The 87,598-nt window shown below is 70.5% G+C and carries 78 protein-coding genes; 40 read left to right on the top strand and 38 right to left on the bottom strand.

The features are described 5' to 3' along the window. Window positions 1-75: 75 nt before the first annotated feature. On the bottom strand, window positions 76-894 hold the full coding sequence (locus tag ABZ845_RS21115) for a methyltransferase domain-containing protein (protein ID WP_360981856.1): 819 nt from the start codon (window positions 892-894) through the stop codon (window positions 76-78). A gap of 220 nt (window positions 895-1,114) precedes the next feature. Here ABZ845_RS21115 and ABZ845_RS21110 point away from each other — a divergent pair, with 220 nt between their 5' ends. After that, a complete protein-coding gene (locus ABZ845_RS21110) occupies window positions 1,115-2,551 on the top strand; it encodes an MFS transporter (RefSeq protein WP_360981854.1) in 1,437 nt (478 codons plus the stop codon). A gap of 54 nt (window positions 2,552-2,605) precedes the next feature. Further along, window positions 2,606-3,292, top strand: coding sequence for a DsbA family protein (locus ABZ845_RS21105; protein WP_360981852.1), 687 nt, complete (start codon window positions 2,606-2,608; stop codon window positions 3,290-3,292). A gap of 82 nt (window positions 3,293-3,374) precedes the next feature. Here ABZ845_RS21105 and ABZ845_RS21100 read toward each other — a convergent pair whose 3' ends face one another. After that, complete coding sequence (locus tag ABZ845_RS21100; protein WP_360981850.1) at window positions 3,375-3,899, bottom strand: cupin domain-containing protein; 525 nt, start codon at window positions 3,897-3,899, stop codon at window positions 3,375-3,377. A 204-nt stretch (window positions 3,900-4,103) separates the two neighbouring features. Between ABZ845_RS21100 and ABZ845_RS21095 the strand changes: the two genes are divergently transcribed. Continuing rightward, on the top strand, window positions 4,104-4,700 hold the full coding sequence (locus tag ABZ845_RS21095) for a malonic semialdehyde reductase (protein ID WP_360981848.1): 597 nt from the start codon (window positions 4,104-4,106) through the stop codon (window positions 4,698-4,700). Window positions 4,701-4,802: 102 nt separating this feature from the next. Here ABZ845_RS21095 and ABZ845_RS21090 read toward each other — a convergent pair whose 3' ends face one another. From ABZ845_RS21090 to ABZ845_RS21050, 9 genes are all read right to left on the bottom strand, one after another. Next, window positions 4,803-7,616 (bottom strand): AAA family ATPase, encoded by a 2,814-nt coding sequence (locus ABZ845_RS21090; protein ID WP_360981846.1) that lies wholly within the window; start codon window positions 7,614-7,616, stop codon window positions 4,803-4,805. Between the two features lie 103 nt (window positions 7,617-7,719). Further along, window positions 7,720-8,367 carry an isochorismatase family protein gene (locus ABZ845_RS21085; RefSeq protein ID WP_360981922.1) on the bottom strand — a complete coding sequence of 216 codons (648 nt, stop codon included), beginning with the start codon at window positions 8,365-8,367 and terminating at the stop codon, window positions 7,720-7,722. Window positions 8,368-8,541: 174 nt separating this feature from the next. Next, window positions 8,542-9,378, bottom strand: a complete 837-nt coding sequence (locus ABZ845_RS21080) for a 2,3-dihydro-2,3-dihydroxybenzoate dehydrogenase (protein WP_360981844.1) — start codon at window positions 9,376-9,378, stop codon at window positions 8,542-8,544. Further along, window positions 9,375-10,556, bottom strand: coding sequence for an FAD-dependent monooxygenase (locus ABZ845_RS21075; protein ID WP_360981842.1), 1,182 nt, complete (start codon window positions 10,554-10,556; stop codon window positions 9,375-9,377). The genes ABZ845_RS21080 and ABZ845_RS21075 overlap by 4 nt, the downstream gene beginning before the upstream one ends. Window positions 10,557-10,680: 124 nt before the next feature. Beyond that, complete coding sequence (locus ABZ845_RS21070) at window positions 10,681-12,000, bottom strand: AMP-binding protein (protein WP_360981840.1); 1,320 nt, start codon at window positions 11,998-12,000, stop codon at window positions 10,681-10,683. Continuing rightward, the gene (locus ABZ845_RS21065; RefSeq protein ID WP_360981838.1) at window positions 11,997-12,758 is read right to left on the bottom strand and encodes an amidohydrolase family protein; all 762 of its coding nucleotides are present in this window, start codon (window positions 12,756-12,758) and stop codon (window positions 11,997-11,999) included. Before ABZ845_RS21065 ends, ABZ845_RS21070 begins: the two co-directional genes overlap by 4 nt. Before the next feature lie 12 nt (window positions 12,759-12,770). Next, complete coding sequence (locus ABZ845_RS21060; protein ID WP_360981920.1) at window positions 12,771-13,922, bottom strand: 3-dehydroquinate synthase II; 1,152 nt, start codon at window positions 13,920-13,922, stop codon at window positions 12,771-12,773. Then, the gene (locus tag ABZ845_RS21055) at window positions 13,919-14,740 is read right to left on the bottom strand and encodes a 2-amino-3,7-dideoxy-D-threo-hept-6-ulosonate synthase (RefSeq protein WP_360981836.1); all 822 of its coding nucleotides are present in this window, start codon (window positions 14,738-14,740) and stop codon (window positions 13,919-13,921) included. Before ABZ845_RS21055 ends, ABZ845_RS21060 begins: the two co-directional genes overlap by 4 nt. Then, window positions 14,737-16,014, bottom strand: coding sequence for an aspartate kinase (locus ABZ845_RS21050; RefSeq protein WP_360981834.1), 1,278 nt, complete (start codon window positions 16,012-16,014; stop codon window positions 14,737-14,739). The genes ABZ845_RS21055 and ABZ845_RS21050 overlap by 4 nt, the downstream gene beginning before the upstream one ends. A 237-nt stretch (window positions 16,015-16,251) precedes the next feature. Here ABZ845_RS21050 and ABZ845_RS21045 point away from each other — a divergent pair, with 237 nt between their 5' ends. Continuing rightward, a complete protein-coding gene (locus tag ABZ845_RS21045; protein ID WP_360981832.1) occupies window positions 16,252-17,886 on the top strand; it encodes an FAD-dependent monooxygenase in 1,635 nt (544 codons plus the stop codon). A gap of 69 nt (window positions 17,887-17,955) precedes the next feature. After that, window positions 17,956-19,950, top strand: coding sequence for an anthranilate synthase family protein (locus ABZ845_RS21040; protein ID WP_360981830.1), 1,995 nt, complete (start codon window positions 17,956-17,958; stop codon window positions 19,948-19,950). A gap of 229 nt (window positions 19,951-20,179) precedes the next feature. Here ABZ845_RS21040 and ABZ845_RS21035 read toward each other — a convergent pair whose 3' ends face one another. Further along, window positions 20,180-20,905, bottom strand: a complete 726-nt coding sequence (locus tag ABZ845_RS21035) for an RNA methyltransferase (protein WP_360981828.1) — start codon at window positions 20,903-20,905, stop codon at window positions 20,180-20,182. Window positions 20,906-21,388: 483 nt separating this feature from the next. Between ABZ845_RS21035 and ABZ845_RS21030 the strand changes: the two genes are divergently transcribed. After that, complete coding sequence (locus tag ABZ845_RS21030; protein WP_360981826.1) at window positions 21,389-22,300, top strand: glycosyltransferase; 912 nt, start codon at window positions 21,389-21,391, stop codon at window positions 22,298-22,300. A gap of 43 nt (window positions 22,301-22,343) precedes the next feature. Here the strand turns inward: ABZ845_RS21030 and ABZ845_RS21025 are convergent, their stop codons facing one another. Beyond that, window positions 22,344-24,041, bottom strand: a complete 1,698-nt coding sequence (locus ABZ845_RS21025) for a bifunctional 3'-5' exonuclease/DNA polymerase (protein WP_360981824.1) — start codon at window positions 24,039-24,041, stop codon at window positions 22,344-22,346. A 55-nt stretch (window positions 24,042-24,096) separates the two neighbouring features. Continuing rightward, window positions 24,097-24,858, bottom strand: a complete 762-nt coding sequence (locus tag ABZ845_RS21020) for a Clp protease N-terminal domain-containing protein (RefSeq protein WP_360981822.1) — start codon at window positions 24,856-24,858, stop codon at window positions 24,097-24,099. A gap of 92 nt (window positions 24,859-24,950) precedes the next feature. On the opposite strand from ABZ845_RS21020, the gene ABZ845_RS21015 reads away from it, so the two are divergent. Continuing rightward, entirely contained in the window at window positions 24,951-26,084 is a 1,134-nt protein-coding gene (locus ABZ845_RS21015) for a DUF2786 domain-containing protein (protein ID WP_360981820.1), read from the top strand. A 67-nt stretch (window positions 26,085-26,151) separates the two neighbouring features. On the opposite strand, the gene ABZ845_RS21010 is transcribed toward ABZ845_RS21015, so the two are convergent. Further along, window positions 26,152-26,682 carry a DUF4232 domain-containing protein gene (locus ABZ845_RS21010; protein ID WP_360981818.1) on the bottom strand — a complete coding sequence of 177 codons (531 nt, stop codon included), beginning with the start codon at window positions 26,680-26,682 and terminating at the stop codon, window positions 26,152-26,154. A 132-nt stretch (window positions 26,683-26,814) separates the two neighbouring features. Continuing rightward, window positions 26,815-27,333: a hypothetical protein gene (locus ABZ845_RS21005; protein WP_360981816.1), complete on the bottom strand. Its 519-nt coding sequence runs from the start codon at window positions 27,331-27,333 to the stop codon at window positions 26,815-26,817. A 428-nt stretch (window positions 27,334-27,761) separates the two neighbouring features. Between ABZ845_RS21005 and ABZ845_RS21000 the strand changes: the two genes are divergently transcribed. After that, window positions 27,762-28,019, top strand: a complete 258-nt coding sequence (locus tag ABZ845_RS21000; RefSeq protein ID WP_360981814.1) for a DUF397 domain-containing protein — start codon at window positions 27,762-27,764, stop codon at window positions 28,017-28,019. 75 nt (window positions 28,020-28,094) lie between these two features. Here ABZ845_RS21000 and ABZ845_RS20995 read toward each other — a convergent pair whose 3' ends face one another. Then, window positions 28,095-28,586, bottom strand: a complete 492-nt coding sequence (locus ABZ845_RS20995; protein WP_360981812.1) for an ATP-binding protein — start codon at window positions 28,584-28,586, stop codon at window positions 28,095-28,097. Window positions 28,587-29,005: 419 nt separating this feature from the next. Here ABZ845_RS20995 and ABZ845_RS20990 point away from each other — a divergent pair, with 419 nt between their 5' ends. The 3 genes from ABZ845_RS20990 to ABZ845_RS20980 all read left to right on the top strand — a co-directional run bounded on the left by ABZ845_RS20990 (window position 29,006) and on the right by ABZ845_RS20980 (window position 32,189). Beyond that, on the top strand, window positions 29,006-29,842 hold the full coding sequence (locus ABZ845_RS20990) for a helix-turn-helix transcriptional regulator (protein ID WP_360981918.1): 837 nt from the start codon (window positions 29,006-29,008) through the stop codon (window positions 29,840-29,842). Between the two features lie 136 nt (window positions 29,843-29,978). Then, complete coding sequence (locus ABZ845_RS20985; RefSeq protein WP_360981810.1) at window positions 29,979-31,439, top strand: aldehyde dehydrogenase family protein; 1,461 nt, start codon at window positions 29,979-29,981, stop codon at window positions 31,437-31,439. A 201-nt stretch (window positions 31,440-31,640) separates the two neighbouring features. After that, a complete protein-coding gene (locus ABZ845_RS20980) occupies window positions 31,641-32,189 on the top strand; it encodes a DinB family protein (protein WP_360981808.1) in 549 nt (182 codons plus the stop codon). Between the two features lie 128 nt (window positions 32,190-32,317). Here ABZ845_RS20980 and ABZ845_RS20975 read toward each other — a convergent pair whose 3' ends face one another. Together ABZ845_RS20975 and ABZ845_RS20970 are read right to left on the bottom strand one after the other, a co-directional pair. Continuing rightward, on the bottom strand, window positions 32,318-33,730 hold the full coding sequence (locus ABZ845_RS20975; protein WP_360981806.1) for a glutamate decarboxylase: 1,413 nt from the start codon (window positions 33,728-33,730) through the stop codon (window positions 32,318-32,320). 99 nt (window positions 33,731-33,829) lie between these two features. Continuing rightward, window positions 33,830-35,116, bottom strand: a complete 1,287-nt coding sequence (locus ABZ845_RS20970; RefSeq protein ID WP_360981804.1) for an ion channel protein — start codon at window positions 35,114-35,116, stop codon at window positions 33,830-33,832. A gap of 145 nt (window positions 35,117-35,261) precedes the next feature. Between ABZ845_RS20970 and ABZ845_RS20965 the strand changes: the two genes are divergently transcribed. Beyond that, complete coding sequence (locus ABZ845_RS20965) at window positions 35,262-36,023, top strand: MerR family transcriptional regulator (protein ID WP_360981802.1); 762 nt, start codon at window positions 35,262-35,264, stop codon at window positions 36,021-36,023. Between the two features lie 223 nt (window positions 36,024-36,246). Continuing rightward, window positions 36,247-37,323, top strand: coding sequence for a VTT domain-containing protein (locus ABZ845_RS20960; RefSeq protein ID WP_360981800.1), 1,077 nt, complete (start codon window positions 36,247-36,249; stop codon window positions 37,321-37,323). 69 nt (window positions 37,324-37,392) lie between these two features. Here ABZ845_RS20960 and ABZ845_RS20955 read toward each other — a convergent pair whose 3' ends face one another. Together ABZ845_RS20955 and ABZ845_RS20950 are read right to left on the bottom strand one after the other, a co-directional pair. Then, window positions 37,393-39,153: a threonine/serine exporter family protein gene (locus tag ABZ845_RS20955; protein WP_360981798.1), complete on the bottom strand. Its 1,761-nt coding sequence runs from the start codon at window positions 39,151-39,153 to the stop codon at window positions 37,393-37,395. A 134-nt stretch (window positions 39,154-39,287) separates the two neighbouring features. Then, on the bottom strand, window positions 39,288-39,779 hold the full coding sequence (locus ABZ845_RS20950; RefSeq protein WP_360981796.1) for an inorganic diphosphatase: 492 nt from the start codon (window positions 39,777-39,779) through the stop codon (window positions 39,288-39,290). Window positions 39,780-39,858: 79 nt separating this feature from the next. Here ABZ845_RS20950 and dacB point away from each other — a divergent pair, with 79 nt between their 5' ends. From dacB to folE, 6 genes are all read left to right on the top strand, one after another. Next, window positions 39,859-41,523 carry a D-alanyl-D-alanine carboxypeptidase/D-alanyl-D-alanine-endopeptidase gene (gene dacB / locus ABZ845_RS20945; protein WP_360981794.1) on the top strand — a complete coding sequence of 555 codons (1,665 nt, stop codon included), beginning with the start codon at window positions 39,859-39,861 and terminating at the stop codon, window positions 41,521-41,523. 128 nt (window positions 41,524-41,651) lie between these two features. Beyond that, entirely contained in the window at window positions 41,652-42,776 is a 1,125-nt protein-coding gene (locus ABZ845_RS20940; RefSeq protein ID WP_360981792.1) for a zinc-dependent metalloprotease, read from the top strand. A gap of 263 nt (window positions 42,777-43,039) precedes the next feature. Further along, window positions 43,040-44,107 carry a tRNA lysidine(34) synthetase TilS gene (tilS, locus tag ABZ845_RS20935; RefSeq protein WP_360981790.1) on the top strand — a complete coding sequence of 356 codons (1,068 nt, stop codon included), beginning with the start codon at window positions 43,040-43,042 and terminating at the stop codon, window positions 44,105-44,107. Between the two features lie 233 nt (window positions 44,108-44,340). Then, a complete protein-coding gene (gene hpt, locus ABZ845_RS20930) occupies window positions 44,341-44,901 on the top strand; it encodes a hypoxanthine phosphoribosyltransferase (protein WP_311694809.1) in 561 nt (186 codons plus the stop codon). Between the two features lie 223 nt (window positions 44,902-45,124). Next, window positions 45,125-47,149 (top strand): ATP-dependent zinc metalloprotease FtsH, encoded by a 2,025-nt coding sequence (ftsH, locus tag ABZ845_RS20925; protein WP_360981787.1) that lies wholly within the window; start codon window positions 45,125-45,127, stop codon window positions 47,147-47,149. Between the two features lie 144 nt (window positions 47,150-47,293). Next, window positions 47,294-47,899 (top strand): GTP cyclohydrolase I FolE, encoded by a 606-nt coding sequence (folE, locus tag ABZ845_RS20920; protein ID WP_360981785.1) that lies wholly within the window; start codon window positions 47,294-47,296, stop codon window positions 47,897-47,899. Window positions 47,900-48,388: 489 nt separating this feature from the next. Here the strand turns inward: folE and ABZ845_RS20915 are convergent, their stop codons facing one another. From ABZ845_RS20915 to ABZ845_RS20890, 6 genes are all read right to left on the bottom strand, one after another. Next, on the bottom strand, window positions 48,389-48,871 hold the full coding sequence (locus ABZ845_RS20915; protein ID WP_360981783.1) for a DUF3180 domain-containing protein: 483 nt from the start codon (window positions 48,869-48,871) through the stop codon (window positions 48,389-48,391). Between the two features lie 46 nt (window positions 48,872-48,917). Beyond that, window positions 48,918-49,529: a 2-amino-4-hydroxy-6-hydroxymethyldihydropteridine diphosphokinase gene (gene folK, locus ABZ845_RS20910; RefSeq protein ID WP_360981781.1), complete on the bottom strand. Its 612-nt coding sequence runs from the start codon at window positions 49,527-49,529 to the stop codon at window positions 48,918-48,920. After that, entirely contained in the window at window positions 49,526-49,885 is a 360-nt protein-coding gene (gene folB, locus ABZ845_RS20905) for a dihydroneopterin aldolase (RefSeq protein WP_360981779.1), read from the bottom strand. The genes folK and folB overlap by 4 nt, the downstream gene beginning before the upstream one ends. 261 nt (window positions 49,886-50,146) lie before the next feature. Next, the gene (locus ABZ845_RS20900; RefSeq protein ID WP_360981777.1) at window positions 50,147-50,650 is read right to left on the bottom strand and encodes a nuclear transport factor 2 family protein; all 504 of its coding nucleotides are present in this window, start codon (window positions 50,648-50,650) and stop codon (window positions 50,147-50,149) included. Further along, complete coding sequence (folP, locus tag ABZ845_RS20895; protein WP_360981775.1) at window positions 50,647-51,507, bottom strand: dihydropteroate synthase; 861 nt, start codon at window positions 51,505-51,507, stop codon at window positions 50,647-50,649. Before folP ends, ABZ845_RS20900 begins: the two co-directional genes overlap by 4 nt. A 153-nt stretch (window positions 51,508-51,660) precedes the next feature. Continuing rightward, a complete protein-coding gene (locus ABZ845_RS20890) occupies window positions 51,661-53,499 on the bottom strand; it encodes a phosphatidylglycerol lysyltransferase domain-containing protein (RefSeq protein ID WP_360981773.1) in 1,839 nt (612 codons plus the stop codon). Window positions 53,500-53,700: 201 nt separating this feature from the next. Between ABZ845_RS20890 and ABZ845_RS20885 the strand changes: the two genes are divergently transcribed. From ABZ845_RS20885 to ABZ845_RS20875, 3 genes are all read left to right on the top strand, one after another. Beyond that, window positions 53,701-54,828 carry an alpha/beta hydrolase-fold protein gene (locus ABZ845_RS20885; protein WP_360981771.1) on the top strand — a complete coding sequence of 376 codons (1,128 nt, stop codon included), beginning with the start codon at window positions 53,701-53,703 and terminating at the stop codon, window positions 54,826-54,828. Between the two features lie 374 nt (window positions 54,829-55,202). Then, window positions 55,203-56,591 (top strand): hypothetical protein, encoded by a 1,389-nt coding sequence (locus ABZ845_RS20880; protein WP_360981769.1) that lies wholly within the window; start codon window positions 55,203-55,205, stop codon window positions 56,589-56,591. A gap of 163 nt (window positions 56,592-56,754) precedes the next feature. Next, window positions 56,755-57,906: an NADH-quinone oxidoreductase subunit D gene (locus ABZ845_RS20875; protein ID WP_360981767.1), complete on the top strand. Its 1,152-nt coding sequence runs from the start codon at window positions 56,755-56,757 to the stop codon at window positions 57,904-57,906. Here ABZ845_RS20875 and ABZ845_RS20870 read toward each other — a convergent pair. Further along, a complete protein-coding gene (locus ABZ845_RS20870) occupies window positions 57,871-58,890 on the bottom strand; it encodes an SAM-dependent methyltransferase (RefSeq protein WP_360981765.1) in 1,020 nt (339 codons plus the stop codon). The two genes, ABZ845_RS20875 and ABZ845_RS20870, sit on opposite strands and share 36 nt — an antisense overlap. Before the next feature lie 445 nt (window positions 58,891-59,335). Between ABZ845_RS20870 and ABZ845_RS20865 the strand changes: the two genes are divergently transcribed. The 3 genes from ABZ845_RS20865 to ABZ845_RS20855 all read left to right on the top strand — a co-directional run bounded on the left by ABZ845_RS20865 (window position 59,336) and on the right by ABZ845_RS20855 (window position 62,000). Beyond that, the gene (locus tag ABZ845_RS20865; RefSeq protein WP_360981763.1) at window positions 59,336-60,547 is read left to right on the top strand and encodes a sensor histidine kinase; all 1,212 of its coding nucleotides are present in this window, start codon (window positions 59,336-59,338) and stop codon (window positions 60,545-60,547) included. A 103-nt stretch (window positions 60,548-60,650) separates the two neighbouring features. Continuing rightward, on the top strand, window positions 60,651-61,322 hold the full coding sequence (locus tag ABZ845_RS20860; RefSeq protein WP_360981761.1) for a response regulator transcription factor: 672 nt from the start codon (window positions 60,651-60,653) through the stop codon (window positions 61,320-61,322). 45 nt (window positions 61,323-61,367) lie between these two features. Then, complete coding sequence (locus tag ABZ845_RS20855) at window positions 61,368-62,000, top strand: AAA family ATPase (protein WP_360981759.1); 633 nt, start codon at window positions 61,368-61,370, stop codon at window positions 61,998-62,000. 17 nt (window positions 62,001-62,017) lie between these two features. On the opposite strand, the gene ABZ845_RS20850 is transcribed toward ABZ845_RS20855, so the two are convergent. Continuing rightward, on the bottom strand, window positions 62,018-63,124 hold the full coding sequence (locus ABZ845_RS20850) for a DUF5937 family protein (protein ID WP_360981757.1): 1,107 nt from the start codon (window positions 63,122-63,124) through the stop codon (window positions 62,018-62,020). Between the two features lie 182 nt (window positions 63,125-63,306). Next, on the bottom strand, window positions 63,307-64,527 hold the full coding sequence (locus ABZ845_RS20845) for a beta-eliminating lyase-related protein (RefSeq protein WP_360981755.1): 1,221 nt from the start codon (window positions 64,525-64,527) through the stop codon (window positions 63,307-63,309). 255 nt (window positions 64,528-64,782) lie between these two features. Between ABZ845_RS20845 and ABZ845_RS20840 the strand changes: the two genes are divergently transcribed. The 10 genes from ABZ845_RS20840 (at window position 64,783) to ABZ845_RS20795 (ending at window position 73,310) form a co-directional block, all read left to right on the top strand. Beyond that, complete coding sequence (locus ABZ845_RS20840; protein WP_360981753.1) at window positions 64,783-65,709, top strand: DUF2520 domain-containing protein; 927 nt, start codon at window positions 64,783-64,785, stop codon at window positions 65,707-65,709. Then, the gene (gene panC, locus ABZ845_RS20835) at window positions 65,706-66,809 is read left to right on the top strand and encodes a pantoate--beta-alanine ligase (RefSeq protein WP_360981751.1); all 1,104 of its coding nucleotides are present in this window, start codon (window positions 65,706-65,708) and stop codon (window positions 66,807-66,809) included. Before ABZ845_RS20840 ends, panC begins: the two co-directional genes overlap by 4 nt. Further along, window positions 66,806-68,566: an L-aspartate oxidase gene (locus ABZ845_RS20830; protein ID WP_360981749.1), complete on the top strand. Its 1,761-nt coding sequence runs from the start codon at window positions 66,806-66,808 to the stop codon at window positions 68,564-68,566. Before panC ends, ABZ845_RS20830 begins: the two co-directional genes overlap by 4 nt. Window positions 68,567-68,571: 5 nt before the next feature. After that, window positions 68,572-69,549 carry a carboxylating nicotinate-nucleotide diphosphorylase gene (nadC, locus tag ABZ845_RS20825; RefSeq protein ID WP_360981747.1) on the top strand — a complete coding sequence of 326 codons (978 nt, stop codon included), beginning with the start codon at window positions 68,572-68,574 and terminating at the stop codon, window positions 69,547-69,549. 8 nt (window positions 69,550-69,557) lie between these two features. Then, window positions 69,558-70,355 carry a type III pantothenate kinase gene (locus ABZ845_RS20820; protein WP_360981745.1) on the top strand — a complete coding sequence of 266 codons (798 nt, stop codon included), beginning with the start codon at window positions 69,558-69,560 and terminating at the stop codon, window positions 70,353-70,355. Window positions 70,356-70,550: 195 nt separating this feature from the next. Next, window positions 70,551-71,204 carry a hypothetical protein gene (locus ABZ845_RS20815; RefSeq protein WP_360981743.1) on the top strand — a complete coding sequence of 218 codons (654 nt, stop codon included), beginning with the start codon at window positions 70,551-70,553 and terminating at the stop codon, window positions 71,202-71,204. Between the two features lie 74 nt (window positions 71,205-71,278). Then, on the top strand, window positions 71,279-71,458 hold the full coding sequence (locus tag ABZ845_RS20810; RefSeq protein WP_360981741.1) for a hypothetical protein: 180 nt from the start codon (window positions 71,279-71,281) through the stop codon (window positions 71,456-71,458). Window positions 71,459-71,664: 206 nt separating this feature from the next. After that, on the top strand, window positions 71,665-72,177 hold the full coding sequence (locus ABZ845_RS20805) for a BlaI/MecI/CopY family transcriptional regulator (RefSeq protein ID WP_360981739.1): 513 nt from the start codon (window positions 71,665-71,667) through the stop codon (window positions 72,175-72,177). Between the two features lie 9 nt (window positions 72,178-72,186). Further along, entirely contained in the window at window positions 72,187-72,720 is a 534-nt protein-coding gene (locus ABZ845_RS20800) for an amino-acid N-acetyltransferase (RefSeq protein ID WP_360981737.1), read from the top strand. Between the two features lie 251 nt (window positions 72,721-72,971). Continuing rightward, window positions 72,972-73,310, top strand: a complete 339-nt coding sequence (locus ABZ845_RS20795; protein ID WP_360981735.1) for an Lsr2 family protein — start codon at window positions 72,972-72,974, stop codon at window positions 73,308-73,310. Here ABZ845_RS20795 and ABZ845_RS20790 read toward each other — a convergent pair. Next, on the bottom strand, window positions 73,289-73,930 hold the full coding sequence (locus tag ABZ845_RS20790; protein WP_360981733.1) for an SCO3374 family protein: 642 nt from the start codon (window positions 73,928-73,930) through the stop codon (window positions 73,289-73,291). The two genes, ABZ845_RS20795 and ABZ845_RS20790, sit on opposite strands and share 22 nt — an antisense overlap. Window positions 73,931-74,392: 462 nt before the next feature. Between ABZ845_RS20790 and ABZ845_RS20785 the strand changes: the two genes are divergently transcribed. Beyond that, entirely contained in the window at window positions 74,393-76,918 is a 2,526-nt protein-coding gene (locus tag ABZ845_RS20785; protein ID WP_360981731.1) for an ATP-dependent Clp protease ATP-binding subunit, read from the top strand. A 369-nt stretch (window positions 76,919-77,287) separates the two neighbouring features. Here the strand turns inward: ABZ845_RS20785 and ABZ845_RS20780 are convergent, their stop codons facing one another. Next, complete coding sequence (locus ABZ845_RS20780) at window positions 77,288-77,878, bottom strand: TetR/AcrR family transcriptional regulator (RefSeq protein ID WP_360981729.1); 591 nt, start codon at window positions 77,876-77,878, stop codon at window positions 77,288-77,290. Window positions 77,879-78,051: 173 nt separating this feature from the next. On the opposite strand from ABZ845_RS20780, the gene ABZ845_RS20775 reads away from it, so the two are divergent. The 3 genes from ABZ845_RS20775 to ABZ845_RS20765 all read left to right on the top strand — a co-directional run bounded on the left by ABZ845_RS20775 (window position 78,052) and on the right by ABZ845_RS20765 (window position 80,687). Further along, complete coding sequence (locus ABZ845_RS20775; protein ID WP_360981727.1) at window positions 78,052-79,635, top strand: MDR family MFS transporter; 1,584 nt, start codon at window positions 78,052-78,054, stop codon at window positions 79,633-79,635. A gap of 127 nt (window positions 79,636-79,762) precedes the next feature. Beyond that, window positions 79,763-80,185, top strand: coding sequence for a helix-turn-helix transcriptional regulator (locus tag ABZ845_RS20770; RefSeq protein ID WP_360981916.1), 423 nt, complete (start codon window positions 79,763-79,765; stop codon window positions 80,183-80,185). A 58-nt stretch (window positions 80,186-80,243) separates the two neighbouring features. After that, window positions 80,244-80,687, top strand: a complete 444-nt coding sequence (locus tag ABZ845_RS20765) for a VOC family protein (protein ID WP_360981725.1) — start codon at window positions 80,244-80,246, stop codon at window positions 80,685-80,687. A 393-nt stretch (window positions 80,688-81,080) separates the two neighbouring features. Here ABZ845_RS20765 and cseC read toward each other — a convergent pair whose 3' ends face one another. The 5 genes from cseC to ABZ845_RS20740 all read right to left on the bottom strand — a co-directional run bounded on the left by cseC (window position 81,081) and on the right by ABZ845_RS20740 (window position 85,733). Continuing rightward, window positions 81,081-82,421, bottom strand: a complete 1,341-nt coding sequence (gene cseC / locus ABZ845_RS20760) for a two-component system sensor histidine kinase CseC (protein ID WP_360981723.1) — start codon at window positions 82,419-82,421, stop codon at window positions 81,081-81,083. Between the two features lie 8 nt (window positions 82,422-82,429). Next, window positions 82,430-83,134: a two-component system response regulator CseB gene (cseB, locus tag ABZ845_RS20755; RefSeq protein ID WP_360981722.1), complete on the bottom strand. Its 705-nt coding sequence runs from the start codon at window positions 83,132-83,134 to the stop codon at window positions 82,430-82,432. An 8-nt stretch (window positions 83,135-83,142) separates the two neighbouring features. Beyond that, on the bottom strand, window positions 83,143-83,799 hold the full coding sequence (locus ABZ845_RS20750) for a hypothetical protein (RefSeq protein ID WP_360981721.1): 657 nt from the start codon (window positions 83,797-83,799) through the stop codon (window positions 83,143-83,145). Beyond that, window positions 83,787-84,326 carry a SigE family RNA polymerase sigma factor gene (locus ABZ845_RS20745; protein WP_360981720.1) on the bottom strand — a complete coding sequence of 180 codons (540 nt, stop codon included), beginning with the start codon at window positions 84,324-84,326 and terminating at the stop codon, window positions 83,787-83,789. Before ABZ845_RS20745 ends, ABZ845_RS20750 begins: the two co-directional genes overlap by 13 nt. 444 nt (window positions 84,327-84,770) lie before the next feature. Next, window positions 84,771-85,733 carry an A/G-specific adenine glycosylase gene (locus ABZ845_RS20740; RefSeq protein WP_360981718.1) on the bottom strand — a complete coding sequence of 321 codons (963 nt, stop codon included), beginning with the start codon at window positions 85,731-85,733 and terminating at the stop codon, window positions 84,771-84,773. A gap of 217 nt (window positions 85,734-85,950) precedes the next feature. Here ABZ845_RS20740 and ABZ845_RS20735 point away from each other — a divergent pair, with 217 nt between their 5' ends. After that, entirely contained in the window at window positions 85,951-86,745 is a 795-nt protein-coding gene (locus ABZ845_RS20735) for a hypothetical protein (protein ID WP_360981716.1), read from the top strand. Between the two features lie 75 nt (window positions 86,746-86,820). Here the strand turns inward: ABZ845_RS20735 and ABZ845_RS20730 are convergent, their stop codons facing one another. Continuing rightward, entirely contained in the window at window positions 86,821-87,174 is a 354-nt protein-coding gene (locus ABZ845_RS20730; RefSeq protein ID WP_360981714.1) for a DUF6204 family protein, read from the bottom strand. Window positions 87,175-87,598 lie beyond the last annotated feature (424 nt).

The raw sequence follows: 87,598 nt of genomic DNA, 5'->3' as shown, positions 1-87,598 counted from the left end.
TCGGTGCCCCCGCGCCCCGGGCCGCCCCGCGCGCCCCCCCCCCCCCCCCGCCGCCGGCGGCCCGCCCGCGGGTGGTCACTTCGTCGCGCCGAGCGCGAAGCCGGTGAGAGAAGCGAAGAAGCGGCCGTTCTCGTCGGCCTGCTCGAGCGGCTGCCACCAGGCCGCCAGCTCCTCGGCGGTCATGTTCAGGCCGCCGCTCTGCTGGGCCCCGGCCAGCCTGCCGCCGACCGAGGTACGGAAGAAGCTCAGCGGCATGAGGACCGTGTACGGGGTCACCGAGACCTCGCCCAGGCCCAGGTCCAGGAAGCGGCGACGCAGCTGGCGGCCGGTCCACCGGTTCGCATGGCCGTCCGCACAGCAGCGGACGATCTCGCGGGTCGCCGCCACGTCGGGGTGGTCGACGATGGTGGACTCGAAGTCGTAGTCGAAGACAGCGATCCGGCCGCCGTCCTTGGTGACGCGGACGAGCTCGGCCGCGGCAGCGTCGAGGTCCGAGCAGTGCATCAGCACGAGCTTGGCCCGCACACCGTCGAAGGCGCCGTCTTCGAAGCTCATCGAGCCGACGTCCTCGACGCGGAATTGCACCGGCAGGGGCGAGCCCACGCTGCGCCGCGTGGCCTCCTCGATCATCGCCTCACTGAAGTCCGTGCCGACCACCCGGCCGGCGTCGCCGACCAGTTCGGCCAGCTCACGAGCGTCGTCGCCGGTGCCGCAGCCCACGTCGAGCAGCGACTTGCCCTTGACGTCCGCGCCGAGGTTCCGCGCCAGAATGCCGCGGATGTCCGCATAGCCGGGAAGGGCGTTGGCCCGGTCCATGAAGTCGATGAACCAGGAGGAATCGGGTGCACCGTCCACCGTGGTGAATTGGGTGATGTTGCCAGTCGCGGCTGTCATGGTCCCCCGGTCTCCTTGGCGTGTTCTTTCACTTGACCCGGACAGCCTCGCCGTGCGCGCTGACCTGGTCATCCCCTGTTCACGCCATGTCCCGGACGGCAGAAGCGGACTTGTCATCGCCAGAAGACGTGATGTTCCCGGCCGGGGCTTCGGGCAATGATCGCGGGAGCGAAGGCAACTGGCGAACAGTCAGAGTCGAAGGGGTTGGAGTGGCGAGCAGATGACAAGCGACCTGATGGGTAACACCGCGACCGAGTCGCGGACACGTGATCCCTGGAAAGTGTTCGGACTTCTGGCCGTGGTCCAGTTCATGGTGGTGCTCGACACCGGCATCGTGTACGTCGCGCTGCCGTCGATCCAGCGCCAGATGGACTTCTCGCCCGCCGGTCTGGCATGGGTGATGGACGCGTACATGCTGGCGTTCGGCGGTTTCATGCTGGTGGGCGGCAGGGCCGCGGACCTCTTCGGGCGGCGCCGGGTCCTGCTGTCCGGACTGGCGCTGTTCGCGGCGGCCTCGCTGGCCTGCGGACTCTCGCAGGAGGCCTGGCAGTTGGTGACCTCCAGAGCGCTTCAGGGCCTGGGAGCCGCAGTGGTGGCGCCGTCCGCGCTGGCACTGATCACCGACCTGTTCACCGAGGGACCGGACCGGCACAAGGCGTTCGGCATCTGGGGCGGCCTCGGCGGCCTCGCGGGCGCCACCGGCGTCCTCTTCGGCGGCCTGCTCACCTCGATCGGGTGGCAGTGGACCTTCCTGGTCAACGTGCCGGTGGTGCTGATCGCGCTGGTGGCGGGATCCCGGACGCTGCCGGCCGGGCGGCCGGGCGCGGTCGGGCGCGTCGACCTGCTCGGGGCACTCACCAGCAGCGCCGGCCTGTGCCTCGCGCTGTTCGCGGTGCTGCACGGGGGCGCTTCCGGCTGGGGCGACGCGACGACCCTGGGTTCCTTCGCCGGTGCGGCGGTGCTGCTGGGCGCCTTCGTATGGCGCCAGTTGAGCGCCGATGCCCCGCTGATCCCCCGGATGCTGTTCGGACTGCGCAACGTCGTTCTCGGCAACGCCGGCAACACCGCGACCGGTCTGCTGATGTTCGGCGTCTTCTTCGTCGTCAGCCTCTATCTCCAGCAAGTCCGCCACTACGAGCCGCTGCAGGCAGGCCTGCGGACGATGCCGATCAGCGTCGCCGTGTTCATCGGCTCGCAGGTGTCCATCCGGCTGTTCGGCAAGATCAGCCCGGTCTCCGCACTCGCCGGGGGTCTGGCGCTGCAGGCGGTGGGCCTGCTGTGGTGGGGCGGTGTCCTGAAGGCGGACGGCGACATCCTGCTCTCCTTCCTGCTCCCGGGCATGGTGTGGGGTCTCGGCCTGGGCGCGGCGATCGTCGCCGCCTTCGTGGTGTGCACCAGCGGGCTGCAAGGCCCGGTCCAGGGCGCGGCATCCGGCCTGGTGAGCACCACACTGCAGGTCGGCGGGGCGCTGGGCGTCGCAGTGCTCACCACCGTCTCCCACCGGGGGGCGGGTGCGCGGGCGTCCGCCTCGGTGGCCGCGCACGGCCAGGGCATCGCACTGCTCACCGCCGGTGTGATCGCACTGGTGGCGGTGCCGCTTATGCTGTGGCTGCGCAGCACCTGGCGGCCGCAGGGCCTTGGAGAGCACGGCCATTGACGGCGACTCACAGGAGAGAGTGCATTGACTACCGATGAATCCAGTACGCCCCTCGTGAGGGATGACGAGCTGCTCAACCCCGACCGCCGTACGGTGACGGTGTGGTCGGACATCGGGTGCCCCTGGGCGACCCTCGCTCTGCGCACGCTGCGGGCGGCTGCGGCCGACCGGGACGTGGACCTGCTGGTGGACCACCGGGCCTTCCCGCTGGAACTCTTCAACAAGATGCCCACGCCCAAGTTCATCCTCGAGGCGGAGATCGTCACCATCGCCGGCGCTCGCCCCGAGCTGGGCTGGAGATCCTGGGCGGGGGCCGAATCCGCCTACCCGGTAACCACGTTGCCGGCCATGGAGGCGGTGCAGGCGGCCAAGGCCGAGGAGATCGGCGGACTGCGGGCCAGCGACGAGCTGGATGCCGCGCTGCGGTACGCGTTCTACAACGAGAGCCGGTGCATCAGCATCCACCCGGTGATCCTCGACGTGGCCGAGAAGTGCGAACACGTCGACACGGCGGCGCTGGAGAAGGCGCTGGCGCGGGGTGCCGGGCGGGCCGAGGTCTACCGGCACTGGGAGACGGCCAAGGGGCCGGGCGTCCAGGGCAGCCCGCATCTCTTCGCGGCCGAGGGCTTCGCGGTGCACAACCCCGGCGCCACGTACCACTGGACGGCGCGCCCGGGTGAGGGCTTCCCGCGACTGGAGGAGTACGACCCGTCCTGGGTCGAACCGCTCCTGGCGCTCTGATCCGGGTGTCAAACGAAGCAGGGGGCGGGACCGCATCGCGGTCCCGCCCCCTGCTTCGCATCACGCTCGCTTCGCCCGGCACTCAGCTCCCGTAGTGCCGGGCGGCGACCTCCTCGGCGCGGCGGACGTCCTCCGAGGTCAGCCTGGGGGCCAGCTCACCCGTGACGGCCGGCCGGCTGATGTCGATGAAGAACTTCTCTATGCCGCCCGGCGTGTAGATCCGGATCATGCGGGAGGTCTCGGTGGAGCTGTTCTTCCAGATGTGCTCTGTTCCGCGCGGGATGAACGCGTAGTCTCCCGGCTTGATCGTGAAGGTACGGCCACCGGCCCGCACCTCGAACTCGCCCTCCAGGACGTAGAAGGACTCGTCCGCGTCCACGTGCGAGTGCGGCGGCGGACCGTTCCCGGGCGGCACGACGGTGTCCACCACCGCCAGCGAGCCGCCGGTGTTGTCGGCGGTCCCGACGAACGTGTACGTGGACAGCTCGGGCCCCTCGCCGTCCACCAGGTCCAGGGGCGGCTCCTCGGGCACCCACAGCGCGATTCCCTCGCCTGCCGGTACGTGAACCACCTCCCTGGTGATCTCGGGCGGGATTGTCTCACTCATCGGCACTCCTCCATGGAGAGGTGGTTGGCGACGCCAGGATGTCTCTGGCCTGCGCGTACGCACATCCCACGTTCACGTGATCCCGGAATCCCGTAGGCACGTGATGTCCCGGGGCCGCGAAGCGGCGAAAGTGGTCCGCGACGCAACTGCGCGTCGCGGGGCCTCCTCCACGCGGCGCACCGTGACAAGAGAGGTTCGTTCGACGTGACCGCATATCTTGAACTCGACGCCGCCGCCCAGGACCTTCTGTTCCGCGAGGCCCGGACCGCCAACACCTTCACCGACGAGCCGGTCGGCGAAGAGCAGATCCAGGCCATTTACGACCTGGTGAAGTGGGCGCCGACGTCCTTCAACCAGCAGCCGCTGCGCGTGGTCCTGGTCCGCACGCCGCAGGCGCGTGAACGGCTCGTGCAGCACATGTGGGACAGCAACAAGGAGAAGACCGCGGCGGCCCCGCTGGTCGCGATCCTCGCCGCGGACGGGGAGTTCCACGAGCAACTGCCCACCGTGTTCCCGGTGTTCCCGAACGCCAAGGACGCGTTCTTCTCGGACCCGGCGGTCCGTGAGGAGTCGGCCCGGATGAACGCGGCGCTCCAGGTCGCCTACTTCATCATCGGCGTGCGCGCGGCCGGCCTGGCCGCGGGCCCGATGAGCGGCCTGGACACCGACGCCGTGGCCAAGGAGTTCTTCGACGCCAACCACAAGGTCCTGGCGGTGGTCAACATCGGCAAGCCCGGCGAGAACGCCTGGTGGGACCGTCTGCCCCGACTCGAGTTCGACCAGGTCTTCCGCACCGTCTGACACACGGTGCCGGGCGACGAGCGCGCCTCGGGGTGTCCTGGCCTGTCCTGGCCTGGCACGGCCACGGCCGTGCCAGGCCAGGACACCCGTCGGCCGCGGGCGTCAGATGTCGACGTTCTCGGCCACGTTGTTCTCGATGACCCAGCGGGTCAGCGCGACCCGGCTGGACAGTCCGAGCTTGGCGAAAATGTGCCTCAGGTGAGAGTCGACGGTGTGCGGCGAGAGGAACAGCGCCGCCGCCACCTCCCGGTTGATCTTCCCCTCCGCGACCAGCAGGGCGACCCGCAGCTCGGACTGGGTGAGCGCGCACCACGGCGAGTCGACCCGGCGCGCGTCCCGGCGCACCTTGCGGGAGACACCGATCCGGTCGAGCCGGCCGTTGACCCGCGCCATGTCGTAGGTGGCGCCGCTGGTCAGGTAGACGCCCAGCGCGTCGTCCAGCAGGGCGATCGCGTCGCGACGCTTGCCCCGTCCCGCCAACGCCGTGGCCAGGTCCTCCTTCGCGCGGGCGCCCGCCAGCGGCCGGGGGCTCTTCTGGTACGTGTCGACAGCCTCCTGCAGCGCCGCCACGTCGTTGTGCAGCAGGCCGCGGGCGTGGGCGACGGCACCCGCGAGGGAGGGCACCTGCGGGTTGCGCTCCCGCAGCCGCTCCAGTGCGGCCAGCACCAGGACTGCCTTGTCGTCGGCGCCGACCTGCTTGGCCAGGGCTATTATCCGGGGCCCGGCGGAGCAGTCCTGGACGAGCAGCATCAGCCGACGCGGCAGCTGCTCGAAGAAGGCGGAGAGCGTCCGCATGGCGACCTGCGGCTCCTTGGAAGCGTCCTGGTAGCAGGCCAGTGCCCAGACCTGGTCCTCCACCCGCGAGCCGGTGCCCTCCTGGCTCAGCTTCGCAGCGCGGTCCAGCAGATGCGCGGCCTCCGGCAAGTCGCCGGACCTGACCGCGATGTGCACGAGCGTGCCGAGCAGCGGCACGCTCATCGCCATCGCCGCCCACTGCTGCGCCACCTGCAGGCCGGCCTCCGCCTCGGCCTTCGCGTCGTCCAACAGGCCCTTGGCCAGCCACAGTTCGGCGCGATGGTAGTGCCACACCGGGTGCGACCACGCGGTGCCGAGCTGGAAGGCCTCGCGCTGGCCCAGCTCGTACACAGCCGCGGCCTCGGCGAACCGGTCGGCCGCCGCCAGAGCGTGTCCCAGCCACAGCCGCGGATGGCGCTGGGTGGCCTCGCCCCCCACGGTGTCGGCAAGCTGAACCGCCTCGTGGGAATAGGCGATGGCCTCCGCGATCTCGCCGCAGCCCTGGGCGGAGATGCTCAGCGCGGAGGTCGCCGTGACCAGCGAGGGCTGCTCCCCGGCACTCCGGCTGACCTGCTGCGCCTCTTGCGCGGACTGCCGCGCCTCATGGATGCCGCCCTGGTTCAGCATGGCGTGCGCGCGGATGGCGAGCAGCTGGGCGCGCTCGCGTTCCGACACGTCCGGCCGGGAGAGAGCGCGCGCGGTGTAGCTCACCACCGCGCCGTCCTGCCCGGCGTGCTTGAGGGCCTCGGAGAGCCCGAGCAGCAGCATGGTCGTGAAGGGGCTTTCGCCACGGCCGCGCAGCGTTGCCTCGCCCAGCTCCCGCGCCTCGGTGAGACGCCCGGCACTGGCCATCAGCCGGACCGCGGTGGCCGCCAGCTGCGGGCGCCTGGGATCCTGTTTGTCCAGCAGATCCAGGGCGCGGGTGACCATGTCGGCGGCCGTGCTCGGCGCGGTGGGGGCCAGCTGGGCGACGGCGCGTTCGAGTACTTCCACCACCTGCGCATTGCTGCGCCGGCCGCCCTGGATCAGGTGCTCGGCCACCTCGACCGACGAGCGGCCCTCCGCCTGGACGACGGCCGCCGCCTCACGGTGCAGCAGCTGGCGCACCGAGCCGGACAGGTTGCCGTACACCGCCTCGCGGATCAGGTCGTGCCGGAAGGCCAGTTCAGCCCCGAGGTCCACCAGGATGTCGCTGCGGATGGCATCCTTGGCGGAGGGGAGCAGTTCGATGGGCCGGCGGCCCAGCAGCCCGGCGGCCTCGTGCAGGGTGAACGGGCGCCCCAGCACGGCGCCGACCTCCAGCAGCGTTCGCGTGGTCTCGGAGGCGCTCAGCAGGCGCTGAGCCACCGCGCTGCGAAAGCTCGGCGGCAGTTCGCCGGAGGCCGCGGTCGCGGCGTCCGCGGTGACGGTGATCTGCCGGTGGTCGCGCAGCGCGAGCAGCAGTTCCTCCAGCAGGAACGGGTTGCCGCTGCCGCGCATGGCCAGCGCCAGCACGTCGGCGTCCGGCCGCGCGCCCAGGATGTGCCGGCACAGCTCCGTGACGGCCTCGTGGCCGAGCGGCTGCAGCTCCAGCAGCGGGTAGCCCTCCTTGACCAGCAGGTCGACCGCGGCTTGTCCGGGGCTGTCTCCCGGTGTCGGCCGGCGCGCCAGCACCCAGGCCACAGGGGAGGAGGCCAGTGTCGGCACCAGGAAGCGCAGGGCCAGTGCGCTCAGTTCGTCCGCCCACTGCACGTCGTCGACGACCACCAGCAGCGGTCGTGTGGTGAGGTACTTCTCGATGAGTTCGCCGAGCCTGTTCACCAGCCAGAAACGGTTGCTCGACGGGTCGCCCGGCGTGGTGAGATCCCTCAGCGCCGGTATGTCCGCCGTGCGTAACGCGGTGAGCAGGGTGGTCAACGGTGCCACCTGGTCGAGTTCGGTGGCCCGGCCGTGCGCCACCTCGACGCCGAGCCCCGCCGCTTCCTCGACCAGCCCGGCCAGGAGGCGGCTCTTGCCGATCCCTGCCGGGCCACTGACGATCTGACAGGCTCCACTGCCTGAGAGAGCCCCCGTGAGTGCAGAGCGCAGTTGTTCCTGTTCGGCGCTCCGACCTACGAGCGGCCACTTGGTAAACGCCTCCACAACCCCTCCCCGTATTTGCCGCTGCCCGCCTTGAGTGCGGTTCGGGCGCCTCCATTAAGGCATGAGGTGGCATTTCTTCGCTGAGGAAGCCGACGAGTCCTAGTCAGGTGGCCGTAGCGACGCTGCTCAGTGCCACCACGACCGACTCCGTGTCCGGTACGGCGGCGCAGCGCCGTACCGCGTAGTTCAGTGCCAGTAGGTGATCCTCCGCGCTGAAGTCGGCGACGGCATCGGCCACCAGGAAGGGCTGGATGTCGAGCGAGAACGCGTCGCACGCGGTGACCAGACAGCCGATGTGTGCGTACACCCCGCAGATGATCAGCTGGTCACGGCCCTGAGCGGACATCAGCTCCGCGAGACCGGTGCGGTGAAAGGCGCTGTATCGCCACTTGGTCAGCACGGTGTCGGAAGACTGCGGCGCGAGCGCCTCCACGATCCGCCGGTGCTGCGGATCAGCGCTCATACCGGGGCCCCAGAAGTCGTGCAGCAGTCCGCGCTGGACGCGGTCCATCCCGCCCGGCTGGGCGGTGTACGCCACCGGGACCCCGGCCTCGGCGGCAGCCGCGAGCAGCCGGCCGATGTTGGCGACCAGGGTGGTGACAGGCTGCCGGCCCGCGGGGAAGGCGTCGATGAAGTACTTCTGCATGTCGTGGACCAGCACAAGCGCCCGTGCGGGATCGACTTGCCAGCCGACTCGGGCCTCGGCCGGCCCGGGCGGGGACGGCATCGCGTAGGCCGGAAGGGGAGGCATGGCCACCTCGTCACTCCATTCTTCGGTGGACTCGGAATCGCCAGGACCACGGCTTCTCGCGCCCGAGGTCCCCGGGACAGGCCCTAGGGCCTCTCGTTTGGACCAGACCGGACCAGGCCGGATCAGGGCGCGGTGCCGGACCCCGCGAGCCCGGCCTGATCCGGACGAGAGGCCCTAACCCTGCAGGGCCGCACCGCCGTCGACGTAGAGGTCTTGCATGGTGATGTGGCTCGCGCGGTCCGAGGCGAGGAAGGCGACGGCGTCGGCGATCTGCTCGGGGCGGGCGATCCGGCCCAGCGGGATGCCCGCGCGGAACGCGGGCAGCGAGCCCGCGACCACGGCGCGGAGCCCGTCCTGTTCGTTCAGCCCTTGTTCATCCCACATCGTTCGCTGCATCCGGGTGTCGGTGGATCCCGGGCACACCACGTTGCAGCGGATGCCGGACCCGGCGAGTTCGAGGCCGAGGCACTTGGTGAACATCGTCGACGCCGCCTTGGACGCGGCGTATGCGGACATGTGCATCCGCGGTACGCCGGCGGCATTGGAGGCGACGGTGACGATCGCGCCCTCGCGGCGGGGGCCCATCTGCCTGGCCACCGCGCGGGACACGCAGAACACCCCCCGGGTGTTCACCGAGAAGACGGTGTCCCAGTCGTCGTCGCTCACGCCCACCGCCGGGCCGGTACGCAGCACCCCGGCCACGTTCACCAGGATGCCGATCGGGCCCAGTTCCCGCTCGACCTGGTCGACCACCGTGTCGACCGCCGCAGCGTCCCGGACGTCGGACGTGAACGCCACGGCCTTGGCCCCCTCTACGAGCAGCCCGTCCACGACGGACGTGACCGCATCCCCCGCGAGGTCCACCGCGGCGACCGTAGCCCCGTGTTCGGCCAGCTTCCTTGCCACCGCGGCGCCGATGCCCTGGCCCGCACCGGTCACCAGCGCCACCTTCCCGGCTATGCCGGGCTCGCCCCCGGCCTCGACAGCCGCCGTCCCCCGTTGTCCGTTCACCGTATTCCCTCCAGTTCCTCTTCTTCGTCGTAGTCGTAGCCGAACAGCCACTGGCGCCCTTTGAGGGCCCATTCCCCGTCCATGGCGATGTCCCGCTTCTGCTGAGCCTGGCCATCGTCGACGTGGTGGTTGCGCTCGTTCTCCTGGATGAACCGCTGGACCTGCTCCGTGCGTGGCCGCCGCACCGACTCGTAGCGCTTCAGCGTCTCCGGCACTTCGGCCGTGTTGCCCGAGGCGAGACAGGCGGCGAGCACCATGGCGTCCTCGATCGCCTGGCTGGCCCCCTGCGCGCCGAACGGCAGCATGGGGTGCGCCGCGTCGCCGACCAGCGCGAGCCGGCCGGTCGTCCACCGGTCGACCGGGGGCCGGTCGTGCAGGGCCCACCGGGTCACGGTGGGGGCGCCGGACAGCAGTTCGCGCAGCTCGCCTGCCCACCCGCCGTAGGTGTCGAGCAGGTCCGTCAGATGTCCCTCGGCGGTCCAGGACTCCACCGACCAGTCCCCGGCGGGCGCACTCGCCGCGAAGCTGATCAGGCGTCCGCCGGAGATCGGGTAGGCGACGCAGTGCTGCCCGGGCCCCATCCAGATCGCCACCCGGGGGTTCTCCGCCAGCCGCGGCGCGTGCCGGGCCGGCACCACCCCGCGGAAGACCTGATGCCCCGAGAAGCGCGGCTGGTCGCCGAGCAGTTGCGCCCGGACCGCGGAGCGAATGCCGTCGGCGCCGATCACGGCGTCGGCGTCCGCCGTCGAGCCGTCGTCGAAGTGCAGCCGGGCCGAGTCGCCGAGGTCGTCCGCCTGAACGCAGCGCATGCCCAGGTGGACGATGCTCCTGGGCAGCTGCTCCAGCAGCAGCTGGTGCAGCTCGGCCCGGTGCACGGTGTAGTACGGCGTGCCGTACATGTCCTCGCAGGCAGAGCCGAGGCTGGTCCTGGCGAGTTCCTCACCGCTGTCCCAGCGGCGGACCGAGATCGCCTCGGGCCGCACCGCGATGTCCCGGAGCGCCGGTCCCAGGCCGAGCCGGTGCAGTGGCCGGGATCCGTTCGGTGAGAGCTGGATCCCGGCCCCGATCTCGCGCAGATGCCGGGTTTGTTCGAACACCTGGCAGCGGACGCCGGCGCGGGTCAGTGCGACCGCCGTGGTGAGGCCAGCGATTCCCCCGCCGACGACTGCGATCTTCATATGTTCCCTCTTTTCGCACGTGGATCGGCCGCAGCCACCAGCAGGAACTCGCGGACTATGGGACCGTTGACCGCTGATGAACTCGGGTGCCATCAGCGACCGGTTGTTGGTGATCAGCAGGTGGTCAGTAGTAGAGAAGTGCCTTGCCCCAGTCCTCGTCCGCCCCGAACAGGGTTCGCGGCTTGACCACGTCGTGGACCGCGGTCAGCACCTCGTGGGGGACGAAGGTCCCGGGCGGGACCGGGGCGACGTCGGGCGCTATGCCCCACTCCTTGCGGACGGCCTCCGTCAGATGCCCGCAGGCCGCCTCCCGGTGCTCGTCGGGTACCTCGATCTCGATCCGCAGCCGGTCGGGTTCGGCCCGGGCCCGCCAGAACAGCACCTGGTGTTCCAGGGGCAGTTCGAAGACCAGCTCCTCCAGCCGGTGCTGGGTGATCCTGGCCGTTCCGACGCGATGGCCGAAGGCCGAGCGGCCGAGCACCCGCACCACCGGCAGCTCCCAGCCGCACGCACAGTCCGTCCAGGAGATCTCGACGTCGTCCTCGAGGTTGTACCGCAGCAGCGGCATGGCCTCTCGGTACAGCGGGGTGACGACCAGCTGGCCGGAGCCCTCCGGGCGGACCTCGCCGGTCGCCGGGTCGTGCACCTCGAAGATCGCCCGGTCGGCCCACAGGTGCAGCCGCCCTTCGGGGCACTCCCCGGCGAGGCTGCCGGTCTCGGTGGAGCCGTACTCCTCGACGACCGGCACGCCCCAGATCTCGCTGATGCGCCTGCGGCGCGCCGTGCTGAGCGGCTCACCGCCGACGAACAGCGCCCGCAGGTGCGGGAAGTCGCGGCCCGGATCCCAGCCGGCCGCACGTGCGGCCGCGGCCCACAGGAGCGTCTCGGTCGGCATCGACCAGCTGAGGCTGACGCCCAGGTCGTGCAGTACCCGGACCACCCGTGAGTACGGCATGGCGAGCGACCGGTTGTCGCCCGGCACCACGGTGGCGCCCTTGGAGCGGGCCGCCGCCTGGGCCAGGTGCCCGGTGATCATCAGCGCGTACGGGGTCCGCACCAGAAACACGTCGGACGGGGTGATCCCGACCCACTTGCGGGCGTAGCGCTCGGCCAGGTCGACCCAGTCCTCCTCCGTGTAGTACGAGGGAGTCGGCGTGCCCGCGGTACCGCTGGACTCGTGGTAGGTCGCCAGCCGCTCCTTCGCCACGGCCAGCAGGCCGAACGGGTACGAGTCGCGCAGTTCCTGCTTGCTCACCAGGGGAAGCGCCGCAAGGCCGGCCCGGTCACCGGGGCGCACCCCGGCGGCATCGAACCGCGACCGGTAGAAGGGCGCACGGGAGGCCCACTCCAGCAGTCTCGGCAGCTGCTTGTCCTGGAGAGCGGTCAGCTGTTCGCGGCTGCTCCAGTCCCCGAGCTGGGGAAATGTCACGGGCGTGTCGGTCATGGGATCTCCTCTCCCAGGATCCTGTGCGCGTTCTCCCAGGCGATCCGCCGCCAGGTCTCCGGATCCAGGTTCAGGGCACGGAACTTGGCCAGCTCGACCGCGGGCGGCTGGAGCGGATGCTCGGCGGCGAACAGCAGACGGTCGGCGCCGAGCCGGCTCACGGCGAGACGGACCAGGTGGGTGTAGCCGCCGCTGGTCTCGACCAGGATGTTCGGCAGGTCGGCCACCAGCCCCAGGGCGTGTGTGTCGATCAGGCTTACGCCGCAGTGTCCGAGGACGAAATGGGTCCCCGGGAAGGCGCCGGCGAGCCGCACCAGGTCGGCGACCCCGGCGCCCGGACGCGTCAGGCACACGGTGTAGACGGGATGTCCGAACTCGGCGGCTACCTCGACCAACCGCGTGGTGCGCGGATCGTCCAGACCGACGCCGTGAACGGCCGGCGACAACTCGAGGGCGCGGAACTCGGCCGCCCGACCGCGGTAGTGGCCGACCGGGCGGTGCGGGTTCGCGAAGAAGAACGGGATCAGCTGTCCGTCGCTGCGCGCACAGGCGTCCAGCACCAGGTCGTTGTCGGGGTCGGCCTCGCTGTGCCCGCCTTCCACCACCTGTCCGGCCAGCACATCCAGGTCGATGACGCCGCCGGCGGCGACCGCGGCGCGCTGGACCCCGGCCCGCTTCATGTCGGCGAGCAGCAGGTCCAGCGCACCGGGACGGGGCGCGAGCCGGGCGTGGAAGTCGAGTATGGTCTCGCGGCTCATCTCGGGGCCGGTCTACTTCTCGAGGCAGAACTCGTTGATCGGGTAGCCCACGTGGCGGTCGGCGAGCGGCAGATAGCCGAGCACCTTGTCGCCGGGCTTGAGCTCGGTGCTGTTGAGTACCACTCCGCCCGGGCCGAGCACCCGCACGTGCCAGTCGTCCTGCAGGATCAGATTGACCTTCTGTCCGTTCGGCGCGACCGCGTCGACCGAGATCAGCGGCCGTGACTCGATTTTCACCCGGCCCACGGTGACCACCCTGGTCTGGCCCTTGACGTCCACCGCGAGCACCTTGCTGCCGGCCTTGAGCTCGCTCAGGTAGTTGGTGCGGTCGTTCTCGCCGGAGATCGTGTAGGACATGATCGCGCCGGCGTTGACCCGGAACGGGCGGGTGGGCATGTACGGCAGCGGGTGGGTCTCGCTGACGCACAGGATCATGCCCTTGGAGTGCGAGCCGACCAGGATGCCCTCGTCCTCGCGGAAGTGCGAGCAGGTGTCCACGCAGGCGCGTTCTCCCATGCCGATGTGCTCGGTGCAGGTGACCTCCAGCTCGACCAGCTCCAGGTTGCCGGGCTGGGCCTCGGCGGCGGCCTTCAGCGCGGTGGCGTCGCCCACGGCCTTCGGCGCCATCATCACGCCTTCGGAGCCGTGCTCGAGCACCCCGAAGATGATCTCGGCCTCCTCGACATCGCCCGCCACGGTGATGATGTTGCCGTTCGCCTTGGCGGCGGCGGCGATCACGATCTCCAGCGGAATCTTGGTGGGGTCGCGGAACAGCAGCACGCTCCACTTCTCGGTGCGCGCCGACTCGCACGCGTCCTCGAGGGTCGGGGCGTCCACGATCTCGACAAAGCGGCCGAACTCGATCGTGGGGTGGGCCTTGGTCAGCTCGGCGCGGTTGGTGTGCTCGGGGCCGAGGACGACGACGTCGGCCGGGCCGAACTCGGGCGGCAGCTCCTTGCCCTGGAGCAGCAGCACCTTCTTGACGGTCGGGGGCAGACCCTTGAGGTCCGCGGGGTTGGCCGCCACGATGGCGTCCACCCGCTGGTGGACCGCCTCCTCGACGATGGCCTTCTTCGCCGTCTTGACCGATCGGATGTCGAGCCAGCACAGCTTCACGTTGGGTTCTCCCAGCTTCGGTGTTCGGGAAACGTCTTGGTTGGTCAGCCGGCCGCGGTGAGTGGCTGGATCTCCCCGGTCAGGTTCAGTTCGGTCATCCCGTGCACGAGGTCGGACACGCGCCGGGCGGTGGCTCCGGGGTCGGCGGCCTGGAAGACATTGCGGCCCATGGCCGCGCCGGCCGCGCCGCCGCGCAGGGCGTCGCCCACGAACGCGAGCACCTCGTCGTCGCCGCCGCGCTGTGGTCCGCCGGCGACGATCAGCGGGATCGGGCAGGCCGCGGTGATCTGCGCCATCTCCTCGGGCGTGCCGACGTACGGCGTCTTGACGATGTCCGCGCCGAGGTCCGCGGCCAGCGCGGCCGCGTGGGCCACCAGTTCCGGGTCGCGCGGGTTGGTGATCTTCGGACCGCGCGGGTACATCATCGCCAGCAGCGGGATGTGCCAGCGGTCGCAGGCGTCCGCCACCTCGCCGAGGTCGGCGATCTGCCGGCGTTCGTCCAGGGAGCCGAGGTTGACATGCACGCTGACCGCGTCGGCGCCCAGCCTCAGGGCCTCCTCGACGCCGGTGACCAGGTACTTGGCATCCGGGTCGGCGGCGTGGGCGGTGCTGGCGCTCAGGTGCACGATCAGCGACATGTTGGCGAACCAACGGTTCTGGACGTGTCGCAGGCTGCCCTTGTGCAGCACGACCGCGTCCACGTCGGCCACGGCCAGCTCGCCGACCAGGGCGTCGAGCCCGCCGCCGCGGATCACCGGGCCGTCGCTGATCGAGTGGTCCAGTGGCACCACCATGAGCCGTCGCTCGTGATGGTGGAACAGTCGCAGCGACCGCAGGTCGCGTGCGAAGTGATTGGACGTCATCATCCTTGTTCCCCCGTGTTCTCATCGGTGGAGAGGTCGTCGTCGGACGAGATCTCTGACTCGAACTCCTTGTGCAGCGCCCGCAGCGCCTCCTCGTGATCGGACCGGGGTACGGTCGCCGAGGCGCGCAGCTGGGTGCAGGAGACCCAGCTCGTCGGGATGGAGGCCACGGCCAGGGCCGTGGTCATCCGTGCCACGTACTCCGGCCGGTTGAGCAGCCCCATGCCGATCACGGACACCTTCGCGACATCGGTGTCCATCCGGGCCTCGCCACCGGAGCGGGCGGCCGCCGCCTCGAGAGCCGGGCGAATCTCCTCCACGTCGCTGTGGCGGATGGTGAAGCCCATGCGGAACTCCTCCTCGTGGGGCCCGGACCGGGCCACGAGGTCGACCGGGACGGCGTGCCGCGCGAGAATGCCGAGCACCTCGGCGGCCAGGTCGCCACCGGTGGTGGAGCGGACCAGGACCCGGGCCACGTCGAGATCGCACGTGATGGCCGAGACCGCGCTGTCGGTCTCCAGCAGCCTCATGTCGACACCGCCGGCCACCACGGTTCCCTCGGACTGCCTGAGAGAGCTTCTGACATGCAGTTCAACTCCTTTGAAGGCGGCCAGTTCCACCGAACGCGGATGAAGAACCGTGGCTCCGGCGAAGGCCATCTCGGCCATCACTCCGACGTTGACCCGGGAGAGCCGGCGGGCCGAGGCGACGATCCGTGGGTCCGCGCTGTAGACCCCGTCGACATCGGTGAAGATCTCGCAGCGGTCGGCCTCGAGCGCGGCGGCCAGCGCGACCGCCGTGGTGTCCGAGCCGCCGCGGCCGAGGGTGACGACGTCACCCGCGTCATTGACGCCCTGGAAGCCGCCGACGACCACGACCCTGCCCTCGTCCAGCAGTCCGGTGATCCGGCGCGTCTCGACCTGGTCGATGACGCCCGCCCTGTGCCGGCCCGTCACCCGGATGCCGGCCTGAGGACCCGTCAGCGATGTGGCGGGCACCCGCATCCGTTCCAGTGCCAGGGCCAGCAGTGCGGCCGAGACGCACTCGCCGGTGGCCAGCAGTTGGTCCGTCTCGCGCCCGGCCTTGATGTGGCATTCCGGGCCCCCCACATGTCCGGCCAGGTCGAGCAGCCGGTCGGTGGTGTCGCCACGGGCCGAGACAACAACTACGATCCGTTCGCCACGGAAATGTGCGAGTGCCACACGACGTGCGACGTTTCGCAGCCGGTTTTCTCCGTGAAGTGAACTTCCACCGTACTTCTGGACAACAACGTCCATGCCCCCATTCCCCATTCCCCGTTCTGAACCGTCTGAAGGATCGAAGGATCGCTCCTCTGTACGAGCAGCCGGTCGCTTCGGAGCCTGGCTGGAAAAGGCTGTGGAAGCATCACCCGTTTACGGGATCCGGGTCGAGGCGCTCGCTCGTCCGACTCATCACGCGAACACGTGATGACCGGTCACCTCGTCCCGTCAAGGATCGATTGCACTGCCAATCGCCTGATCAGGAGTGGTCCCGTGGCCGAAGAGAATGTCGGCGTCGAGCGTCTCGAGAGCCGGATCCTGGTGGCCGGAGCGGGCCCTGTGGGAGCTGTCCTGGCGCTGGAACTCGCGCGGTACGGCGTGCCCAGCACGATCATCGAGCGCTCCTTCGCCCCGCCGCTGTTCCCGAAGATGGATTACCTGAACGGGCGGACCATGGAACTGTTCCGCCGGCTGGGAATTGCCGACGAAGTGCGTTCCGGAGGTGTCTCTTCCGAATTCGCCTCCGATTTCCTGTGGACCTGCGGATTTACCGGGCCGCCTGTCGCGGTGTGGCATCACGCCTCGCCGCAGGACGAGCTGGCCGAGGCCGCCAAGCCCAACGACGGCTCCGCACCGCTGGAGCCGTATCAGCGCATCACCGGGTCGCTGCTGGAGGAGCTCCTGCGGGCCAAGGTCCGGGCCCACCCTCTGATCGAGCTGTACGAGGGCTGGACGGTCACGGGCTTGGAGGATCACGACGACACCGGCGTCACCGTCCATGTCGTGGAGGCCGCCGGCGGCGTGCGGCGACGGCTGCGGACCCGCTGGCTGGCGGGCTGCGACGGGGCCGGCAGCGCGGTGCGTACCGCGCTCGGCATCGCGATGCCGGTCGAGGGCCCGAGGACCAACCGCTGCTCGGTGTACTTCCGCAGTGCCGACCCGGTGCTGCGCACCTGGGGCCGGGCCTTCGTCACCACAAGCTCGAACGGCATCACCATGGTGTCGCGGGACGAGCAGGACAGCTGGACGGCCTCCTTCCAGGTGCCCGACGGAGAGCCGTTCACCGGTGACCCGGTCGCCGCGATGCGGGACAGGCTCGGCGTGGACTTCACGGTCGACGAGGTGCTGTGCCTCAGCTCCTGGCAGGGCACCCTGGCCGTGGCCGAGCACTACAGCGACCGTTCGGTGTTCCTGGTCGGCGACGCGGCGCACCAGTTCTACCCGTTCGGCGGGCACGGTGCGAACACCGGCATCGCGGACGCGGTCGACCTCGGGTGGAAGCTCGCGGCCGTCGAGAACGGGTGGGGCGGTCCCGACCTGCTGAACAGTTACCAGGCGGAGCGGCGCCCGGTGGCCATGTTCAATCGCGAGATGTCCGCCAATCTGCTCGAGGTCTGGCGCCGCTTCGGACAGCTGGCGCGGGACGGGGCAAGCAGGGCGCACCTGTCGGGCTTCCTGGAGCGGCAGGCCCACCACGTCGACAACACCGGGATCCACTTCGGCTACCGCTACGGCACCTCACCGGTGGTCGCGCACGAGGACGGCCCGGAGCCGCGCTGGTCCTGGAGCCGGATCGTCCCCACGACCTGGCCGGGCGGCCGTCCGCCGTCCCTGCGCATGGCCGACGGAAGCGAGCTGTTCGACCACTTCGGCCCCGGGCTGACCCTGGTCGACACCTCGGCGGACGGGGCGGGCGCCACGCTCGCCGAGCGCGCGGCACAGCGCGGAATACCACTGCGGCACTTGACCATCAAGGACGAGCCGGTCCGGGACGCCTGGGAGCGCCCGCTCGTGCTGGTCCGCCCTGACCAGCACGTCGCCTGGCGCGCTGACGAGGCCCCGGCCGACGCGGACGCGGTGCTCGACCTCGTGTGCGGCCTCGCGGGTGTGCGGCCCGACGGGCGCTGACCACCGGACACACGAAGGCCCGATGTCCACAGCCGACGGGTATCGCCACTGCCGCCACCAGGAGGAACGATGAGCTCCGCCAAGCAGCCCGCAGTCTCCGGCTGGAGCGACTGCGCCGACCTCGACCGGCTGCTCGCCTCGCCCCCGCCGGCCTTCGCCGTGCTGTACCGGCCGGAGCGCTCCGGGGGCGACGAGCTGGAGATCCTCGTCGGGGATGTCACCGCCGTGGACCGGCTCGCCGACCTGCCGGTGCCGGAGGGTCCGGCGCCCGCCCGGCGGGGGGCCGGGACGAACGGGCCGCGGCACGAACTGCTCGCGCTGATCCCCTACCGCCAGATCACCGAGCGCGGCTTCGCCTGCCAGGAGGACGGCCGGCCGATTCTCGCCCTGTCCGTGCGCACCCAGGGCAGGGTCGCGGTCGCCGAGGCGGTGGCCCGGATACCCGACCTGCCGACCACGCTCACCGACGCCCGCTTCGAACCGGACGACCGCGCGTACGCGGACACGGTCCGGCGGGTGCTGGCGGAGGAGATAGGCGAAGGCGCGGGCGCCAACTTCGTCATCAGCCGCTCCTTCACCGCCACCCTGGAGGACTTCTCGGCGGCCCGGTCCCTGGCGGTGTTCCGGCGTCTGCTGCTCAACGAGCCCGGCGCGTACTGGACGTTCCTGGTGCACACCCCCGAGCGGTCCTTCGTCGGTGCCACACCCGAACGGCACATCAGCCTGCACGGCGGGCTGGCCGTGATGAACCCCATCAGCGGCACCTACCGCTACCCGCCGACCGGGCCGACACCGGAGGGACTGATCGGCTTCCTCGCGGACCGAAAGGAGACGGACGAGCTCTACATGGTGGTGGACGAGGAGCTGAAGATGATGGCCCAGGTATGTCCCGAAGGCGGGCGTGTGCGGGGGCCGTTCCTGAAAGAGATGGGTAATCTGGCGCACACCGAGTACCTCATAGAGGGGCGCACCGCCGCCTCCCCGGCCGAGCTGCTGCACGCGACCATGTTCGCGCCCACGGTGACCGGCAGCCCGCTGGAGAACGCCTGCCGGGTGATCGCCCGTCACGAGCCGGGCGGACGCGGCCATTACAGCGGGGTCGCCGCTCTCATCGGGCGGGACGCCGACGGACAGCGGGAGCTGGACTCGGCGATCATGATCCGTACGGCCGACATCGAGCCCACCGGGCGACTGCGGCTCACCGTCGGCGCGACGCTCGTACGCCTGTCGGATCCGGACTCCGAGGTCGCCGAGACCCGGGCCAAGACCGCCGGACTGCTCGCGGCCCTCGACCACGCCGACGCGACCTCCCGCACGCCGTCGCGCAGCGCCGGTACCGGCCACGCCCCGGAACTGGCCCGCGACCCCCGGGTCCGCTCGGCGCTCCAGGCACGGAACCGGACGCTGGCCCCCTTCTGGCTGGCGCCGGACGACAGCGCGGCGGAACCGGGAGCGAGGCGCCGGGCCTTTCCCCTGCTGCAGAGGCGCCGCGGGGTGATCGTCGACGCCGAGGACACCTTCACCGCGATGCTCGCCCAGCAGCTCACCGCGCTGGGCATGGTGATCACCGTCCAGCCGTACCACCAGGTCGAGATCGGCGCCGACGTGGACTTCGCGGTGCTCGGCCCCGGCCCCGGCGACCCCCGTGATCTGGAAGATCCCAAGATCGGTTCGCTGCGCCGTACCGCGTACACCATGCTGCGCGAGAAGCTGCCGTTCCTCGCGGTCTGCCTCGGGCACCAGATCCTGTGCTCGGTGCTGGGGCTCCCGCTGGTCCGCCGGGACGTGCCCAACCAGGGCACCCAGCTGGAGATCGAGTTCGCCGGTCGCCGGGAACGGGTCGGCTTCTACAACACCTTCGCGGCCACCAGCCCCGGGCCCCAGATCGACCTTCCCGCGCTGAGCGCCCCGGTGGAGTGCTGGCGAGACACGCGGACCGGTCAGGTGCACGGCCTGCGAGGGCCCGGTTTCACCTCGGCGCAGTTCCACCCGGAGTCCGTGTTCACCGAGCACGGCCCGGAGATCCTCGGCTGGATGCTCGCCTCGGCACTCGGCGGCGACTGACCCGACGCCCCCCGGCCGCCGGGGTGCCTCCGGGACACCCCGGCCGATGACGCCGGTCAAAACGGCTGTGTCCGCGGTTCCGTGCCGCGTAGAAGAACTCCGGCTCGAGGCCCGGTCCGTCGGTGGACGCCTCCGCCCATGACATCGGCCGGTTGCGGCGCTTGTCGCGCTCGCGTGAGGGCCGGACCACCCCGGGCGGGCCTCGGACGACTTCCGGAGGGCGGTGCCCTCAGCCCTGTCGGGAGGGCGTGCGCTGGCGTACGGCCTCGTAGGTGAAGAGGGCGGCCGACACCGCGATGTTGAGGGAGTCCACCTTGCCGAACATCGGGATCTTCGCCTTGGTGTGACGGCCCGAGAGCCACTGGTCCGACAGGCCGTACTTCTCGCTGCCCATCAGGATCGCCGTGGGTCCGGTCATGTCGACGTCGGCCATCAGGACGTCCGTGTCCGGGGTGGTGGCGACGATGTTCACCGCGTGCTCCTCCAGCCAGCGCATGACGTCCCCGGAGTCGGCCGAGACGACCGGTACGGCGAACACCGTGCCCTTGCTGGCCCGGATCACGTTCGGATTGCCCCAGTCGGTCACGGGGTTGGCCGAGATCACGGCGGTCACCCCGGCAGCGTCGGCGGTGCGCAGAACCGAGCCCAGGTTGCCGGGCTTCTCGACGCTCTCGCAGACGACGAAGAGGGAGCGGCTGTCGACCTCGATGCGGGAGAGGTCGGTCTCGATGTCCGGTACGACGGCGAGCCAGCCGTCCGGGCCCTCACGGTAGGCGGCCTTGTCGAACGCCTGCCGGCTGAGGCTGAACAGGTCCGCGCCGCACTCGGCCGCACGGGTGATGACCTGGCGCGGGTCGGCTCCGCCGGTCAGCGCGGGGCAGAAATACAGCTCACGGGGACGGACGCCGGCCCGCAGGGCGAGATCCAGTTCCTCATAACCCTCGACGAGCGTCACTCCGGAATCCTGCCGGTTCCGTCGGCGACGGAGGGCGGCGAGTTCCTTCACATGAGGGTTGCTCGGGCTGGAGATCTCCTTGGGCGAACCAACCCGCGGGATGGACGGCATCGGCGGTGGGAATCACGGGGCCTTTCCGGCACCGATCCTCCGCCCCCTTTCTCGTGTTTCCTGTGCTCTTGTGCACTACGCGCGGTCGTGGCCAGGGTACCCGACGGCCCGCCGAGGGCCCGTCCTCGCGCCCGCCGGGCCGAGGCCCGAATCCCGGGGGCGGCGAGTCGCCCCGCCCACCCGCCAACCCCGCGCATCCGTGCCGTGCGGCGGCAGCAGCCGCAGTGGGAGCGACAGCGGCGGCCGCGCGTTCGGGTGCGTCCGCGAAATTGATATTGATCCGGTGAGAAGAGAACCAGCGGCCATGAGGCGTCCTCTTAGTGAACGGTTAGCATCGCCAGCACAGTCGTAGGGCGGGATGGGGTGGGTGTCGTGTCACAGAGGGAGCCGGATCCCGGGCCCCAAGTCGCTGTCGCCGTCGTGACCATGGGCAACCGGCCCGCCGAGGTCGACGCGCTCCTTCTGTCCGTCGCCAAGCAGGACGTCGCCCCCTCCCGCATCGTCATCGTCGGCAACGGCTGCCCCCTGCCGGAGTTCGCCGAGCGCCTGGGCCTGCCCGGCGAGGTGACATGCATCGAGGTCGAGGACAACCTCGGCTGCCCGGGCGGCCGCAACGTTGCCCTTGCCCGGCTCCGGGAGTTCGGGGACGTGGACGTCGTGGTCGAACTCGACGACGACGGGCTGCTCGTCGACGCCGATGTACTGCGCCGCGTACGGGATCTGTACGCCGCCGACCCGGCCCTCGGCATCGTCGGGTTCCGGATCGCGGACGAGCACGGTGAGACCCAGCGCCGGCATGTTCCGCGGGTCGGGGCCGCCGACCCGATGCGCGGTGGCCCCGTGACCGGGTTCCTGGGCGGCGGGCACGCGCTGTCCATGGCGATGCTCGCGCAGACCGGGGACTGGCCCGCGGAGTTCTTCTTCGCGCACGAGGAGACGGATCTCGCCTGGCGGGCCGTCGACGCGGGCTGGACCGTTCTGTACGCGCCCGAGCTGCTGCTCCAGCACCCCAAGACCTCACCCGCGCGGCACGCCATCTACTACCGGGTGACGGCGCGCAACCGGGTATGGCTCGTACGGCGGCGTCTGCCTCTCCCGCTGATCCCCGTCCACCTGGGGGTATGGATCGCCGTCACCCTTCTGCGGACGCGCTCGGCCGGTGGGCTCAAGGCATGGTTCGGCGGGTTCATGGAGGGGCTGCGGACCTCGGGCGGCCAGCGGCGCCCGATGCGCTGGCGCACGGTGTGGCGCCTCACCAGGCTGGGCCGGCCACCGGTCATCTAGCCTCCCCTGGTGCCGCCGCAGGCAGTACTTGCCCCGCACTCCGTCACTTCGCGTCGGCGTAGCACTCCACCACGGCCGTGGTGAACGGAATGCGTACCGGCGTCTCGCCGAACGTCAGCCGCATCGCCAGGGCGGAGGCCTCGTCGATGGCCGCGACCACCGTGTCGGCCTCTTCGGCGGGGCAGTGCACGATCACCTCGTCGTGCTGGAAGAAGACCAGTTCGGCGGCGAGGTCCGCGCAGGCACGGCGCAGCGCGGCGAGCAGCAGCAGGGCCCAGTCGGCGGCGCTGCCCTGGACGACGAAGTTGCGCGCGAAGCGGCCTCGGGCACGGGAGTTGGTCGAGGCGTACCCCGGCATCCAGTGCTGGGGTTCCCCGGATGCCTCCGCGGGTCCGTCCTCCTGCGGAATGCCCGCCTCCTCGGTCGCGTCGTCGGACGCCCCGGCGGCGGGCGGGGACGTACGGCCGAGCCAGGTCCTCACCAGCCGCCCCTCCTCTCCCGCCCGGGCCGCGTCGTCCACGTAGGCGACGGCGCGCGGGAAGCGGCGGCGCAGCGCGGCGAGGTTCTTCAGGCCGTCGCCGGAGGTCTGGCCGTAGATCGCACCCAGCACGGCGAGTTTGGCCTGGGCGCGGTCGCCCGAGAAGGCCCGGTCCGACACCGACTGATAGAGGTCGGTCTCGCGCCCGGCGACCTCCATGAACGCCGGGTCGCGTGAGATCGCGGCCAGGACGCGGGGTTCCATCTGGGCGGCGTCGGCCACCACCAGCCGCCAGCCGGGGTCGGCGACCACCGCGTGCCGGATGACTTTGGGGATCTGCAGGGCGCCTCCGCCGTTGGTGACCCAGCGGCCGGTGACCGTGCCTCCCGGCAGGTACTCGGGCCGGAAGCGGCCGTCGTGCACCCAGTCCTGGAGCCAGGACCAGCCGTGGGCGACCCAGATGCGGTACAGCTTCTTGTACTCCAGCAGCGGCTTCACGGCGGGGTGGTCGAGGGACTCGATCTCCCAGCGGCGGGTGGAACGCACCCGGATCCCCGCCTGCGCGAAGGCCCTGACGACGTCGGCGGGCAGGTCGGGCCGGACCCGGCGGCCGAACGCGGCCGACACCTCGTCGGCCAGCTCGGCGAGGCGCCGGGGCTCGCCGCCGCCCGGATACCGCTCGCCGAGCAGTTCATGCAGCAGGTCGCGGTGGACGTCCGCGCTCCACGGCAGCCCCGCGCGGTTCATCTCGGAGGCCACCAGCATGCCGGCCGACTCGGCAGCGGTGAGCAGACGCATACGCGGCGGGTGCTCCGCCGCCTCGTGCCGGCGCTGCTGCTCCGCGTACACCTCGACGAGGTCCCGGAGGGGAAGGTGGACGGGGCTCGGCTCGAAGAGGTAGGACTGCGAGCCGGGCTCGGCCGAGCGCGCCGGGGGATCGGGCGGTACGGGGCCACCGCGCAGCCGGGCCAGCGCGGCGGCGGCTGACCGGGGCTCGCCGAGGCGGCCCTCATGGCCCAGGAGAAGGGTCTCGGCGGCCTCGACGTCGTAGCACCGCTCCACTCGCACCCCCGTGGCGAGCAGGCGCGGCTGGACGTCGGCGGTGGACCGCCACACCCACCGCGTGACCTCGGGCCGCGCCCGGACGGCCTCGCCGAGATCCCTCTCCCTGAGCACGGGCCCCGCGAGCAGCCCCTCCGGGCCGAGGGCGGCGACGTCCACGCCACCGTCCTCGGCCGGAGCGAGAGCCCAGCGCCCGGTCATGATGCGAGTGTGGCAGGGGGGTCTGACAACGGGCCCTGACCTGCGGCTTACCAGGTCAGCCCTTGTCTTCGCGGTCCTTGTCCTCGCTGTCCTTGTCCTCAAGGGCCTCGCGGATCTTCTCGAGTTCCTCAAGGACCTTTTCCTCGGTCGCCGCCTTGTCGATGCCCAGCCCGGACAGCGGGCCCTCACCGTTCTCAAGTTCGAGGAGCGCGAGGAGGATGTGCTCGGTTCCGACGTAGTTGTGGCCCAGGCGCAGCGCCTCCCGGAAGGTGAGTTCGAGGGCCTTCTTCGCGGCAGGGGCGTACGGCACCGGTTCCGGGGCGTTCTCGGCGCGGGGCGGGAGCGCCGCCGTCGCCGCCTCGCGCACCGCGTCCAGGGAGACGCCCTGGGCGACGACCGCCCTGGCCGCGAGCGCCTCCGGTTCGGCGAGGAGTCCAAGGACCAGGTGCCCGGGACCGGTCTCGGCGTTGCCCGCGGCCTTCGCCTCGTTGTGTGCGGCAATGACCACGTTGCGGGCACGGGGGGTGTAGCGGCTGAATCCCTGGCTGGGGTCGAGGTCGGCGGACTCCTTGGGGACGAAGCGCTTCTGGGCCGCCTGCCTCGTCACGCCCATGCTCTTGCCGATGTCGGTCCAGGAAGCGCCCGAACGCCGGGCCTGATCGACGAAATGGCCGATCAGATGGTCGGCCACGTCGCCGAGGTGCTCCGCGGCGAGCATCGCGTCCTGGAGCTGGTCGAGTGCGTCGGTGTGGACCTTCTTGATGGCTTCGACGAGGTCGTCGAGACGCAAGTTCGCTGTGATGGGCTTCTCCGTCATATGTCAACCCTAGGTTGACGCCCGGCTGGCGTCAACCCTTGGTTGACAATGGGCGTCCCGGCTTCTCCGGCGTCCATGTCACGATCGGATGCGTGAGTACGACGACCACGGTGGACCGCGTCTTCAGGGCGGCCCTCTACGACAACTCCGACGCGACCCTCGACACCGGAGCCTCGCTGCTGGCCGCCGACCGCACGGCCGACGCCGAGCTCGTCCGGCGCGGGGAGCAGCTGGTCGCCTCGGCCTGGCAGCGCGGCTGGCAGCCCGCCGATGTCGTACGCGTCGTACGCCGCGAGCTGGAAGACCTCCATGTGCGCGTCGTCTCGGCGCTGATCACCGGTGAGGCGGGGCAGCGGCCGGCCCCCAGCGCCCGCTGGGCCGCACAGCTCGAAGAGCTGGACGCGCGGCCCCTGCAGGCTCCCGACCGCTTCTCGTACGCCACGGCCGTCCTGGAGCTGTACCGCCTGCTCCTGCGCCTGCCGACCCTGGAATCCCTGGACGCACCGGGCCGGCCGGGTGCGTCACGGGAGCCGGAGTCCCGCATGCTCACCCGCATCCGCGCCCTGCTCGCCAAGGCGGAGGCGACCGGGTACCCGCAGGAGGCGGAGGCGCTCAGCGCCAAGGCCCAGGAGCTGATGGCCAGGCACAGCATCGACGAGGCGCTGCTCGCCGCCCGTACGCAGGCCAAGGACACGCCGGGTGCCTGCCGCATAGGTGTCGACGCGCCCTACGAGACGGCCAAGGCCGTTCTCCTGGACGCGGTGGCGTCCGCGAACCGGTGCCGGTCCGTGTGGCACGGGTCCCTGGGCTTCTCCACGGTCATCGGGTTCGAGCCCGACCTGGAGGCCGTCGAACTCCTCTACACCTCGCTGCTGGTCCAGGCGACCACCGCCCTGACGAAGGCGGAGGCTGGGCAGCGCAAGGGCGGCAGAAAGCGCACGAAGACGTTCAAGCAGTCGTTCCTCGCCGCGTACGCCCACCGCGTCGGCGACCGCCTCAGGGCCGCAGCCGAAGGTCAGGTCGCCCAGACCAGCGAGGACCGGAGCGCGGGGGAGCTGCTGCCGGTGCTCGCGGCCCGGGACGTCGCCGTCGCCGACCGCATGGAGAGCATGTTCCCGGACACGGTCACCACCCGGATGCGCGGAGTCAGTGACGTCGACGGGTGGGAGCAGGGGGCCGCGGCGGCGGACCGGGCGCAGGTCGCCGCGCGGCCCCGGATCACCTGAGGGCTGGTGGCCCGGTGCACGTGAGGACGGGTCGGGCCCGGTTCACGTGAGGACCTGAACGCGGGCGTCAGTCGCCCGCGGTCTGGACGGGGGTCACCGAAGCGTCCGGAGTGCTCGGGTTCTTCAGCGCCACATCGCCGTACGACCAGGGGTAGCTGCCTGCCGCCGCGGCACCCGGGATGCTGATCTTCACGGTCCTCATCGGGGCGCTGAGCGCGCCGCCGTCGCCTCGGACGTAGGTGATGGTGAAGGTCGCCGCCTCGTCCTTCTGCAGCGTCACCTTCTGCGGGTTGGCCCCCTGCTGGTCGGTGACGGACAGGCCGGACTTGCCGTCGTTCAGCTCGATGGCGGGGAAGCCCTCGAAGGTGCAGGCACGGCTGTCGCGGTTCGTGACGGTGACCGGGACGTTCCCGGTGTCGCCGGCGCTGGTGGCGGCGTTGCCGGGACCGACCTTGACGGCGATACGGCAGCCGGCGGCGGCCTTGCTGCCGCCGGCGTCACCGCTGTGGCCGCCGTTGCCGCTCTTGCCGCCGCAGGCGGTCAGGGCGAGGGCCGCGGCGAGGGCGGTGACGGCGAGGGGGACGTGAAGCGAGCGCATGGAGGTCCTCTGGGTCGTGACGATGTGCATGGATCATCACGCAGGTGTTCCGTGGCGTCTCGCGCGCCCCCTGCGGTGCCGCGTGCGCCGGGAACCTCACGCCGCGGGACTCACCGTCCAGGCCGCGCTGGATCAGGAACCCAGGCCCGTCGTCGGCAGCCCGCTGGGCAGGCCGGAGCCCTCGGCCTTCTGGTAGGTCTCCGTGCCCAGGCCGCCCTGCCACGTCACCTTCAGGCTTGCGGAGTTCACGGAGTCGACCATTCCGGTCTTGCGGTTCTTGCCGCCGTCCGGGCATGAGAGGTGGATCATCTGCATGCCCGCCTCGTCGCCCGCGGTTCCCCTGCAGAGGGTGCCGTTCGTCTCGTAGAGAGCGACCTGCCGGCCGTTGATCATCAGCACCACGGCCTTGCCCTTGGTCGTGGCCAGCCAGCTGCCCTCCAGCTTTCCGGCCTTGCCGCCCGACGTTCCGGAACCGCCGCCGGTGTCCCCCGGGGAACCCGGGGAGGCGGAGGTGCTCGGAGTGGGGGTGCCGCCCGCCGAGTCGTCGCTCCCGGAGCCGCCGCTGCAGCCGGTCAGTGCGAGCGCGGTCGCAAGACCTGCGGCAGCCAGCGCGATGCGCGCCCGTCGGCGCGTGACGTGGGTCGCTGTCACTGAAGTCTCCCAAGGTTGCCGATGAGGTCACAGGGACGGTCGCTGCAAGCTACCAGGTGACTTGTGGACGACGGTGAGATGTCTCACGTGCGGCTCGCTCACGCGATGCGTGCCCGGCGCTCTGGAACAGGAAGACCACGGTATGCGTCTCTTCCTATTGAAGGGGTCCGGCTGTGCGGGTCCGGTCGCGCGAAACCCTGTCGTGCGAGTCCTGCCTGCGCGAGACCTGTCTGTGCGAAGCGAAGCGGCTCGACCGGTCGGGCGGCGGCCGGAAAGTGGTCAAGGGACAGCAAAGGCTGTAATCACGGGAACACCCCCCGTGCACGTGCATCTGCTCATGCATCTGCATGTGAACAGAGTTATGATCCGGGGCAGTTGACTACTGCATCAATTGCCACATCAGCCACTGCACCACCGGGGAGCGACCTGTGGACCACGACGTGTACGACGTGGACGACGTCTACAACGGCATGGCTGCGACAGAGCTGAACGGAGTGGCCTGGCAGAAGAGCAGACACAGCAACTCCCAGGGATCCTGCGTGGAGTTCGCCCGCCTGCCGGGGGGAGAGGTCGCGGTGCGGAACTCCCGCTTCCCCGACGGACCCGCCCTGGTCTACACCCGGGCGGAGATCGAGGCGATGCTGCTCGGCATCAAGGACGGCGAGTTCGACCACCTGATCGTCTAGCCGGCCTGCGGTGGACAGGCCCACCGCAGGCCGTTACGCGCGTAGATCCGAGGCCCCGGAAAGCGCCCTGGAAGATCACTCCATGCCCGTCCGCGGCGACGGCAGCCGGAACAGCGCCCAGACCACCTTGCCGCTGAGCGCGCCGGTCAGCGGGTGCCAGCCCCAGCTGTCGGCGAACGAGTCCACCAGGAACAGCCCGCGGCCGGACTCCGCCGAGAAGTCCTCGGAGTTGCCCGCGACCGGTCCGTCATGGCTGGGGTCGCGCACGGCGCACACCAGGCGTGAGGTCCAGCGCATCAGATGCAGTCGCACGGGTGCGTCCTGCTCGCCGCCGGTGCGTCCGGACGACGAGGGCAGCGCGTGCCGCAACGCGTTGGTGACCAGTTCGGAGACCACGAGGCAGACGTCGTCGAAGCGCTCGCTCACATCCCAGCCGACGAGTGTCTTGCGGGTGAACTGCCGCGCCTCGCGCACCGCTTCGAGGTGGGAGGGGAGGGCGCAGGATGCGGCGCCGGACACGGCCGCGGGGTCGAGCGGCGGAAGTCCCTGTCGTAAGGGCTCGAGCATGGTCGATCCATTCGTCCCCATGCGAGGCACTCCCGGGTGTTCGCGGTCGTGGCGATGCAGCGGTGGCGCGGGGACCATGGTTTCGGATGAGTCAGGCAGATGCAAGGGCAGATGCACGTGCACGCGCCGGTATTGGCGCTTCCCGTACCGCTTTCTGCTCATTTCTTCTGCCGCTTTCTTCCCCTCTTGCTTGCCTCTCCGATCCCCTCGTGGCCCCTCGTTGTCCCTTCTGCGGCCCCGTTGTCCCTTCCCAGTCACTTATTGCACCTTCCTGTGCCCCTCCTTGCGCCTGGCTTTGGCTGCTTTCCGTTTCTGTAACCGTACGAGTACTGCTCGAAGTGATTTAGTGGCAGACTGCGCTGTCTGAAGGACAGTCGGGGAGGCTGACGAACGTGAGCACTGGGGACTCGAGCGGGTCGGTGGTGCGGCGGATTCTGCTGGGATCCCATCTCAGGCGCCTGCGCGAGTCGCGGGGCATCACCAGGGAGCAGGCCGGCTACTCGATCCGTGCCTCCGAGTCGAAGATCAGCCGCATGGAGTTGGGACGGGTGAGCTTCAAGACGCGTGATGTCGAGGACCTGTTGACGCTGTACGGGGTCACCGACGAGGTCGAACGTACGTCGCTGCTCTCCCTGGCGAAGGAGGCCAATGTCGCCGGGTGGTGGCACAGCTACTCGGACATCCTGCCGAACTGGTTCCCGACCTATGTCGGCCTCGAAGGGGCCGCGCACCTGATCAAGTCGTACGAAGTCCAGTTCGTGCACGGACTGCTCCAGACCGAGGCGTACGCGCGCACGGTCGTCGCCCGGGGCATGAGGGGCGCGAGCGCCTCCGACATCGACCGGCGTGTCGGTCTGCGGCTGGAGCGGCAGAAGTACCTCCTGTCGGACAACGCGCCGGAGTTCCAGGTCGTCCTGGACGAGGCGGCCCTGCGCCGTGCCTACGGCGACCGGGAAGTGATGCGAGGTCAGCTGCAGCATCTGATCGACATCTCGGAGCGCCCCAACGTCCGGCTCCAGGTCATGCCGTTCAGCTTCGGCGGGCACTCCGGGGAGAGCGGCGCCTTCACCATCCTGAGCTTCTCGGAGTCCGACCTGTCCGACGTGGTCTATATGGAGCAGCTCACCAGCGCGCTGTATCTGGACAAGCGTGAGGACGTCACCCAGTACGAGTCCGCGATGAAGGAGCTGCAGCAGGACAGCCTCGGGCCCGACGAGAGCCGTGATCTGCTGCGGGGGCTGCTCCAGCTCTCCTGAGAGGCCCTGCGCGATACCCGCGAGTTTTCTCCAACTCTCCTTCAACACCCGTACGATGACGTGTGATCAGACCGTGACGTGATCGCCGTCGGGCGAAAGGGTGCCTGCTTCGGCTGCAAGAGGATTGAGGGGTCGCATGTCGTCCTGGTTCACCGATCTGGCCCAGCAGTACATCGGTGGTGAGTGGCGCACCGGCACCGGCTCCTGGGACATCATCGACCTCAACCCGTACAACGGCGAGAAGCTGGCGTCGATCACGATAGCCACGGCAGGCGAGGTGGACGAGGCGTACCGGGCGGCCCGGGCGGCCCAGAAGGAGTGGGCCGCGGTCAATCCCTACGCCCGGCGTGAGGTCTTCGAGAACGCCCTCGAGGTGATCGAGGAGCGGGAGGCCGGGATCACCGAGGCGATCATCGACGAACTGGGCGGCACGCGCCTGAGAGCCGCATTCGAGCTGCACCTCGCCAAGGAGTACCTGCGCGAGTCGGTCCAGCTGGCGCTGCGCCCCGAGGGGAAGATCCTGCCGTCACCGGTCGACGGCAAGGAAAACCGCCTCTACCGCCTGCCCGTCGGCGTCGTCGGTGTGATCAGCCCGTTCAACTTCCCGTTCCTGCTGGCGGTCAAGTCCGTCGCCCCGGCGCTCGCGCTCGGCAACGGCGTCGTCCTCAAGCCGCACCAGAACGCTCCGGTCGTCGGCGGCTCCCTGATCGCCAAGATCTTCGAAGACGCGGGGCTCCCGGGTGGTCTGCTGAACATCGTCATCACGGACATAGCGGAGATAGGCGACGCCTTCATCGAACACCCCGTTCCGGCCGTCATCTCCTTCACCGGTACCGACAAGACCGGCCGGCATGTCGCCACCGTCTGCGCAGCGCACTTCAAGCGCTGCATCCTCGAACTGGGCGGCAACAGCGCGGTCGTGGTCCTGGACGACGCGGACGTCGACTACGCCGTGGACGCCGCGGTCTTCAGCCGCTACATGGACCAGGGGCAGGTCTGCATGGCCGCCAACCGCGTCCTGGTGGACCGGTCGCTGGAGGCGGAGTTCACCGCGAAGTTCACCGCCAAGGTGAAGGCCCTCACGGTCGGCGATCCACGCGACCCGGGGACCGTCATCGGCCCGCTGATCAACTCCTCCCAGGCGGAGGTGGTTTCGGGCATCGTGGAGCAGGCCGTCGCCGACGGCGCGACGGCGCTGGTGCACGGCACGACCACCGGCAACCTCGTCGGGCCCTCCGTCCTGACGGGCCTGCCCGCCGACTCGGCCCTGCTCCGGCAGGAGATCTTCGGCCCGGTCGCCTTCCTCGTCCCTTTCGACGGGGAGGAGGAGGCCGTACGCCTCGTCAACGACACCCCGTACGGCCTCAGCGGCGCCGTGCACACCGGCGACATCGAGCGCGGTGTCGGCTTCGCCCGGCAGATCGACAGCGGCATGTTCCATGTGAACGACGGGACTGTCTGCGACGAGCCGCTCGTCCCCTTCGGCGGCGAGAAGCTCTCGGGGGTCGGCCGGCTGGGCGGTGAGACGACACTGGAATCCTTCACCACGGTGAAGTGGATCTCGATCCAGCGCGGCCGCAGCGACTTCCCGTTCTGACGGCTCTGCCGCCCTCACCGCTCTCCCCGTTCTTCCGTCCCGTCCTTTCCGTGTTCGGGCGCTCTGCCTTTCCGCGCTCCGGTCCTCTGCTTTCCGCGCTCCGCCGGGGCAATGAGGACAGCAGCTGTCCTCATTGCCCCGTAGCGTCGTTGTCGTCGGGCAGGGGACGGACCTGTCTGAGACGACGAAAGGCGGACGGTCATGGTCACTCATGTGCGAGCCGAGGCCAGGGGCGACGAGCGCGGAGCGCTGCTCTCCTTCCTGGAGGAGCAGCGCGGCGGCGTACGGCGGGCCCTGCTCGGCCTGACGGAGGAGCAGGCGGGCTCCCGTCCGAGCGCCAGTGAGCTGTCCCTGTCCGGGCTGCTCAAGCATGTCGCCGAGGTCGAGCAGAACTGGCTCGCCCGGGCCAAGGGCGAGCCGCCCGCGATCGAGCGGAACGAGGCGAACTGGCACGAGTGCTTCCAGCTCATGGGCGACGAGACCGTCGAGTCGCAGCTGGCCTACTGGCAGAAGGTGGCCGACGAGACGGAGGCGTTCATCCGCTCGGTGCCGAGCCTCGACGACACCTTCGCCCTGCCGAACGACCCGTGGTTCCCGCCGGACGAGCGGGTCTCGATGCGCTGGGTGATGCTCCATCTGATCCGCGAGACCGCCCGGCACGCGGGCCACGCGGACATCATCCGGGAGTCTCTGGACGGCAAGACGGCCTTCGAGCTGGTGGCCGTGGAGCGGGGCACGCCCCTGGGATGACCGGGAACGGATGCCGCGACGGTCACCCTCGCCGGGAGCGGGGGCGGCCGTCGCGGTGGTCGTTGTGATCAGTGGAGTTCATCGGCGGTCCACGGTGATCATCGCCGGTCCACGGTGGTCAGTGGTGTTCAGTGATGGAAGCTCGTGGCCGCCTGCTTGTCATGGGTCAGCGGACGCGGCTGGCGATGCAGCAGCGGCAGCGTACGGCCGAGGTCCTCCAGGAACATCTCGGCGAGGTCCGCCGAGAAGCCGTTGCGGCACACGACCCGCAGCACGCACAGGTCCTCGCGGTTGGCCGGGAACGTGTACGCGGGCACCAGCCAGCCGAACTCGCGCAGCCGCCGGGAGACATCGAAGACGTCGAAGTTCTTCACGTGTTCCGCGGTGGTGAAGGCGAAGACCGGCAGCTCGTCGCCGCGGGTGAGCAGGCGGAAGTCGCCCAGCGCCGCCACTCGCCGGGCGAGCCCCTGCGCCACGTTCCGTGTGGTCTGCTGGACCGACCGGTAGCCGTCCTGGCCGAGCCGCAGGAACGTGTAGTACTGCGCGACGACCTGGGCCCCGGGCCGGGAGAAGTTGAGCGCGAAGGTCGGCATGTCGCCGCCCAGGTAGTTGACCCGGAAGACGAGTTCGTCGGGGAGCGCCTCCTTGTCGCGCCACAGCGCCCAGCCCACACCGGGGTAGACCAGCCCGTACTTGTGCCCTGACGTGTTGATCGAAGCGACCCGGGGCAGCCTGAAGTCCCACACCAGGTCCTCGTCGAGGAACGGCGCGATCATTCCCCCTGACGCGCCGTCCACGTGCACGGGGATGTCCAGACCCGTGCGCTCCTGAAGGGCGTCCAGGGCGGCGCACAGGTCGGCGATCGGCTCGTACGACCCGTCGAAGGTGGACCCGAGGATGCCGACCACCCCGATGGTGTTCTCGTCGCAGAGTTCGGCAGCCGCCTGCGGGTCGAGGTGGAACCGTTCGCCCTCCATGGGTACCTGGCGTGCCTCGACCTCCCAGAAGTTGCAGAACTTGTCCCAGCAGACCTGCACGTTCACGCCCATGACCAGGTTCGGACGGACGTCCCTGGACGGGTAGCGGTCCGCGTTGCGCTGGGCCCAGCGGCGTTTCATCGCCATCCCGGCGAGCATGCACGCCTCGCTCGAACCGGTCGTCGAACAGCCCACGGCGGACTCCGGGTCCGGCGCGTTCCACAGGTTGGCGAGCATGGCCACGCAGCGGCGCTCGAGCTCCGCGGTGCGCGGGTACTCGTCCTTGTCGATCATGTTCTTGTCGCTGCACTCCGACATCAGCCGGCCGGCCTGCTCCTCCATCCACGTGGTGACGAACGTGGCGAGATTGAGACGTGAGTTGCCGTCGAGCATCAGCTCGTCGTGGACCAGCTGATAGGCGACCGACGGCGGCAGCGGTCCCGAGGGCAGCCGGTGCTTGGGCGGCGCCTCGGTCATCTCGACGACCGGATTCGCCTCCCCGAAGAAGGGGTTCATCGACATGGGGCGCTCATCGGGCTTCCCCGGGCCGTTGTGGAGCGGCATGGTGTCTCGTCTCCTCGCGTCGGTGGTGGGCGCGTCCACGGCTACATCGCGTCCGAGGGCGCTGCTGCTTCATCGGGTGCGCGTGCGCGGGCTGCTGGTTCACCGCACCGAGGTTCCGTCCTCCCGCAGCTGCATCTGGGGACGGCCCGTGACAAGGAGCCAGGCCGGCAGGGAGGCGATGCAGAGCAGGGCCAGGACGTCGGGCGAGGGAGCGAGCAGCGCCGCCGTGAACAGGCTGAGCCAGCCGGCCCGTGTCACCGCGAGGAGTACGCCCAGCACCCCGGCGGCGACTCCGAGCGCCGGATGCACGGCGGGGACGGCGGCATGCGCGCACAGCCCGAGCGCGGCGCCGATGAACACGGCCGGGAAGATCCGGCCGCCGCGGAACCCGCAGGACGCCGCGACCACCAGGGCCGCGAGCTTCACCACGGCCATGTCCGCGAACTGCCCGGCCGACCAGCCGTCCGGGTTCCGCGCCAGCTCCGCCACCTCGTCGAGCCCCTTGAACAGCGTCAGACGGCCGCCGATCGCCCCCAGGATCCCCAGGACGAGTCCACCGACCGGAAGGGCCACCATCGGGTGCCGCAGACGTCCGAAGGCGCCGTGGACGTACGGGAGGGCGTAGACGGCCATCATCGCGAGCAGGGCGCCGGCGGAGGCGACCGCCATCGCGCACAGCAGGTCCTGCCAGTGGGGGTGCCCGAAGGCGGGCAGATCCAGGTCGAAGGTGCGCCGCGCCAGCAGAGAGGTGGTCAGCGCGCCCATGGCGGCGGCGATCAGCGGTCCGAACACGTTGTCCCACAGCATCCCCCTCACCGGCTTCCCGGCCAGCGCCTCGGAGAGCAGCAGCGCCGCCGCCACGGGCGTCCCGAACAGCGCGCCGATGGTCGCCGACTCCGCGAGCGACGCCCATGCGTCCCCCGGGAGCCGGGGCGCCAGCCTGCGGCCCAGCCAGAACGCGAGCGCCACGTTCGACACGAGGACCGGGTTCTCGGGGCCGAGGCTCGGGCCGCCCGCCAGCATCAGCATTCCCGCCACCAGCAGACCCGGGACGACGCCGGGCGGCAGGGGGTTCGTCGAGGACAGCCCCACGGTCGCCGGGTCGGGGCCTGCGTGGCCCGGGGCCTTCCAGACGACCAGACCGACCAGGACCCCCGTGACGGTGAGCACGACGAGCATCCACAGCACCGAGTAGGGGCCGATGCCCAGAGCGTCGGGCAGACTCCCCCACAGCACGTGCTGGAGCAGGGTGGCGAGCTCGCTCACGCCCAGGTAGAGCAGACTGGATCCGGCGCCGACGACGAGCGCGGGAAGCACCAACGGCAGCAGATCTCGCGCGGGGGTCGCCGGGGATGCGGGTGCCTGCTGCATGGTGTCCTGGGCCACTGGCTCACCATAAGGGGACACAACCGGCGTAACGCCCCTGGCGCGCGGACATCGGGGCGTCCCTCGGCACCCGGAGGAAAACGCGCTTGCACCTCACGTGGCGTGAGGGCCCACCGTGGAGTGCGTACCGAGACAAGGAGCGGAAGTGAGTTACTCCGTGGGGCAGGTCGCCGGCTTCGCCGGGATCACGGTGCGCGCGCTGCACCACTACGACGAGATCGGCCTGCTCGCCCCGGGCGAGCGCAGCCACGCGGGCCACCGGCGTTACAACGACGCCGACCTCGACAGGCTGCAGCAGATCCTGTTCTACCGGGAGCTCGGCTTTCCGCTCGAAGAGGTGGCCGTCCTGCTCGACGACCCGGACGCGGACCCGCGCGCGCATCTGCGCCGCCAGCACGACCTGCTGACCGCCCGGATCGAGAAGCTGCAGAAGATGGCGGCGGCCGTGGAGCACGCCATGGAGGCACGCAAGATGGGCATCAACCTCACGCCCGAGGAGAGGTTCGAGGTGTTCGGGGACAACGATCCCGCACAGTACGCGGAGGAGGTGGAGCAGCGCTGGGGCGGCACCGATGAATACGCGGAGTCGCGGCGCCGGACCGCCCGCTACACCAAGGACGACTGGAAGCGGGTGCAGGTCGAGGCCGATGCCTGGGGTGAGCGCTACACCGCCCTGGTGGCCGCCGGTGAGCCGCCGACGGGCGAGCCGGCCATGGACCTGGCCGAGGAACACCGGCAGCACATCTGCCGATGGTTCTACGAGTGCTCGTACGAACTCCACCAGTGCCTCGGCGGCATGTACGTGTCCGACGAGCGCTTCAAGGCGTACTACGACTCCATGCGGCCGGGCCTCGCCGAGCACCTCCAGGAGGCGATCCTGGCGAACGCGGTACGGCACGCGGCCTGAGGGTGCCGGAAGGGGCGGCGGTAAGGGGCGGCCACCCATGGTGGGTGCCCCTTACTCATGCGGGTCCATGACTCACAGGTTTGCCCTGGTTCGCCCACAGTGCATACCGGGGACACTGGTGGAACCTGGCGAAGACACCGTGCGTTGATAGCTTTGTCCGGCCATCGTCTGCCGGCAGCCCTCAGGACGCCGCACTTCCCTCACCCATCAGGAGCCCGGAACCGTGACGACGCTTGCCCTCGGACCGAGCTGGCTGGATCCGAACCACCTCCTGGACACCTTCGGCATCTGGGGCCTGCTCCTGGTGGTGTTCGCCGAGTCGGGCCTCCTGATCGGCTTCTTCCTGCCGGGCGACTCGCTGCTGTTCACCTGCGGCCTGCTGATCACGTCCCATCAGATGCACTTCCCGCTCTGGGGCGCCATAGCCCTGATCTGCCTCGCCGCGATCCTGGGCGACCAGGCGGGATACATGTTCGGCAAGAAGGTCGGCCCCTCGCTGTTCAACCGCCCGGACTCCCGCCTGTTCAAGCAGGAGAACGTCGTCAAGGCCCACGAGTTCTTCGAGAAGTACGGTCCGAAGTCCCTGGTCCTGGCCCGTTTCGTGCCCATCGTGCGCACGTTCACGCCGATCATCGCCGGTGTCAGCGGCATGAAGTACCGCTCGTTCGTCGTCTTCAACGTGATCGGCGGCGTCCTGTGGGGTGCCGGCGTCACCCTGCTCGGTTCCTGGCTGGGCAATATCGCCTTCGTCAAGAACAACATCGAGGGCATTCTCATCCTGGTCATCCTCGTCTCGGTGATCCCGGTCGTCATCGAGTTGCTGCGGGCGCGCTCCAAGGCCCGGAACAACCCGCCGCAGACCCCGACGGATCCCTCCTTCCCGCAGCAGCCGGTCATGGACGACGCGACGACCCGGCTGCGCACCGTGGCGCCGTCCCCCCAGGACCAGAGCGCGTACCAGTCGTACGGCGACCAGGGCGACGCCTACGCGAACGGCGCTCAGCAGCCCTACGGCGCGGATCAGTACCAGGGCCACGGTCAGTACCAGGGCCACGGTCAGTATCAGGACCACAGCCAGTACCAGGGCCACGGTCAGTATCAGGACCACGGTCAGTACCAGGACCACGGCCAGTACCAGGGCCAGGCCGCTCAGCCGTACGCCCAGCAGCGGCCTCAGGTCCACCCGCAGCAGCCGTACGGCTCGGGGCAGGACCAGTACCAGGGCCAGGGTCAGGGCCACTACGAGGACCCCCGGCAGGGCGAGCAGTACCCGTACGACCAGGGCTACCGCGCCCCGTAGGACCAGGGCGACCGGAGCATCGCCGGACCCGCGAGTCCGGAGCGTCGCCCGGCGATCACAACGCGCGGGTCAGAACCCCCGGGTCCGCTTGGCCGCCCGCCGGACCCCGGCGGAGCTCACCCGCACGAACAGCCGGGAGATCTCGGACCCCAGGTTCACACCGATCGCGATGGCCATGGCGAGGGAGGCCGCCTTGGCCAGCGACACCAGGCCCTTGTCCACGTGGTTCTGCGCGATCGACAGCAGTCCGAAGTACGTCGCGGAACCGGGCAGCAGTGGCCCGATCGCGGCCGTCGTGTACGGCAGCGCGGATGCGAACCGGTAGCGCGCCAGCAACTGCCCGAACAGGCCCACCAGCCCCGCCGCGACGGCCGTCGAGGCGACCGGCGAGAGGTGGCCCGGGTACACCATCGCGCCGTACACGCTCCAGGCGACGCCCCCGTTGAGGGTCACCCAGAGCACCGTGGAGCGCTCCTGCTGGAGCAGCACGGCGAAGGTCAGGGACAGCAGCATCGACGCGATGATCTGCACGACCGGCCGCGAGGTGATGTTCAGGGCCGCGTCGGGGTTGAGCGGCGCGTTCAGCTTCACTCCGAAGTACAGGATCACCAGCACGCCGATGACGATGCCGACGAAGAAGTACATGACCTCCAGCAGGCGTGCCGCCGCGGTGATGTAGAAGCCGGTCAGCCCGTCCTGCACGCCCGCCACCAGGGCCCGACCGGGCAGCAGCGCGAACAGTCCACCGGTGACCACCGCGGACGCGTTCACGTTCACATGGGCGACCGTCAGCGCGACGCCGATCGCGGCCGGGGGCATAGCGGCCACGGTGAACTGGTAGAACTCCGGCAGACCGCGCCCCGCGCACAGCCAGGCCAGCCGGTCGCCGAGCATCGCGCCGAGCGCCGCCGCGACGAACACGACCAGATCACCGCCGACGAGCACGGAGGCCGCGCCTGCGAGCAGTCCGCTCGCCCCGGTCAGCGCCCAGCCGGGGTAGGGGTGGCGATTGCGGCGGATCTCGGCGAGCCGCCGGTACGCCTCTTCCAGAGAGACCGTCGTCTCCGGGTCGCTGAGGTCGGCCAGGAGTCCGAACACGGCCGACAGGCGCGTGTAGTCGGTGCCGCGGCGTCGCACGGTCCGCGAGGAGGTCACCGGGTCGTCGACCAGGGACGGCTGGTAGGAGACCGACAGCAGCGTGAAGGTGACCGTCGGCTCGCAGCGGTCCAGCCCGTAGGACCTGCACACCGCGAACATCGCCGCCTCCACGTCCTCGGCGCCCTCACCGCCCGCGAGGAGCAGTTCGCCGATGCGGAGGGTCAGGTCGAGCACGCGCGGCACGGCGGGGCCGCTCTCGCCGGTCTTCTGCGCCGGCTCGGGCGCGGGCCGCTCGGCCACCGGCATGCGCAGCATGGTGCGCATCCGGTCCTGCCAGGGCGCCTCCTTGGTCAGCCGGACCGCGGGGATCCCGGAGGGCGGAGTGAACGCCGCAGGGGCCTGCCCGGCGCTGTAGGTGCTCGGCGGGCTGAACGCCGAGCCCTCCGGCTCCGTCACGAGCGCGTGCGGCGCCTCCAGGCCCTTCGGGAGGGCGAACTCGGAGGGCGTCTCCGCCTCGCCGACCACCGCAGGCGGCAGGGCCAGCCCCTCGGGCACGGCGAACTCTGATGTCGTGGAGGCTTCCGCGCCTGCCGAGGGCGGCGGGGGCAAGAGCGTGGGGACGGTGAGCTCGGATGTCAGGGCGGAGTCGCTCTCGTCCCGCCCCTCGGGCGTGAACGTGCTGCGCGCCTCGTCCGACCGCGGCTTGCGGTCCTCCGCGTCCGGCTCCGCCACCTGCTCCCGCCTCGCCTTGGCTGCGTCTGCGTGTGTTTCTCTCGCATACCTCCCGTACGCCTCAGTATGCGCACCGGTACGCGAACGGGCCGCGTCACCCCGTCGGGGTCACGCGGCCCGCAGGACGTGAGGGGTCAGTGACCGCCCTGCTCCTTGAAGCGCTTGTAGGAGCGCTCGATCTCGACCTCGGCCTCCGTGCGGCCCACCCAGTTGGCGCCCTCGACGGACTTGCCGGGCTCCAGGTCCTTGTAGACCTCGAAGAAGTGCTGGATCTCCAGGCGGTCGAACTCCGACACGTGGTGAATGTCGCGCAGGTGCTCCACACGCGGGTCGGTGGCCGGCACGCACAGCAGCTTGTCGTCGCCGCCGGCCTCGTCCGTCATACGGAACATGCCGATGGCCCGGCACTTGATGAGGCAGCCCGGGAAAGTCGGCTCGTCCAGGATGACCAGCGCGTCCAGCGGGTCGCCGTCCTCGCCGAGGGTGTTCTCGACGAAGCCGTAGTCGGTCGGGTAGGCGGTCGAGGTGAAGAGACGACGGTCCAGGCGGATCCGACCGGTCTCGTGGTCCACCTCGTACTTGTTCCGCGAACCCTTCGGGATCTCGATCGTGACGTCGAACTCCACCGGTGGCTCCTCCATGATCAGCACATAGTTCTGGTGATTAAGTGTCCCTCACGCAGCTGTGTGATCGCGAAAGGGGCTGGTGGTCGTGCGGGAGCTGAGGGCCTGGCGGGCCGCGGGGCCGCGTCTCGCACGGGTTGTGCGAGCCGTGAGGCCGCGCCTGGCGCATCTGGCCCAGGCCGTGAAACCTGGTGCGCGGCAGGACACCGAGGGCGCCGCTCCGCGCGTGACGCGGTTCGGTGCGGTGGTGAAACCGCACGTCACGCGGGTCGCGCGCGCCGTGCGCCCGCGCTCCGGGGGGCTTACGACCCCACAGCTCGCGGCCGTCGCGACCGCCGCGGGCCTGGCGCTCGCGGCCGGGGCCGTGACCGCCGCCGGTCCCTGGGACTCCGCGGGTCAGCGTACGGCCGAGCGGGAGCGAGCCGCAGCGTGGGGTGGCCGGGGTGGCGCAGATCACGCACGCGGTTCCGGCACGGTGGCCCAGGCGCCCGCCGCCGCGCCGAGCGCGGCCCCCGTGCTCGCCGTGCTCGGCGGCGGTGCCGTGAACACCACCAAGTCCGCGCCGGTCGGACCCGATCTGGGGTCCGTCCTGGGCAAGTTCCTGGACGACGACTCCCTCGGCTCCCGGCGCTCCGCCGCCGTCGTGGACGTGGCGACGGGGCGGCGGCTGTACGGCAAGGACGTGAGCGACGCGCTGACGCCCGCCTCCACGACTAAGATCGCCACGGCCGTCGCCGTGCTCTCCGCGGCCGGCGCGGACCACCGTTTCACCACGCGCACGGTGCTGGAGCCGGGGAGCGGCGCACTGGTGCTCGTCGGCGGCGGCGACCCGACCCTGACCGCCCGCGCGAAGGCCGACGGCTGGGCGAGCCTGCGCACCCTCGCGGACGAGACCGCGGCGGCCCTGAAGAAGCGCCACACGGCCTCGGTGACCCTCTCCTACGACGCCTCTCTCTTCACCGGGCCGGCCCTGCACCCGATCGGGGCGAACGACAACCTCGCGCCGGTCACCGCGCTGACGGCCGACGAGGGCCGCCAGGACGGCTCCACCAGCGGACCGGCCCAGCGCAGCACGGACCCGGCCGGGGACGCCGCCCGGACGTTCGGCGGTCTGCTGCGGGAGCGCGGCATCCGGACCACGGCCACCACGGTCTCCGCGGCCAGGGCGACCCCGCGTGCCGAGGCCCTGGCCTCGGTCCAGTCGCCCCCGCTGTCCACCGTGGTCGAGCGGATGCTGACCAACAGCGACAACGACATCGCCGAGACCCTCGCCCGCCAGACCGCCCTCGCCACCGGCGGGCAGCCGGACTTCGACGGGGGCGCGGCGGCGATCCACGCCCAGTTGCAGAGGCTCGGACTCCCGCTCGCCGGGGCGCAGTTCCACGACGGCAGCGGTCTGAACCGGCAGGACAGACTCACCGCGGACCTGCTGACGCGGCTGCTGGCGACCGCGGGATCCCCGGCGCACCCCGAACTCCGGCCCGTCCTGACCGGGCTGCCGGTGGCGGGCTTCACGGGCACGCTCAGCGACCGCTACGCGGACGCCGCCGACTACTCGGGGGTCGGGCTGGTCCGGGCCAAGACGGGCACCCTGACCGGCGTCAACACGCTCGCCGGGACCGTGGTGGACGCCGACGGCCGTCTGCTGGCGTTCGCGTTCCTGACGGACGGCTCGATGGACCAGTCGGCGGCGAGAGCGGCCCTCGACCGCACGGCGGCGGCACTCGCGGGGTGCGGGTGCCGTTGACGGCTCGGCGCGACGACCCGCACGGCGCCGAGCACCCGGCACCACTGGCATCGCGGGCCGCGCGCCCGGGGTCCATGACGGTGCCGCAACCCTCACCGTGTCCGCACATCAGCACGTACGGTTGACACATGACGAGCATCGGTGGTGCCGAGATGGTCGACTGGAATCTGGCGGTGGCGACCGCGACCCGGCTTGTGCGGCCGGGCCCCGAGGTGAGTCGTGACGAGGCCCGGGCCGTCGTCGCGGAGCTGCGCCGGCATGCGAAGGCCTCGGAGGAGCACGTCCGGGGCTTTACCCGTATGGGACAGGAGGGCGCCCACGACACCCCCGTCCTCGTCGTGGACCGCCCCGGATGGGTCCGGGCGAACGTCGCCGGTTTCCGGGAGATCCTCAAACCGCTCCTCGACAAGATGCAGGAACGGCGCGGGAACACCCCGGGCGGAGCCGTCCTCGGCGCCGTCGGCGGCAAGGTCACCGGGGTGGAGCTGGGCATGCTCCTGTCGTTCCTGTCCTCCCGGGTCCTCGGCCAGTACGAGACCTTCGCCCCGGCCGCCCGGGATCTGCCCGCCGGAGAGAACGGCGGCGGCCGACTCCTGCTGGTCGCGCCCAACATCGTGCACGTGGAGCGCGAACTCGACGTGCGCCCCCACGACTTCCGGCTCTGGGTCTGCCTGCACGAGGAGACCCACCGCACCCAGTTCACCGCGGTGCCCTGGCTGCGCGATCACCTGGAGGGCGAGATCCAGTCTTTCCTGGGGGAGACGGAGATCGACCCCATGACGGTCCTGGAGCGCGTCCGGGAGGCCGCCCAGTCGCTTGCGGGCGGGCGCCCGGAGGGAGAAGAGGGTGACGACGGGCGTTCCCTCGTGGAGCTCGTGCAGACACCCGCGCAGCGGGAGATCCTCGGACGCCTGACGGCGGTGATGTCCCTGCTGGAGGGCCACGCCGACTTCGTGATGGACGGCGTCGGACCGGACGTCGTCCCGTCTGTCGCCGAGATCCGTGAGAAGTTCCAGCAGCGCCGGGCCAAGGGCGCGTCCCGGCTCGACCTAGCGCTGCGCAGACTCCTCGGGCTGGACGCCAAGCTCAGGCAGTACCGCGACGGCGAGCGGTTCGTGCGGGCGGTCGTCGAACAGGTCGGCATGGACGGTTTCAACCGCGTATGGACGTCGCCGAACACACTTCCGACCAAGACGGAGATCGCCAAACCGGCGGACTGGATCGCGCGGGTGCACCGCAAGGCCGACTCATGAGATCCATGCGTGGGAGCCACACGTGGACCTGGGGATCCATGCATGGAATTCATGCGAAAGATCCAAGCGAGAGATCCACGCGAGCGTAGTCAAACGAATCCGGCCGTCGGCAGGTGAACGCCTCGCCAATCACTCGTCCGAGGGACCGTGGGCCATGCGTAGGCGTGCAATGCTCGGGGAACGGCCCGTTTCTGTCACCATCGTCACACTCTGAGTGACCGACTTCGGGCTCACCCCCCGATAACTTCAGAAGGGAACCGGACATGGGTCCCCATCCTGCGGTCGCGGCGATACGCCTGGCGGTCCGCCGCGTCCTCCACGACATCCTCATCGAACACACCGCACAGCACACCGCAGAACAGCACAGCGGAGAGCACCCCGGCCGTCAGGCCCCGCACGAGCGTCCGCCCGCGCCACCCGCGCCGCTCGTGCTCGTGGCGTGCTCGGGCGGCGCCGACTCCATGGCGCTGGCCTCCGCCCTGGCCTTCGAGGCCCCCAGGATCGGTATCCGGGCCGGAGGCATCACCGTGGACCACGGGCTGCAGCCCGGCTCCGATCTGCGCGCGGAAGAAGTCGTCCTGCGCCTGCGTGAACTCGGCATGTCCCCGGCCGAGTCCGTCGCCGTGACCGTCGGCCGGGACGGCGGCCCCGAAGCAGCCGCCCGCGACGCCCGCTACGCCGCCCTGGACGCCGCCGCCGCCCGCCACGGCGCCGCCGCGATCCTCCTGGGGCACACCCGCGACGACCAAGCTGAAACCGTCCTGCTCGGTCTCGCCCGCGGATCCGGCATCCGCTCGCTGTCCGGCATGGCCGCGGTCTCGGGGGCCGACGGCCGCTACCGCCGCCCCTTCCTGCACATCGACCGCCAGACCGCGCGCAAGGCCTGCATGGCCCAGTCCCTGCCCGTCTGGGACGACCCCCACAACACGGACCCCTCCTACACCCGCTCCCGCCTCCGCCACGAGGGCCTGCCTGCCCTGGAGAAGGCCCTCGGCAAAGGTGTGGTGGAAGCCCTCGCCCGCACCGCGCAGCTCTCCCGTGACGACGCCGACGCCCTCGACGCCTGGGCCAGCCAGGCGGAGTCCGCCGTAAGGGACGCCACCGGCCTCCTGGAGTGCGCCAAGCTCTACGCGCTGCCCCCCGCCGTGCGCCGCCGCATCCTGCGCCGCGCCGCCATCGAGGCCGGCGCTCCGGCCGGCTCCCTCTTCGCCCGCCACATCGAGGAAGTCGACCGTCTGATCACCGGCTGGCGCGGCCAGGGAGCCATCAACCTCCCCGGCAGGGTGGTCGCTCAGCGGCAGGGTGGCAGACTGGTGATTCGGCAAGGCTGAAAACGCGCCCCCGAAGGGGGCGCCCGGCCGCCCCTTCGGGGCATGACCGGTCGGCCACGCGAACGGGCCCCGAGGGGGTGCGCCGCGGCCGGAACGGAGAGCACGCTCAGGCCGTACGGGCCGCAGACGGAACGCTGCGGACGCCGTGCGGACGTCCGGGCACGGCCGACCGCCTGCGAAGGCGGCGGCACCCCGGCGGTGAGTGTGCGACAAGTGCGGGACGACCGAAAGTGATGCGGGTGGACGCGAAAGACATGGGTGCCGACCTCCAGCAGGTGCTCATCACCAAAGAAGAGATCGACGCGAAGCTGGCCGAGCTGGCCGCGAAGATCGACGCTGAGTACGCGGGCAAGGACCTGCTGATCGTCGGCGTGCTCAAGGGCGCGGTCATGGTCATGGCCGACCTCGCCCGGGCGCTGTCCACCCCCCTCACCATGGACTGGATGGCCGTGTCCTCCTACGGCGCGGGCACCCAGTCCTCCGGCGTCGTGCGGATCCTCAAGGACCTCGACACCGACATCAAGGGCCGGCACGTCCTGATCGTCGAGGACATCATCGACTCCGGCCTGACCCTGTCGTGGCTGATCTCCAACCTCGGCTCCCGCGAGCCCGCCTCCCTGAAGGTGTGCACGCTGCTGCGCAAGCCCGACGCCGCCAAGGTCGCCATCGACGTCGAGTGGGTCGGCTTCGACATCCCGAACGAGTTCGTCGTGGGCTACGGCCTCGACTATGCCGAGAAGTACCGCAACCTTCCGTTCGTCGGTACGCTCGCGCCTCACGTCTACGGCGGCTGAATCCACGGGGGTACGGTCGCCCCGGGCGGCGGCCGTACCTGCCGGGCACGGTCCGTTTGAAACGAGCGGGAACCCTTCGGGGCCTCTCGCCGTTGGAGCATGCGTGGACGGTATGCCGGGAGTCCCCTGCGGCTTCGGGTGACAATCCTGGGGTACCGTCAGAAGAACTGTCTTTATCAAACTCACTATGGCAGGAGGGACGGGGCGACACCGCTCCGTATGGATGGACGTGAAGCGATACTTCCGTGGGCCGGTCATGTGGATCGTGCTGGCCGTCCTTGCCGTGGTCGTGTTGATGCAGGTCGTCGGCTCTTCCGGCGGCTACAAGACGGTGGACACCGGCCAGGTCGTGGCGGCGATCAATGAGAACAAGGCGCAGTCGGCCAAACTGACCACCGGCGACGAGCAGATCATCAAGGTCTCGCTCAAGAACGGCGTGAAGGTCGATGGCAGCTCCAAGATCCAGGCGAGCTACATCGGCCACCAGGGCGTGACCATCGCCCAGACCCTGCAGGACAAGTTCCAGAGCAAGCAGATCCCGGACGGCTACACGGTCTCGCCGTCCAAGCAGAACCCCTTTGTCTCGATCCTGCTCTCGCTGCTGCCCTTCGTCCTGATCGTGGTCGTGTTCCTGTTCCTGATGAATCAGATGCAGGGCGGCGGCTCCCGGGTCATGAACTTCGGGAAGTCCAAGGCCAAGCTCATCACCAAGGACACCCCGAAGACGACGTTCTCGGATGTCGCGGGCGCGGACGAGGCGGTCGAGGAGCTCCAGGAGATCAAGGAGTTCCTCCAGGAACCGGCCAAGTTCCAGGCCGTCGGCGCCAAGATCCCCAAGGGCGTGCTCCTGTACGGGCCTCCCGGTACGGGTAAGACCCTCCTCGCACGTGCGGTGGCCGGCGAGGCCGGTGTGCCCTTCTACTCGATCTCCGGTTCCGACTTCGTCGAGATGTTCGTCGGTGTCGGTGCCTCCCGGGTCCGCGACCTGTTCGAGCAGGCCAAGGCGAACGCCCCGGCGATCGTCTTCGTCGACGAGATCGACGCGGTCGGCCGTCACCGCGGCGCCGGCCTCGGCGGCGGTCACGACGAGCGCGAGCAGACGCTGAACCAGCTCCTGGTCGAGATGGACGGCTTCGACGTGAAGGGCGGCGTGATCCTCATCGCCGCCACGAACCGCCCGGACATCCTCGACCCGGCCCTTCTGCGCCCCGGCCGCTTCGACCGCCAGATCGCGGTCGACCGCCCGGACATGCAGGGCCGTCTGGAGATCCTCAAGGTCCACCAGAAGGGCAAGCCGGTCGCCCCGGACGTCGACCTCTCGGCCGTCGCCCGCCGCACCCCCGGCTTCACCGGCGCCGACCTGTCGAACGTGCTGAACGAGGCGGCGCTGCTCACGGCCCGCAGCGACCGCAAGCTCATCGACAACCTCATGCTCGACGAGGCGATCGACCGTGTGGTCGCGGGCCCGCAGAAGCGGACCCGGATCATGTCGGACAAGGAGAAGAAGATCACCGCGTACCACGAGGGCGGCCACGCCCTGGTCGCGGCGGCCTCGCCGAACTCCGACCCGGTCCACAAGATCACGATCCTGTCCCGTGGCCGGGCCCTCGGTTACACGATGGTGCTCCCGGACGAGGACAAGTACTCCACGACCCGCAACGAGATGCTGGACCAGCTGGCCTACATGCTGGGCGGCCGTGCGGCCGAGGAGCTCGTCTTCCACGACCCCACCACGGGTGCCGCGAACGACATCGAGAAGGCCACGTCGACGGCCCGCGCGATGGTCACGCAGTACGGCATGACCGAGCGCCTGGGAGCGATCAAGTTCGGCGGCGACAACACCGAGCCGTTCCTCGGACGTGAGATGGCTCACCAGCGTGACTACTCGGAAGAGGTCGCGGCGCTCGTCGACGAAGAGGTCAAGAAGCTCATCGAGAACGCGCACAACGAAGCCTGGGAGATCCTGGTCGAGAACCGCGACGTCCTCGACAACCTGGTTCTTGCCCTCCTGGAGAAGGAGACCCTGGGCAAGGAGGAGATCGCCGAGATCTTCGCCCCCATCGTCAAGCGCCCGCCGCGGCCCGCCTGGACGGGTTCCTCGCGCCGCACGCCGTCCACCCGCCCGCCGGTGCTCTCCCCGAAGGAGCTCGCACTGACGAACGGGGCGAACGGCGCGACGCCGGCCATCGCCAACGCCACCGAGTCCCTCCCCACGGAGAAGGCTCCGGAGGACCACCGGGAGAGCTGACCAACGCTCCTCCCAGGGCCTTCGCGGGCCCGGAATTTCAGCCGCGCCCCCCAGGGTTCTAGCCTGGGGGGCGCGGCCTTTGCATGGGACCGCACCCGACGCGCGTATTCCGTGCGCGTCGCACGAGCAGGAACGAGGCACCAGATGACCGACCCGGTGACGCTGGACGGCGAGGGCACGATCAGCGAGTTCGACGAGAAGCGCGCGGAGAACGCCGTACGCGAGCTGCTCATCGCGGTCGGAGAGGACCCGGACCGCGAGGGGCTGCGCGAGACGCCGGGCCGGGTCGCTCGTGCCTACCGCGAGATATTCGCGGGGCTTTGGCAGAAGCCGGAGGACGTCCTCACGACGACGTTCGACCTCGGCCACGACGAGATGGTGCTGGTGAAGGACATCGAGGTGTTCTCCACCTGCGAGCACCACCTGGTGCCGTTCCGGGGCGTCGCGCATGTCGGCTACATCCCGTCAACCAGCGGGAAGATCACGGGACTGTCCAAGCTGGCCCGGCTCGTGGACGTCTATGCGCGCCGGCCGCAGGTCCAGGAACGGTTGACCACGCAGATAGCCGACTCGCTGATGGAGATACTCGAGCCGCGCGGGGTGATCGTCGTGGTCGAGTGCGAGCACATGTGCATGTCGATGCGGGGGATCCGGAAGCCCGGGGCGAAGACGATCACGTCGGCGGTGCGGGGGCAGTTGCGGGACGCGGCCACCCGGAACGAGGCGATGAGCCTCATCATGGCGCGATAGCGCTCCGCGCGGGCTGGCTGTGTGAGGGGACTTGTCGTACGTCGTAGTCCGCGGGGTGCGCCGTGGCATTTCGCGCAGTTCCCCGCGCCCCTATAGGACACACCGGCACACCCCGAGCGTCGGGCTGTGCCCGCCACGCGACTCCGCCACGGAGGCGCCGATGCCCCCCGACAACCCGCAGCCCACAACGGCCCGGAGCGCATCGATCAGGGGCGCGGGGAACTGTGCGAGAACCACAGCGGACCCACAGACGACAACGCACCGGAATCGGGTTGATGGGGGCGCGGGGAACTGCGCGAATTGCCACAGCGGACCCGCAGTCGACAACGGACGGGAGCCCGGTCGATGGGGGCGCGGGGAACTGCGCGAATTGCCACAGCGCACCCGCAGACGACAACCCGCCGGACCAGACACGACGACCCCGCCAGTACACGGCTCCATCGCCCGGGCACCGCACACACCGAAGCGCACCGCAGGTGACCCCGCCGACTAGGACGCCCGCGCGGCGGTGTCGTTGTCCTCGTCCTCCGGAAGCTTGCAGACGCGCTCCAGGAAGAACGCCGCCGCTATGACGGCGATCCCGCCCACGACCGAGAAGCCGGCGTAGATGGCCTGGTCACGGACGGCGGGGATGTCCAGGGACTGAAGCAGGAAGACGCCCGTGCCTCCGTACATCCCGGAGACCAGGGACGCCACCAGGGCGCTGGCCTGGCCGAAGACGACCGCACGGGCCGCCATCAGCGGGTCGACCCCCTTGGCTCCGGGGCGCCGCTCCCGCTGGGCCCTGAGCCGGGAGCGGAGCGAGAGCGCCGTGGCCAGCAGGACCACGGCGATCAGGGCGAGGACGATGGGCGCGGCCAAGGGGACCCGGGGCAGGCTGCCCACAGAACTCCACAGCCGGGCGCCCGCCCAGGACAGCACTCCCGCCACCACGAACACCGCTGCCAGAGTCCTGATGCGCAGCTCTTTCACGATGCCCCTTCGTCAGCCCACAGCCCTGCCTGTTAGACCTTAACGACTACTCGGGCAGCCGGAGTTCCAGGTCGCCGCGCGGCGTCACGCCGTCCCGGGTGACGGCGGTGAGCAGGTCGGCCACCGGGCCATGGCCGGGGAGCCGGGCCTCGCGGTCCAGGTCGTACCACGGGGCGAGGACGAAGGCCCGCTCATGGGCCCGCGGGTGGGGCAGCGTCAGGACGGGATCGTCTGAGACGACCTCCGCGTAGGCAACGATGTCCACATCAAGGGTGCGTGCCCCCCAGCGCTCGCCGCGCACCCGGTCGAACGCCTCCTCGACGGCGTGCGCGCGTTCCAGGAGGGACGAAGGGGGCAGGGTCGTCTTCACGACGATCACCGCGTTGAAGTAGGCGGGCTGGCTGCCCGGCTCCACGCCCCACGGCTCGGTCTCGTACACGGGCGAGACCCCCTTGACCCGCATGCCCGGGGTGTCCTCGAAGGCGTCGATGGCGCCCTGGAGCGTCTCCAGGCGGTTGCCCAGGTTCGATCCCAGCGAGATCACGGCCAGCTTGGGGTTCTGCAGGGTCGTGTCGGCGGCGTCCACGCGCTCCACCACGGACGAGGGCACCGGCTGGACGGTCGGGTCGCTCTGACCCGCGGTGAAGAATGCGGTCATACTCGGCTCCGGGTGATGGTGACGGTCACGTCGTCGAAGGGGACCGTGATCGGTGCGTCCGGTTTGTGCACGCAGACCTCGACCTCCAGGACCGGGGCGTGCTTGAGGCAGGAGAAGGCGATGCGCTCGGCGAGCGTCTCGATCAGATCGACGGGTTCGCCCTCGATCAGCGCGACCACCTCCTCCGCGACGATGCCGTAGTGCACGGTCTTCGACAGGTCGTCGTCGGCCGCGGCCGGCCGGGCGTCCAGGCTCAGGACGAGGTCCACGATGAAGGTCTGGCCTTCCTCGCGCTCCTTGGGGAACACGCCGTGGTGCCCGCGGGCCTTGAGGCCGCGCAGCGCGACACGATCCACGCGAATCACTCCTGCAATCGTCGGTAGCGGCAGGTTCTCACCGGGTGAGGTCGGTACACCGGCCTCGAACGAATCTACCTGCGAGCACTGACACCGCCCATGCGCGGGGGCGTGCGCCCCCGCGACGCTCATGCGGGTTCGTCGAGCGTTTCCCCTGGGGAACAGGGCGGGTTGCGGGGTGGCAGCCGCTCCGTACCCAGGAGTAGGTGATTCCGACCACTTACCGGCCGCCTACCCAATCCGGCGCGGCTGACCCCGCCCTCATCCGGGGGATTCGTCCTCTTCCTCCTCGCCGGCCTCCGTCAGCACGGGGGAGGCGTGGTGCGACCAGAGCTTCCAGCCGTCGGGAGTGCGGCGGAACACATTCGTGGCGACCACCAGCTGGCCGACGAGCGGCCCCAGCTCGGCGCCCTCCTCGGGGGCGGGGCCGCCGCTGAGGATGTTCTCGGTGCAGGTCACCAGGGCGGTGTCGCCGGTCACGGAGACATGGACGTCGGTCAGGAAGAACTGGATGTAATCGGTGTTCGCCATGATCAGCGCGTACGACCTGAGGACCTCGCCGCGGCCGGTCAGCACGGGCCAGCCCGGGTGGATGCAGGAGACCACGCCGGTGGCCGCCGGGTCGTGGTACTCCTCGTCGACGCCCAGGTCGGCGGGCGCGAGCCAGAGCGAGGACACTTCGTCGAAGTCGCCCCGTTCCATCGCCTCGTAGAAGGCGATGTTGGCCTGCTCGACCTGTTCGACGTCGGTGTGGGCGGTGCTCACCGGGCTCCTTCGATGGCGCGCGCGACGCGTACGGCGTCCGCCGTCGCCCGTACCTCGTGCACGCGTACGGCCCAGGCGCCGGCCTGCGCGGCGAGCGCGGAGACGGCGGCCGTGGCGGCGTCCCGCTCGCGTGCGGGCGGCGGTGCGCCGTCGGGACCGGCCAGGACCCGGCCGAGGAACCGTTTGCGGGAGGCGGCCACCAGCAGGGGGTGCCCCAGAGAGCGCAGACGGTCGAGCCGGGCGAGCAGGGCGAGGTCGTGCCCGGCCTCCTTGGAGAAGCCGAGGCCGGGGTCGAGGACGATCCGGTCGGCCGCGATGCCGCCCGCCAGGACGGCCTCCACGCGCGCGTGCAGCTCATCGACTACTTCGGTGACGACGTCCTCGTACACGCCCTTGACGTTGCCTCCCTCCAGGAAGCCGCGCCAGTGCATGACCACGAACGGGGCCCCGGAGGCCGCCACGGCCGGGATCATGCCGGGGTCGGCGAGGCCGCCGCTGACGTCGTTGACGAGAACGGCGCCGGCGGCGAGAGCCTGCTCGGCGACACGGGCACGCATGGTGTCCACGGACACCGTGACGCCTTCGGAGGCGAGGCCGCGGACGACGGGGACGACGCGCCTGAGCTCCTCGGCCTCGTCCACGCGGGTGGCACCGGGGCGCGTGGACTCACCGCCGACGTCGACCAGGTCGGCGCCCTCGGCGACCAGGTCGAGGCCGTGCTTCACGGCCGCGGTGGTGTCGAACCAGCGACCGCCGTCGGAGAAGGAGTCGGGGGTGACATTGACCACCCCCATGACCGCACAGCGGTCCCATGTCGGAAGCCCTGTCACGTGGCCCCGCCCGGTCTTCGTGCTCATACGTTCAGCGTAGGCCCCCGGTGGCCCCCCGTTCGGCCGCGTGGGGGGCACCCGGCGCCCCCCAGGCGGGACGACGGCCCGGTGCGGCCGGGGGCCGGAGCGGCGGCGTGGCTCGTGGCCCGCCCCGCCTCGGCGTTCCCGGCGTCCCGCGGGTCAGGCGGGGCGGCTCGCCGTATGGACTCCCCGCTCCGCGACGCTGTGAGCGCAGGGCCGGGGAGCCGGCGCCGAGCGGCGCAGGAGGCGGGGCAGCGCGAGGTTCACGAACCCCTCCGCCTGCATCGCCGCGAAGCCGATGCGCGGCAGGTCGCGGGAGTGGGCGTACACGACGAAGCGCGGCTCCCAGCGAGGCTGGAACTTCGCGTTGAACTTGTACAGGGACTCGATCTGGAACCAGCGGGAGAGGAAGACCAGCAGCCCGCGCCAGGCCCGCAGCACCGGACCGGCGCCGATCTTCTCGCCGCGTGCCAGGGCGGAGCGGAACATCGCGAAGTTCAGCGAGACGTGTTCGATGCCGAGTTTCGGGGCGGCCTGGAGCGCGGCCACGATCAGCAGTTCGTTCATGCCCGGGTCCGCCGAGCGGTCGCGGCGCATCAGGTCGAGGGAAGCCCCGTCCTTGCCCCACGGCACGAAGTGCAGAACGGCCTTCAGATCCCCGTACGGGCCCGCCTCCCCGTCCGCGTTGTGGGCCGTGGCGATCAGGCAGTCACCGTCGGCCGTGTCGCCGATGCGCCCGAGGGCCATGGAGAAGCCGCGCTCGGTGTCGGTGCCGCGCCAGTCCTCCGCGGCGCGGCGTATGCGGTCGAGCTCGCCCTCGCCGAGGTCACGGATACGCCGTACCCGCGTTTCGTAGCCCGCCCGCTCGATGCGCTTCACCATCTGGCGCACGTTCCGCATCGCACGCCCAGAGAGGGAGAAATCCGCGACATCCACCACCGCCTCGTCGCCCAGTTCGAGGGCGTCCAGGCCGGTCTCCCGGGTCCACACCTCGCCGCCCGTCTCCGAGCAGCCCATGACCGCGGGGGTCCAGGAATGGGCCTTCGCCTCGTCCATGAAGCGCTCGATGGCGCCGGGCCACGCCTCCACGTCACCGATGGGGTCGCCGCTGGCCAGCATCACACCCGACACGACGCGATAGGTGACAGCCGCCTTGCCGCTGGGCGAGAAGACGACTGCCTTGTCGCGGCGCAGGGCGAAGTGGCCGAGGGAGTCGCGGGCACCGTGCTTCTGCAGCAGGGCGCGCAGCTGCGTCTCGTCCTCCTCGGTGAGGCGGGCGGCCGGGTGTTCGGGCCGGAAAGCGAGGTAGATCGTGGTGATCGCGGTCAGCAGTCCGAGCGCGCCGAGCGAGAAGCCCACCGTCCAGGAGGCGTTGCCGGTGTAGTCGACCGGGCCCTCGAACCCGAACAGGCCGTACAGGACGTGCTCGATACGGTCCGACAGGCTCGGGTCGCCGACCATGCGGTGCGGGTGCACGCTGACGATGACGAGGCCGAGGCCGAGGGAGCCGGCGCTCATCAGGATGAAGTTGGCGAGTGCCCGCCAGCGGCTGCGCGGGTCGGGCAGGGCCGCGAACTCATCGCGGTGGATCAGCAGCGGCACCAGCAGCGCGACGGAGATGAGGACGCCGATCGCCGAGTGGCGGTAGACGAACTCCGACACGGCGCCCGCCGGGAGGAGCAGCACGGCCGCGCGCCATGCCCGGCGCTTGCGCCGCCGCAGTCCGTGCGCGAGCAGCAGCAGCAGGATGCCGACGCTCAGCGACAGGGCCGCGGCGAACGGACCGAGCGAGCCCGGCAGGACCTCGACCATGCGGTGCATACGGCTGTGCCGGAAGCGCGGGAACACGCCCGCGGCGATGTCCAGGAGGCCCACGATCGTGCAGGCCCCGGCGATCAGCGCGGGGACGACCTCTGGGCGAGGGCCGCGGAGTATGCGGCGTACCGCAGATCGCTCCGGAACCTGACCTGACTTTTCCCCATCTATCCTGACAGACATCGCATCCCGTAGTTCTGCGAGAGACCTTGAGTCCGGCGCCATTCGGGCATCCGGCGACATTGCGCCCTCTAGGACGGTGTCTTGGGGAGAGAGGTTCACTCCCCATCACAAAGCCGGTTCAAAACCGAAGGAAAGTCCGGGGCAAGTCAGCGCGAAGGCGTGGGCCCGCCCGGGGCGGAAAGCGCAGTCAGGGAAGAGCTGATGGGTCTCACGAGCAACAAGGTGCTGGTGCTGGCGGTCACACTCGCCGTGCTTCTGTTCGTCGGTACGGTCTTGCTCTGGCCGCGGCTGGCGAGGCGCGGCTGGCGGGCCGTCAGCGGCCGGATCGGTCTGCTGTTCGCCACTCAGCTCACCGTCTTCGCTTCGGTCGCGCTGGCCTCCAACCAGGAGTTCGGGTTCTACGCCAGCTGGGCCGATCTGTTCGGCCAGGAGAAGGAGCAGGGCCTGGTCGTCGACCACGGGGCCGGGGGTGCGAGCGGCGATCCCCTCCAGGTGATCAGCGCGCAGCGGGTGTCCGTTCAGGGCGGCGCGCGCAAGGAGGTCGGCGGCCAGATCCAGAAGGTCGACATAGTGGGCCCTTCGACGCACATCGCCACGCACGCGTACGTGTACCTCCCGCCGGAGTACTTCCAGCCGCAGTACCGCACCCACACGTTCCCGGCGGCCGTCGTGCTCACCGGTTACCCGGGTACGGCGGAAGCGCTCATCACCGGGCTGCAGTACCCCCAGAGGGCGCACGATCTGGCCAAGAGCGGCAAGATGCAGCCGATGATCCTGGTGATGATGCGCCCGACCGTGGCCCCGCCGCGTGACACCGAGTGCGTGGACGTGCCGGGCGGGCCGCAGACCGAGTCGTTCTTCGCGAAGGACCTCCCCGGCACGATCACGTCGCACTACCGGGTGGGCAAGAGGCCCGGCAGCTGGGGTGTCATCGGCGACTCGACGGGCGGCTACTGCGCGCTGAAGCTGGCGATGCACCACCCGGACGTGTACGCGGCCGGGGCGGGCCTGTCCCCGTACTACAAGGCGCCGATCGACCCGACCACGGGCGATCTCTTCCGCAAGAACAAGGACCTGCAAAACCGCGCCGACCTCATGTGGTGCGTCAATCACCTGCCGGCGTCCGACACCTCGCTGCTCGTCAGCAGCAGCCGGGTCGGTGAGAACAACTACAAGGCGACGCAGAAGTTCATACAGCAGGTACAGACCAAGAAGCCGACCCGGATCTCGTCGATCATCCTCGACAGCGGCGGTCACAACTACAACACCTGGCGGCGGGAGATCCCGGCGGCACTCCAGTGGCTGAGCGAGCGGCTCAGCGATCGCTGAGCGGCGGCGAATGCGCGACGCGCCGCCGGAATTCAGGGCAATCGGATGAAGGCGCCCTGAAGGCGCCCTGAGGACGCTCCGACCGTTCTCCGGCGCCGCCGCGACCGTTCCCCGGCGGCGCTCCGGAGGCGCTGGTGGTGCGGGGGGTCGGCGCCCGCCTCCGGCCCGAGACGATCTTGCTCTCGGCGTCGGGGCTCCGTGAGCGGTCATGGCGCCTCGGCGTCCGAAGGGAATGCGCGCGGACGCGGACCGGGGTGCATTCGGGAGGCGAAAGTTCCCTTTCCCGGGCGCCGGGGCGCCGTGAAGGCCTCGGGTAGACGTCTTTTTACCGGGTGGGGCACCATCATTCGCCTACGCGCGGTAAGTTTCTGGCCATGCCACGTGGACGTCACCGCCATTCTCCGCCCTTGCACAGGCTGTTGCCTCCTTCGGTGATCGCCGGCGTCTCGGTCTTCTGCGCCGCGGGGCCCTGGCTGTTCACGGAGCCGATGGTGCTCCGTGGGCTGGCCGCGGCTGCCGCGGTGACGACGGCTGTAGGCGCGTTCGTCATGCGCAGCTGGGACGTGGCCGCGGGTAAACGCGTCGCCGACCTCATGCGCGCGCGGGCGAGCGACGAGTGGCAGCACGAGGAGCGGGTCGCCGAGCTGGAGACCGACCTGGAGGAGTCACGCGAGCTGCGCATCAAGCTGGAGCACAAGCTCCGGGCCAAGCGCACCGAGCTGGCCAACCTGCGCAACGAGCACGCGGCCCTGCTGCGGCGGTACGCCACGGCGGAGACGGAGCGCGCGAGCGCCCTGGAGGGACGGCGCCTGCTGGCGATCGACACGACGCCCTCCGCGCGGGCGCTGCCCGCGGCGGACGCGGACAGGGACGGCGGCACGGATCGTACGAAGGCATCCGCTCCGGAAGCGGCGGAGCCGGAGCCGGAGCCGGACCAGGAGACCAAGCCTGAGAAGGACACCGACGCCGGCTCAGGGGCCTCGCGTGCGTTCTCACCGGAGGGCTCCGCGCTCTTCCTGCGGGCCGGCTCGGCGCTGGTGCGTCTGATGGGGGACGCCGACGACGAGGCGCCGCAGGAGACGGAGGACACCACGACGGAGGGCGGCGCTCCGGAGAACGGCGCTTCGGAAGACAGCGCTCCGGAAGACAGCGCTCCGGAGGGCGGCGCTCCGGAGGGCGGCGCTTCGGAGGAGAACCCCCTCGCCTCGGACACGGAAGCCTCTGCCGAGGCGGGCGCGGCGACGGAGCGGGAAGCCGCTCCTCGGGGCGACGAGGAGGCCCGCACGGACTCCGCGGCCCCTTCCGCACACACCCCGCCCGGGAATGACGGCCCGGGCGACGGAGGCGGCGGACAGCCCGGTTCTGCCGAGGCGCCCGAGGCCGCTGAAGCCGCCGTGACCGCTGAGCAGACCGAGCCGGCCGAGCCGATCGCCTCCAAGCCCGCGCACTCCAGCGGGCACTTCACGGTGCCGACCGCTGTGGCGGTCGCACCGCAGACGCCGCCACGGCGGCGCCCCACCGTCGAGGGCGGTTTCGACTTCTTCGGCACGCAGAAGTCGCACGAGGCCATGGAGTCCGTGCAGAACGAGGACCTCGCCGACGTCGTCGGACAGGAGGCACTCGCGGTGCACAAGGCGGAGTCCGAGTCCGGCTTCAAGCCCCTGGCCCCGCAGGTGCAGGCCGTCGGCCAGGTCATCGACCTGACGGCCCACGACGAGACGGAACAGATCGACATCCAGGGCCTGCGCACCGCGGCGTCCTGAACCCGGTCCGGCAGGAAACGCGAGCGAGGGGCGGCGGCACACCATGTGCCGCCGCCCTTCCCTTTGCGCGAAATCCACGACGGACCCGCAGACCGGGACATACCGCCGCCCGTGGCGCGGTCCCCGCATTCATGCCGCAGGGCATGTACGACAGACTGTGTGCATGACTCCCAAGACGGAGACCATGGTCGGGATCGGCGGCGCCACGGAGAGCACCGACATGGTGCTCAACATCGGCCCCCAGCATCCGTCCACGCACGGCGTGCTGCGACTGCGGATCGTGCTGGACGGAGAGCGGATCGTGCACGCGGAGCCGGTGATCGGCTATATGCATCGCGGCGCGGAGAAACTGTTCGAGGCGCGCGACTACCGCCAGATCATCATGCTCGCCAACCGCCACGACTGGCTCTCCGCCTTCTCGAACGAACTGGGCGTGGTCCTCGCCGTGGAGCGGATGCTCGGCATGGAGGTCCCCGAGCGCGCCGTCTGGATGCGCACGCTCCTCGCGGAGCTGAACCGGGTGCTGAACCACCTGATGTTCCTCGGCTCGTACCCGCTGGAGCTGGGCGGCATCACCCCGGTCTTCTACGCCTTCCAGGAGCGCGAGGAGCTCCAGAACGTCATGGAGGAGATCTCCGGCGGGCGTATGCACTACATGTTCAACCGCGTGGGCGGCCTCAAGGAGGACCTGCCCGCGGGCTGGACGGCACGCGCGCGTACGGCCGTCTCCGATGTGCGCTCCCGCATGGACCGGTTCGACGACCTGGTGCTCGGCAACGAGATCTTCCGCGGGCGCACTCGAGGCGTGGGCACCCTGGCTCCGGAGACCGTCCACGCGTACGGGGTGAGCGGGCCGATCGCGCGGGCCTCGGGCGTGGACTTCGACCTGCGCCGCGACGAGCCGTACCTGGCCTACCCGGAGCTCCAGGACACGCTGAAGGTGGTCACCCGGCAGGAGGGCGACTGCCTGGCCCGCTTCGAGTGCCTCCTGGAGCAGACGCACGTAGCGCTCGATCTGGCCGACGCCTGCCTGGACCGGCTGGCCCAGCTGCCGCCCGGACCGGTCAACCAGCGCCTGCCCAAGGTGCTCAAGGCGCCCGAGGGCCACACCTACGCCTGGACCGAGAACCCGCTCGGCATCAACGGCTACTACCTCGTCAGCAAGGGCGACAAGACCCCGTACCGGCTCAAGCTGCGCTCCGCCTCGTACAACAACATCCAGGCGCTGACCGAACTGCTGCCGGGCACCCTGGTCGCCGACATGGTGGCGATCCTGGGGTCAATGTTCTTCGTGGTCGGGGACATCGACAAGTAGCCCTCCGAGAGCGGAGCCCGTAATTCCGACGGGCTGGAGCAGCCAGCCGAAGTCGCCGAGACCGCCGGGAGCGATGAGTTCGGCGGCGGACCCGGCCTGGGCGAGGGCGTGCACATAGGCCGCCGGGTGTGTGGACGCGAGCGCCAGCGGCGGACGCGCGCCGGTGATACCGAGCGCGCCGAGCGCCGAGCGCTGGGTCAGCAGCCGTGCACCGGGGAGCGCACACGCGTCCAGTGCCACATGCGCGGTGATGTCGCACGAGCCGTCCGGCACGGGAACGGTCTCCCTGCCCGCGCGGAACCCGGTGAGCGTCCCGAAGGGCGGCCTGGCGCCCTCGCGGTGGGCGTAGTCGACGGCGACGGCGAGCCCCCGGCTCACGGAGGCGACCGCGGAGGCCCAGGCGGTGTCCCTGGGCAGACCGATCTCGGCGCGGAACCCCTCGGCGGACAGCGGCCACCAGCGCTCCAGCCACTCCGCGTCGGCGCCGGTGACCGGCTCCCCGAGCCGCTCGGTGCCGTCCCGCCGTACGAGGACCAGCCGGGGCACTCCGTCCGGGCCGGCCTCGGTCACGTCGAGCGGTACGTTGTCCAGCCACTCGTTGGCGAACAGCAGCCCCTCGATCTCCCTCGGGGGTTCATGCAGCCATTCGATCCGGGAGCCGAGGCCGTCGGGGCGGTCGGCGATCTCGACGGCGTACGCGCGCGTACGCGGCGCGACATCCGGCGGCAGCGCGTCGAGGACGGCGGTGACCAGCTCGCCACGGCCGGCCGCCATGTCCACGAACGCCAGCTCGGAGGGCCGCCCGAGCGCCTCGTCCACCCGGCACAGCAGCCGAGCCACGGCAACCGCGAACAGCGGCGAGGCATGCACAGAAGTGCGAAAGTGCCCGGCGGGCCCCTCGGGCCGCCGGTAGAACCCGCCCACCCCGTACAACGCCTCGTCCCCGGCCACCCGCCACCCACGCCACACACCCTGATCAACCATGCCGCCAGGCTAAACACGGCCTCCACCTGAACCAGAGGCGCGTGCGTCAGGGACGCGGGGAACTGCGCGAATCCCCACGACGGACCCGCAGCCCAAGACGCACCGATCAGGGGCGCGGGGAACTGCGCGAAATCCCACAACGGACCGGCAGGCGAGGACGTACGGGTGCGTCCCGACCAGGGGCGCGGGGAACTGCGCGAATCCCACGACGAACCCGCAGGTCAGAGCGGCAGCGGCACCGCCCCGACCGGGGCGCAGCCCCACCACCCCGCCGCCCCGCCGCACAGGCGCCCCCACCCCAAAGCCCGCGCACGCGACAACGCACCGCAATGCGCCCCAACCGTCCGGTATCACGGGACATCCACCTTGCGGAGTACGCGTGTCCGCCCCGGATCGGCCCTCCGGTTGACCCATGTACACAGCGCACTTCCCTACTCTGGGTTACGTGCAGCGCCTCTATGACTTTCTCCGCAGACACCCCACGTGGGTCGACAGCTTCTGGGCCGTCGTCCTGTTCGGGCTCTCCTGCGTGAGTTTGACCAACCTCCAGGTCCAGGGGGCGACGTACCACCACGCATCGCTCACCGCGGGGGTCGCGATCTCCGCCGTCCTGTCCCTGGTCGTCGCGCTGCGCCGCCGTATGCCCGAGACGATGCTGGTCGTGGCCGGTGCGATGGGCCCCGTCCAGTTGATCCTCGACCAGCAGCCCATGCTCTCCGACTTCGCGATGCTGGTGATCATCTATACGGTCGCGGCGGACGGTGCCCGCTGGGCTTCCCGCGCCGCCCTGGCCGTCGGTCTGACCGCCGGAACCCTCTCGCAGCTGCGCTGGTCGGAGGGGCGCTCAGGAGTCCTCGCCAACGTGGCGCTGGCCATCTTCCAGACCGTGCCCTTCGCCCTCGCCTGGGTCCTCGGCGACTCGCTGCGCACCCGCCGCGCCTACCTCGCGCAGCTGGAGGAGCGAGCCGCCCGGCTGGAGAAGGAGCGCGAGGCGCAGTCCAAGGTCGCGGTGGCCGCCGAGCGCGCCCGGATCGCCCGTGAGCTGCACGACGTGGTCGCCCACAACGTGTCGGTGATGGTGGTGCAGGCGGACGGTGCCGCGTACGTCCTGGACACCGCTCCCGAGCAGGCGAAGAAGGCCCTGGAGACGATCTCCGGTACCGGCCGTCAGGCCCTCGCCGAGATGCGCCGCCTGCTCGGCGTGCTGCGCACCGGCGAGCACACGGAGGCCGGGGAGTACGTTCCGCAGCCCGACGTCGAACAGATCGACGAACTCGTCGAGCAGTGCCGCAGCGCGGGGCTGCCCGTCGACTTCAAGGTGGAGGGCACCCCGCGCCCGCTGCCGAGCGGCGTGGAGCTGACGGCGTACCGCATCGTCCAGGAGGCGCTCACGAACACCCGCAAGCACGGCGGGCCCAATGCGGGCGCGAGCGTGCGCCTGGTCTACTTCGACGACGGACTCGGGCTGCTGGTCGAGGACGACGGCAAGGGCGCCCCGCACGAGCTTTACGAGGAGGGCGGCGTCGACGGCCAGGGCCACGGACTGATCGGTATGCGCGAGCGCGTCGGTATGGTCGGCGGCACCCTGGACGCGGGACCCCGCCCAGGGGGAGGCTTCCGCATCAGCGCCCTGCTGCCGCTGAAACCGGCCCACTGACCCGCGCACCCCGGCGGCGCGTGCCACCACCCTGGCCCGCGCCGCGCCACCCAGCCCAACCAGCCCAGCCCCCATACCGAAGGCCGACCGGAGGACCCCCGCCATGCCGATCCGCGTGATGCTCGTCGACGATCAGGTGCTGCTGCGCACCGGGTTCAGGATGGTGCTCGACGCCCAGCCGGACATGGAGGTCGTGGCGGAGGCGGGAGACGGCGTCGAGGCCCTTCAGGTGCTGCGTGCCACCGAGGTCGACGTGGTCCTCATGGACGTCCGCATGCCCAAGCTGGACGGGGTGGAGACCACGCGCCGCATCTGCTCGGAGCCCAACCCCCCGAAGGTGCTGATCCTGACCACCTTCGACCTGGACGAGTACGCGTTCTCGGGTCTGAAGGCGGGCGCCTCCGGCTTCATGCTCAAGGATGTGCCGCCCGGTGAGCTGCTGACCGCCATCCGCTCCGTGCACAGCGGCGACGCCGTGGTCGCGCCGTCCACCACACGCCGCCTCCTCGACCGGTTCGCGCCGATGCTGCCGGGCGGCACCACGGAGCCCCGGCACAAGGAGCTGGAACGGCTCACCGACCGCGAGCGCGAGGTCATGGTGCTGGTCGCGCAAGGGCTGTCCAACGGGGAGATCGCGGCGCGGCTCGTGCTGTCCGAGGCCACCGTGAAGACCCATGTCGGCCGCATCCTGACGAAACTGGCGCTCAGGGACCGTGTCCAGGTGGTCGTCCTCGCCTACGAGACCGGTCTCGTACGGGCCGGCGGACACGGTTGAGTCACCGGGCGCCCCCGGCCTCCCCGCGCCCACTAGGGTCGGCGCATGCTCCTGTGGATCAACGGCCCCTTCGGGGGCGGCAAGACACAGACCGCACACGAGATCCAGCGACGTCTGCCCGGCAGCGTCATCTGCGACCCGGAACACGCCGGTTTCGGGCTGCGCCGGATGCTGCCGCCGGAACTGCGCGGCGACTTCCAGGACTTGGCGTCCTGGCGGCAGGGCGTGGTCGAGGTCCTCGACCTGGCACTGAGCAAGCGTGACGGCGTGGTCATCGTCCCCATGACCGTCACCGACAGGGACTGCTTCCGTGAGACCGTGGGCCGTCTGACCGAACTGGGCCACGACGTACGGCACTTCGCGCTCCTCGCCGAGCGCGAGACCGTACTGAGGCGGCTTCGGGAGCGTGGCTTCGGACACCTTCTCCAGTACGTCGCCGGAAAGGACGCCCCGCTGCGCAGGGAGAGCTGGGCCGTCCAGCAGCTCGACCGCTGCCTGGAGCGGCTGCGTGAGCCGGAGTTCGCCGAGCATCTGTGGACGGACCACTCCACGGTGCCCAAGACGGCCGACCGGATCGCCGTGCTCGCCGGGCTGACGCTCAGGCCCAACAACGACGGCGTCCTGCGGACCCGGCTTCGGCAGGCGAGGGTGGGGTTCCGGCACATGCGCCTCGACTGACCACCTCCCGGTGCCCCCTACCGGAGGATTCCCTCCAGGAAGTCGCTCCCGAGCCGGGCCACCACGGTCACGTCCAGCTGGTGCAGCACGTACCGGCCCCGGCGGCGGGTGGTGATCAGGTTCGCCTTCTTCAGGGCGCTCAGGTGCCGGGATATCTCCGGTGCCGTCATGCCGTGGGCCTGGGCCAGCTCGCCCGTGGTGAACGCCGTGCGGGCGAGGCTGCGGCAGATGCGCATGCGCACAGGATGCGAGAGGGCGGCCATCCGCAGCGTCAGCTGCTCCAGCGACGGCGGTGCCGCCATCTCCGGAGAGCCGACGGGGTAGTGCAGCACGGGCTGCCAGCCGTACCGGTGCAGCACCATCAGATGCGGCCATCCCAGGCTGGTCGGGACCAGCAGCAGACCGCCGCCCGCCGTGGCCGTACGGTCCTCGCCCAGCTTGTCCACGGTGATCCGGGACGCCGCCTCGTCGAGCTCCACCGCCGTCGACACCGACCTCAGCACCTCGGCCAGGCCCTTGCGCCGCAGGAGGTCCGTCTTGTGGCGGGCGTCCGCCGCGAGCTGATGGCGCAGCCGGGACCAGGTGTCCGCGAAGAACGCCGCGTCGCAGTCCTGGAGGAACTGCCGCAGCCAGGCCCGGGTGCGCGGCGGGTCGGCCAGCAGCCGCTCGCTGAACAGCAGGCTCCGCGGCCCCCTCGCAGCGGCCAGCTCCAGGGTGCGACGCCGGGTCTCGGGGTCGGTGAGCGCGGTGCGGCCCGGCTCGCTGTACGGCAGCGCGCAGGTGAACTCCAGTGCCGCGTCCACGAACTGCTCGTCGCTGAGCTTGTCCAGCAGGTCCAGTTCCTCGGCGAGGGTGGCGCCGGGGAGCGTGTTTCCGCCAGGTATGCCCGCGTACGGCAGGAAGACGTCGGAGAACGTCGTGCACCACAGGAAGTCGGCCTCGCACATCTGGTCGGCGAGGTGCGCGTCGAGTCCGCAGGACACGCTGGTGGCCCAGCCCTGCAGCCCGGGGTGGTGGCCGGGCTCGGAGAGCGCGTGCAGGGCCATCCCGAGCTCGGCCAGCGGGGAGGGCACGATGGCGACCTGCTCCTGCCGCAGCCCGGTGATGTCGATCCGCACGCTCATGACCTCATGGTGCACCGTGCCACTGACAACCGGGCCTCGCTCGACGCTTCGCTCGGGTGTGGGCTCCGCTCGGGTGTGGTTCGTCCACGAGCGCCGGTGCGTCGTGGGCTTTCGCGCCCGCGCGGCAGAGCCGCATGTCGACAGGGCCCCGCGCCTCTCGGGAGCGTGCTTCGCGCGCCCCTCTACCGGTCCGCCCGGCTCTCGGCGTCCGCGATGCGCTTCACGAACTCCGCCACCGCCGTCTTCACGTCGCACGCTGTCCAGGTCAGTCCCGCGGCCCGTACGGACACCTCGGTGAAGGCCAGGTCCGGGCCCCCGCGGTCCCAGGCGTCCGCGAACAGAAGGGTGCCGGTCTCCTCGGCCTGGCGGAGGGCGGCCTCCGCGAGGACGTCCTCGGCGTACGGAAGCCAGACCTGGAACTCGTGGGTGTGCGGCTGGGCGGGGTGCACGCGGGACCAGGGCACCCCGCTCTCGGCGAACGCCTCGCGCAGCGCGGCGGCGATCACGCGCGCGTGGTGCACGTACTCGGGCAGCCGGGGCAGTTCCCGCTCCAGACCTGCGAGGGCCGACAGCGCCGTCGGGAACTGCTGGAAGACATTGCCGCCGTAGCGGTGCCGCCAGGTCTTCGCCTCCTCCACGAGCGACCTGGGGCCGGCGATCGCCGCGCCGCCGTAACCGTCGAGGGACTTGTAGAACGACACGTAAACGCTGTCCGCGAGGCCCGCGATCTCGTCCAGCGGCCGGCCGAAGTGCACCGTGCTCTCCCACAGGCGCGCGCCGTCGAAGTGCACCACCGCGTCGCGTTCGCGGGCGGCCCGCACCACCTCGGTCAGCTCCTCGAAGGCGGGCAGGACGAAACCGGCGTCCCTGAGGGGAAGCTCCAGCATCAGCGCGCCGAAGGGCTCCTCGAAGTCGTGCACCTCGTCGGCGGTCGGCAGCCGGGACTCGCTCGTCAGGCGCACCGGACGCAACCCGCTGACCTCGGTGAACGCCTTCCGCTCATGCACTTCGGGGTGGGCGAGGGAGTGCAGGGCCACCGTCGCGTTCCCCGTGCGGCCGGCCCAGCACCGCAGCGCGATCTGCTGGGCCATCGTCCCCGTCGGGAAGAAGGCGGCGGCCTCCTTGCCGAGCAGCCCGGCGACCTTCTCCTCCAGCGCCTCGACGACCCCCGACCCGTAGAGGTCCCCGTCCTCGTCCAGGTCGTACAGGTCCCCCACGCCGTCCAGCAGTGCCAGCCGCTGCCGCAGGGTCCCCAGGAACCCCGGCCGTGCGAGGGCGCGCTCGGCGTCCCGGACGGCGGCGATCCGGCGCTCCCGCCGCAGGCGGCGCAGTTCTTGCGGCGTCGGGGGCTCCGCTTCCCTCCCGGCCGTGGGCTGCTCGCTCGGTTCGTTCGTCCCTGTCATGTTCCCCTCAGTCCTCGCCGCGCTCGTCCACACCCTCACCCCGGATGATGGCCCACGTCCGACCTGCCCGGCATCCGGGTTCTCGGCGCCTTCCCGCGCCTTCCCGCGCCTTCCCGACCGGGGATCCCCTGTCCGCCGGGGCCCCCGGGAAACCACAGCCTGTGGACGGCCCGCCGGCCCGGGAACCGATAGCGTTAACATGACGAGAAATCGTCCGGTACCCAGAGCGGACTGGAACGGGAAGGCCACCGTCGAGTGAGTACATTCCAACAGCCAGATCCCAAGGACCGCCCCGCGCGGCTCACCGTGGGCGTGGTGGGCGCCGGCCGGGTCGGCCCCGCGCTCGCCGCGTCGCTTCAGCTCGCCGGGCATCGCCCGGTGGCCGTCTCCGGAGTCTCCGACGCCTCACGGCGACGAGCGGCACTGATGCTTCCCGATGTGCCGGTCGTGGCGCCCGCCGAAGTCCTTCAGCGGGCGGAGCTGGTCCTGCTGACCGTGCCCGACGACGCACTGCCGGGCCTTGTGGAGGGCCTCGCCGAGACCGGGGCGGTAAGGCCGGGTCAGCTGCTCGTGCACACCTCCGGCCGCTACGGCGCGAAGGTGCTCGACCCCGCCCTGCGCGCCGGGGCGCTGCCGCTCGCCCTGCACCCCGCGATGACCTTCACCGGTACCCCCGTCGACGTCCAGCGGCTGGCCGGCTGCTCCTTCGGGGTCACCGCGCCCGAGGAGCTGCGGCTGGCCGCCGAGGCGCTCGTGATCGAGATGGGCGGCGAGCCCGAGTGGATCGCCGAACAGATGCGTCCGCTGTACCACGCGGCCCTCGCCCTCGGCGCCAACCACCTGGTCACGCTGGTCGCCCAGTCGATGGAGCTGCTGCGCTCGGCGGGTGTCGAGGCGCCCGACCGCATGCTCGGCCCGCTCCTCGGTGCGGCCCTGGACAACGCTCTGCGCTCCGGCGACGCCGCCCTGACCGGCCCCGTGGCGCGCGGCGACGCGGGCACGGTCGCCGCCCACGTCGCCGAGCTGCGCAAGCACTCCCCGGGGACCGTCGCGGGCTATCTGGCGATGGCCCGCGCGACCGCCGACCGGGCCCTGGCCCATGGACTGCTCAAGCCGGAGCTGGCTGAGGACCTCCTCGGGGTACTCGCCAACGGGAACGGCACCGAAGGGGACGCCCGATGACCATCACCCTGCTGCGTACCGCCGGTGAACTGCACGCGCGCGCGAGGAACGGCCGCCGTGCCGTCGTGATGACCATGGGCGCCCTGCACGAGGGCCACGCCACGCTGATCCGCTCCGCCCGCGAGATCGCGGGACGGGACGGCGAGGTGGTCGTGACCCTCTTCGTCAACCCGCTGCAGTTCGGCGAGGGCGAGGACCTCGACCGCTACCCCCGCACCCTGGACGCCGACCTCAAGATCGCCGAACAGGCCGGTGCGGACGCCGTGTTCGCCCCCTCCGTCGAGGAGGTCTACCCCGGCGGCCGGCCCCAGGTGAGGATCTCCGCCGGCCCCATGGGCGAGCGTCTCGAAGGGGCCTCCCGCCCCGGCCACTTCGACGGGATGCTCACCGTCGTCGCCAAGCTGCTCCATCTCACCCGCCCCGACACGGCGCTGTACGGACAGAAGGACGCCCAGCAGCTCGCCCTGATCCGGCGGATGGCGCGCGACCTGAACTTCGGTGTGGAGATCGTGGGCGTGCCCACCGTGCGCGAGCACGACGGCCTCGCCCTCTCCAGCCGCAACCGCTACCTGTCACCCGACGAGCGGCGCACCGCGCTCGCCCTCTCCCGCGCCCTGTTCGCGGGCCGCGACCGCCATGCCGCCCAGGAGGCGCTGCGCGCGCGAGCCCGGGAAGTGCCCTCCACGCACGCGCGCGCTGAGGCCCTGAGCGCGATAGGGGAGTCCCGCGCCGCGGCCGACGCGAACGCGGTCGCCAAGGCCGCGCCCGGCGGTCCCGCCGCCGTACGCGCCACGGCCCGGATGGTCCTCGACGAGGCCGCCCGGCTGGACCCGCCGCTGGCGGTGGACTACCTGGCCCTGGTCGATCCGTCGGACTTCACGGAGATCGCTGACGACTTCACGGGGGAGGCGGTCCTCGCCGTCGCCGCCCGGGTCGGGACGACCCGGCTGATCGACAACATCCCCCTCTCCTTCGGAGTGCCCGAGTCACTCGGAGCAGTCGCTTCCCCCGGAGCACCTGAGCCCTTCGAAGCAGTCCCCGAATCCGTCGACCCTCATACGCCCCCTGCATCCCACGCACCCCATGGAGCCGCCTCGTGACCGGCACAGGCATACGACTGCACGCACCCGAACCAGGCTGGGCCATCTCCGCGGACGTCGTGGTCGTCGGCTCGGGCGTGGCCGGTCTCACCGTGGCCCTGCGCTGTCAGGCGGCGGGCCTGAGGACGGTCGTCGTCACCAAGGCACGCCTGGACGACGGCTCCACCCGCTGGGCCCAGGGCGGCATCGCGGCGGCCCTCGGCGACGGCGACACCCCCGAACAGCACCTGGACGACACGCTGGTGGCGGGCGCGGGCCTGTGCGACGAGGAGGCCGTGCCCATCCTGGTCACCGAGGGCCCCGACGCCGTCCGCCGGCTCATCTCCACCGGCGCCCACTTCGACACCGACGACGAGGGCACCATCCAGCTCACCCGCGAGGGCGGCCACCACCGCCGCCGTATCGCGCACGCGGGCGGCGACGCGACCGGTGCGGAGATCTCCCGCGCGCTCGTGGAAGCCGTGCGCGCGCACGGACTGCGCACGATCGAGAACGCGCTGGTCCTGGATCTGCTGATGGACGCCCAGGGCCGTACCGCGGGCGTGACCCTGCACGTCATGGGGGAGGGTCAGCACGACGGGGTGGGCGCCGTGCACGCCCCCGCCGTGGTCCTCGCGACCGGCGGCATGGGCCAGGTCTTCTCCGCGACCACCAACCCGTCGGTCTCCACGGGCGACGGCGTGGCGCTCGCCCTGCGCGCGGGCGCCGAGGTCAGCGACCTCGAGTTCGTGCAGTTCCACCCGACCGTGCTGTTCCTGGGCACCGACGCGGAGGGCCAGCTGCCGCTCGTCTCGGAGGCGGTGCGCGGCGAGGGCGCCCACCTGGTGGACGCGGACGGGGTGCGCTTCATGGTCGGACAGCACGAGCTGGCCGAGCTGGCGCCCCGGGACATCGTCGCCAAGGGCATCATGCGGCGGATGCAGGAGCGGGGCGCCGAGAACATGTTCCTCGACGCCCGCCACTTCGGCGCCGACATGTGGGAGCAGCGCTTCCCGACGATCCTCGCGGCGTGCCGTGCCCATGGCATCGACCCGGTCACCGAGCCCATCCCGGTCTCCCCGGCCGCCCACTACGCCTCCGGTGGCGTGCGCACCGACCAGTACGGCAGGACGACCGTGCCGGGCCTGTACGCGTGCGGTGAGGTGGCCTGCACGGGCGTCCAGGGCGCGAACCGGCTCGCCTCCAACTCCCTTCTGGAGGGCCTGGTCTACGCCGAGCGCATCGGGGCGGACATCGCGCGGGGCCGGACGGAGGGCCGCCTCCAGGAGCGTGTTCCCGAGCCCGTCCCGTACCCGCAGCAGCCCGTGCACCCGCTGCTCGCCCCGGAGGACCGCTTCACCATCCAGCGGATCATGACGGAGGGCGCCGGAGTGCTCCGGTCCGAGCGGTCGCTCCAGGAGGCCGCGGACCGCCTGCACCGGCTGCACGGCGAGGCGCGTGACGCCCTCTTCGAGAACGGCAAGACGTCCGAGCCCGGCGTCGACACCTGGGAGAGCACCAACCTCCTGTGCGTGGCCCGTGTCCTGGTCGCCGCCGCGCTGCTGCGCGCGGAGACCCGCGGCTGCCACTGGCGCGAGGACCACGCCGAACGGGACGACACGAGCTGGCGCCGCCACATCGTCGTACGGCTGAATCCGGACCGGACGCTGGCCGTCCGCACCACCGGCACAGCAGACTTTCCCCCGACCCTCCCCGATGCCCCGGGCACCGCCCGGACCGGGGAGACCCCCACGACCCGGCCTCTCCAGGAGCAGTGACAGAAGTGAGCACCCACGACCTTCCCCTCGTCCCGGACGGCGGCTGCGGCGACGGCTGTGCCTGCGGCGCGGACGGCGACGAGGAGTACCTGGAGTGCGGGCTCGACCCCGCGCTCGCGCAGATCCTGGCCGACGCCGGACTCGACCCGCTGGAGGTCGAGGACATCGCCAATGTCGCCGTCCAGGAGGACCTGGACAACGGCGTGGACGTGACGACGGTCGCGACGATCCCCGAGGACGCGGTGGCGACGGGCGACTTCACCGCGCGCCAGGCGGGCGTGGCGGCCGGCCTCAGGGTCGCCGAGGCGGTCATCTCGGTCGTCTGCACGGACGAGTTCGAGGTCGAGCGCCATGTGGACGACGGTGACCGGGTGGAGGCGGGCCAGAAGCTGCTGACCGTCACCACGCGTACCCGGGACCTGCTCACGGCCGAGCGCAGCGCGCTGAACATCCTGTGCCGCCTGTCGGGCATCGCGACCGCCACGCGCGCGTGGGCGGACGCCCTGGAGGGCACCGGGACGAAGGTGCGCGACACCCGCAAGACGACCCCCGGACTGCGGTCCCTGGAGAAGTTCGCGGTCCGCTGCGGCGGCGGCGTCAACCACCGTATGTCCCTGTCGGACGCGGCGCTGGTCAAGGACAACCACGTCGTGGCGGCCGGCGGGGTGAAGCAGGCGTTCGCCGCGGTCCGTGAGATGTTCCCGGAGGTGCCGGTCGAGGTCGAGGTCGACACGCTGCACCAGCTGCGCGAGGTCGTGGACGCGGGCGCGGACCTGATCCTTCTGGACAACTTCACGCCGGGCGAGTGCGAGGAGGCGGTGGCCATCGTCGCCGGCCGTGCGCTCCTGGAGGCGTCGGGCGGCCTGACCCTGGAGGGCGCCAAGTCGTACGCGGACACGGGCGTCGACTTCCTGGCGGTCGGGGCGCTGACGCACTCCTCGCCGATCCTGGACGTCGGTCTGGACCTGCGAGCGGCGGAGTAGGTAGGGCCATGCTGCTGACCATCGACGTAGGCAACACGCATACGGTGCTGGGCCTGTTCGACGGTGAGGACATCGTCGAACACTGGCGGATCTCCACGGACGCGCGCCGCACGGCGGACGAACTGGCGGTGCTCCTGCAGGGCCTGATGGGCATGCACCCCCTCCTAGGCGAGGAACTGGGCGACGGCATCGACGGCATCGCGATCTGTTCGACCGTTCCGTCCGTGCTGCACGAGCTGCGCGAGGTCACCCGCCGCTACTACGGCGACGTGCCCGCGGTCCTGGTCGAACCGGGCATCAAGACGGGCGTCCCGATCCTGATGGACAACCCGAAGGAGGTCGGCGCCGACCGGATCATCAACGCCGTCGCGGCGGTCGAGCTCTACGGCGGCCCCGCGATCGTCGTGGACTTCGGCACGGCGACCACGTTCGACGCGGTCTCCAGGCGCGGCGAGTACGCGGGCGGTGTCATCGCTCCCGGCATCGAGATCTCCGTGGAGGCGCTCGGCGTCCGGGGAGCCCAGCTCCGCAAGATCGAACTGGCCCGGCCCCGCTCGGTGATCGGCAAGAACACCGTCGAGGCGATGCAGGCGGGCATCGTGTACGGCTTCGCCGGGCAGGTCGACGGAGTGGTCGGCCGCATGGCCCGCGAACTGGCGGACGACCCGGACGAGGTCACGGTGATCGCGACGGGCGGCCTGGCCCCCATGGTGCTGGGCGAGTCCACGGTGATCGACGAGCACGAGCCCTGGCTGACCCTGATCGGTCTGCGCCTGGTCTACGAGCGGAACGTGTCGCGCCTCTGACCGGGCCGGCAGCGGCCCGCCGTCACGGGCGGGCCTGCCGTCGGCCCGGTCCGCAGGTGCGTCCCGGTCCGCTCTCGCCCTTGCGTGGTCCCGCGCGGGGGCGAAAGGCCGGCGTAACCGCCAGCTGAGGGAAACCCGGGGGCGACACGGCGCCCCCTGTGCCGGTTTTGTCCGATTAGCGCGTAGCGTCACCTCATGCCCACGCCATACGGATCTCGCGGCGGCCTGGCGTTCGGCGCGGAGGAGCTGTGCGTGCTCCGCCGTGCCCTCGCCCTCGCCCTCCAGCCCCGCACCGCTTCCTCCGAGGACGTCCAGGACTGCCTCCGCCTCGCAGAGTCCGTCGACGAGGCGGTGCGCGAGGGCGCCCGCCTGCGGGCCTTCCTGCTGGCCGACCTCGCGCGCTACCGAGCCGCCCTCCCCGGCTCCCTCACCGGCTACCTGGCCCTCCTGGAGGACGCCCTGCACGCCGGGTACCGCCCGGTCCTGGACGACCTCGCGGCCCTGCGCGCCCTGCGCGGCAACCCGGCCGCCGCCACCCTCCTCGACCGCTGTGAGGCGCTCGCCGAACGGGAGGCGCGCCCCTGCCCCGCCCCGCGTGGGGCGGTCATCCCCGCCTCCCGGGTCCGGCTCACGGCTCTCCCTGGCGGCCTTGCGGCCGTGGAGGAGGCGGAGGGGAAGCCGGCCCACAAACCCGCCGAGAAGCCCGCCCCGAAGCCGGAGAAGCCCGCCCCGGCCACCGAGCCGGGAGCCCCGCGGCCCTCGCGCCCCATCCCAACCCCCGGCGAGGTCTTCCCGCCGAAGCGCAAGCCCGGCCCCCCGCACGCACAACGGCAGCTCGCCGTCGGTTAGTGCCGCTCAGGCCTGATCCGGTTCAAGCCCACCCGACCGGGATGCATCGGACAGGCCATGGCTACCCTGAACGCATGGACTACGTCTCCGCGCTCGTTCCCCCGGTCGTCATGGCCGTGTTCTTCATCGGGCTCATCCGGGTGATCGTGAAGACCCAGGGCGGCGCCAACAAGGCCAAGGAGGACGCGGCTGTCGACGCGGCCCTCGCGCACACCGAGAGCGGCCACGGGGCCGCCCGTGACATCAAGGCCTGACCGGGGCACCGAGGTCTGACCGAGGCCCGGCGGGGCCTTCGCGCCTCGTGTGGCACTCGCGCCTCGTGCGCGCCTCGGTGCCGACGGGCGCCCCCAGGCGTATGACTCGCACCCTTTTCCGAGTCGTACGCCCTTTTTGTCGCCGTTCACCGCCTGTGTGCACGTCCAGCGCGTTATGAATGGCATCTCACACTATGATGCGGTACGTGCCTCGCCCCCTGGGAGAACTCGAAGACGCGGTCATGACGCGGGTGTGGAAGTGGAACCGCCCGGTGACCGTTCGAGAAGTCCTGGAAGACCTTCAACAGGAGCGGTCCATCGCGTACACCACGGTGATGACCGTTCTGGACAATCTCCATCAGAAGGGCTGGGTCCGCCGGGAGGCGGAAGGGCGGGCCTATCGATATGAGGCTGTCTCCACGCGTGCCGCCTACGCCGCTGCCCTGATGAACGACGCCTGGTCGCAGAGCGACAACGCCGCCGCCGCACTGGTCGCCTTCTTCGGCATGATGAGCGAGGAACAGCGGCAGGCGCTCAGTGACGCCATGCGCATCGTGCAGGGCCCCGAGAGTGCACGGGAGCCCGCGAGTACGGAAACCCCCGACGGCTCAGGCGCGGAATCCCCCGAATCCGCCGCCCCCGATCGTTCCGTCGAGAACCCCGCCCGGACGCCCGGTGCGAAGAACCCCCCGTCCGCCGAGGACGACAACGGACGATAACGTCCGCGCATGCCAGCACAGAGCCCCGAAGGCACCGCAAAAGCCATCACCGTGCGACGGGCCAGGACGAGCGATGTCCCGGCGGTGCGCCGTCTCCTTGACGACTACGTCCGGCGCGGCATCCTGCTCGACAAAGCGACGGTGACGCTTTACGAGGACATCCAGGAGTTCTGGGTGGCGGAACGCGACGACAGCGGTGGGGTCGTCGGATGCGGTGCCCTGCACGTCATGTGGGAGGACCTGGCGGAAGTCCGCACCCTCGCGGTGGCGGGCGAGGCCAGAGGGCTCGGCGTAGGGCATCAGCTGCTCGAGAAGTTGTTGGGCACCGCCCGGTGGCTCGGTGTACGCCGCGTATTCTGTCTGACCTTCGAAGTGGACTTCTTCGGGAAGCACGGGTTCGTGGAGATCGGCGAGACACCCGTGGACACCGATGTCTACGCGGAGCTGATGCGTTCCTATGACGAGGGCGTGGCGGAGTTCCTGGGTCTCGAACGGGTGAAACCGAACACCTTGGGCAACAGCCGGATGCTTCTGCATCTGTGATCGGCCGCCGATCGCCGGTCGCTATTCAGCCGTGCTTCAGTCTGACGTCCTTGCCCAGGTTCCCTATGTCCGAAACGCGCATCTTTCCGGTCTCCGGGTCGGTCGTGGGTCTCTCCCCGAGGGTTTGTGTTTTTCCCGCAAAAGCGGTTTGCTTTCCGACGTACTGCAGTACTGCATATAACAGGGGGCGTGAAACGCGCGGCACGAGCCGCAGACCCTCGGCCCTGAAGATATCGATGAAAGGAAATCCGGTGGCACAGAAGGTTCAGGTCCTTCTTGTTGACGACCTCGACGGTGGCGAGGCTGACGAGACCGTCACGTTCGCGCTGGACGGCAAGGCGTACGAGATCGATCTCACCACCACGAACGCGGACACGCTCCGCGGCCTTCTCGAGCCGTATGTGAAGGGCGGTCGTCGCACCGGCGGTCGTGCGTCGGGCGGGCGGGGCAAGGCTCGCGCCGCGGCCTCCGGTGGCAGCCAGGACACCGCGCAGATCCGCGCGTGGGCGAAGGAGAACGGTTACGAGGTCAACGACCGCGGCCGTGTTCCCGCGACCATTCGCGAGGCCTACGAGAAGGCGAACGGCTGAGCGCGCGAGCGCCACAGCCGGACCCGGTGGCACTGTGTCGCCACCGTGTCGACCAGCCGTACCAGATCGGGGGCGCCCCCACCGCCCCGCACGGCCGACAGCGTCGGCAGCAGCAGCTCGACCTCGCACCCCGGTTCAGGGGGCCGCAGCCATACGGCGGCCCCCTGTGAATCGACCCGGCCCAGGGGGAGTGGCCGGCGGCCCGGGGTGCCGGGATGACCTGACGGAAGAGCCAGGGGGGAAACGGGGGACTCTCCCGGTGGCGGCGGAGCCTGGATGTGCCCGCCCGCTCCCGTCGCCGTGAGGTCCAGGGCCAGCGAGCCCCACTCCAGCCAGTCGAGCAGCCCCGGCAGCTCCTCCGCGCTGCCATGGGCCACCAGCAGCAGCATCCTCGCCCCGCACAGCGCCACAGGCGCCTGAGGCGGGAAGGCGGGACCCAGATGCCGCAGAGCGGCGAATCCGGCCTCAGCGGGGATCTGGAGGGCGTCGAAGCGGACTCCGGTGGCCAGCCTGACGGGTTCCCCGGGCAGGGTCGCCCAGCCCAGCTCCTCCTCGTACCAGTCGCGTGTCGTGCTGCTCGAGTCGAGCGGTCTTCGGGGCGGTGGCACCGTGTGGACCATGCCAGGAGCAACCGGGAAAGACCGTTCGGGGTTACGCTGGGTTGCATTGGCGTAACCCAAAGTGCCGGACAAGGGGGCGTGTGGGGACGTCCGGCAGCGCAAGGATGTTCGCCCGTAGCGGAGGGAACCGGTGTGCGCGGCATGGAGTGTCCGTGCGTGCGGGTAAGACATCCCTAGTGGGAGGGGGCGTCCGCGCGGGAAAGGCGGTCTTGCGTTCGCCGTCGGCGTACTGGTGAGTGGGGTATCTGCCTGGCCTGCGGGAACATCGTCTCGCACCATCAAGTTGGAGCATGTGTCAGCGTTCGGGGTCAGGAGGCAGGAACTCTGTCTTCGCGTGAGCGGAGGTGATCCGGACGGTGTCGGCAGTTGGAATGAGCGGTCCCCGCTTGCGGGACTAAGCTGCGGAAGGACAGTGAGGGGAGCGTCCCCTCACCGCCTGACCGCTCTGAGGAGCGATTAACGATGTTCGAGAGGTTCACCGACCGCGCGCGGCGGGTTGTCGTCCTGGCTCAGGAAGAAGCCCGGATGCTCAACCACAACTACATCGGCACCGAGCACATCCTCCTGGGTCTCATCCACGAGGGTGAGGGTGTCGCCGCTAAGGCCCTGGAGAGCCTCGGGATTTCGCTCGAGGCGGTCCGCCAGCAGGTGGAGGAGATCATCGGCCAGGGCCAGCAGGCCCCCTCCGGTCACATCCCCTTCACCCCCCGTGCCAAGAAGGTCCTGGAGCTGTCGCTCCGCGAGGCTCTTCAGCTGGGCCACAACTACATCGGCACGGAGCACATCCTGCTCGGCCTGATCCGTGAGGGCGAGGGCGTCGCCGCCCAGGTCCTGGTCAAGCTGGGCGCAGATCTCAACCGTGTCCGCCAGCAGGTCATCCAGCTGCTGTCGGGCTACCAGGGCAAGGAGACCGCCACCGCCGGCGGCCCGGCCGAGGGCACGCCCTCGACCTCCCTCGTCCTGGACCAGTTCGGCCGGAACCTCACCCAGGCCGCCCGTGAATCCAAGCTCGACCCGGTCATCGGGCGCGAGAAGGAGATCGAGCGGGTCATGCAGGTGCTGTCCCGCCGCACCAAGAACAACCCGGTTCTCATCGGCGAGCCCGGCGTCGGCAAGACGGCGGTCGTCGAGGGCCTGGCCCAGGCCATCGTCAAGGGCGAGGTGCCCGAGACCCTCAAGGACAAGCACCTCTACACCCTCGACCTGGGCGCGCTGGTCGCCGGTTCCCGCTACCGCGGTGACTTCGAGGAGCGCCTGAAGAAGGTGCTCAAGGAGATCCGCACCCGCGGCGACATCATCCTGTTCATCGACGAGCTCCACACGCTGGTCGGTGCGGGTGCCGCCGAGGGCGCCATCGACGCGGCCTCGATCCTGAAGCCGATGCTGGCCCGCGGTGAGCTGCAGACCATCGGCGCGACCACGCTGGACGAGTACCGCAAGCACCTGGAGAAGGACGCGGCCCTGGAGCGCCGCTTCCAGCCGATCCAGGTGGCGGAGCCGTCGCTGCCGCACACCATCGAGATCCTCAAGGGCCTGCGCGACCGCTACGAGGCGCACCACCGCGTCTCCATCACGGACGAGGCCCTGGTCCAGGCCGCCACCCTGGCCGACCGCTACATCTCGGACCGCTTCCTGCCGGACAAGGCGATCGACCTGATCGACGAGGCCGGCTCCCGGATGCGCATCCGCCGGATGACCGCTCCGCCGGACCTGCGCGAGTTCGACGAGAAGATCGCGGCCGTGCGCCGGGACAAGGAGTCGGCGATCGACTCCCAGGACTTCGAGAAGGCGGCTTCCCTCCGTGACAAGGAGAAGCAGCTGCTCGCCGCGAAGGCCAAGCGGGAGAAGGAGTGGAAGGCCGGCGACATGGACGTCGTCGCCGAGGTCGACGGCGAGCTGATCGCCGAGGTGCTCGCCACCGCCACGGGCATCCCGGTCTTCAAGCTCACCGAGGAGGAGTCCTCCCGCCTGCTGCGCATGGAGGAGGAGCTCCACAAGCGCGTCATCGGCCAGGTGGACGCCGTCAAGGCGCTGTCGAAGGCGATCCGCCGTACGCGTGCGGGCCTGAAGGACCCGAAGCGTCCCGGTGGTTCGTTCATCTTCGCGGGCCCGTCCGGTGTCGGTAAGACGGAGCTGTCCAAGGCGCTCGCCGAGTTCCTCTTCGGCGACGAGGACGCCCTGATCTCCCTCGACATGTCGGAGTTCAGCGAGAAGCACACGGTGTCGCGGCTCTTCGGTTCGCCCCCCGGATACGTGGGCTACGAAGAGGGCGGCCAGCTGACGGAGAAGGTGCGCCGCAAGCCGTTCTCGGTCGTCCTGTTCGACGAGGTCGAGAAGGCCCACCCGGACATCTTCAACTCGTTGCTGCAGATCCTGGAGGACGGTCGTCTGACCGACTCCCAGGGCCGGGTCGTGGACTTCAAGAACACGGTCATCATCATGACGACCAACCTCGGCACCAGGGACATCTCCAAGGGCTTCAACCTGGGCTTCGCCGCCGCGGGCGACACGAAGAGCAACTACGAGCGCATGAAGAACAAGGTGTCGGACGAGCTGAAGCAGCACTTCCGCCCCGAGTTCCTCAACCGCGTCGACGACGTGGTCGTGTTCCCGCAGCTGACCCAGAAGGACATCCTGGCGATCGTCGACCTGATGATCGGCAAGGTCGACGAGCGGCTCAAGGACCGGGACATGGGCATCGAGCTCGCCCAGTCCGCCAAGGAGCTGCTGGCCAAGAAGGGCTACGACCCCGTGCTGGGCGCCCGGCCGCTGCGCCGGACCATCCAGCGCGAGATCGAGGACACGCTCTCCGAGAAGATCCTCTTCGGCGAGCTGCGTCCGGGCCACATCGTGGTCGTCGACACGGAGGGCGAGGGCGACTCCCAGACCTTCACCTTCCGTGGTGAGGAGAAGTCGGCACTGCCGGACGTCCCGCCGATCGAGCAGGCGGCTGGTGGCGCCGGCCCGAACCTGAGCAAGGACGCGTAACCTCCGCGTTTCGCCGAAGGGGCTGCCCCCGGGACTTCGGTCTCGGGGGCAGCCCCGTTTTCGCACGCGATCCGGTCGGCGCCAGAGAGCCCCAATAAAAGGAACTTTTCGCGCAAAATGGCCACGCCGAGTCGAGTCGGCCAGGCAGGGATGCGGTGCCGGTGCGGTATCGGGAATCCGTCACACCGGGGAATTACCCGATCCGATCCGGATATCCGGGCGGCTTCCGCCGGGAAGCCGGGAAAAAGGAAAATACTTCACGGGCGCAAAGCCGCGTGGTGGACGAGGCGCTTCTTCGAGTGCACGACGCGTCTCTCCCGGTGAGCCGATGCGGTGGCTTCGGTGAGCGAATGAGGCGCCTTGGGGCGTCTATGTCCCGGAGTGCGCCTGGGACACCAGGCCGACAGCGACCTGCAGGGTCGCCTTGCGGACGTCCTCGGGATCGCCGCCCAGGTCCTGGAGGACGAACATCCCCGCGTGCATGGTGAACAGTGCGCTGATGCACCTGACCTGGTCGGTCAGGGACGCGCCCGGGTCCCTGACGATCTCGCGCATCTGCATCATGCGGTCCTTGAACTGCTCGCCGATGCTCAGGTCCCGGATGGTGGCCTGGTTCTCCTGCATGAAGCGGAAGAACGGGGCCGCGCCGGACAGTGCCTCGCTGTAGCGGCGCAGCACCTCCTGCTTGGTCTCCAGGCTGTGCGGCTGCGTCTTGCCCCACTCGATCAGATCGTCGATCGGGCGGGACAGGTCCTCGAAGATGCTGACCAGGATCTCTTCCTTGGTCTTGAAGTGGTAGTAGAGCGCGGCCTTGGTGACGTCCAGGTGCTCGGCGATCTCCCGCAGCGAGGTCTTCTCGTAGCCCTGCTCGACGAAGAGTTCGAGCGCCACGTCCTGGATGCGCTGGCGGGTGTCCCCGCGCCGCTGCCGCTTGGTGTCGTCCATGGTGGTGCCGCCCATTCTCGTACTCCTCGCGTTCCCCGGAGGCCATGCCTGTCGGCCCAAGGGCAGGCCTCATGGGTAACTTACTTGACGCCCGGCTAGTTACGGGCTACCTTCCCTCAGTGTAATCAACTAGCCGGTCGGCAAGTAAGTAGCTGGCCGGTCGCGGTACCAGGGGAGTAGGGAACACGATGGCGGACACCATGCCACCGGCGAAAGCCGGGGAACAACCACGGAGCGTACGAGTCGTCCTGCTGGCGCTCATGATCGCGATGCTGCTCGCGATGCTCGACAACATGATCGTGGGCACCGCGATGCCGACCATCGTGGGCGAGCTCGGCGGCCTTCAGCATCTGTCGTGGGTGGTGACCGCATACACCCTCGCGACCGCCGCCTCCACCCCCCTGTGGGGCAAGTTCGGCGACATGTACGGGCGCAAGGGCTCCTTCCTGGCCTCGATCGTGATCTTCCTGATCGGGTCGGCGCTCAGCGGCATGGCGCAGAACATGAACGAGCTCATCGGCTTCCGCGCCCTCCAGGGCCTCGGCGCCGGCGGCCTCATGGTCGGCGTCATGGCCATCATCGGCGACTTGATCCCGCCGCGTGAGCGCGGCAAGTACCAGGGCATGATGGCCGGCATCATGGCGCTCGCGATGATCGGCGGACCGCTGATCGGCGGCACCATCACCGACCACTGGGGCTGGCGCTGGGCCTTCTACATCAACCTGCCGCTCGGCGTGGTCGCCCTGGCTGCGGTCAGCGCGGTGCTGCACCTGCCCAAGAAGCGCGCCAAGGCCCGTATCGACTACCTCGGCGCCGCTCTGCTCACCGTGGGCATCACCTCGATCGTGCTGGTCACCACCTGGGGCGGCAGCCAGTACGCCTGGACCTCCGCGCGGATCATGGAGCTGATCGCGATCGGCGTCGCCGCGCTCGTCGGGTTCGTGTTCTGGCAGACCAAGGCCGCGGAGCCGGTTGTTCCGCTGCACATCTTCCGCAGCCGCAACTTCTCACTGATGGCGACGATCGGCTTCATCACCGGCTTCGTGATGTTCGGTGCCGTGCTGTTCCTGCCGCTGTACCAGCAGTCGGTGCAGGGCGCGTCCGCCACCAACTCCGGTCTGCTGCTCCTGCCGATGCTCGGCGCGATGCTCGTCGTGTCGATGATCGCCGGACGTGTCACCACCAACAGCGGCCGGTACAAGGTCTTCCCGCTGGTCGGCAGCGTGCTGATGATCACCGGCCTGTACCTGCTCTCGCTGATGAACACGGACACCACCCGGCTCACCTCGGGCCTGTACATGGCCGTCCTGGGCGCCGGTATGGGCTGCCTGATGCAGGTCACCATGCTGGTCGCGCAGAACAGCGTCGAGATGCGGGACATGGGCGTCGCCTCGTCGACCTCGACCCTCTCCAGGACCCTCGGCTCCTCCTTCGGTGTCGCGATCATGGGCGCGCTCTTCAACAACCGTGTTCAGCACGTGATGCTCGAACGCCTGGGCTCGCACGGGGGGAAGTTCACCGAGAAGTCCGCGCAGCTCGACGCGAAGAGCCTGCAGAAGCTTCCGGCCGTGGTCCGCGAGGCCTACCAGCACGCGGTGTCCGCGGGTACGCACTCCGCGTTCCTGCTGGGCTCGGTGGTGGCCGTGGTGGCGCTGCTGGCAGCGGTGTTCGTGAAGGAAGTCCCGCTGCGCGGCGCGGGACCGGACAAGCAGGCCGGGGACGCGACCGGGGACGTCGCTGACGCGCTTCCGACGGTTGCAGAGGCCGTCTGACACGCGTCCTCCCCGGCCCGAAGGCCCCCGGCGTTGTCCGCCCCGGGGGCCTTCGCCCGTGTGCGGTGCGGTGCGATGCGCCGATGCGCTGTCAGTGCCGCGTGGCAGCATCGATTGCGTGGACAGGATGCGCCAGCTGAGGCTCGCCAAGGACGCGATGGACCGGGACTGGGCCGACCCGGACCTCGACCTCGGCGCCGTCGCCGCGCATGCCGGGTACTCCCGGTATCACTTCATCAGGGCCTTCAAAACGACGTATGGCGAGACGCCCGGCCAGTATCTGACGCACCGGCGGATCGAGCGCGCGCAGGAGATGCTGCGCACCGCCAACCTGACCGTCACCGAGATCTGCCATCTCGTGGGGTTCAGCAGCGTCGGCACGTTCTCCGCCCGGTTCAAGTCCTCGACCGGGCTCACCCCCAGCGAGTACCGCACGAAGCACGTCGGCCGCGGGGCCGCGCTCATACCGGGGTGCTACGCGATGCTCTGGGCGGGCGGCTTCCGAGCGGTGCCCGACGCGGGGGAGAGCAATTCCGAAGAAGCGCCCTGACATCCCCGCTGCCTACGGTGGCAGTGCAGGCAAAACCGCGCGCCTTCGGGAGAACATCATGATCAAAGGACTCGCCATCACGACCGTCTGGGTCCTCGACCAGGACCGGGCCAAGGAGTTCTACACGCAGAAGCTCGGCCTCGAGATCCGTACGGACATGACCATGGGGGACGGCGGTATGCGCTGGCTCACCGTCGGCGCCCCCGACCAGCCCGACGTGGAGCTGACGCTGATGGTCCCGGGGCCGCCCGCGATGGACCCCGAGTCCGCGGAGATGATGAAGAAGCTGGTGGCCAAGGGGGCGCTGGGCGCCGGTGTGCTGGCCACGGACGACATCCACGGTGACTACAAGAAGCTCAAGGACCGTGGCGTGGAGTTCCTCCAGGAGCCCCAGGAGCGGCCGTACGGCACGGAGGCGCTGTTCCGCGACGACTCCGGGAACTGGTTCTCGTTCACGCAGCGGCGGGAAGGCGGCCTGGACCTGGAGCAGGACTGGGCGTAGGGCTGCGGTTTCGCGCAGTTCCCCGCGCCCCTGCCGGAGGTGTTGTCCGCCGTGCGTCGGCCGCGGGTGCGTCGTGGCTTGTCGCGCAGTTCCCCGCGCCCCTGAGGTGCGCGCTTCGCGCGCAATACGGCGGTCACCCAAACCCACACGACGCGCCCGCAGCCGTCGACGTAGCGGACCCTCGTCCGATGGGGGCGCGGGGAACTGCGCGAAGGCCCACGACGTGCCCGCAGGCGACGACGTAGCGGACCCGCATCCGATGGGGGCGCGGGGAAACTGCGCGAAGGCCCACGACGTGCCCGCAGACGGCGACGTAGCAGACCGCATCCGATGGGGGCGCGGGGAACTGCGCGAAACCCCACCTCGCAGCCGCAGGCGACAACCGCGCCCGCGTCAGCCCCCCGACAGCGGCAGCATCGGGAAGCTCCCCGTGTTCGTCGGGGCGTGTTCCGGAAGCCAGAGCACCGCGACCGCCCCCTCGGCCGGCACGAGTTCCGGCGCGCCCGGCTGCCGGATGTTGCGGAACGTCAGACGGGCGCCAAGAACGCGCGCCTGCCCCGCCGCGATCGTCAGACCCAGGCCGTGACCGACGCCCGAACGGTCGGAGCGGCCCGTACGGAAGCGCTGAGGACCGTCCGAGAGCAGCTCCTCAGGGAACCCCGGTCCATGATCCCGTACCCGGATGACCCGGCCCTCGACCGACACCTCGATCGGCGGCTTGCCGTGCCGCGCCGCGTTGGCCAGCAGATTGAACAGCACACGCTCCAGGCGGCGCGGGTCCGTCGTCACCCAGGACTCATGGATCACCCGGACCTCGGCGTCCGGATCCTTCGCCGCCACCCGCCGGGTGATGAACTCGCCGAGCATGATGTCCTGCAGTTCCGCCCGCTCGGAGGCCCCGTCCAGACGGGCCACCTCCAGGACGTCCTCCACGAGCGTGCGCATGGCCTTGGCGCGGTCAAGCACCAGTTCGGTGGGACGCCCGGGCGGCAGCAGCTCGGCCGCGGTGAGCAGTCCCGTGACCGGGGTGCGCAACTCGTGGGCGATGTCCGCCGTGACCCGGCGCTCCGCGTCCAGTCGCAGCTGCAGGGCGCCCGCCATCGCGTCCACCGCTCGCGCCAGGTCGTCGGTCTCGTCGCGTACGACGCCGCCGATCGCCTCGCGCACGCGTACGCCGGTCTCGCCCGCGGCGACCCGGTTCGCCGCGGCGGCCGCCTTGCGCAGCCGCCGTGACAGCTGCCCTCCGATGAGCACGCCGAGGGCCGAGCCGCCGAGGACGACCGCGATCGAGCCGATGAACAGTGCCTGGTCGAGGTCCTTCATCACATCGGCGCTGCGGTCCGTGAAGCGGGTGTGCAGCGACAGCACCCGACCGTCCTTGAGCGGCACCGCGGCCCAGATGTCCGGCACGCCGTGCGCGCCCTCGGACACATAGGTGGCACGCCGGCCCTCCGTGACCTCCCGCAGGAGGTCATGGGGCATGGCCGGGTCGTCGACCTTCACCCCGAAGGACTGGGTGCGCCCGGACTCGTACATCCGCTGCGCCACCTGGATGCGCTCGTCGGCGAGATCGCGCGAGTTGTCGAGCATCGACACCCGCGCCGCGTTGTGCACGACCAGGCTCAGCGCTATCGCGACGAGCGCGCCGACCAGGGCGATCGCCGCACTGAGCTTCCATCTGAGGCCCGTCCGTATGGCGTCGTCCGGGACCAGGCGTCGGAGAATCCCCGGCATTCTTCCGTTCAGGCCCTCAACTTGTATCCGAAGCCGCGGACCGTTTCGATCCGGTCCTGGCCGATCTTGGTGCGAAGCCGCTGCACATGGACGTCGACGACGCGGGTGTCACCGCCCCAGCCGTAGTCCCACACGCGTTCCAGCAGCTTGTCCCGGGACAGTACGGTGCCCGGCGCCGAGGAGAACTCCAGCAGCAGCCGCATCTCGGTGGGCGTGAGTGCCACCGGATGCCCCGAGCGCCGTACCTCCATGCCCTCGGTGTCGATCTCCAGCTCACCGAAGGTGAGCACCCCTCCGTCCATCGGCGCGGTGTCCGCGCCTCCCCGGTCCGGTCCGCCCGCGTGCCCGAAGCGGCGCAGCACCGCGCGGATACGGGCGACCAGCACGGCCCCGTCGAACGGCTTGGTCACATAGTCGTCGGCGCCGGCCTCCAGGCCGAGCACGACGTCGATGGAGTCGGCGCGCGCGGAGACCATGATCACCGGCACGGTCGACTCATCACGGATGCGGCGGCACAGGCTGACCCCGTCCAGGCCCGGGACCATCACGTCCAGCAGGGCGATGTCCGGACGCTGGGCTCGGAACGCCTCCAGTCCGGACAGTCCGTCGGGCATGGCGGTGACCGCGAAGCCGTCCCGCTCCAGCGCGAGCTGGGTGGCCTCGCGGATGACGTCGTCGTCCTCGACGAACAGGACGTGGGTCTGTTCTGCCATCCGTGCTCTCAGTTCCCGTTCGGGGCAGCGGTGCCGCTGTTGCCCACCGCATTGCTGTACTCGTTGTGTGTGCTGGACACCTCGGTGAAACGGGTCGTGGACCAGCGGTAAGTGATCACTTCCTCGCTGGACGGATACGACACCGGGTCACCCTTCTCGTACATCTGCTGAGTCACCACCAGCTCACCACGGTCTATCTCCGCATAGACAGGGGGCTCCTCGGCCTTGAACACATTCTGGTACTTGTGATCCTTCATCCGATACACGTACGAGCCCACGCCGACTGCGTCGCCACACGTCATGACGTTCACCACAATGTCGTTCGCCGTGCCGCCGGTCACATCGCCGAAGGAGACGTCGACCGGGTACTCGTCGGCCACACAGGGCTTCAGGCCGTCCCTGACCGACTTCGCGATCGTGGGGTCGTCCTTGACCATCTGAACGACGTCCATCCGCGTGAGATCCCGGGGGGACGGCGAGGCCGAGGGCGTGGCGGAGTGCGAGACCACCGTGTTGCTGCCCGCCGGACCCTCGTCCCGTGCGCCGGTACCGCCCGTCGCGCAGGCGGAGACGAAAAGCCCGAGGGCGGCGATCGTGGCAATCGCCGCGATCGCCGCCTTGACGGCTTCCCTGGGCCGTATGGCCCCCGTGCCTAGGCCGCGCAACGCTCCCGCTCCTCACGCTCGAGCGCGCGTGCGTCCAGGTCCCGTGACTCCAGCTCCTCCCGGAGCCGGGCGAGCGCCCGGTGCAGCGTGCTCTTGACGGTTCCGGCCGACATACCGAGGGCGGCGGCCGTCTCCTCCGTGGACATCTGCTCCCAGTGTCGCAGCACCACGACGCTGCGCTGCTTCGGAGCGAGCACCTTCAGGATGTCCATGAGCAGAGCGCGATCGGCGTGCTGCTCGGTGGAGTCGTCGACGGACGCGTCCGGGAGCTGCTCCGTGGGGACCTCCTCCAGCCGACGGGCCCGCCACCACTCGGTCCGCGTGTTGATCATCACGCGGCGCAGATAGGCGTCCGCGAGACGCTTGTCCGCGATGCCGTCCCAGCGGCCGTAGGTACGTACCAGTGCGGTCTGAAGCAGGTCCTGGGCGTCGGTCGGGTCCGGAACCAGCCGGCGTGCGCTGCGCAGCAGCGCGTCCTGCCTCGTGCGGACGTACTCCTCGAACTCGAGCACCTCTTCCTGCGCCATTTCAACCGCCTCCGTTCCCCGTCCGACGTTTCCTTCGGCTGCGGTCCACAGCCGGGTGCCGGTCCTTCAAAGTCCGTATGTCACTCGTTCGCCGCACTCTTGGCGGCACGCATATGAAGTTACGGACCACTTGTCACGGGGGTGTGCGAGGCAGCCTGCGGAGAGCCCTCGGCTGTCCGTCGGTTGTGTAACGGAAAGCGGAACGGGGTATAGGCGGACGGAAGTTGGGTTAGATATGGGGGGATTTGTCCGTATGGTGTCCCCGAAGTTCTGTGATCTGAGGGGCGAGCGTTGTGATGTGGCGAGCCAGGAGCTGTGACACGGGCGTGAGGAGACCGGGGGCCGGATGCGCGTGCACCGCCCGGCGCGGCGCGAGGGGCGCGCGCTCGGGCGGTGCCGGGATCGGATGAGATCGGATGATCGGGATGGGATGGGATCAGGAGATCAGGTGAGGGGAAGGCGGTAGAGGCCGCCGGGCAGGGGTTCCACGAGGCCGTCGGAGACCAGGCCGTCCAGAGCGCGGGCGCGCTGCACCGGCTCGTCCCAGACCCGGTCGAGGACCGACTGCGGGACCGGGGTCACGGCCTCCCGAAGTACCGACAGGAGCCGGCCGCGCACCTGGCGGTCCGTGCCCGCGTAGGTCTGACCGCGGCGCGGCGGTCCCTCGTGCTCCGGCTTGCCCGCCAGCTGCCACGCGCACCGGGAGGCGATAGGGCAGCGATGGCAGGTCTCGTTCTTCGCGGTGCACACCAGCGCGCCGAGCTCCATGGAGGCCGCGGCCCACCGGGACGCCGTGCGCTCGTCCTCGGGCAGCAGCTCGCGGGCCAGCTTGCGCTCGGCGGCGGTGGTGGCATTGGGCGGGTACTGCACACCGGTGACCGCGCGCGCGATGACACGGCGCACATTGGTGTCCAGGACCGGGTGCCGCTGGCCGTACGCGAAGGAGGCCACGGCCGCGGCCGTGTACTCCCCGATGCCGGGCAGCGCCAGCAGCTGCGCGTGCACGGTGGGTACGTCGCCGCCGTGCCGCTCCGTTATGGCCACGGCAGCGCCGTGCAGGCGCAGGGCGCGGCGCGGGTAGCCGAGGCGGCCCCAAGCGCGGACGGCCTCGCCGGGGGGCTCCTTGGCCAGGTCCGCGGGGCGCGGCCAGCGGGCGAGCCACTGTTCGTAGACGGGCAGGACGCGGCCGACCGGCGTCTGCTGGAGCATGAACTCGCTGACCATCACGCCCCAGGGGCCGGCCTCCGGGCGACGCCAGGGGAGGTCGCGGGCGTGCTCGTCGAACCAGGCGATGACCGGTCCGTGCAAGGCTCCCTCAGGGGCCTGGCCGGCGGGGGCGTCGGTGCTCTCGTCGGTGGTGTCGTCGGTCGGTGCGGGGGCGGTGGAGGGGGTGGTGGGTGCAGTCATGACGCTTTTGATCCTGCCATGTGAAGGGCGGCAGGGTGGGGGACCGCCCCGGGTCGGAGTGGTTGTGTCGGTGGCAGCCCCGGCGGGGCCAGGTGCGCGCCGCACGGGCCGGATCGCCGCGCCGGGCGCCGGAGCGCGGGATGATGATCCGGAAAAGTTGGTGCGAGGGCGGCGGGTGGGGCAAGGCGCGGGTCCGATCTCTCGTACAGTTTGCGCCGTGGGATCTCTGCGCAATCCGGTCGGGCCGCTTCCCTCCTCCATCTACTGGCGACGGAGGGCCGTACTGCTGTCTCTGGCAGCCCTGTTGGTGCTGTTCGTCGCGTGGACGCTCAGTTCCTCCGGCGGCGGGGGAGGCAAGAACAAGGCGGACGGCTCGGACGGCAAGCACCCCACGTCCTCGATCACGCCGGGCCCCGCAGGTTCCGGGCCTGCGATCAGCCAACACCCGGGCGGGCGCGACAGTTCGGGCGGCGGGGACGGATCTGGCTCGTCGGGGTCGGGGGGCTCCGGCGGGGACGGTGACGGCTCCGGCGGAGCGGGCGGCGGGGAGGCCGGCGGCGACGGCGGGTCCCCGAGCGGCCGGCTCCCGGCGGGCACCGGGTCGTCCCTGCCCAACTGCACTCCGAGCGCGGTGCAGTTGACGCTGAAGAGCGAGCACAACAGTTACGCCCCCGGAGACACCCCCACCTTCGAACTGGTCGCCAGGAACTCCTCCGTCAACGACTGCAAGGTCGATCTCGGCCCCAAGAGCGCGGTGTTGACGATCACGCAGGCGGGCAGTGACGACGACGTCTGGTCCTCGTCGGACTGCCCGGGCGGCTCCGGAAGCATCCTGTTCCGTGTGCCCGCGAATGCGCAGACCGTGTACACGGTGAAGTGGGACCGCAAGAAGAGCGCCCCCGACTGCGCCACGCCCCCGCCGGGTTCGGCGTCCCCGGGCACCTATCTGGTGGAGGCGCAGGCACCCGGCTTCCCGAAGTCCCAGACGTCGTTCGTCCTGTCCAAGGACTAGGGTCTCTCGTTTGGATCAGACCCCGCTCCCTGATCCGGCCTGATCCAAACGAAAGACCCTGGTGCCGCCCGGGCACTAGGACCCCGACAGCGCCCGGCGCTGCCGCTTGCCGAGCGGCGCCTGCGAGAGGTCCTCCGCGTTGACGCGGAGGTTCTTGTAGCCGTAGCCGCGCTCGTCGAGCCAGGCCCTCGCGGCGTCCTCGGCGTGTTCCGCCGCGGTCAGGATGTCCTCCTCGGCCTCACCCGAGTCCAGGAACCGGAAGGTGAAGGCGGGGCGGGCCGCGAGGTCGTAGCTGAGGTGTCCCTCCGGGGTGAACGCCGCACGCAGCACGTCGTGCTCCGCGGCATGTGCCAGGAGTTCGGCCCTCTGCCCGTCATCGAGCCGATCGAAGACGCCACGGACCGTAATGCGAAATGTACGAGTACTCACTCCCCGAACGTAGCCTGCGCCACGACCCCCCTCCACAGGATTTCCCCGGCTCCGCCGCGGGCCTGATGGGGGCGCTTGCGGACTGCCGTGGCCTGCGGGTGCGTGGTGGCTTGTCGCGCGGCTCCCCGCGCTCCTGAAGAGCGCGCTCCGCGCGGGCGCGACAAGCCGAGCTCACGTCATGACGTACCCGGCCCTCAAGCGGAGCTAGTGCCGCACCAGGCAACGTTCGCCCCGTCGCGACGCCCGGCACGCACTCTCGCCGCACCGGCCGAAAGCCCAAGTACATCCAGTACGAGGGCTTCCGGCCGGCACGCCGAGAGCACGCACCGGACGCCGCTCCTCAACGGGCAAACGTTGCCTGCCGCGGCACTAGTAGATCGTCGCGGCTAAGGATTGTTCTGGTTGGTGGAGTTGGGGTCGGGCA

Source organism: Streptomyces sp. NPDC047022 (assembly GCF_040644155.1).
Taxonomy (GTDB): domain Bacteria; phylum Actinomycetota; class Actinomycetes; order Streptomycetales; family Streptomycetaceae; genus Streptomyces.
This window is presented reverse-complemented; position numbering and strand designations above follow the sequence as displayed.

Excerpts from the sequence above, each read along its gene's own strand:
- ABZ845_RS21025 (WP_360981824.1), bottom strand. The coding sequence starts at position 24,041 with ATGACCGGGCGCTGGGCTCTCGCTCCGGCCGAGGACGGTGGCGTGGAC.
- ABZ845_RS21070 (WP_360981840.1), bottom strand. The coding sequence starts at position 12,000 with ATGACCGACACGCCCGTGACATTTCCCCAGCTCGGGGACTGGAGCAGC.
- cseC (WP_360981723.1), bottom strand. The coding sequence starts at position 82,421 with ATGCCGGGGATTCTCCGACGCCTGGTCCCGGACGACGCCATACGGACG.
- ABZ845_RS20995 (WP_360981812.1), bottom strand. The coding sequence starts at position 28,586 with ATGCTCGAGCCCTTACGACAGGGACTTCCGCCGCTCGACCCCGCGGCC.
- ABZ845_RS20770 (WP_360981916.1), top strand. The coding sequence starts at position 79,763 with ATGCGCCAGCTGAGGCTCGCCAAGGACGCGATGGACCGGGACTGGGCC.
- hpt (WP_311694809.1), top strand. The coding sequence starts at position 44,341 with ATGCGGGTGGACGCGAAAGACATGGGTGCCGACCTCCAGCAGGTGCTC.
- ABZ845_RS20885 (WP_360981771.1), top strand. The coding sequence starts at position 53,701 with ATGGGTCTCACGAGCAACAAGGTGCTGGTGCTGGCGGTCACACTCGCC.
- ABZ845_RS20880 (WP_360981769.1), top strand. The coding sequence starts at position 55,203 with ATGCCACGTGGACGTCACCGCCATTCTCCGCCCTTGCACAGGCTGTTG.
- ABZ845_RS21010 (WP_360981818.1), bottom strand. The coding sequence starts at position 26,682 with ATGCGCTCGCTTCACGTCCCCCTCGCCGTCACCGCCCTCGCCGCGGCC.
- ABZ845_RS21065 (WP_360981838.1), bottom strand. The coding sequence starts at position 12,758 with ATGAGCCGCGAGACCATACTCGACTTCCACGCCCGGCTCGCGCCCCGT.
- tilS (WP_360981790.1), top strand. The coding sequence starts at position 43,040 with ATGGGTCCCCATCCTGCGGTCGCGGCGATACGCCTGGCGGTCCGCCGC.
- ABZ845_RS20845 (WP_360981755.1), bottom strand. The coding sequence starts at position 64,527 with ATGACAGGGACGAACGAACCGAGCGAGCAGCCCACGGCCGGGAGGGAA.
- ABZ845_RS20855 (WP_360981759.1), top strand. The coding sequence starts at position 61,368 with ATGCTCCTGTGGATCAACGGCCCCTTCGGGGGCGGCAAGACACAGACC.
- ABZ845_RS21050 (WP_360981834.1), bottom strand. The coding sequence starts at position 16,014 with ATGGACGTTGTTGTCCAGAAGTACGGTGGAAGTTCACTTCACGGAGAA.
- ABZ845_RS21055 (WP_360981836.1), bottom strand. The coding sequence starts at position 14,740 with ATGATGACGTCCAATCACTTCGCACGCGACCTGCGGTCGCTGCGACTG.
- ABZ845_RS20815 (WP_360981743.1), top strand. The coding sequence starts at position 70,551 with ATGCCCACGCCATACGGATCTCGCGGCGGCCTGGCGTTCGGCGCGGAG.
- ABZ845_RS21085 (WP_360981922.1), bottom strand. The coding sequence starts at position 8,367 with ATGCCTCCCCTTCCGGCCTACGCGATGCCGTCCCCGCCCGGGCCGGCC.
- ABZ845_RS21040 (WP_360981830.1), top strand. The coding sequence starts at position 17,956 with ATGAGCTCCGCCAAGCAGCCCGCAGTCTCCGGCTGGAGCGACTGCGCC.
- folK (WP_360981781.1), bottom strand. The coding sequence starts at position 49,529 with ATGACCGCATTCTTCACCGCGGGTCAGAGCGACCCGACCGTCCAGCCG.
- ABZ845_RS20765 (WP_360981725.1), top strand. The coding sequence starts at position 80,244 with ATGATCAAAGGACTCGCCATCACGACCGTCTGGGTCCTCGACCAGGAC.
- ABZ845_RS20820 (WP_360981745.1), top strand. The coding sequence starts at position 69,558 with ATGCTGCTGACCATCGACGTAGGCAACACGCATACGGTGCTGGGCCTG.
- ABZ845_RS20870 (WP_360981765.1), bottom strand. The coding sequence starts at position 58,890 with ATGGTTGATCAGGGTGTGTGGCGTGGGTGGCGGGTGGCCGGGGACGAG.
- ABZ845_RS20790 (WP_360981733.1), bottom strand. The coding sequence starts at position 73,930 with ATGGTCCACACGGTGCCACCGCCCCGAAGACCGCTCGACTCGAGCAGC.
- ABZ845_RS20975 (WP_360981806.1), bottom strand. The coding sequence starts at position 33,730 with ATGCCGCTCCACAACGGCCCGGGGAAGCCCGATGAGCGCCCCATGTCG.
- ABZ845_RS20775 (WP_360981727.1), top strand. The coding sequence starts at position 78,052 with ATGGCGGACACCATGCCACCGGCGAAAGCCGGGGAACAACCACGGAGC.
- cseB (WP_360981722.1), bottom strand. The coding sequence starts at position 83,134 with ATGGCAGAACAGACCCACGTCCTGTTCGTCGAGGACGACGACGTCATC.
- ABZ845_RS21110 (WP_360981854.1), top strand. The coding sequence starts at position 1,115 with ATGACAAGCGACCTGATGGGTAACACCGCGACCGAGTCGCGGACACGT.
- ftsH (WP_360981787.1), top strand. The coding sequence starts at position 45,125 with ATGGACGTGAAGCGATACTTCCGTGGGCCGGTCATGTGGATCGTGCTG.
- ABZ845_RS21020 (WP_360981822.1), bottom strand. The coding sequence starts at position 24,858 with ATGACGGAGAAGCCCATCACAGCGAACTTGCGTCTCGACGACCTCGTC.
- ABZ845_RS20745 (WP_360981720.1), bottom strand. The coding sequence starts at position 84,326 with ATGGCGCAGGAAGAGGTGCTCGAGTTCGAGGAGTACGTCCGCACGAGG.
- ABZ845_RS20875 (WP_360981767.1), top strand. The coding sequence starts at position 56,755 with ATGACTCCCAAGACGGAGACCATGGTCGGGATCGGCGGCGCCACGGAG.
- ABZ845_RS21100 (WP_360981850.1), bottom strand. The coding sequence starts at position 3,899 with ATGAGTGAGACAATCCCGCCCGAGATCACCAGGGAGGTGGTTCACGTA.
- folE (WP_360981785.1), top strand. The coding sequence starts at position 47,294 with ATGACCGACCCGGTGACGCTGGACGGCGAGGGCACGATCAGCGAGTTC.
- folP (WP_360981775.1), bottom strand. The coding sequence starts at position 51,507 with ATGAGCACGAAGACCGGGCGGGGCCACGTGACAGGGCTTCCGACATGG.
- ABZ845_RS20800 (WP_360981737.1), top strand. The coding sequence starts at position 72,187 with ATGCCAGCACAGAGCCCCGAAGGCACCGCAAAAGCCATCACCGTGCGA.
- ABZ845_RS20860 (WP_360981761.1), top strand. The coding sequence starts at position 60,651 with ATGCCGATCCGCGTGATGCTCGTCGACGATCAGGTGCTGCTGCGCACC.
- ABZ845_RS21115 (WP_360981856.1), bottom strand. The coding sequence starts at position 894 with ATGACAGCCGCGACTGGCAACATCACCCAATTCACCACGGTGGACGGT.
- ABZ845_RS20740 (WP_360981718.1), bottom strand. The coding sequence starts at position 85,733 with ATGACTGCACCCACCACCCCCTCCACCGCCCCCGCACCGACCGACGAC.
- ABZ845_RS20850 (WP_360981757.1), bottom strand. The coding sequence starts at position 63,124 with ATGAGCGTGCGGATCGACATCACCGGGCTGCGGCAGGAGCAGGTCGCC.
- ABZ845_RS20810 (WP_360981741.1), top strand. The coding sequence starts at position 71,279 with ATGGACTACGTCTCCGCGCTCGTTCCCCCGGTCGTCATGGCCGTGTTC.
- ABZ845_RS20785 (WP_360981731.1), top strand. The coding sequence starts at position 74,393 with ATGTTCGAGAGGTTCACCGACCGCGCGCGGCGGGTTGTCGTCCTGGCT.
- ABZ845_RS20780 (WP_360981729.1), bottom strand. The coding sequence starts at position 77,878 with ATGGGCGGCACCACCATGGACGACACCAAGCGGCAGCGGCGCGGGGAC.
- ABZ845_RS20890 (WP_360981773.1), bottom strand. The coding sequence starts at position 53,499 with ATGTCTGTCAGGATAGATGGGGAAAAGTCAGGTCAGGTTCCGGAGCGA.
- panC (WP_360981751.1), top strand. The coding sequence starts at position 65,706 with ATGACCATCACCCTGCTGCGTACCGCCGGTGAACTGCACGCGCGCGCG.
- ABZ845_RS20980 (WP_360981808.1), top strand. The coding sequence starts at position 31,641 with ATGGTCACTCATGTGCGAGCCGAGGCCAGGGGCGACGAGCGCGGAGCG.
- ABZ845_RS20940 (WP_360981792.1), top strand. The coding sequence starts at position 41,652 with ATGACGAGCATCGGTGGTGCCGAGATGGTCGACTGGAATCTGGCGGTG.
- ABZ845_RS21075 (WP_360981842.1), bottom strand. The coding sequence starts at position 10,556 with ATGAAGATCGCAGTCGTCGGCGGGGGAATCGCTGGCCTCACCACGGCG.
- ABZ845_RS20985 (WP_360981810.1), top strand. The coding sequence starts at position 29,979 with ATGTCGTCCTGGTTCACCGATCTGGCCCAGCAGTACATCGGTGGTGAG.